Raw genomic sequence first — 111,894 nt, 5'->3', positions numbered from 1 at the left:
GCGGCTTCTCGCCGCAAAACCTCTGGCGCATGCGCCAGTTTTTCGAGGCCTACCGGGGCGAAGCAAAACTCTCACCGCTGTTGAGAGTTTTGCTTCGCCCCATCTTCACATCCTCAGCCGCTCGAAACGAAGCGAAGAACGCGAGTTCTACCTGCGGATGGCGACGCAAAATTGCTGGTCGGTGCGGGAGGTTGCACGACAAATTGACAGCGCCCTGTTTGAGCGAACCGTGCTCAACCCGCCAAAACTCTCAACAGCGTTGAGAGAATTGCATCCGCAAGCCGATGACTTTTTCAAGGATACCTACCTGCTTGAATTCCTGGGCCTTCCCGCTGACCACTCCGAACTGGACCTGCACCGCTCGCTACTGCAAAACCTGGGGCGGTTTCTGACCGAGTTGGGACGAGACTTTTGCTACATCGGCACGGAATACCCGGTGCAGGTCGGCGGTCAGGACTTCGCGCTTGATTTGCTCTTCTTCCATCGTGGCCTGAATTGTCTGGTGGCCATTGAGTTGAAAGTCACCGCCTTTGCGCCCGAGCATCTCGGCAAGCTCAATTTCTACCTCGAAGCCCTGGACCGCGACCACCGCAAGCCCCATGAAAACCCGGCCATCGGCGTGCTGCTGTGCGCGTCCAAAGACAGCGAAGTGGTCGAATACGCGCTCAGCCGTTCGCTGTCCCCCGCGCTGGTCGCCGAGTACCAGACTCAGTTACCAGATAAAAAGCTGCTGGCCGCCAAACTGCACGAGTTTTATGCGCTGAACGTGTCGGCTCCAGATGAAAATATGGATACTTAGCCTCGCGATGACAAACACATGACCACCAAATCCAGATTCTGGGCCGATCTCTCCACGCAGGACTTCGCCCACCTGATTGAAAGCGGCGAGGCGGCACAGACCATCGCCGTCTTGCCCGTCGCCGCCACCGAGCAGCATGGCCCGCATTTGCCGCTGAACGTGGACACGGTACTGGTCGATGGCGTGGTGGCGGCGGCGCTGCCGCATCTGGCGCCGGACTTGAAAGTGCTGGTGCTGCCCACGCAAGCCGTCGGCCTGAGTCCAGAGCATGCGCGTTTTCCCGGCACGCTCACGCTCAAGGCCGAGACGATTTTGCGGCTGTGGACCGACATCGGCGAATCGGTGGCGGCGGCAGGCATCAAGAAGTTGCTGCTCTTCAATTCGCACGGCGGTCAGGTCAGCGTGATGGACATCGTGGCGCGTGACCTGCGGGCGCGCCTGGGCATGCTGGTGTACAGCGTCAGCTGGTTCAACCTGCCGCTGCTGGACGCGCAGGGCAATGATGTGAATGCCTTGTTCAGCGCCGAGGAACATCGCTTTGGCATTCATGCCGGCGATATCGAAACCTCGATGATGCTGGCGCTGGACCCGGCGCATGTGGACATGGCGCAGGCCCAAGACTTCGCCTCCAGCTCACAGGAGCGCGCGCAAAAATTTGGCATTCTGGGCAATGGCAAAAGCGCCAAGCTCGGCTGGCAAATGCAGGACTACAACCCGGCCGGTGCGGTCGGCAACGCGGCTGCCGCCACGGCGGATAAAGGTCGCGTGCTGGTGGCTGCGGCCGGCCTTGCCCTGGCGCAACTGCTGACGGAGATGGACCAGTTGCCGCCGGACACGCTGGTGGCGTGGCCGGGTTTCCCCACCTGACGGGTCTGGCATACCGAGCCGATCGCCGGCCGCCGGTCGTCCTGTTTCGCGCAGGCCTGTCCGTTCAGGGCGCCGGGAACGGCAGCAGATGCCGGGTCTCTTCCACGTCCAGCGGTTCGATTGACGCCATCTGCTGGTCCAGTACGGCCAGGGTGGCTTCCGACGCATCACTGCCTTTTTCCAGACGTTCGAGGATGCGTTCGCGCAATTGCGCCAGCGAGGCCTGCGGTGCCAGGATGAAAAATTCCACGCCGACCTCAGCCGCCAGCGCCTGGAAGGCCGCCCGTTCCTCATGCCTCAGAAACGCCGCATCAACGATGGTGGACCAGCCGGCCGTTAGCTGTTGCCGGGCCAGTTCCAGCAAGTGGTGGTAAGTGCGTTGGTTGGCATCCGGCTGGTAAATGCCGCCGCCCACCGCTGAGTCGCTGCGGCCCTGCGGCGCCAACCCGAACAGGCGTTTGCGCTCCACATCCGAGCGCAGGCGCAGCGTCGTGGCGCTAGGATCGTCCAGCACCAGCCGGGTGGAGGCCCTGGTCTTGCCGCAGCCGGACAGGCCGTGGGTAATGATCAGGCGGGGCCGGGGGGGCGAGACGATGCCCTCGGTCAGGGCCAGATAGCCTTGTGCCTCGCGCTGCTCGTCCTGCGCCTGACTGGCCCGGATCGCTGCCACCTTGGCCCGCACCACAGCGCGATAGGCGGCGTAAAAACGCAGCAGCGGCACGGCTTCAAAGTCGCCGCCATCGCTTAGCCATTGGTTGAGGAACCAGCCCGCCAGTCCGGGCTGGTGGTGATCCAGCAGGTCCACGTAGGTGAAGGCAATTTCGCTGGCGACGTCGATCCAGCGGAAGGCCTCGTTGAACTCAATGCAATCGAATAGCGTCACGCGCCCGTCGATCAGGGCGAGGTTGCCCAGGTGCAAATCGCCGTGGCATTCGCGCACTCGTCCCGCCACCTTGCGCGCCACGAACAGCGGTTGCAGGCGCTGAAACTCAGTGCGAGTCCAGATCGACAGAGCGTCGAGCTGGCTCTGCCAGGGCGGCCCCGGCAGCAGGGCGCGCAGGTCTTCAAAGTTGTCCAGCGCGGGTGTCAGGATCTCGGCGGGCGCGCCATAGTTCGATTCGGCCGGCGCAAGCGCTGCGTCGCGGTGAAAGGTCACGATGGTTTGAGCCAACTGGCCTAGGTGTTCCGGCGTCAGCGCGCCGCGAGCGCAGATCCGGTCCAGCCGGGCCGACTCGTCAAAGCGGCGCATCTTCACCGCGAACTCGATGGCTGCGCCAGCACCTCCGAGTTGGGGATTCTCGGGCGTACCGCTGATCGCCACAACATCCAGATAAAGCGCCGGGGCAAAGCGGCGGTTGAGCCGCAACTCGGTTTCGCAATAGGTCCGGCGCAGCGTCAGTGTAGAGAAGTCAAGAAAAGGTAGCGTGACCGGTTTCTTGATTTTGTAGGCAAACGCGCCGGCCAGCAGCACCCACGAGATATGGGTTTCGACCAGGTCGACGCGTGACGCCGGATCGGGATAGCGTTGGGGCTCCAGCAGGGCCTGGATCAGCGCGGGCAGAGGTGGATGCATGACCGGAATTGCCAGGCAAGCCTCATCTGAAAAACGCCGTCTTTAAAAACGTGACGTTGTGACTGGTGCCGAACTTGAGCACGTTGACAATGGCGTGTTGAACCTTGTCATGTTGGCGTTCAAACGATGCAAGCATGTCATGGTTGTCGGCGAGCAGGGTTCGCTCCACGTCGCCAAGCGTTTCCCGACTCACGAAGAATCGATGCGCTGTGCCGCGGATATCGACTGTGAAGCTAATTCCGTCGCCAATTTCCGGGTCAATCCGGATGTTTTCTAGGGCAAGGTCGTTCATTGTGGATACCTCCGGGCGCGACTGTAAGTCAATTGTGGACCTGCCGTCGATGCCGATGTTGATCCGGGTCAATCAGATGTGCGTCCATTTATTTGCGTTAGGATGAAACGGAATTGCAGCTTGCGGCTGCAACCCCTTATCAAGCGAATCAATGCCGATGAATGAAACTATCCAACCCCAACCCCCGATAACCCATGGATCGTGGTGGCGCGCCGCCACGATTGTGTGCCTGCTGCTGATGGCCATCGCCACCGCCACGGGCGTGAGCATGTATGAGCAGTTCAAGGCCCAGATCAATCATCTGCAGACCAAGCTGCAAGACACTGCGCAGATCAAGTACATCGCCGTGCTGCTGGACGACAACCACGCCCCGGCCATGCTGGTCACGCTCGACCCGCAAGATGCAGCCTTGCAGATCCAGCGCCTGAACAGCGTGGCGGAGGGACGTGAGGACAGCATGCAGCTGTGGGCCCTGCCCGCGAACGGCAAGCCCCGTTCCCTGGGTGTTTTGGGAAGCGCGGGCAAAACCTTGCGCCTGGCCGCCAACATCAACATCTTGGATGACGTGCCCCAGCTGGCCATCAGTGTCGAAAGCAAAGGCGGCGCAGCGGAAAGCAGTGGCCCCCGATTGCCCTACCTGTTCAAAGGCGCGGTCGTGCAAAAAGCGCTGTAAACAGGGCTCACGATAAGATACTAACCCTACACAAGCAGGATTTCGTGCTGCTTTCCTATCCATGCCCGGTCGTAATACCCGGGTAGACAGCGCGAACCCCGTTATCCATCAGATGTCGAAAAGGATCAAATCCATGTCACTTTCCAGCGCAACACTGTCAGCTATTCAACATGCTGGCGCAGCGGTATTCGCGGCCGATACCGAACTTAAAAACGCAGTCAAGGAATATGCCGAGCGTATCAACGCCGCCATGGTTTCCAATCCCTATGGCTTGGGCAATGACGCTATTTTTGAGAATTGGAAGGTGGTCGCGCGCCTCTCGCAAACCGTTGCCGGGATCGAGGAAGAGCTCAAAAAGGTTTTTAGCGTTGCCGCGGATTTGACCGCCGATGACCGCCTCACCGTGACGGATATGCCGACCCTTGCCGCGCCGATACACGCCGTCGAATCGGGTAGGAACGGTCAGGACGAGACGATGCCTACCGACGTGGTGGTCAAGACAAAGAAGGCAAAGAAGAAAACAGCGTCCTCCAAAAAACGCGCGCCTAAAGCCCGGGCCGCAGCCAAAGTGAGCCAGGTCAAGCCCGCCATGGCTTCGGGAAGTCAACCGGCGCCGAGTGGCAACCCCGCCAAACTGTTGCAGCATCTGGAGCGCATCCTGAACCCGGATGAATTCACCGTGATCCATCAGTCGGCGATCAGTCTTGAGATAGGAATTCCACTGGGCTCCATGACTGCGGCGACCAAGAAACTGATTGAGAGTGGCCGAATCATTGCGGGACCATCCGGTAGCTTCAAGCTGGCAAGCAACGCCCCGGCGCAGGCATGAGGTTTTTTATCAGGGCATTCTTCAAAGCCTTACGCTTTGTCCTGGGCCCCGTGATGCTGCTGTGGGAATTTGTGACCCGACCGAGGGGCCTGGTGCGTCAGCCGGCCGTGCAGGGGACTCTGGATCAGCAGTGCCAGAGTATCGTTTTGTACCAGTACCGGACTTGTCCCTTCTGCATCAAGGTGCGCCAGGAAATGCGCCGCTTGTCATTGAAGATTGAGCGCCTGAACGTGCAAAAGATGGGCAAGAACCGCGAGGATCTCATGCTTGGCGGCGGCCAGGTCAAGCTGCCCTGCCTGAAGATTACCGATCAGGCGGGGAACAGCCAGTGGCTGTACGACTCCGGTGAAATCGTCGCCTATCTGCGTGGGCGTTTTGTTACAACGTGATCGTTGTCGGCCCTGGCGGCGCTGATCACTACAGCGCCTTCAACCCGTCTTGAGTGTCGTTTCCATGACGCTGCGTGTGACCAGGGGCGGCGATTCACCAATGTGAAAAGCCAGCTTGCGATCACGCAAAGCCACATCGCCGGCGGTCACCCGGTCAAAGCGACGCAAGTGGTCGGTCCAGGAGGCGTCCTCGATCATCTCGACGAAGCGGCCGCGGTCGCTGATGTCCTGCAGCAGCTCCCACGACAAGGCGCCATGGCGCAGGCGACTGCGGCGGCTTTCCTGCATCAAGGCGCGAAACTCTTCCGCGCGCGCCGGGTCGACTTTGTACTCGATCATCACCATCACATGCCCGTGGGCAGGCGGCGCATCGGCCTGCGGCGCCTTGAAAACGGTAGAGGGCGTCAGGTCTTCGACCATGCCATGTCCCGGCATGACGCGATTGACCACGGCCATGGCCAATACGCCGGCCAACGCCGCCAGCGCAACGCTGAGGTGCACGTTGCCGAGTGTTGCAACCTGGCCCCAGACGGCAGCACCTGCAGCACTGGAGCCCATGATGGACATCTGGTACATGGACATGCCACGCGCCCTGACCCAGTCGGGCAAGCCCATTTGGGCTGAGACGCTCAGTGTGTTGGCGGTGGTGATCCAGGCTGCGCCAGCAAACAGCATGGCGGGCACCGCCACCCAGGTGTAGGGCGTGAACGCAATCACCAGCATCGCCACAGACTGCAAGGCGGCACCACTCAACACCAGCGCATCGCGCGAGAGCTGTCGGCGCAGTTGCGGCAGGAAGGCGGTCGCCACAATCGCCCCCGCGCCCATGGCTGCCAGCAGCAAGGTGAAGGTGCCGGCGCCGCCCCCGTGCAGGCCGCGCGCCACCAGGGGCAGCAGTGCCACCAGCGCGGTCGAGGTGAAGAAAAAGATCGAGATGCGCACCAGCACACCCTTGAGGTGGTAAGACTGCGATACATACTGCAGCCCAATGCGCATGGCGCTGCCCAGGCGCTCGCGACCCAGCGGGTGCGGCTTGTGCTGGCGCCGCCAACGCGTGATGACGACGGCTGCGGCCAGTGACAGTACGGCATTCAGCAGGAACACCCAGACGCTGCCAACGCTGGCGATCAGGGCGCCCGCCACCAGTGGGCCAACAATGCGCGAGATGTTCATGGACACCCCGTTGAGCGCCAGGGCCGCGGGCAACTGGGAACGCGGCACGAGTTCGGGCACGATGGCGGAGAACACCGGCCAGCGCATGGCCAGGCCAATGCCATTGGCAAATATCAGCACCAGCAGAAGCAGGGGCGAGAGAACGTCCAGAAAGATGGTGAAGCTCAGCAAACTCGCCACCACGGCGACCCAGATTTGTGTCACCAGGAAATAGCGTTTGCGGTCCAGAATGTCGGCCAGGGCGCCGCTGGGCAGCCCGAGCAGGAACACCGGCAAACTGGCGGCGGTCTGCACCAATGCCACCCAGAGCGGGGTGGCGGTGAGGGAGGTCATCATCCACGCGGCCGCCACATCGCTCATCCACATGCAGATGTTGGCCATGAGCCAGGTGGTCCACAGCATGCGGAACACCGGCCTGCGAAACGGTGCCAGTGGCGAGAGATCGTCGTCTGGAATGCTGCGGGTTCGCGCGGTGTCGGGATGGGATTCGGGCATGAGACCGGATGATAGAGGGATATCGCCAGATGGGTGGCAGGGCGCGTTGACAACCTCCCGACGCTACGGGGTTTTCATGACAAGGTGTGCCCTTGTGCGCTAGCTGCAGCTTGAAGCTTGCGTCGAAGGTTCTTCGGGATTTTTGATTGTTCACTTCTGTCGCCATCCAGGTTTGAAAAAACCTATCGGTGTGTCTTTTTAAATTAGACCACCACAACCTGCCAAAAATTGCCCACAGATTCCCCGGACGAACCAAACATGTAAATGGCTGCGTGTGGAATTCGTGACGAGTTGGACGACCGCGCAGATTTGATTGTCTGACAGCGCAGTTTGCCGCTCGGCAATGCGGCATATCCGCATCATCACGTCCCATAAGCCAGCCCGTATCGAGGCCAGCTCTGAACGGAGACAATCAAGTGACACAACAGACATGCGACTTCATCGTCGTGGGCGGCGGCTCTGCGGGCTGCGTTATTACCCACCGACTAATCAAGGCCGGGCATTCGGTTCTCATGCTGGAAGCAGGTCCTGACGACAATTCAAAATTCGTCAAAATTCCAGCGACGTTTGTACGGGTCATCGGAACCGAACGCTCATGGGTCTATGAAACCGAGCCACAGCCGCATGCCAATGGTCGAAAAATGTACGTGCCGCAGGGGCGGACCAATGGTGGCGGCAGCTCCATCAATGCGATGCTGTATATCCGCGGCACTGCGGAGGACTACAACGAGTGGGAAAAAGCCGGATGTGTCGGCTGGGGGTGGCAGGATGTGTTGCCGGTCTTCAAGCGTTCCGAGCGCAACATGCGATTTTCGGGCGAGCACCATGGCACAGAAGGCCCACTGCGTGTCAGCGACACCAAGTATCGCCATCCCTTGAGCCTGGCCTTTCTGAAGTCGGCCCAGGAGATTGGCCTGAAGTACAACGATGACTTCAATGGCGCCACGCAAGAAGGCATTGGCTTCTACCAAACGACCACGATCGACGGCAGCCGTGGCAGCACAGCCGCCACGTACCTCGCCGAGGTGAAGGCGAGCCCCAAGCTCACGCTGGTGAATGGTGCGCATGTGCTTCGCATCATCACTGTCGATGGTGCCGCCACCGGTGTCGAGTACCGACGCGACAATGGACAGACCGTCACGGCCACAGCCCGTCGCGAAGTGATCCTGACCGCCGGCACCTTGTCCACACCCAAGCTCCTGCAGGTCTCAGGCATTGGCCCCGCAGCACTGTTGAAACAGATCGGTGTGCCGGTGGTGAAGGACTTGCCCGGGGTGGGTGAAAACTTTCATGACCACCTGGAAGTCATTGCGCACGGCAAGTGCCGCGAACCCATCAGCTTGCTTGGACAGGACAAGGGACTCACCGCGCTGAAACACGGCGTGCAGTGGGAGTTGTTCAAGACCGGCCTGCTGACATCCAACGTGGTTGAGTCGGGTGGCTTCGTCGACACACTGGGCACCGGCCGGCCGGATATCCAGTTTCATGTATTGCCGGTACTTGTCGGTGATGTGGATCGTCCCATGCCCGAGATTCATGGCATCTCCATTGACCCCTGCTTTCTGCGTCCGAAATCCCGTGGAAAAGTCCAGGCACGTAGCGCCAACGCCATGGACCCTGCGCGCTTTGATGGTGGATTTTTGGCGGAGCAGGAAGACGTTGACACCCTGGTACGCGGCCTGAAACTTGCCCGGCGCATTCTGCGCGCGCCCTCCATGAACAAGATTATTTCCGAAGAACTCTATCCAAGCCCGAAGGCCGACTTGAGCGACCAGGAACTCATCGCCTTCGTACGCCAGTACGCCAAGACGGTCTACCACCCGGTGGGCACTTGCAAGATGGGCATGGACCCCATGGCCGTCGTTGACTCGCAGCTTCGCGTGCACGGTGTGCGCAATCTGCGGGTGTGCGATGCGTCGGTGATGCCCACCCTCATCAGTGGCAATACCAACGCGCCCACCATCATGATCGCCGAGCGCTGCGCGGACTTCATCCTCGCCTGATCCCGGCCTGCATCCCCCCCTTCCGCTGCGGCGGAATTTACCCAGAACCAACAGGAGACAGAAATGAATCTCAAGGACGTATCGACTGCGCAACTTGCACGCATTGGCTTCATGGCCAAACGAAGCCGTGGCAACTTTATTGACGGGCGCGAGGTGCCGGCACTGAGCGGCAAGACGCTGCCGGTGATAGATCCCGCGGTCGAGATGCAAATTGCCGACGCGCCGGACAGCGATGCGCGTGACGTGGCACAAGCCGTGGCCAGCGCGCGGCGCGCCTTTGAGGACTCGGACTGGACGCGCATGCGCCCGGCTGACCGCGAACGCGCCCTGTATCGGCTGTCCGTTTTGATCGAAGAACACGGCGATGAACTCAGCGCGATGGAGACGCTGCAAAGCGGCAAGCTGCAAGGTGTGGCGCGAATGATTGACGTCGGCTTCAGCGCCGAGTTCGTGCGCTACATGGCGGGTTGGGCCACCAAGATTGAAGGCCAAACGCTGGACAGCTCGATCCCCTTTCCACCGGGCTCCAAGTACTTCACTTACACCAAGCGCGAGCCGGTCGGCGTGGTGGGTGCGATTGTTCCGTGGAACTTCCCCTTGGCGATTGCGCTATGGAAAGTGGCGCCAGCACTTGCCGTCGGCTGCACCGTGGTACTCAAACCCTCGCCCGAAACACCACTGACGGCGCTGCGTCTGGCCGAACTGGCACTGCAAGCCGGGATTCCCGCTGGCGTGCTCAATGTGGTGTGCGGCGGTGCGGAAGCCGGCGCGGCGCTGTCCCGGCACCCCGGCGTCGACAAGCTCAGCTTCACCGGCTCCACCGCGACCGGCAAGGCGATCGGCTGCGCCGCCGTGGACAACATGACCCGCTTCACGCTGGAGCTGGGTGGCAAGAACCCGATGATCGTGCTGGACGATGCCGACCCCGAAACAGCGGCCATGGGCGCCGCGATGGGCATCTTCTTCAACCAGGGCCAGGTCTGCGCTGCAAGTTCGCGACTCTATGTGCAGCGCAAGATTTATGACAAGGTGCTGCAACGTCTGGCTCAGCTTGCCGAGGGCATGAAGATTGGCTCGGGCTTTGACGCCGCGAGCCAGCTCGGACCGCTCGTGTCCAAACGCCAGTTCGACCGGGTGATGGGTTTTGTGGATGGCGCCAAGGCCGAAGGAGCCACCGTGTTGACCGGCGGATCGCGCGCCCTGGATGCCGGCTACTTTGTGCAACCCACGGTGTTTGTCGATGTCAATCCGGGCATGCGTATCGTGCGTGAAGAGGTCTTTGGTCCGGTCCTGGTGGCCATGCCTTTTGATGACGTGGAAGACGCCATTCGCCAAGCCAATGACTCGCCCATGGGCCTCACCGCCAGTGTGTGGTCGCAGAACCTCTCGGCCGTGCACCGCATCGTGCCGCGTCTGAAGGCCGGCACGGTGTGGGTCAACACCCACAACCTGCTCGATGCCAACCTGCCATTTGGTGGATTCAAGCAGTCCGGCATGGGGCGGGACCTGGGGCGCACGGCGGTGGACAGCTACACCGAACTCAAGAGCGTCTGCATGTCCATTTAGAACCCGAATTTTGCAATTTCCCCGTTAGACAAACCGTACATCCCACTAATACAAGGAGACATTCATGTACAAAAAAATCCAGCTTTCATTCATTGCCCTGGCAACCGGTGCCATTTGCGCAGTCACGCAACCGGCACTGGCCGGCGAAGGCGGCGGCTCAAGCTACAACGGCGGCGTCGAGAATTTTATGGCTGGCGCAGCGCCGCCTCCCGGCTTCTATGTTCTCGAGTATGGAAATGTCTATTCCGCTGACACGCTTAAGGACGGCAGCGGTAACACCATCCCAGTGCCCGGGTTCAAGGTGAGTGCCGTGGCAGCCGCAACCCGTTTCGTCTGGTCCACCAATGAGAAGATGCTGGGCGGCAACCTGGTCTGGCATGCCATTGTTCCGCTGGTGGACCTTAGCGTCAGCGCCGCCGGTGCCAGCCAGCACAAGACCGGCATAGGCGACATCACCTTCGGGCCAGCGATTGCCTTCCACCACTCCCCAGCGTTGCACAGTGTGCTGGCCCTCGATTTCGTCGCCCCGGCAGGCGAATATGGCAAGAGCAATCTCGCCAATATCGGGCGCAACTATTGGTCTTTGCAGCCCCTGTTTACCATGAGCCAGATTGATCCCAATGGCTTCAACTGGGACTTCAAGGCCACATTGAATCTTGCAGGAACCAACAACGCCACGAACTATCGCAGCGGCAATGAACTGTATGTTGACTATTCGGCCGGTGTCGGGCTGGGCAATGGCTGGACGGTTGGTGTGGGTGGCTACTGGATGCAGCAACTCAACGCCGACACCAGCAACGGTGTAGAGGTTCCCAACAGCCTGACAAAAGCCTTCGCCATCGGCCCATCGGTGAAATACGACAACGGCAAGGGCTGGTTCATCACGGCAAAACTACAGCAAGAGATGGCTGTAGCGGGCCGTACACAAGGCACTGCACTGTGGATCAAGTCCACGATTCCATTTTAATTTTTTCCCCTTTACCCAGTAACAGGAGACACAGCCATGACAGTTAACTTGAAGAGCACATTGCCGAGCGCTATTGTGTTGATGACCCTATTCGCAACCGGTTCCGCGTTTGCCCAAGGCAAGCCCAATTGTGGACTGAATAGTGGCAAGAAGGCGACCGGCGAGCCGATTCAAATCGGTGCCGTGGTTGGCAAGACAGGCCCCGATGACTTCAGCGCTTCCGCTCTGGGTTCTGCAGCTTATTTCAAATGTGTGAATGACAACGGGGGCATCAACGGCCGTCCGCTCGAATACACCATGCTCGATGACCAGTGGAATCCGGAAGTCGCCACGCAGGTGGCCACCAAATTGGTGAAGGACCGCAAGGTCGTTGCCATGGTGGGTAGTTCCAGCTTTGTCGAGTGCGGTGCGAACGCAAAAATGTACGCTCAGGAAGACGTCATGGTCATCGCTGGCGTTGGCGTGCCTCGCGAGTGCTTCTTCGCCAAGAACTATGTGCCCGTCAACGCTGGCCCGCGAAACTCCGGCACGCTGGTGGCCATGTATGCGGCACAAAAATACAAGGCCAAGAAGATGCTTTGCATCATCCCCAACATTCCAAGCCTTGGCAACTGGGCTTGTGAAGGGGCCAAGGAATGGGGTAAATCCAATGGCGTTGAGGTGGAAACACTCACGGTTGACCCAGGTTCTCCCGATGCAACGTCCACCATGTTGCAAGCCGCATCCAAGAAGCCAGACACGATTTTGCTGAATCTACCCAAGGGCATCATGGTCCCCATGTTGGCCGCCGCTGAACAGCAGGGACTGGCGAAGAAGGTTCGCTTCCTGTCCACAACACCGGCCTACAACGCCGATGTGCCCAAGACGATTGGTGGCGCCTGGAATGAGAACTTCGACATCCATCTGGAACTGATGCCCGTGGAATCGGCCGGCGCGGACAACAAGAACTGGAAGGCGACCATGGACGCGTATGGCGGCAAGGCTGATCCTCGGGATTCATTTTCCCAGGCCGGCTACCTCGCAGCGCGCATCGCAACCGAGGCCTTGCTGAAGATGGACCCCAAGAAGATCGACCGTGCCAGCGTCAGCGCAGAGCTGCGCAAGGTGGTCGGCTTCAAGAGTGACATTCTCTGCAAGCCTTTCTATGTCGGAAACGGCGGGCGTCACAACGCCAATAGCAGCGGTCCTATCGCGCAGATCAGTGGCAATGGCTTCAAGCTGGTCAGCACCGGCTGCCTCAGCGCCGGGGACCCTGAACTCTTTGACGTTCGGGCTCAAGAGAAAACACTCGGACTGTAAGACAAGCTATGTCTGACTTAACCCCATTCCTGATCTCAGGGCTTGGCATGGGCGCTGTCTATGCGCTGTCCGGTGTTGGATTGGTGGTGTTGTATCGGTCTTCCGGCGTACTGAACTTCGCGTTCGGCGCGCTGGGGGCGATCGCCGCCTACGTCGCATGGTCGGCGCTTGATCGAGACTGGCCTCCTGTCTTGGCTTGGCTGCTTGCCATCAGCACAGCCATGGCATTGTCGTTAGCCTATGGGCGCCTGTTGGCACCCAAGCTATCTGATCGTGAGCCCACCATTCGCAGCATCGGCACCCTGGGCCTGGCACTGGTGGTGCTGGGATTCACCGAGTGGTACTGGGGCGAGCAACCACGGCGTTTGATACTCCCTACCGATAGCTTCTCCATTGACTTGGCAGACGTTCGCATGAGCTACACGCGCATTCTGGGTCTGTTGCTGGCGCTCTTGATGATGAGCGGCGTGGGTCTTCTTTTGTCCAAGACCCGTATCGGCTTGCAAATGCGAGCGCTTGCAGATGATCGGCAGTTGAGTGCGATCCTGGGCGTGCGCGTGTTGCATGTAGACACGGTAGCCTGGGTTCTTTCAGGTGCATTTGCCGGCGTGTGCGGCTTGCTGTTGGGTAATATCGTTCGATTGCAAGCCACCTTGCTGACCTTCCTGGTCATCCCGGCCTTTGCCGCAGCCATCATTGGTCGGCTTGGCTCTTTGCCGATGACCGTTGCCGGCGGTATTTTCATCGGCGTGGTGGAAGCCTTGGCCATCCTGGTGCCGGGTCTTTCATCCTACCGAACCGCCATGCCATTCCTCATTGCGCTCCTGGCCATCGTCCTGTTTCGCAACGACACACGAAAAGCCTGATCGGCATCAGAACAAACACCTCGTCATGTCAAAAAATTTGTCTCATGAACCTGTGGTCGTGTCCGCAGAACTGCACCGCGCGTTACTGGCGGATAGGCGGGCCGGTCAAATGGCCTTTGTCCGAATGGTCGCGGTGGTTTTGCTGATGGGCACGTTGATGCCCTGGCTATGCAATGCCTACTGGATAAAAACTCTGACCTCCGCCCTGGCTCTTGCCATCGCGGCCAGTGGCGTGGCGGTGCTGTATGGCCAGTTGGGCCTGGTCAGCCTGTGCCAGTATGCGCTGCTGGGGGTCGGCGGCTGGATCGCGCTGCGTCTCAGCCATGGCCTTCATCTGCCGTTTGAAGTGTGCGTGCTGGCCGCAGGCATGTTGTCATGTGCGGTCGGCATGCTTGCCGGTCTGCCCGCCTTGCGCATGAAGGGGCTGTATCTGGCCCTGGTCACCCTGATGATGGCCGGTGGCTTTCAGGTCTTGGTAAGCGCCACCGGCTTTCCGGACGGCGGTGACGGCCTGCTGGGGCGTGTGTCGGGTAGCGAACGCCTGCTCATGGCGCGCCCCGCGCTGGCGCAGTCGGACAGCGCCTACTTTGCCTATGTATGTGCGTGGCTTGCACTGATGCTGGCGCTGATCCAACTGCATCGCCGGACCAAGGCCGGACGTTCGTGGGCGCTGATCCGGCGCGGTGAGGCGGTGGCCCTGGGCGCCGGCGTCAACATTCTGCTGTACCAGACCTGGGCTTTTGGTCTTGCCGGTATGTGCGCGGGTGTGGCGGGTGCCCTGTTGGCGGGCAGCGTGGGACAGCTCGACGGTCGCGCCTTTGTGGGCAGCGAGTCAGTCATGCTTTTCGCACTCTCCGTTGTCGGTGGCGTCTACCATTGGACGGGTGCCTTGATTGCGGGCCTGTTGCTGCGAGCCCTGCCCTCGCTCCTGGTGGACTTCAACGTCAATGGCTATCTGTCCATGATCTTCTTCGGCATGGCACTGCTGCATGCCCTGATCACGGCGCAGACCGGCGTTGCGGGCCAGATCCAGGGCGCCTGGAAGGCAGCCTTCACACGCACCAAAAACGGAGGCCGGCGTGATTGAAATACACGATCTGTGTGTGGAGTTTGGTGCCGTCAAGGCCATTGACCATTTGCAAGCAACGCTGCACGCGCCGGTGTGCGGCTTGATCGGCCCCAACGGAGCGGGCAAGACCACCTTGGTGAACGCGCTCAGTGGCTTTGCCAGGATTGCCAAAGGAACGATTCGGGTGAACGGCACGGACCTGTCACCCCTCTCGACCGCGCAGCGCGTGCGTTTGGGCTTGCGGCGGTCCTTTCAAACCGAACAGGTGGTGGAGGATCTGACGGTCTGGGCCAATGTGCTGGCCATTCTGGATCACGTGCCGCACAAAAGAAGCGACGTGCTGGCCATGGTAAGCGCGGCCCTGGCGCATGTAGGACTCACGGAGCTTGCTGCCGCCCCCGGGCGTGAACTCAATTTGTTTCAACGGCGCATGGTAGAGATTGCCAAATCGCTGGTTGGCAAGCCGCAGCTCATCTTGTTTGATGAACCGGGTGCGGGGCTCAATGAACACGAGTCCGGCATTCTGCGCGAAACCATTGTTGCCATTCCCAAGCGCTTTGGCGCCCAGGTCTTGCTAATCGACCATGACGTGGACCTGATCGCCGCAACCTGCACGCAAACCTTGGTCATGGATTTTGGACGCCGCATCGCACTGGGTGCAACGCGAGAGGTGCTTGAGGACCCCGTGGTTCGTCGTGCCTATCTGGGTACTTGAAAGTGAAGTTTTCTATATGTTGAAAGTTCGAAATCTGCAGGTCTTTCGCGGCGGAAAAGCGGTCTTGCATGGCATTGATGTAGACGTTCCCGCCGGTGAGATTACCGCCATGGTCGGCCCCAACGGCGCGGGGAAGTCCAGCACCGTTCTGGCCATGGGCGGCGTCATCCCCGCCGCTGGCGGCAGCATGGAGCTGGACGGAAAAAACATTTTGGGATACCGCGCCGAAGCGGTGCGCGCTGCCGGGCTGGCAATTGTCCCGGAAGGGCACCGCGTGCTCGGCGGCCTAACCGTGCGGGACAACCTGCTGGTTGCCGCTTCTCAGTTCCCCCCCGCGCGTATCGCTGGCGAGATTGAGCGCATGCTGAGCATATTCCCGGAGCTGGAGCCCAAGCTGGATGTGCTGGGCCGCGCTTTGTCAGGTGGTCAAAAGCAAATGGTGTGTATCGCCCAAGCGCTCATGAGCGACCCCAAGGTGCTCGTGATTGACGAGTTGTCCCTCGGACTCGCACCCCTGATTGTCAAGCGCCTGGCCGATGTTCTAAAGGACATCGCAAAGCAAGGCATGGGGGTGTTGCTGATCGAGCAATTTACCACCCTGGCGTTGAGTATTTCCAGCGGCGCTCTCGTTCTGGAGCGCGGGCGCGTGGCCTATGCAGGCAGCGCCACCGATCTTCGCGATAGACCCGACATCCTGCATGGCAGCTATCTGGCCACGCGCGCCGACGCCTGAGTTCGCCATTCTCAACGTAGACCAAACGCAACAAGGTAGGCACGCATGACGCACAAATCCACCCGCACTCCGCACCCCGATACCCATCGCCGCATCGCTGGCGGCGAACTCATCGGCTCACGCGAAGCCGACGGCACGCACGCCTGGCGCGGCATCCGTTACGCGCGGCCGCCCGTCGACGCTCTTCGCTGGCGCGCACCGCAGCCGGTGTCGGCGTGGGACGGCGTGTTTCACGCGCTGGAACATGGGCCGATGGCGCCACAGTACGCCGGCTTGCTGGCGCCGGTGCCGGCCAAGCTATACGGCCGCATCGTGGGCGACGAGGACTGCCTGTCTCTGAACGTTTTTGCACCCTCCTGGCCGCCCGCAGCCGTGCCCGCCAGCGGCCAGCGCCGTCCGGTGATGGTGTGGATCCACGGTGGCGGCAATGCGGTGGGCACCTCGGCAAGCTACGACGCCGCACGCAACTACGCTTCGCACGACGGCATGCTTGTCGTCACGGTCAACTACCGGCTCGGCGTACTGGGCTGGTTCTGCCACCCCGCATTACACGAGGCAGACGCGGCCACGCCTGAAGAGCGCTCGGGTAATTTCGGCACGCTGGACCTGATCGCCTCGTTGTGCTGGGTGCGCGACAACATCGCGGCTTTCGGCGGCGACCCGGGCTGTGTGACGATCTTCGGCGAGTCCGCGGGCGGCCAGAACGTGCTGACGCTGCTGGCCAGCCCGCTGGCCGCAGGGCTCTTCCATCGCGCTATCGCGCAGTCGCCGGTGGCCGAGACCTTCAGCGTCCACGAGGCCACCGAGCGCAATGACTCGCCGCTGGAGAGCCAGCGTACCAGCTCGCACGAGGTGGCCGCGCGGCTGTGGGCGGCGGCCGGCCGCGCGCTGGATGTGGATGCTGCCGATCAAGCGCTGCGCGCCGTGCCCGCGACCGAGCTGGCGACGTGGCTGCGCTCACTCGCGCCCGAGGAATTGCTGCGCGTGTTCAAACCGGGGAGCGTCGGCATTTGCCTGAGCCCACGTCCCGTGCGCGACGGCGTGGTGCTGCCGCGCGATCCGCTGCCCGAGGTCTTTCGCCGTGGCGCATGGAACCGCGTGCCCGTGATCCTGGGCAGCAACCGCGACGAGTACCGCACTTTCCTGGCCGACAAGCCAGAGCATGTGCGGCTGCTGTTCGGCAAGCTGCCCTTGCTTCGGGATCGCGCCGAGTACATCACCGAATCGGACTTCCACTCGCAGGCCTGGCGCGCGTTGCATGTCGAAGAACCTGCTGATGCGATGCTTGCCGGTGGGCACGGTGACGTCTGGACCTACCGCTTCGACTGGGACGAAGCACCCGCCGTTCCTCTCATACGCCCCGACATCCTGCTCGGTGCGGCGCACGGCATGGAGATGGCGTTCGCCTTCCGCGACACGGCGGGCGAGTTGGACATCTTCGGTGTCAACACGCCATTCAACCGCGCTGGCAGGCGCGCCGTGGCACAGGCCATGGGCGACGCGTGGACGAGCTTTGCGCGCACGGGGGTGCCAGGCTTGTCCGGCGGCGCGCAATGGCAACGGCGCACACAAGGCGCAGCCGCTGAAACGCTGTTGATCGATACCCCGGCTGGGGGAGGGCTGCGCATGGCGGCCGTGCGCCAGGACATTGCGTCGCTCAAGGAGTTGCTGCGGCTATCGCCACACGTCAGATCGGGCGATTCACGTTGCCGTATCTATGCGCGCGTGTTCTTGTGGGCACCGCCGTTCGCGGGCCACGGCAGCGAAGAGGAATACGCCAAGTGGGGCCGTGCGTTCCGCTGCTCACACCCCGCATCGGCATTCCGGCCGGTCACGGAGGTCTGAAAAAGATAGGACGCTGTGCTACTGCGTCACTGTGCCGCTTGGAGTCTCGACAGCCGATCGGTTTGCAATACGGAGGAACCCAATCATGAACAAGCACCGCCAGCTGCTGCTGGCTTACCCGGCGCGCAAGAAGACGCATTGGCGTCGCGCTATGGCGTGTGCCCTGACGGCGCTGACGGCCACCATGTCTTGCATGGCGGCCAGCGTGGTTGAGCGCAACGGTCCGATTCGCGTCGGAGCGGTCAGCAGCCTCAGCGGCCCGGCGCAATTCCCGGAATCGAGCGCTTCGGTGCGCGCCCTGTTCGACGTCGTGAACGCGAATGGCGGAGTCCGAGGGCGCCGCCTCGAACTGATTGTCGAGGACGATCGCGGCGATCCTGCCCAAGCGATACGCGCAGCGCGGCGGCTGGTCGATGAACAGCACGTCGTCGCGCTGGTCGGCAGTGCAAGCATTGTCGATTGCGCAAGCAACGCGGCGTTTTACCAGCAAGCCGACGTGGTGTCGCTGCAGGGCACCGGCATTGAACCCGCTTGCTTCACCTCCAGCCACGTGGTGCCAGTCAATACCGGCCCCTACCTCGCAACGCGCAATGCGCTGCAGTTCACGCGAACGCTCGGGTCCACACGCCCTTGTGCCTTCATCCTGGACCTGCCCGGCACGCGAAGCTCCTACCAGTCGGTACTGGCGGCTTGGAGTGCCCAGTCCGGCGTAGCCATCGCGCACACTGTGCACTTCAACCCGAGTGACGACGCGGTGGCGCTGGTGCGGCAGGCCGTGGACAAGCGATGCGATTCGGTGGTGCACACCGGCGTCGAGCCGATGGTGCTGCAATGGGTGCACGCCGCGCAGCAAATGAGCGTGCTGGCCGGCGTGCCCACGATCTTCCTGACGCCGGCCTACACCGAGCGCGTGGCCACCGAGCTGCGCGGGTCCGCGCTGCCGATTTACTGCATGGCCGAGTTCGAGCCCTGGTCGAGCCGCTCGATGTCGCTGACCGATTGGCGAGCGGTGATGCGGCGCGGCAAGGTGCCGATGTCGTCGTTCTCGCAGGGCGGCTATATTGCTGCGCAGGTCTTTTTGCGGCTGCTGCGCGACATGGAAGGCGAGATTACCCGTGAGCGCGTCGCCAATGCACTGCGTGCCGTGTCCGGCATGGAGCTGTCAATGATCGGCACGCCCTTCAGCGTTGGAAGCGGCGGCGCTCACAACCCGAATCGTGCCGCGTTGCCGATGAGGCTCGAGCAGGGTGCCTGGCGTATAGCCAGCCCGTTCTGGGTGGTTGCGCCATGAGACATTCGGTTTCAAGCCCTTCCTCTCGAGACGCCGCGCCGGGCCGCCGGTTGATTGACACATTTCCTGGACGGAAAGATCGCCAATGAAAAATATCAAAATTTCGACGAGTCTCTATGCAGGCTTTATTGCGTTGATTCTGACGGTGCTTTTCGTGTCACTGTTTGGCTTGTACCAAGTCCGGACGGCCAACCAAGCCTTGAAGGCGATGTATGACGGACGCGTTGTTGCTTTGAAACAGCTCAAGGGCGCCTCCGACATGTTGACAGGAAAGGTGCTCGATACGATGGTCAAGTCCGCCACGGGCCTCAGCGCTCCTCAGAGCTCTCTCAAAGTCCTTGACGACGCCATCGCAACCTTCAAGAAGCAGTGGGCGGCTTACAGCGCCACGCATTTGATCGGAGAGGAAGGGCAGCGCGTTGCGACAGTCAATGGACTCTTGCGCGCCTTTGATCCAGTCATTGCCCAGTTGCACGAGGCTCTGGAGTCCGGGGACCTGTCGTCCATAGCGGCGTTGATCCGGCCCGTCTACGCTGCAACGGAGCCGGTTGGTTTGGAGTTGGATCAATTGACCGACATTCAGCTCAGGGAGTCCGAGATTCTCTACAAGACGGAGAATGCACAATACCGTGTGACAACCTCCATGTTTGTCGCAGTCATGCTGCTGTCATTGTTTGGCGGATTGGGGATTGCCTGGAAGCTGACTCGCTCGGTTACGGTGCCGTTGAAGCAGGCGTTGGAGCTGACCCGCACGGTCGCCTCCGGGGATCTGACTTTGCATATCGACTATTCCGGCACCAATGAAATGGCACAACTCTTGACGGCTTTGCATGACATGCAGACCAGTCTTGCGCAAGTCGTTTCCAGCGTAAGACAAGGTTCCGATGTTGTTTTAGCGGCGAGCTCCGAGATAGCCCACGGCAACCATGATTTGTCGGCACGCACGGAAAGTCAAGCCAGTGCACTGGAGGAAACCGCAGCCAGCATGGAAGAACTCAACGCAACGGTCAAACACAATGCGGAGTCGGCCCGACTGGCCAATCAGCTTGCACTCAACGCTTCTTCGGTGGCTGTGCAAGGTGGACAGGATGTAGCACAGGTGGTTGAGACCATGAAGGGGATTCATGAATCGTCCCGCAAGATTGCAGACATTATCAGCGTGATTGACGGCATTGCGTTCCAGACCAATATTCTTGCGCTCAATGCGGCGGTTGAGGCCGCACGTGCAGGTGAGCAGGGACGTGGCTTTGCAGTGGTCGCGAGTGAAGTGCGCAGCCTGGCGGGCCGCTCCGCAGAAGCTGCCAAGGAAATCAAGAGCCTCATCAGCGCAAGTGTCGGGCGTGTTGAGCATGGCGCGAGCCTGGTTGACAAGGCGGGCAGCACCATGACCGAAGTGGTAAGCAGCATCCGACGCGTGACGGATATCATGGGAGAAATCACTACGGCCAGCCATCAGCAAGCTGTGGGTGTCGCACAGGTGGACGAGACAATCAACCAGATAGATGGGGCCACCCAACAGAATGCCGCCTTGGTAGAAGAAATGGCGGCAGCGGCCAGCAGCCTGAAGGCGCAGGCCTATGATCTTGTGAAAGTGGTTGCGTCATTCAAGTTAGATGCCGGGGCGCCTGATGGCGATGGGGACGGGACGGCTTCTGACATGCTTGCACTACGATTGCTATAGCAGCGCCCCGGCAGCCACCGGCGTATCTCAATGGCACACTGATTGGCCGTTCTGGGTTGCTGTCGAATGCTTGCGATACTCGCTCGGTGGCATTCCAAACCGAGCCTTGAACATTCGGCAAAAGTGTGCTGAGCTGGCAAATCCACATGAGAAGGCGATCTCGGAAATGCTACGCTGTTGGTCCGTGGCAATACTCAACGCTTTCTCGCAGCGTTCCAGCCGCGTCGCCCAGATGCGTCGCTCCAAACTACATTCCTCGTCTTCAAAAACCAGATGCAGGTATCGCTTCGAACAGTTCATGGCACGCGCTATGCGTTCGATGCTGAGGTCAGCCTCCGCCAAGTGGGTCTGCAAATACTGCATGACGCGTTGCTTCAATACAGCGGGAAGTGCCATTTGTCCATTTTGGCTTTCTTGGTACTCTGCGAGGGTCGACGCCAGCAGGCCCAGGATTGAATCACTCAGCGCCAGGCCGGAGGCATCCGGCAAAGCAGGGAGTTGCTCCGACAGTGAATGCAGGAAGCTTGCAAACACAGCATGAAGACCCATGGCGCCGCTGCTACGGGCCATGGAGGTGTGAAGCTTCGGTATCTTGAAACCCTTCAGCTTTGGACGTGGTACCTGCACTACCAATAGCGAGGACCGGTCCGTGTTGGTGATTGAATACGGAACCTGTGGATCGTACAGACTCCAGTCACCCGGGTTCAGATTGAAACTCTGGCCATGCTGACGGATCAAGCCATGGCCTCGCATTTGTAGAACCAATTTGTAGAAATCGTCAGACGGCAAATCGCCACATTGCCGGTCCCGTTCCACTTGGTGCGCGGGCGCGGCAATATGAACAATGCGCAGTGGACCCACGTCATAGGCATCAAGCGTGGCATCCATAGGCCCCCTGTCCAGCGGAGTTACCTTCAATTTTCCAAAAAAGCGTTTGGTGAAATGACCCCATGCCTCAGCCTGGTCATTCGCTTCTTCATGCATGGTCGTGAAGTGCAGATGATTCATCGCCTGTTGTCTCCTCGTTCACTGAGTAATTTAATAAGTGAATTGCTCTGAACTTATTATTTGAATTTAAGAATGATCGGGCCAAAAACCAAAGGGGGTAAATAATTGTCACTTGCCATCAATCGTCCCATTCAGGTGAGTGTCGTCGTCAGGATTGCATTGCTTAAACGCTCCTGGCAGCCGGCAGCACCGTGCCGCGGCACTCCCCAAAGCCGATGCGCCGAAAGCCCTCACGCTGGCAGTAGCCGCGCAGAATGACGGTGTCGCCGTCTTCGAGCCATGCCCGGGTTTCGCCATTCGACAAAGTCAAGGGCCGCTTGCCGCCCGCACTCAACTCCATCAGCGAGCCGCCCTGCTCGGGCTGCGGGCCGGAGAGCGTGCCCGAGCCGAACAAGTCGCCGGCGCGCAGGTTGCAGCCATTGACCGTGTGGTGCGCCACCAGCTGGGCCACCGTCCAGTAGGCGTCCAGGTAGTTGGCGCTGGAGAGGCGCTCGCCGGCCTGGCCCGCAGCGCGCATCTGCGCCGTTTGCAGCCACACTTCCAGTTCAATATCAATAGCGCCTTGTGCCCGGTTGGCGGGCGCATCGAGGTAATTCAGGGGTTGGGGATGGCCCTCGGGCCGGTGAAACGGTGCGCGAAACGGCGCCAGCGCGTCCAGGGTCACCACCCAGGGCGACAGCGTGCTGGCGAAGTTCTTCGACAAAAACGGCCCCAGCGGCTGGTACTCCCAGGCCTGGAGATCACGCGCGCTCCAGTCGTTGAACAGGGCCAGGCCAAACACATGGTCCTCGGCGTCGGCCATGGCAATCGGCTCGCCCAAGGCGTTGGGGCGGGCGATGAGCACGCCCAGCTCCAGCTCGTAGTCGAGCCGGCGACTCGGCCCCAGGCTCGGCGTGTCCTGCTCGGGCATCTTGGTCTGGCCATTGGGGCGATGCAAGACGCTGCCGCTGGGCACGATGCTGGAGGCGCGCCCGTGGTAGCCGATGGGCACCCATTGGTAGTTGGGCAGCAGCGGGTTGTCGGGCCGGAGCTGCTTGCCGATCGTGGTGGCGTGGTGGATGCTGGTGTAGAAATCGGTGTAGTCGCCGATCTCGCACGGCAGGCCCAGCGCCACGTCGGCCTGCGCATGCAGGGCTTTAGCCCAAGCCGACTGCTGACAGCTGCCTTCGGCCAGACCGGCCGAAATAGCAGCGCGCAATGCCAGCCGCTCGGCCGGGCCCTTGGCCATCACTATGCTCATGTCGTCCGTGTCAATGAGGCCCGCCGCCTGCAGGTCGAGCACCTGATCGCCAATCGCGACGCCTATGCGGAAGGCTTCGCCACTTCCTGCGGGCCGAAAACGCCCGAACGGCAGGTTCTGGATCGGGAAGTCGCAGCCGACCTGGTTGGCCGATGCCACCCAGCTGCGCAGCTCCGGAGCGTGGGTTTCGTTCAATGGATTGTTCATGACTTGAATGGGTCCTTGAGGCCGGCCCAGCAGTCGGCGTAATCGGTGTCGAGTGCGGGGCTTTGCAGCGCCCAGTTCGTCGGAATAAAGCGTAAGCGGCTCTCGAACATGAAGGCCAGCGTGTTGTCGAGCTTGTGTGGCTTGAGATCGGCGTGGCTGGCTTTCTCGAAGGCTTCCTTGTCGGGGCCATGCGGCACCATGCAGTTGTGCAGGCTGGCACCGCCCGGTTTAAAACCGCCGGGCTTGGCATCGTATTCGCCGTAGACCAGCCCCATGAATTCGCTCATCAGGTTGCGGTGATACCAGGGTGGGCGGAATGTATCCTCCATCACGAGCCAGCGCGGCGGGAAGATCACGAAGTCGCAGTTGGCCGTGCCGGGCGTGTCGCTCGGCGAGGTCAGCACCGTGAAGATCGACGGATCGGGGTGGTCAAAGCTGATCGAGCCGATGGTCATGAAGTTCGCGGTGTCGTACTTCACCGGGGCCAGGTTGCCGTGCCACGCGACCACGTTGAAAGGCGACTGCCCGGCCGGCGCGCGCCAGAAGTGGCCACCGAATTTCTTGATGAGCTCGTAGTCGCCGGCCTCTTCTTCGACGGCAGCGACGGGTGCCTGGAAGTCGCGCGCATTGGCGAGGCCGTTGGAGCCAATCGGCCCCAGCTCGGGCAGGCGGAACTGGGCCCCGTAGTTCTCGCACAGGTAGCCGCGCGAGGGGCCATCGGGCAATGCCACTTTGAATGCCACACCGCGTGGCACCAGCGCGATCTCGCCCGGCTTGACGTCGAGCACGCCCATTTCGGTGGTGATCAGCAGCCGGCCCTGCTGCGGCACGATGAGCAGCTCACCGTCAGCATTGACAAAGGCACGGCGTTGCATCGAGTGGCTGGCGAGGTAGACATGGGCAGCGATGCCGGTCTGCGTTTCTGCATCGCCGTTGGCGGCAAGGGTGCGGATGCCGTCGATAAAGTCGGCTGGCGTGTCCCCCAGGGGCATCGGGTGCCAGCGCAGCGGCTCGGGCGGCAACGCAATGCCGCGGTCGCCGCCGGTGGTCCAGTGCGGCTGGGCGTAGGGCTGGTAGCGGCCCACCACGACCGAGGGCTGGCGGCGGTAGAGCCAGCTGCGGCGATTCTCGTGGCGCGGCGCGGTGAAGGCCGTACCCGAGATCAGTTCGGGGTAGAGGTCCAGGGGCGCGCGCTGCGGGCTGTTGCGCCCTTGCGGCAGTGCTCCGGCCACGGCTTCGGTGGCGTATTCGTTGCCAAAACCGCTCTGATAGCGCAGTTCGGTGGTGCTTGCGTTCGTCATGGGGTCTCGCAGTGTCGAAGATGCTATGAATTTAATAGTCGTTTACGCAATAAATACGGGGGGTGAAGGGGAATTTCACCCCTTTTTTCAGTCAACCTTGATGCCGTTGTCGCGAATCAAGCGGCCCCAGCGTTCGCGCTCGCTCTTGACGTAGCTGGCCATCTGCGCAGGCGTACCGGGCAGGCCCTCGACACCGAGCGCCTGAAAGCGGGCCTTGAGCGTCGTCGAATTCAGCGCGTCAATCAGCGCCTTGTTGAGCTTGGTGACTGTCTCGGGTGGCGTGCCGGCGGACACCGAGAGACCTTGCCAGGCGTAGGCCTCGAAGCCGGTCAGGCCCTGCTCGGCAAGCGTCGGCACGTCGGGCAAGGAGGCAATGCGCTGGGCGCTTGCCACGCCAATGGCCTTGACCTTGCCGGCCAATACGAACTGGTTGCCGCTCGCGCTATCGACCAGCATGAAGGGCACGACGCCGCCCAGGATGTCCTGCATCGCCGGCGCCGCGCCCCGGTAGGGCACGTGCGTCATCTTGAGGCCGGTTTTCTCGCGCAGCATTTCGGTCGCCAGGTGGTGCGGACTGCCCGCGCCGGCCGAGGCGTAGTTGATACCGTTCGGCTGCGCCTTGGCCCAGGCCAGGAACTCCTTGAAGTTTTTCACCGGGATGTTCGCACCCACCACCAGCACCAGCGGAAAGCGGGCCAGCATGCCGACCGGCGCCAGGTCTTTTTCGGCGTTGTAGCTGAGTTTGGAAAACAAGAAGGGATTGGCCGCGAGTGTCGCGAAATCGGCCGTGAACAGCATATGGCCATAGTCTTTTGAGCGTGCCACATAGTCGGCCGCGATGTTGGTCGCCGCGCCGGGCTTGTTGTTGATGATGATGGTCTGGCCGAGGTTCTTGGCCATGGCTTCGGCGGTGGCGCGCGCCACCGCGTCGGAGCCGCCGCCGGCAGCGTAGCCGACGACCCATTCGATCGGTTTGCTGTCTTGCGCCGTTGCCGTGAAGGCCGTGAACGACAGGGCAAGGGCGAAAATGCGGGCAGTGAATTTCATGTTGTCTCCTTGGGGGTTGGGATGCGGGAATCAGGCGCGCTGCGCTGCGGTGAAGGCCTCGCGCAGCACAGCCAGCGCGCCGATATGGTTGGCCAGTACCAGCACGAGGCGCGCGTTGAAGGCGTGGCTCTCTTCGGTCGAGAGTCCCTGGTGGGCTTCGATCATCGCCTCGTAAAAATCGTCGGGCGCGTCGAGGTTCGGGGTGGTGATCAGCTTCATGGCGAGTTCCTTCATGCTTTGGCGAGTGCGTGGTCCAATGCGGCGCGGACGGCTTGTATGTCCGGTTGCCGCCAGCGTGCGCAGACGTGGTGGTCGGGCCGCAGCAGGTAGACCGTGCCGGGCCGGGCGTCGTAGCGCTGCGCGGCGAGTGCATGGCTTTTGTTCAACGCGATGCGCACGAGCTTCACGCTCGGGTCCGCCTCGGCGACCGCGCGTACGCTGCGCTCGGCCAAATCACCGCCACCACTGTCGTCACCGAATACCAGCGCACTGAAACCGGCAGGGTTCAGTGCGCGCAGCAGCCAGCCGGCGCTGCCGTCGGCCCGCACGACAGGCGCGTCGGCGGCCGGTGCGCCGGGTACCAGCTTGCCTTCGAAGACGTCGGCATCGGCGGTGTTCAGCACTGAACCGTGCAGCGTGGACGGCACCGAGAGCCGGCCACTGTTGACCAGCGTGCGCGCAAAGTCGTGGCGCTTGGCCAGTTCAAGCACTGCGTCGCGGAACAGCCGGCTGATCTCGCTCTTGGGCGTGATGAAGTCGGTGGCACGGGTGGAGTTGCGGATGTTCTCGTCGGCCGCGTATTCGCGCTCGCTGGCGTAGCTGTCGAGCAGCGCGTCAGGCGCGTCGCCACGCAGCACGGCCGCCAGTTTCCAGGCCAGGTTCTCGGCGTCCTGCACGCCCGAGTTGGCACCGCGGGCGCCGAAGGGCGACACGCCGTGCGCCGAGTCGCCGGCGAACAGCACGCGGCCGTGGCGGAAACTGTCCATGCGCAGGCAGGCGAAGGTGTAGACGCTGGCCCATTCGAGTTCGAACTGCGCGTCCTTCATCTCCGAGTTGGCCAGCAGCGCCTTGACGCGCGGAATGATGTTCTCGGGTTTCTTCTCGTGCTCGGGATCGGCATCCCAGCCGAGCTGGAAGTCGATACGCCAGACGTTGTCGGGCTGCATGTGCAGCAGCACGCTCTGGTTCGGATGAAACTCGGGGTCAAACCAGAACCAGCGCTCTGCTGGCCGGTCCAGCTTCATCTTTACGTCGGCAATGAGAAAACGGTCCTTGAAGATGCGGCCCTTGCTCTCCTGCCCGATGAGCTGGCGCACCGAAGAGCGCGAGCCGTCGCAGGCGGCGACGTAGCCGGCGGCGATCTGGTAGTTGCCTTCGGGCGTTTCGACAGTCAACAACGCATGATCGGCCTTCTGCTCAACGCCCACCACCTTGTTTTTCCAGCGCAGGTCGATCAGCGGCAGCCCAGCCGCGCGCTCGGCCAGGTAGCCCTCGACGTAGTACTGCTGCAGGTTGATGAAGGCGGGCCGCTCGTAGCCAGCTTCGGGCAGCAGGTTGAAGCTGTAGATCGGATCGTTCTTGAAGAACACGCGGCCGACGTTCCACGAGACGCCCTTGTTTGTCATGCGCTGGCCGCAGCCCAGGCGGTCGAACACCTCGAGCGTGCGTTTGGCAAAGCAGATGGCGCGCGAGCCGGTCGAGAGTGTGCAGTCGTTGTCGAGCAGCACCACCGGCACGTTCTGCTGCGCCAGGTCGATGGCCAGCGCCAGGCCCACCGGGCCGGCGCCCACCACCACCACCGGACGGCGCGCGGGCGGATCGGCGTCCTGGTCGGCATGGCGCGCGTAGTCGAACGCCAGCTTCTGGTAGTTCACTTCGCCGGCGTCGGTGTTTTGAAGCTCTTGTAATTTCATTTTTGTCTCCTCTGGCGTGGTGCGGATCAGCCTTCCAGGGTCTGCCACATCTGCGTGTCGCGCTCGGCCGTCCAGATGCGCGGGTCGGGGTACTGGGTGGCCTCGTCGTAGCAGCGCGTCACGTCAAACGGCATGCAGTGGTCAAAGATCACCCACTGGCCATACTTGGGCTTGAGCCTGGCGTACGTGTCCTTGTAGACGGCATTGAGATCCTTGCCGGCTTTCACGCCCTCTTGGACGCTGGCATAAACGTCGGCGATGAAGCCGCGCGTGCCGGCCAGACCCTGGGCCACCTGCTCGGGCGTGGTAAGCGCGGCGCCGCGGCCGGGCACCAGCGCGGCCGGTTTGAGCGCGGCCAGATTGTCGAGCGTTTGCGGCCAGTCCTTGAAGTAGGCGTCGCCGGCGTAAGGCGTGGCGTCGAACTCGACCAGGTCACCGGACAGCAGCGTGCGCTCCTGCGGCAGCCAGACCACCGTGTCGCCCTTGGTGTGGCCGCGGCCGAGCTGCAACAGTTGCACTTCGAGCTTGTCCAGCCACAGCGTCATCTTGCCGGTAAACGTCATGGTGGGCCAGGTCATGCCGGGCGGCACGGTCTCGACGTTTTGAAACAGGCGCGGAAAGCGGCCGATCTCGCTCGCCTTGTCCTGCTCGCCGCGCTCGACGATCAGGTCGTACGTGTCCTGGCTCGCCAGGATCTGCTCGGGCTGGTAGGCCGCCGCGCCTAGCACGCGCACCGCGTGGTAGTGGGTGAGCACGACGTACTTGATGGGCTTGTCGGTCACTTCGCGGATGCGGCGCACGACATCGGCCGCCATCGAAGGAGTAGCCTGGGTGTCGGCCACCAGCACACAGTCATCGCCGATGATGATGCCGGTGTTGGGGTCGCCTTCGGCGGTATAGGCCCAGGCGTGCTCGGAGATCTGGCTGAAGGTGACCTTCTTTTCTTCCAGGTCAGCCTGGCTGGCGAATTTTTTGACGGTACTCATAGGGGTCTCCAGTTTTGTAGATGGGTTAAAGTTAGTCTATTGCAAATAAGTTTGTCAATTCTACAAATAAGTTTGTCATTGTCAAACTTATTTGTAGAATGATTGCAGCTGTAAGCAGCGCTCACCTTTGCCACCTCACCGGAGAAACCCAAGCATGCGCACAGACGAAAACGATTCCCCGGACGAGCCCAAGGAACAGCGGTCCGTGCAGTCGATCGAGATCGGCGGGCGGCTGCTGCTGGCGCTGGCCGAGCAGTCAACCCCGATGACGCTCAAGGACCTGGCGGCCCAAGCCGGCCTGCCGGCGTCGCGCGCGCACCCCTATCTGGTGAGCTTTGGCCGGCTGCGGCTGATCGAGCAGGATGCGGTGACGGGCCGCTACGCGCTGGGTGCGGCCGCGTTGCAGGTGGGCCTGAGCTGCCTGCACCAGCTCGACCCCTTGAAGGTCGCCACGCCGGTGGCCGAGGCGCTGGCGCTGGCGATTGACCAGACTGTGGCCGTCGCGGTGTGGGCCAATTTCGGCCCCACCATCGTGCGCTACATCGAAGCCAGCCAGCCATTGCATGTCAGCATGCGCATGGGCACGGTCATGTCTATCCTCGGCACGGCGACCGGGCGAGCCTTTGCCGCCACGCTGCCTCGGCATCAACTGGAGCAAGCCATGCAGGGCGCTTTTGGCGATGGCCCACGGCGGCTCGACCGCAGCGACGTGAAAGACGTGGCCCAGGAAATCCAGGATATTCAGGCGGAACTGCGCCAGCATGGCGTGGTGCGCGCCGCAGGCCGTCCGATTCCCGGCGTCAATGCCTTCAGCGCCGCCGCCTTTGATCACGAGGGCAAAGCCGTGCTGGTGATCACGGCATTGGGGCATGAGGACAATTTTCCGGCGGACTGGGACTCCGACATGGCCCGCGCCGTGCGCCAGGCGGCGGCGGATGTGTCGCTGCGCCTCGGTTACCGGGTTAAGACATCAATCGGGTCGTAACCTTCACGGGGTTCGCCCTGCAGTGTCATTCAGCTCAAACCTGTTACCGGCAAGGTCACGCCATGCACGGCGCGTGCCGCATCCGAGGCCAGGAAAACGATCACACTGGCGAGGTCCTGGGGCGCGACCCAGCGGGACGGGTCGGCATCGGGCATTGCGGCGCGGTTCTCGGGCGTGTCGATGATGGTCGGCAGTACGCAGTTGACGTTGATGTTTTTCTCGCGCAACTCGGCGGCCATGGCTTCGGTCAGGTGCATGACGCTGCGCTTGGCGGCGCCGTAGGCGCCCATCTGTGCCGCACCCTTTTGCGCCGCAAACGCCCCGATATTGACGACCTTGCCGCCGCCACGCGCCAGCATGTGCGGCACCACGGCGTGCACCATGTTCAGCAGCGTGCGAACGTTGATGTCCTGCAGAAAGTCCCAAGTGCTGTGACTGGTTTCATGCACGGCTTCGCCCATGCGAAAGCCGCCGGCGAGGTTGCACAGCACGTCAACGCGCCCGAAGCGCCCGAGCGCGGCAGCGAGCGCAGCCGCGACCTGCTGGGCATCCAGCAAGTCCACAGGCACAAACAGGCGGTCTGCGCCTTCCTCGCCGAAGGCCGCGCGCAGTGCATCGAGCTGACGGTCCAGCAGCACCAGGCGCGCGCCTTGTGCGGCGAAGGCCGCGGCCACGGCTTGGCCCAGGTTGCCCGCGGCCCCTGTCACCATCACGGTTTGATGTTCGAAACTCATGCCGATTCTCCCTGGCGCTTGGTGTCGTGGTAGTGGCCGGTGCCCCGTGTGAGGACCCGATCCGTGGGCAATACCGTGCCAGGCTCATACTCGGGCTGGCCCTGCACGCGCTGGTAGAGGCTGCCGAAGTCGATGCGGGCCAGTTCCAGCAGTTCGTCCAGGTCTTCGATCACGAAGTAGGTCTCCTGAAAATCGTCGATGCGGTAACGGGTGCGCATCACCCGCTCCAGATCGAAGCGCACCCGGTTCGGCGACGCATCGTCGAGGGCAAAGACGCTCTCCGATGCCGAGGAGGCAATGCCCGAACCATAGATGCGCAAGCCGTCTTTCTGTTTCACCAGGCCGAACTCAACGGTGTACCAGTACACGCGTGCCAGTTTGTCGAGCACGCCCAACTTCTGCGCCCGCAGTCCGCCAACACCATAGGCCTGGATGTAATCGGCGATGGCGGGGTTCATCAGCATCGGGACATGGCCGAACACGTCGTGAAATACATCGGGCTCCTCCAGATAGTCCAGCTGATGCGGCTTGCGGATGAAGTGGCCGGCCGGGAAGCGCCGGTTCGCCAGATGTTCGAAGAACACCTCGTCGGGGACCAGACCCGGCACGGCAACGACTTGCCAGCCGGTGTGTTTCATCAAGACATCGCTCAGGCGGCGAAAGTCGGGAATCTCGTCGGCACCGATCGGCAGCTCACGCATGCCTTGCACGAACTCGTCGCAGGCGCGCCCGGGCAGCAGCTTGCTCTGGCGTTCGAACAGCGTTTTCCAGGTGGCATGTTCTTGGGTGCTGTAGTGGGCCCAGCCCTGGTCAATGGTCCAGTCGGTTCGCTCCGGGCGAGCCGTTTCGCCCGCCGCCAGTCCGTGTTTGACCGGCGCGTTCAGTGGTTGCAGCATGGGGCTCCTCGGCCTGTGGCAAATGAAAAGCAATTTATAAAGTCTGCTGGTCCAGGGTGCGGGCCGGCAATACCGTGCCGCGACACTCGCCGAAGCCGATGCGCCGGTAGCCTTCACGCACGCAGTAGGCGCGCAGGATGACCGTGTCGCCGTCTTCCAGGTAGCTGCGGGTTTCGCCATTCGACAAGGTAAACGGCCGCTTGCCGCCGCTGCTGAGCTCCATCAGCGAGCCGCCTTGCTCCGGGTTCGGACCCGACAGCGTGCCGGTGCCGAACAGATCGCCGGCGCGCAGATTGCAGCCATTGACCGTGTGGTGCGCCACCAGTTGGGCCACGCTCCAGTAAGCGTCCGCGTAGTTGGACTGCGACAGCTTGTCGCCCGCATGGCCGGCTTGACACATCCGCGCGGTTTGTAGCCACACTTCCAGCTCAATATTGATAGCGCCATGCGAACTGTTGGCGGGCGATGCAAGGTAATTCAAGGGTTCAGGGTCGCCCTCGGGCCGGCCGAACGGCGCGCGAAACGGCGCCAGCGCATCGAGCGTCACCACCCAGGGCGAGAGCGTGCTGGCAAAGTTCTTCGACAGGAATGGCCCCAGCGGCTGGTATTCCCAGGCCTGGATGTCACGCGCGCTCCAGTCGTTGAACAGGGCCAGGCCGAACACATGCGCCTCAGCATCGGCCATGGCAATCGGCTGGCCCAGGGCGTTCGGGCGGGCGATAAGCACGCCCAGCTCCAGCTCGTAATCGAGCCGGCGGCAGGGGCCGAAGCTTGGGCGCTCCGCATCGGGCGCCTTGGTCTGGCCATTGGGGCGGTGAAAGCCGGTGCCGCTGGGCACGATGCTGGAAGCGCGTCCGTGGTAGCCGATCGGCACCCATTTGTAATTGGGCAGCAGCGGATTCTCGGGGCGCAGCTGCTTGCCGATGGTGGTGGCGTGGTGCACGCTGGTGTAGAAATCGGTGTAGTCGCCAATCTCGCAGGGCAGGCCCAGCTCGACGTCGGATTGCGCGTGCAGCGCGGCCTTGAACGTGTCTTGCTGCGCGCTGCCGACGCGCAAGCCGGCCGAGATCGCCTGGCGCAAGCTGCGTCGAACCTCGGGCAAGAGCCGCATGAGCCGGTTCATGTCGTTGCTGTCGATCACCCGGGCGGCGCGCAGGTCCAGCACCTGGTCGCCGATGGCGACACCGATGCGCCAGTCCGGATCACCCGCCAGGCGGAAGCGGCCAAACGGCAGGTTCTGCAGCGGGAAATCCGTCTCAGGCGTGTTGGCGGAGGCTACCCAGCTTTGCAGCAATGGGTCGTGCGTGTCGTTCAGCCCGGGCGCAGGCGCTGTATTCATGGCCTGCCCCTTCATGCCTTGAACTCGCGCTCGTGCAGGAAGGCGCCTTGCTTGGGCGCGCGTTTGGTCTGCGACCATTCTTCCAGCATCTCCCATTTCACGGCGTCCAGCCGCTGGATCATGGCTTCCTCCTCGGGGTCCGGGCAGGCCAGCTCCAGCCGGTGGCCGTTCGGGTCGAAGAAGTAGATCGAGTGGAAGGCACCGTGGTCGGTGACACCCAGCACCTCCACGCCGTTGGCTTCCAGGTGGGTCCGGAATTCGAGCAGCTCGGCCCGGTCTTTCACGCGAAAGGCAATGTGCTGCACCCAGGTCGGGGTGTTGGGGTCGCGTCCCATCGGTGGCTGCGTCGGCAGCTCGAAGAAGGCCAGCACATTGCCCTGGCCGGCGTCCAGAAAGACGTGCATATAGGGGTCGGGCGCCTTGGTCGAGGGCACCAGGTCTTCGGCGATGGCCAGCACGAAGTCCATGTTGAGCATCTTCTGGTACCAGAGCACAGTCTCTTTGGCGTCCTTGCAGCGGTAGGCGACGTGGTGAATGCGGTCGATTTTCATGGTTCTTCCTTCTGGTGTTAGGCGGCGACTTCGAGCACGCCCCGACGAACCTGGTCGCGCTCCAGCGACTCGAACAGCGCCTTGAAGTTGCCCTCGCCAAAGCCCTCGTCGCCCTTGCGCTGGATGAACTCGAAGAACACCGGGCCGAGCTGGGTGTCCGAGAAGATCTGCAGCAGCAGGCGCGGGTTACCCCCCTCCGTGCTGCCGTCGAGCAGGATGCCGCGTGTCTGCAACTCGGCCACCGGCTGGCCGTGGCCGGGCAGGCGGGCGTCGAGCATTTCGTAATAGCTTTCGCTCGGCGCCGTCATCAGCGGCACGCCGGCCAAGGCAAGCTTGTCCACCGTCGTCAACAGGTCGTCGCAGATCAGCGCAATGTGCTGGATGCCTTCGCCGTTGAACTTCAGCAGGAATTCCTCGATCTGGCCGCCGCCCTGTTTCGATTCCTCGTTCAGCGGGATGCGGATCTTGCCGTCGGGCGCGGTCATGGCGCGCGAGGTCAGTCCGGTGTACTCGCCCTGGATGTCGAAGTAGCGAATTTCCCGGAAGTTGAACAGCCGCTCGTAGAAGCCGCCCCAGAATGCCATGCGCCCGCGGTACACGTTGTGCGTCAGGTGGTCGATCAGCTTGAGGCCATGGCCGACCGGGTGCCGCTCCACGCCCTCGACGAAATCAAAGTCGATGTCGTAGATCGATTTGCCTTCTTCAAAACGGTCAATCAGGTACAGCGGCGCGCCGCCAATGCCCTTGATGGCGGGTAGGTTCAGCTCCATCGGGCCGGGGTTGAGTTCGATCGGCTGGGCGCCGAGTTCCAGCGCGCGCTTGTAGGCGTGGTGCGAATCCTTGACCCGGAACGCCATGCCGCAGGCGCAAGGGCCGTGCTCGGCGGCAAAGTAGCCGGCCACGCTCTTGGGTTCGCGGTTGATGATGAAGTTGATATCGCCCTGGCGGTACAGCACCACGTCCTTGGAGCGGTGCTTGGCCACCAAGGTGAAGCCCATGCGCTCGAACACCGGTTCCAGCACGCCCGGCGTGGGCGAAGCGAACTCGACGAATTCAAAGCCCATCAGGCCCATCGGGTTGTCGAATAAATCAGCCATGGTGTGCGTCCTTCAAAAGTGGGTGGGTGTGTTTTTGAACTGGCAATCATGGTGCAAGTGCTGCACAGTTTTCATGCGATTTATCGCCTCATCCATGTTCTTGGCGCATGTTTTGAGCGCGTTCGGTATTTGGACCGACTTCGGCATGGCAGGTTCCGTCCAACTTCACGCGATGGACCCGCAAAGCGGCCGACTACGGGGCGTCCACGCCCAATAATTCGGCCAGCGCGGTCGTGCTCATGGCCCCGTCCCGGCTCACGGTCTGACCGGACTTCAGGTTCTTGGTCACGATGAACGGGACACCTTCCACGCCAAAACTGTTCAACAACTGGGTATTGGCTTTTATGGCTTTTTCCACATCGGGTGCGATGCTGGCGGAGGCTGACACGCCGCCCTTGCCCGCCAGCAGGGACGCTTCGTGCTCGCTCATCAGGGCCACGGGGTTGGCCGCCGTCAGCAGCGCGGCGCCTTGTGCCGTGCTGGTCGCATTGATCATGCCGACGGGAATCCACACAAACTTCACTTTTTTGTGCAGCGGTTCAGACGCCTGCCACAGGTGGCCGCAGTGCGGGCACTGGGCGTCAAAAAAGACATAAGCGATATGGGTGCTCATCAAGGCCCCCGCGCTAAAACCTTTGGCCTGAGCCGCCACTGTCTCCAGGGACAGTTCGCGTTTGGCCGGGGCTGCCGAGGTGGACGACTCCTGCGGGGAGCAGGCACCGAGGGCTAGCGCCATGAGCAGCAGGAATGGAAACAACAGGGATGAGAAAGACAGGCGATGGAGTTTCAAGGGAGACCTCTTGGTAGGGTTGGATGATGGTTAGCGCGTTGGGAAATTACGGGGCGGACCGTCAGTAATGGGGTGGCAAATCGTCGTGCGGGTTGCGCGACACGCCGGCGCTGCCCTGCGTGCCGGCGTGTCGAAGGTGGCCGATCTCGCGAATCAGCGTGTCGATTTGCTGCTGTTGGCGGACGATGACCTGGTTCAGTTGATCCAGCAGGTCTTCGGTGAAGCTGGCCTTGATTTCCAGATCGGTCAGGCGCTGGTCGGTGTCGTGTGGGTGTTCCATGCTGCTATTGGACCTGAATTCAGGGGATGCATCCGGCCCGCCCGCCCCGAAACACTGCTTGGCATACCGGGATTTGCGCCAGTCAATACGGCGGGTCGCAACTTCTGGGAAATAATGACCTATGCCGATCACCCCCTCAATCTGGAGTCCGCTGCGCCAGCCGGCTTTTCGTGGACTGTGGCTTTGCGGTGGCGTTTTTTTCATCGGCAACGGCATGCAGACCATGGCGGCCGCCTGGCTCATGATCGAGCTCACCGGTTCGTCCTTTCTGGCCGCGCTGGTGCAGACGGCGGTATTCCTGCCCATGTTCCTGTTGGCGCTGCCGGCGGGCGTGCTGGCCGACACCACCGATCGCCGCCGTCTGATCTCCAACGCGCTGCTGGCGCAGGTGGGCGCCTGCGCGCTGCTGGCTTTGTTGGTGCTGGGCGGTTGGGGTGGGCCGGCATCGGTGCTTTTTCTGGTGTTTGTGTGTGGCTGCTGCACGGCGGTGCTGACGCCGGCCTGGAACTCGTCGGTGGTGGACCCGGTTCCCCGCGACGAATGGCCGCAGGCCATCACCGCCGTCGGCATTGCCTACAACGCGGCGCGCGCCATCGGACCCACACTCGCCGGTCTGCTGTTTGTCTGGCTGGGCGCGGGCTGGGTGTTCGCGGTCACCGTATTCACGACGCTGGTGATGTGGGAATCGATCCGGCGTTGGCCGCCACGCGCGCATCCGCCCTCGCGTCTGCCGGCCGAGCGCCTGTGGGGCGGCACGCTCAGCGGACTGCGCTTTGCCTGGCACTCGCGCATGATCCTGGCGCAACTGGTGCGGGCCATGGCCTACAGTGCGGCCGGTTCAGCACTGTGGGCCTTGCTGCCGGTGATTGCACAGCGCCAGCTGGGCAGCGGCGCGCAAGGTTTCGGCCTGTTGATGGGTTGCCTGGGCACGGGCGCGGTGGTCGCCGGTCTGGTCATCGGTCGCATGCGCGCGCGTTTCGGACTCGACGCCGTCGTAGGCGCCAGCTGCGTGGCGTTTTCCGCCGTCATGCTGCTGGCCGCGTGGGTCCGCGTTCCCGTACTGGTGTACGGCGCCATGGCCGTGGGCGGGGCCGCGTGGATGGCGGCCATGTCCACCTTCAACACCGCCACGCAGTCCAGCGCACCGCCGTGGGTGCGCTCGCGTGCGGTGGCCATGCATATCGTGGCCTCGTTGGGCGCCTTCGCCATCGGTTCGGCCTTCTGGGGCGCGGTGTCTGACATCGCCGGGCTGACCGCCGCCTTGGTCGCCGCTGGCCTGCTGATGGCCGCCGGCCTGCTGCTGGCGCGCCCGTTTCCATTGCGGGTGGGTGCCGTGCATGAAGTGACGCAGGGCACGCCCTGGGACGAGCTGTTCGTGGAAGCAGAGCCCAGCCCCGAGGCCGGGCCGGTGGCGGTCGAGGTCGGCTACCGCATCCGCCCCGGCGAGGACCGCGCCTTTCTCGACACCATCAGCCAAATGAAGGATCCGCGCCGGCGCGACGGTGCCACTTTCTGGCGCGTCTACAAGGACTTGGGCATACCGTCCCGCTATGTGGAGCGTTTCATCGTGACCTCGTGGGCCGACTACCTGCACCAACGCGCCCGGGCCACGGTGGCCGATCACACGCTGGAAGCCGAGGTGCGTGCCTTCCTGGCGAACGGCGAAAGCGCGCGTATGTCGCACTACATCGCCGAGCGCTGAGTCAACCCTACCGTATACCGCGGATATAGCGAATCGGGCTGGTTTCGCCGACACCCGCGTCCGGGCTTGCTGACGTCCCTGTCAGCGAAGTTGTAACCGGACTCAAGCGCCGGGCGAGCGCGCCGCGCGCCGGGGTGGCTTCTGCCATCGCCGCCTCCAGCTTGCCCGCCCATTCCGCCAGATCGGCATGGCCGTCTTCCGTGGCCCTGGCGCGGGCAAAGTGCACGATTTCGGTCGCGTACTCGACATTGCTGGCCAGCCACTCGGTGTCGGTCACGCGGCCTGACTTGCGTCGCAGCAGCACATGCAAATGGGCGGCGATGGCGAGTTTTTCACTGTTCAACATGCTGATTCCTTTCAGGTACCCATGTGTTCAAGGTGCTGGGAGATGTCCAGGCCGGTGATCTCCGCCTGTTCATCAACGCGCAAGCCGACGAGGACTTTGGTGACCCACAGCAGCAGGACGCTCATGACGGCGCTGTACAGCATCACGGCCCCCACACCGATCAACTGGGTCAGCACACTGCCGCTCACGCCGGCGACGGCCTTGCTCGCAAAAAGGCCGGTCATGAGCGAGCCGACGATGCCGCCTATGCCGTGCACGCCGAACACATCCAGCGAGTCATCGGTATTGAGCAGGCGCTTGAGGCCCGTGGCGCCCCAATAACAGGCGAGCCCGGCCACGGCACCAAACAGCACGGCGGCGCGCGGCGACACGAAACCGGCCGCCGGCGTGATGGCCACCAGCCCGGCCACCAGGCCCGAGCACAGGCCCAGCAGGGACGGGCGCTTGCGCACGATCCACTCGCCCAGCATCCAGGACAGGGCGCCCGAGGCCGCCGCGATGTGGGTCACTGCCATGGCCAGCCCGGCCCGGCCGTCCGCCGCCACGGCCGAGCCGGCATTGAAACCGAACCAGCCGACCCACAACAGACCCGCGCCGGCCATGGTCAGCCCGAGGTTGAAGGGCTCGAAGGGTTCGCGTCCGTAACCCCGGCGCGGCCCGAGAAACCAGGCGCAGACCAGCCCCGACACCCCGGCGTTGATATGCACCACCGAGCCGCCGGCAAAGTCCAGCACGCCCATTTTGACCAGCCAGCCGCCCGGCTCCCACACCCAATGCGCGATCGGCGCATAGACCAGCACCGACCACAGGCCGATGAAGCACAGCATGGCCGAAAAGCGCATGCGCTCCACCAAAGCGCCCACGATCAGGGCGGCCGTGATGATGGCAAAGGTGAGCTGGAACATGGCGTAGACCGACTCCGGCACGTTCGGCGCCACATGGCTGACCGCCACCTGGCCGGTCTCCTTGAGGTAGTCCAGGCCGGCGAACCAGAAGCGTTCGCTGCCACCGATCCATTCACTGCCCGGCGTGAAGGCGATGGAATAGCCCAGCGCAAACCACAGCAGGCTGACCAAGGCGGCAACGGCCACCACACTGGCCATGGTGTTGAGCACGCTTTTCTTGCGCACCATGCCGCCGTAAAACAGGGCAATGCCCGGCAACGTCATCAAGAGCACCAGGGCGGTGGAGGTCATCATCCACGCGGTATCGGCCGCGTTGAGGCTGTCTTGCGCCACCAGCGTCGGCCCAACCGGCGCTTGCGCCCACACGGCCAGGCTGGGAAACAAGCCCGCCGCCAGCAGCCACTTCCGTCCAATAACGTGCATATTTTTCCTTGTTGCAGTCGAACGGCAACGACTGTGCATAAGCCGTGCCAGTCTCTTGGCTGCGCGGCTCGGAGGCAAGGACGGAGGCGGGTCAGGCGTCGCGTGCCAGGCGCAGGCCGGAGAACTGCCAGCGCGCATCAGGCGGGAAAAAATTGCGATAGCTCGCTCGGATATGGCTGGCCGGTGTGGCGCACGAGCCGCCGCGCAGCACGTATTGGCCGCACATGAATTTGCCGTTGTATTCGCCGACCGCGCCGGCGGCGGGCCTGAAGCCGGGGTAGGGTCCGTAGTCGCTGCGCGTCCATTCCCACACGTCGCCGAAAGCCTGCGCCAGCTGGCCGTCGGCCAGCGTCTCGCGCAGCGCGAGCGGATGCAGGGCGCCGCTTTCCAAAAAGTTGCCGCTGAGAGGCAGGTCGCGCGTCGCGATCTCCCACTCGGCTTCGGTCGGCAGCCGGGCGTCGGCCCAGCGTGCAAAGGCGTCGGCCTCGAAAAAACTGATGTGACAGACCGGCGCGTTGGGATCCACCGGCACCTCGCCATGCAGCGTAAAGGCGTGCCACTGGCTGTCACGCTGCGTCCAATACGCGGGCGCCTGCCAGCCGCGCGCCGTCACGGCGTCCCAGCCGGCCGACAGCCACAGTTCCGGCCGCTGATAGCCGCCGTCGTTAATAAACGCGATGAAATCGCCATGGGTCACGGGATGTGACGCGATCTGGAAGGCGTCAAGCCAGACCCGGTGGCGTGGTGTTTCGTTGTCGAAGCAGAAGCCCGGGCCGGCGTGCCCGATCTCATGCAGTCCTTGTCCGATGTCAATCCAGCGCGGCGTGCGCGCGCGGATGGGGGTCAGTGGCCACTGTTTTTGGTAGGCCGGTTTTTGCGGATGACGCGAGAGCAGATGCTTCACGTCCGTGAGAATCAGTTCCTGATGTTGTTGCTCATGGTGCAAGCCCAGCTCGATCAGGCTGGCGACTTCCGCCGGCAAGGCGGCCGATGGCGTCTCGGACAGCATGGCGAACATGGCTTCGTCGACATGACGGCGATAGGCCAGCACCTCCTCCAGGCCGGGGCGCGACAGCAGGCCGCGTTCGGGCCGCGGGTGCTTGTCGCCCACGGTGTTGTAGTAGGAGTTGAAGAGCACACGATAGGCAGGATCGAAACAGCGGTAGCCAGGCCGGTGCGGCGCCAGCACAAAGGTCTCGAAGAACCAGGTGGTGTGCGCCAGATGCCACTTCACCGGGCTGGCGTCCGGCATGGACTGGATGGCGCAGTCTTCTGCTGAGAGCGGTGCCGCGAGCGCCTGCGTGGCCTGGCGGACAGCAAGATACCGCGCGTCATGCGCCGGGCTTGCCGGCGCCGCTTGAACTGCCCGTGTCGAGTCGTGTTGGGGGTCCACAGACACCTCCCGCATTGAAGTCGTCATGGTGCGGAGTTTAAACACGCTGGTTCGCAATTCAGCGCTCTTTTTACGGGTTGTAACAAGGGCTGAATAGAATTTTTCAATCGGCTGCATTTAACCAATTAACCCAAAAGCATGCTGCGGTGCAATAAGATTACGCTTGTTCCTTCACCCATCAACCCCATTTTTCAACAGGAAAAAATTACATGTCTTTGATCAATACCCAAGTCGTCCCTTTCAAGAACGAAGCTTTCCACAACGGCAAGTTCGTTACCGTGACCGACGAAAGCCTCAAGGGCAAGTGGAGCGTGTTCATTTTCATGCCCGCCGCCTTCACCTTCAACTGCCCGACCGAAGTGGAAGATGCTGCCCAGCACTACGCCGAATTCCAGAAGGCCGGCGCCGAGGTCTATATCGTGACGACCGACACCCACTTCTCGCACAAGGTGTGGCACGAGACATCGCCAGCTGTTGGCAAGGCCAAGTTTCCCCTGATCGGTGACCCCACCCACAAGCTGACCCGCGCTTTTGACGTGCATATCGAAGAAGAAGGCCTGGCATTGCGCGGCACCTTCATCATCGACCCCACTGGCATGATCAAGACGATGGAAGTTCACTCGAACGAGATCGCCCGTGACGTCCAGGAAACCCTGCGCAAGCTGAAGGCCGCCCAGTACACGGCCGCCCACCCCGGCCAGGTCTGCCCCGCCAAGTGGAACGAAGGCGCCAAGACTATTACGCCGTCGCTCGACCTGGTCGGCAAGATCTAAGCCAGCGCCCCCAGCCGGACAGCGTCAGGGCGCCCAGTGCCTTGCCGTCCGGCTTTTTTATACGCAAAAACAGGCTGTAGCCCGCGTATAACCTGCGCATACAGCTATTAAATTAATAGTAAAGGAAGCCATCATGCTCGACGACACCCTCAAAACCCAGCTTGCAGCCTACCTGGAGCGTGTGACCTTGCCGATCGAGATGGTGGCGTCCCTGGGCGAGGACGGCAACTCGGTTGAGATGCGCGAGTTGCTGGAGACCATTCAGACACTGCGCAGCGACAAGATCAGCCTGCGCACCGATGGCACGGACGCCCGCAAGCCTTCCTTCACGCTGCAGCGTGCGGGCACGGCCACCCATCTGCGCTTTGCCGGCTTGCCGCTGGGCCACGAATTCACCTCGCTGGTGCTGGCGCTGCTGTGGACCGGTGGCCACCCACCCAAGGTAGAGCAGGATGTGATCGACCAGATCAAGGGCCTGGACGGCGACTTCAATTTCGAGGTCTATATGTCCCTGAGCTGCCACAACTGCCCGGACGTGGTGCAGGCGCTGAGCCTGATGGCCATTCTGAATCCCAAGGTCAAAACCGTGGTGATCGAAGGTGGCGCCTTCCAGGGCGAAGTGACTGCGCGCGAAATCATGGCCGTGCCGATGGTGTTCCTCAATGGTCAGGTGTTTGGTTCCGGCCGCATGGAGATTGAAGAAATCATCGGCAAGCTCGACACCGGTGCCGCCGCCCGTGACGCGGCCAAGCTCTCGGCCCGCGCGCCGTATGAGGTGCTGATCGTCGGGGGTGGCCCGGCTGGTGCCGCCGCCGCCGTGTACGCGGCGCGCAAAGGCATCCGCACCGGCGTGGCGGCCGAGCGTTTTGGCGGCCAGGTCAATGACACGCTGGGCATCGAGAATTTCATCTCGGTGGTGGAAACCGACGGCCCCAAATTTGCTGCCGCGCTCGAAGCCCACGTCCGCACCTACGACGTCGACATCATGAACCTGCAGCGCGCCGACAAGCTGATCCCGGCCAAGCAGCCCGGCGGCCTGATCGAGGTGCGGCTGGCCAACGGCGGCTCACTCAAGAGCAAGACCGTCATCCTGTCCACTGGCGCGCGCTGGCGCAATGTCAACGTGCCGGGTGAGCAGCAGTACAAAAACCACGGCGTGGCTTATTGCCCGCACTGCGATGGTCCGTTGTTCAAGGGCAAACGTGTGGCGGTGATTGGCGGCGGCAACTCCGGCGTGGAAGCCGCCATCGATCTGGCCGGCCTGGTGGCGCATGTCACGCTGATCGAATTTGACACCCAGCTGCGGGCCGACGCCGTGCTGGTGAACAAGCTCAAGAGCCTGGCCAATGTGACTATCCATACCCACGCGCAGACGACAGAGATCACCGGCGACGGCCAGAAGGTGAATGGCCTCAAGTACACCGACCGCGCTACCGGCGACGCGCAGCATATCGCGCTGGAAGGCGTGTTTGTGCAGATCGGTCTGGTGCCGAACACCGAGTGGCTCAAGGGCACGATCGAGCTCAGCAAACACGGCGAAATCATCGTCGATGCGCGCGGCCAGACCTCGCTGCCCGGTGTGTTTGCCGCCGGTGATGTGACCACCGTGCCGTTCAAGCAGATCATCATCGCTGCCGGCGACGGCGCCAAAGCCGCGCTCGGCGCCTTTGACCACCTGATCCGCGCCGTGGTGTCAACTCCGGCGTAGGTCGTCCAGCCCACAAAGCCACCTCCGCGTGCTGGAGGTGGCCAGGTCGGGCTGCCGTGTCGCAAACTGGCACAGCCATTGCTTGCCCCAACAGCATGCAAATCAACTCGCCACCGGTTCTGATACCGCCCAACGCCGCAGTGGAGCCGGTGCTGCAAAAACAACTGGCCTTGCTGCTGGAGTCGACAGGTGAGGGAATTTACGGTATTGACATGGAGGGGCGGTGCACCTTCATCAACCGTGCCGGCGCCCGCATGATCGGGCGCGAGCCCGACGAGGTGCTGGGCTGCAACATGCACGACGTGACGCATCACTCGCACCCTGACGGCCAGCCCTACGCGACGCACGACTGCGCCATCTTCAATGCCTTTCGCCAGGGTCTGCCCTGCCGCATTGATACCGAGGTGTTCTGGCACCGCGACCACCGTAGCTTCCCGGTTGAATATTCCAGCTACCCGCTGATGGACGGTGACACAGTGCTGGGGGCGGTGGTTACCTTTGTTGACATCACCGAACGCAAACGCACGGCCGACGCGCTGCAGCTGGCCAAAAACGAGCTGGAGCAGCGCGTGGGTGAACGCACCCAGGCATTGTCGGTGGCGCTGGGGCAGCTGCGTGAACTGTCGGCCTATTCGGAGAATGTGCGTGAAGAGGAGCGCACCCGCATTGCCCGTGAGGTACATGACGAGCTGGGCAGTCTGCTGGTGGCGCTCAAAATGGATGTGAACTGGATGGACAAGCGCCTGGGAGAACAGCAGCAACGCACGCCGCCCGAGGCCGAGGCCATGCGCACCCGGCTGCGCAGCAAGTGCCGAAACATGAGCGGCTTGATTGAGCGGGCGGTGGACAACGTGGGGCGCATCATCACCGACCTGCGCCCCAGCATCCTGGATCACCAGGGTCTATGGGCGGCGCTGGAGTGGCAGGCGCACGAGTTTGCCCAGTCGGCCGAACTGGTGCTGGACTGGACCATGCAAGGCACCGACGGCGTTGAGCTGCCCGAGCCAGAAGCCATGGCGGTGTTTCGCATCTTTCAGGAAATGCTGAGCAACGTGGCCCGCCACGCCCACGCTACGGCACTCACCTTGCGCATTCAGATCGAAAACAGGGTGCTGACGATTTCGGTGCAAGACAACGGCTGCGGTGCCAGCGCTCTGGCGTTTGAGGCACCCACCGCCTATGGCGTGATGGGCATGCGCGAGCGCGCCCGCCATTTTGGTGGACAGCTCGAAATTTCAAGCCAAATTGGCCTGGGGTCGGCATTCACCCTGCGCATGCCACTATCAAATATATAGCATGATCAAAGTTTTGATTGGTGATGACCACCGCATCGTGCGCGAAGGTCTGAAGCAGGTGCTGGCCGATGCACCAGATGTGGGCGTGCTGGCGGAAGCCCAGACCGGGCCAGAAGTGCTGGCGCTGGTGCGCGCCCTGGGCGGCGCGGCCGGACTGGATCTGGTGCTGCTGGACATCGCCATGCCGGGTCAGGATGGTCTGGAGGTGCTGCAAATTTTGCGCCGCGAGCACCCCACGCTGCCGGTTTTGATGCTCAGCACCTACCCGGAAAAACAGTATGCGGTGCGCTGTATCAAGCTGGGCGCCGGTGGCTATCTCAACAAGAGTGCCGACCCGGATGACATGGTGGCGGCCGTGCGCAAGGTCGCCGGGGGCGGCATGTATGTCACCCCCGCCACGGCAGAAGCGCTGGCGGCTGCGATGGGTGCAGCGGGCCGATCAGGGCTCGCGGCACTGGCGGGTTCGGGCGGTGTCGATGCCCTGTCGCATCGCGAGTACCAGGTGTTTCGTCTGCTGACCGCCGGTCAGACGGTGAGCGAAATTGGTGCGCAACTCCAACTCGCCCCCAACACCGTGAGCACCTACCGGGCCCGGATTCTGGAGAAGACCGGCACGAAAAACGATGTCGAGCTGGTGCTGTACGCCGAACGGCACGGCCGGGTTGCGCCGGGCGGCTGATTTGCGGGGCTTTTAGCCGGGTGATGTAGGGCTGGCCCTACAGGGCGTCGTTCTGCTGGGTGCGAGTTGCGATGTGGGCGGGGACTGCGCTTCAATTTGGCCCGACCTTTGCGTAGTTGAAAGCATCCAACTCCGAGAGGTGAATTCATGACGCAGTACTTTGACCCCTACAACGCCGACCGTCCCTTGATGCTCAAGTGCGGCTGCGGCAAGGACCACACGGTGGCCGAGCACCAGCAGGAAGCGTCGGCCAGCAGCGCCACGGTTGAGCTCAAGCGGCGCAGCCTGACCAGTGAGTTTGAGGCCTATTCCAATGCCTTCATTGAGGCCACGCTGGTCAAGGCGATCTTCCCGCAAGACGAAGTGCGCCGTCGCTTTCTGCGCGCGGTGGGCAAGGGCACGGCGATGGCGGCCATCAGCAGCGTGCTGCCCATGGCCAGCCTGCAGGCCATGGCGCAGGACAAGAATGCGCTGGAAAAGACCAGGCTCAAAATTGGCTTTATCCCGATCACCTGTGCCACGCCGCTCATCATGGCGCATCCGCTGGGCTTTTACAGCAAGCAGGGCCTGAGCGTCGAACTGAACAAGACCGCCGGCTGGGCGCTGATCCGCGACAAGATGATCAACAAGGAGTACGACGCCACGCACTTCCTGTCGCCCATGCCGCTGGCGATTTCGATGGGTCTCGGCTCGAACCAGACGCCGATGAACGTGGCCACGATTCAGAACATCAACGGTCAGGCCATCACCATGTCCATCCGGCACAAGGACAACCGCGACCCGAAGAACTGGAAGGGTTTCAAGTTCGGCATCCCGTTTGACTACTCGATGCACAACTTTCTGTTGCGCTACTTCCTGGCCGAGCATGGGCTCAACCCCGACACCGACGTGCAGCTGCGCGTCATTCCGCCGGCCGAGATGGTGGCCAATCTGCGCGCCGGCAACATCGACGGTTTCCTCGGCCCCGATCCGTTCAACCAGCGCGCGGTTTACGACGAAGTGGGCTACCTGCACACGCTGACCAGGGATCTGTGGAACGGCCACCCCTGCTGCGCCTTTGGCACCAGCACCGAGTTCATCCAGAAGAACCCCAACACCTTCGCCGCGCTCTACCGCGCCGTGCTCACCGCCGCCGCCATGGCGCGCGACCCCGCCAACCGCGAGCTGATTGCCAAGGTCATTGCCCCTTCGCAATACCTGAACCAGCCCGAGGCGGTGGTGACCCAGGTGTTGACCGGCAAATATGCCGATGGTCTGGGCAAGATTCAAAACGTGCCGGACCGCGCGGACTTTGACCCTATGCCCTGGCAGAGCATGGCGGTGTGGATGCTCACGCAGATGAAGCGCTGGGGCTACATCAAGGGCGACGTGAATTACAAACAGATCGCCGAAAAAGTGTTCCTGATGACCGATGCCCGCAAGCACATGAAAGACCTGGGCCAGCCCTTCACTGCCGGTCCGACCTACGCCAAACACAAGATCATGGGCAAGGAGTTTGATGCCGCCAAGGCGGACGCCTACGCCAAGAGCTTCGCTATCAGCAAGATGGGATGAGTATGAAAGCACTGGCTTCCCTGAATCTGCGCGCCATGGTGGTTTCGCTGTTGCTGCTCTTCTGCTTCATCGGCATCTGGCAGCTTGCCACCACCGGCCCGACCGTGGGTGCGGCCGCCGGCAATCGCACGGCCGAGGAATTGGAGTATCTGAAGATGATGGGCAAAGACCCCGGCGCCACCAAGAGCACCGGGTTTCCGTCCCCACTGCAGGTTGCGCAGGCCTCGCTCGGGCATTTGTCTGACCCGTTTTTTGACCGTGGCCCCAACGACAAGGGCATTGCCATCCAGTTGGCCCATTCGCTGGGGCGCGTGGGGCTGGGTTTTCTGCTGGCGGTGCTGGTGGCCATTCCGCTGGGTTTCCTGATCGGCATGTCGCCGTTGATGCGCAAGGCCTTTGACCCTTTCATCCAGGTGCTCAAGCCCATCAGCCCGCTGGCCTGGATGCCGCTGGCGCTCTACACGCTGAAAGACTCGGACGTCAGTGGCATCTTCGTGATCTTCATCTGCTCGGTGTGGCCGATGTTGGTGAACACGGCCTTTGGTGTGGCGTCGGTCAAGCGCGAGTGGCTCAACGTGGCTTGCACGCTGGAGGTCAGTCATTTACGGCGGGCGTTCCTGGTCATCCTGCCGGCGGCCGCGCCCACCATTTTGACCGGCATGCGCATCAGCATGGGCATTGCCTGGCTGGTGATTGTGGCGGCCGAGATGTTGGTCGGTGGCACCGGCATTGGCTACTTCGTGTGGAACGAGTGGAACAACCTGTCGCTGCCCAACGTGATCTTTGCCATCGGCGTGATCGGCATCGTCGGCATGCTGCTGGACCTGATGTTTAGCCAAGTACAAAAGATGGTGACCTATGTGGAGTGACATCTCTTCGCGGACCCAGTCCGCCCCCAATGCCATACCCCAAGGAAAGACCCCTAACGTGAATGCCTTACTCAAGATCGAAGGGCTCAGCAAGGCCTTTGTCGCGGCCAAGCCGGTGTTTGCCGACGTCAGCTTTTCGCTGGCGCGGGGCGAGTTCGTCTGCATCATCGGCCACTCGGGCTGCGGCAAAACCACCATCCTCAATGTGCTGGCGGGGCTCGACACCGCCACTGCCGGCAACGTTTTCATGGATGGCCGTGAAGTCATTGGGCCCAGCCTGGAGCGCGGCGTGGTGTTCCAGAGTCACGCGCTGATGCCCTGGCTCACGGTGCGCCAGAACATTGCTTTTGCCGTGAAGTCGCGTTGGCCCGATTGGGGCAAGGCCGAGGTCAATATCCATGTGGAAAAGTTTGTCGCCATGGTGGGCTTGAGCCCCGCCATTGACAAGAAACCGGCGCAGCTCTCGGGCGGCATGAAGCAGCGGGTGGGCATTGCGCGCGCCTTTTGCATCCAGCCCAAGATGCTGCTGCTGGACGAACCCTTTGGTGCGCTGGATGCGTTGACCCGCGGCACCATCCAGGACGAACTGATGACCATCGTGCGCCAGACGCAGCAAACCGTGTTCATGATCACGCACGATGTGGATGAAGCCATCTTGCTGGCCGATCGCATCTTGCTCATGAGCAACGGCAATGAGTCCGAGGCGGGCTACGTCCCGGGCGGTATTGCTGAAGTGGTGGTCAATCCGCTGCCGCGTGCGCGGGTGCGCGCCAGCCTGCATCACCTGGACGGCTATTACGAGCTGCGCAACCACATCGTCGATTTTCTGGTGTCGCGTGCTATCGCGCACTAAAACCTTTCCCTCACTATTTTTCAACTCAACTCAAATACTGGAGTCAACATGAACCGGCTGGAAGTCACCGAAAAAATCATCAGCACCAAAGTCTCCAAAGGCATCAAGTGGGACGCCGTGGCCAAAAAAGTCGGCCTCTCCAAGGAGTGGGTCACGGCCGCCTGCCTGGGCCAGATGACGCTGGACGCGGCTCAGGCCAAGATCGTCGGCAAGATCTTCGGTCTGGATGCCGAAGAGCAAAAGTGGCTGCAGGTGGTGCCTTACAAAGGCTCGTTGCCGACGTCGGTGCCGACCGATCCGCTGATCTACCGCTGGTATGAAATTGTCAGCGTCTACGGCAGCACCATCAAGGAACTGATTCACGAAGAGTTTGGTGACGGCATCATGAGCGCCATCGATTTTTCCATGGACATCGTGCGTCAGCCTGACCCCAAGGGTGACCGCGTCAACGTGGTGCTGTCGGGTAAGTTCTTGCCGTACAAGCAGTATTGAGCCGGGACTGCAGGTCTATTGGCCGGCCTGCAATGCCGTCAAGACCCTGTCCAGCGCCTGTAGCGCTGCATCAGGGGATTGATCGATCTGCGCCCGGATAATCGCGCCGTCCACCGCCAAGGCCATGGCCTGCGCATCCTGTTCGCGCTTGTTTGATAGGGCTAGCAAGCCTGCAATGACGGACACCATTTCGTGCTTGTGGCGTCGGGCGATCTCCACGACCTCGGGCAGGCTGGTACCCAGTTCGCCCACACTGTTGATGAAGGCGCAACCGCGAAAGTTGTCATCGCGGAACCATTCCGCCAAAGCCGGGGTCAGCGCCGCCACGACCTGACCGTGCCGCTGCAGCGCATCCACGAACCAGGCCATCCAGCGCAGGTGCCGGTACTCCAAGAACGCAAGGATGAGATCGTTTTTGCTGGGAAAGTGCCGGTAAAACGTGACCTTGGTGACGCCTGCTTCCGCAATGACGCGGTCAATCCCCGTCGCCCGGATACCTTCCTGGTAGAAAAGCGCATGCGCGGTGAGCAGAATGCGGTCACGCGCGGGGAGACTCTGCAGAGTCGGGGGAGTATTGGCTTGCATGGGTGGATTGTAGACAGGTCTGTCTACTTCAGTTAGACTGGAGATGTAGACAGACCTGTCTATGTGACGCCTATTGAGAAACCCTTGATGCAAACCAAACCACCCCTTCCCCCTTTTACGGCCGAGACGGCCGCCCAAAAAGTACGCCTGGCCGAGGACGCCTGGAACACGCGTGACCCGGAGCGCGTCGCCCTCGTCTACACAGAGGACACTCGCTGGCGCAATCGCACCGAATTTCCGGTGGGGCGCGAGCAGGTGCGCCAGTTACTCGTGCGCAAGTGGGCCAAAGAGTTGGACTATCGCCTGATCAAGGAGCTGTGGGCCTTTGCCGGCAACCGCATCGCGGTCCGGTTTGCTTACGAATGGCATGACGACTCGGGCCACTGGTTTCGCTCTTACGGCAATGAAAATTGGGAATTCAATCCACAAGGTTTCATGGCCTGGCGGTTCGCCAGCATCAACGATCTTCCCATCAAGGAGGCCGAACGCAAATTTCACTGGGTACTGGGTCGCCGCCCCGACGATCATCCGTCATTGAGCGACTTGGGGCTTTAACGTCTGTCCTGCCTCAGTGCAAGGTTAGCGGCCTGGAGCTTGTCTTCACGCGCACCATCGCCGGTCGGACCTCATACGGCACCGGGGTGCAAGCGGTGATGGCGGCCGCAATCGTTTTGGCCTGACGTGCAATCGGCTCGATGAAGCGGCTGGCCTGTCCGTTGATGGTGATGCAGTCGCCCATGGCGTGAATCGCCGGGCTGCTGGTGCGCAGGGTCAGTGGGTCCACCGCGATGCCGTTCTGCCATGCCAGGCCGGCGCTCTGGGCCAGTCGGCTGGGGGTCTGTAGGCCGGTCGCCGCAATCACCTGGTCGACCTCAAACTGCTGGCCGCAATCGGTGCTGATGCGAATGCGTTGGCCCATCTTCTCGACCTTGGCGACCTTCACCCCGCCCACAAAGCGAATCGGCAGGTCTTTCCAGGCTTGCAGCACTTGCTGCCCCGCCTGCTCGGCCTGCCAGCGTGCCAAGGGTTCGGACTGCACATCCAGCAGCGTGATGCAGTGGCCGCCCAGCGCCAGGTCGTTGGCGAGTTCGCTGCCAATCAGACCGGCGCCGACGATCAACACGTCTTTCGCCCCCGATTGGTCAACCGTGCCCAGTGCGGCGCGCAGTTGCAGGTAGGCGCCCAAATGGTTGATGCGCCAGCACAGGGATGCCGGCAGGGGCGCTGGCAGCGCGGCTTGCGCGCCATGCGCCAGCACCAGCTGGTCGTAACGCAAGGTGCCACGGGTGGTGCGCAGCTGTTTTGTCTGCGCACAGATGCTGATGGCGTGGGTGTGGGGCAGCAGGCGCAGGTTCAGCCGCCGGGCCGCATCGACACCGGATTCCCGAACCAGTTTTTCCCGCGTGAGTTGACGCGCCATGGCGACCGAGAGCAGCGGTTTGTCGTAGACATCACCGGCGCAGACGGTCACCAGGGTGATCGGCAATTCAGCCTCCATGGCGCGCAGGTTTTCGGCCAGTTGCCAACCGGCGCGCCCGGCCCCGACAATGACCACGCCGGGCTGGTGGCGTTGGCCCGCCGAGGGCACGGGGCGGCAGCCTTGTGCTTTTGCGCGCAGCGCGTCCAGGCTGGGTGGCTCGTATATTTCGAAGTCGGACTTGGTCACGCCGCACAGCGGGCAGGCCCAGTCCTCGGGAATGTCGGCGAAACGTGTGCCGGCGGCCAGGCCGCTGTCCGGGTCGCCGTCGGCTTCGTTGTAGATGTAGCCGCAGGCGTGGCAGATGTATTGTTGCCAGGGTGAAAGAATGACCGCCACGCTTGCCACTGCGTGTGCTGCGCTGCCCCCCGAGGGGGCCCTCGCGCCTTCGGGCGGCCGTGCGGCGCTCATCGCCTGTACGGCCTGTGCGGTTGTTGTGAGTTGATTCATGCGGGCATCTCCTCGGTGCTCAGCCGTGCGATTTCCTTGCGCAGGTGCTTGATGGCGGGCGTGACGATGGCGACAAAGTGCGCCTCGCGCACGCGCCGCTGCACGTCCGAGCTCATCAGGTAGCCGCGCGCGCCCTGGTGCATCAAGGCCGACTGCGTGGCACGCAGGCACAGCTCGGCACCGTGGGCGCGGGCATCGAGCACGTCGATGAAAAATTCGGTGGAGGTGTTGAACGGCGTCTGCGCCATTTTCTGGACGCGGGCCTCCAGCGCATCGAGCTCGGCCTGCACCGCGTCGGGGCGGTCTTCGAGGTACTGGTTCACATGGCCCAGCTGCGACTCCACTGCCCACATGGAGTCGATGGCGCCCTGGGTGATACCCACGGCCATGCCGCATTGCAGCATGACAAAGGCGGCGCGGATGCGGGCGATATACGGTTTGGCCGGGTCGGCAATGATGTCGTCCGCGCCAATGAAACAGTCCTTCAGGCGCAGGGCATAAGTGCCCGTGCCTTCCATGGCGGAGAAGCTCGGGCATTCGCGCATTTCTACGCCGGGGGCGTTGCAGCGCAGCAAGAACATGACTTCCGTGTCGCTCTCCATCACCGCTGCAATCGCGCCACAGTAGTGGTCGGCCTGCAGGTTGCTGACCCACGGCAGCGTGCCGTTGATGAGGTAGCCACCGTCCACTGGGGTGGCCTTGAGCAGCAGGCTCTCGATCTGCGCATAGCTCTTCATCGGGTTGGACAAGGCGGTGCCGCCCATCCCCAGGCCGCCAACATGCCGCTGCAGCGCTTCACCCATGAGGGCCGGGTTGCCCGACTGCTGCAGGTACAGGCCGCACACCGCCTGGCACCACATCATGAAACCGGTGGCGCCGCACACGCGCGAGGCCTCCGCCATGGCCTGGATCGCCAGGAAAAAGTCGCCCGCCCCCATCGGCGCGTCCAGGTGCACGCTCATCGCCCCCAGTGCTGCCAACTCTTTCAGTACGGCGTGCGGGTAGTGGCCCTGGCGATCAATGGCGTCCGCCTGTTGCTGCAGCGGTCCTTGTGCCAGCGCGCGCACAGCGGCCAGCAGGGTGTCGGCCGCGAGCGCCGGTGCGGCAGTCACTTCGGGGGGAAGATCGGCTGGGTTCATGGTGAGGTCCTCGGAATGGGCGATGTGGGGTGACGACTCATCAATCAGCCAGGCTGATCTCGAACGGAATCGGATTGCGCATCGAGTTGGCCACGGGCGAGTAGAAGTTGGCATGCCGCACGATCTCATCGAGTACTTCGCGCGGCGCATCGCCTTCCACCAACACCTTGACCCGGATCGCCTGGAAGCCCATCTCGGACGGCAGCTTTTGCAAGGCGCCACCGGCGCCCCAGGCGGCGGGGTTGCCGATGTCGCCTTCCAGAAATACTTCGAGTTTGGTCAGCTTGACCTGCTTCCAGGTGGCCACCGCGGTGATGCCCACGGCCAGGCAGCCGCCCAGACCCGACAGCACGATTTCGCCGGGCGCCGGCGCCGTGTCCTGGCCAAACAGGTGCAGCGGTTCATCCACCACCACGGGGGCGTGCTGGCCTACCTGGCTCAGTGAGCGGTACTGGCCTTCCATGACGGTGTGGACTTTGTTGGTGCCGCGCGAGGCCGGGTTGTTGCGGCCTTTTTCAGCAAAGGCAGCCAGGCCCTGCGCATCAATCGGGCGCAGGTAAGCTTTGACGGTTTGTACGGGGGCCGTGGTTTCAGCGGTGGTCATGGAATCCTCTTGATCGGTTGAAGGCAGATGCCTGTCTTACCTATCGCAACCCCCGTGCCATCATCTGATGCTCCGATAAATTTATAAGAAAAGTGCCTCTAGCCCTTATGCTTTATGCGTAAGAAGCTATTAAAAGATGAGCAACTTAAGTGTTGTCTCCAGCAGAGGTCGCCGGGTCGAGTCCTACTGTCTACAAAATGGCGACATTTTGTAGACAAAAATGAGGGCGCGTTTCACCCGCCCGGCGCGCCCTTGCGCAAGCGATAGCTGAATTGGCGCACCGTCAGGCCCAATGCCTGGGCGGCGCGCGACTGGTTGCCCCGGTGCAGGGCGAGCGTCTCTTGCAGCTCTTCAAGGGTGTGGGAGTGCGCCGGCAGGTAGTCCCGCACCAGCGGCGCCGCGAGCGTGCGGGGCGGCGGGTTGCCGGGGGTACTGGCAGGCACTGGCGCGGACGCCAATAGATTGAGCGTGCCCGCGCTTTCACTCGGCAAAAACCGCTCCAGCTCGGTCGCAGACACCATGGGACTGTCGGCCAGCAGCACCATGCGCTCGATCACGTTGCCCAGTTCGCGAATATTGCCGGGCCAGGGATGTTCTTCCAGCCGGGTGAGCGCAGCGGGCGACAGATAGACGTTGCGCTGGTTGGCCTGGTTGGCGCGGTTCATGAAGTGCACGGCCAGGGTGCGGATGTCCTCACGCCGCTCACGCAAGCTGGGCAGCCGGATCGGGATGACGTTGAGACGGTAAAACAGGTCGCGCCGGAAAGTGCCGTTGGCGACTTCGGTTTCCAGATCGCGGTGGGTGGCCGCCACCAACCGTACGTCGACCTTGATTTCGCTTTTGCCCCCGAGTCGCACGATGGTACCTTCCTGCAGGGTGCGCAAGAGTTTGGTTTGCATGGCCAGCGGCATGTCGCCGATTTCGTCCAGAAAGATGGTGCCGCGGTCCGCCTGCTCGAACCAGCCGGTGCGGGCGCTGGCGGCGCCGGTGAAGGCGCCGCGCTCGTAGCCAAACAGCTCGGACTCGAACAGGGTGTCGGGAATGGCGGCGCAATTGACCTTGATGAACGGGGCGTCGCGGCGCTGGCTGGAGAGGTGCAGGGCGCGCGCAAACAGTTCCTTGCCGGTGCCCGATTCGCCCAGCAGCAGCACGCTGGCCTGCGCCTGCGAGACGCGTTCAAGTTCGTCGATGGCCTGCAACAGGGCCGACGAGGTGCCAATGATGCCGTAGCGCACCGCCGCCGCATCGAGCGCGTGGGTCAGCAGGACGTTGCGGGTCTCCAGCGCCCGCGTTTTTTCCTGCATCAGGCCTTGCAGTTGTAGCACCTGCCCGGCCAGCGTGGCCAAGATTTTGAGCAGCGCCACGTCGTCATTCAAGTGGCGCAGTCGGCTGCGAATGCGGTGGCAGGCCAGCACGCCCACGGTCTGGCCGTTCACGTCAATCGGCAGCGCCAGGTAGGCCACGGTCTCCTGCGGCAACTGGTCGCGCGGCACGGCCCGGGCCAGAAACTGGGGCTCGGCATCAATGTCCTGCACCAGCATCGGCTGGCCGGTGGCCAGCACCCGGCCGGTGATGCCTTCGCCCGGGGCGTAGACGCCGCGCGCCATCTCGGCCTGGGTCAGGCCGTAGGCGAAGCAGATGCGGGCGGTGTTCGCATAACCGCCTTTGGCGCTGTCATCCTGATCGGCCAGGACGATCCGGCCGCGGTTGAGGCCGAGCAACTCAGACATCAAATGCAGCATCTCGCGCAGCACCACGCCGGGCGCCAGGCTCTTGCCGATCAGGCGAATGACTTCGCGCATCAGCAGGAGTTCCTGCGCGCGCCATGGTGGGTCCGGCAAGGGGGGCGGTGTCAGGGTGGGGTCCATGCCCGAATTACAAGCAAGAAGCTGGCCCGGTTCGGGGCGCGGCCCTCACTCTCACTGTCAATCAACTTGTTCTTGGTTGTGCCGGGCTCGCTGCCAGCCGCGGCGGCTTGCTGTGCATCTCAGGACTAACAGGGGTGGCCGGACGCTGCCGCTTCATCTCCCGGCGCAGCGCCACCGCGTCCGGCGTGTCGACGCCATCATGGCGGCTCAGGCGGAACACGCGCATCGCATCGGCCACCGCACCAGCTTGGAGTTCCAGTGCGCCCGCCGAGGTGGAGAGGTCGTCGACCAGCACGGTGTTCTGCTGTGTCAGGCCCTCGATATGCGCCAGCGCCTCGTTGATGTGCGAGATGCCCATGCATGCTCGGCGGTGGCCGTGTGGATTTCGGCAATGAGCGTGCTAACCTGACGTGCCGTGCCCACCATCTTCCTCAATGGCGAGGTGTTTGGTTCCGGCCGCATGGAGATCGAAGAGATCATCGGCAAACTCGACAGCGGTGCCGCCGCCCGCGACGCCGCCCGGCTCTCGGCCCGCGCCCCGTATGACGTGTTGATCGTCGGTGGTGGCCCGGCTGGCGCTGCCGCCGCCGTGTATGCGGCACGCAAGGGCATCCGCACCGGTCTGGCGGCCAGGTCAATGACACGCTGGGCATCGAGAACTTCATCTCGGTGGTGGCGACCGACGGTCCCAAATTCGCCGCCGCGCTCGAAGCCCATGTCCGCACCTACGACGTCGACATCATGAACCTGCAGCGCGCCGACAAGCTGATCCCGGCCAAACAGCCCGGCGGCCTGATCGAGGTGCGGCTGGCCAACGGCGGCTCACTCAAGAGCAAGACCGTCATCCTGTCCACTGGCGCGCGCTGGCGCAATGTCAACGTGCCGGGCGAGCAGCAGTACAAAAACCACGGCGTGGCTTATTGCCCGCACTGCGATGGCCCGCTGTTCAAGGGCAAACGCGTCGCCGTGATTGGCGGCGGCAACTCCGGCGTGGAAGCTGCGATCGATCTGGCCGGCCTGGTGGCGCACGTGACACTGATTGAGTTTGACACCCAGCTGCGCGCCGACGCCGTGCTGGCGAACAAGCTCAAGAGCCTGGCCAATGTGAGCATCCACACCCACGCACAGACCACCGAGATCACCGGCGATGGCCAGAAGGTCAACGGCCTGAAGTACACCAACCGCACCAGCGGTGAGGCCCAGCACATCGAGCTCGAAGGTGTGTTTGTGCAAATCGGTCTGGTGCCCAACACCGAATGGCTCAAGGGCACGATCGAACTCAGCAAACACGGCGAGATCATCGTGGACGCACGCGGCCAGACCTCGCTGCCCGGTGTGTTTGCCGCCGGTGATGTGACCACCGTGCCGTTCAAGCAGATCATCATTGCCGCTGGCGACGGCGCCAAGGCCGCGCTCAGCGCCTTTGATCACCTGATCCGGGCCTAGATTCCGGTTCAGGCGCGGGGCACCACCATGGAGTCCGTTCCCTGGCGCACAACTTGCATGTGCCCCCGGTTGCAGACCTTGACGCGATTGCGGCCGGTGCCTGGGTTGCCGGGGATCGTCCTCGCGCCAGTGGCTACTGGGTAGGGTGCATGTAATAATTTGTAAGTATGTCAGCGGTGTCAGCCCGTGCGAGCTGACCGAAAAGACCTGAAACCATCGACGCCCGCCAAAGAATTAAGGATCGCACCATGAGTTCGTTCAGCCGACTGAAACTATCGCATCGCTTCGCCGTGCTGATTGCCTTCATCACCATCGGCTTCGCCGTCTACGGTGCCTGGTCGTTCAAGACGCTGAACGAATTGAAGATCAATGGCCCCCTCTACCAACGCATTGTTCAGGGCAAGGATCTGGTGGCGGACATCCTGCCGCCGCCGGAATACATCATCGAGTCTTATCTGGTGTCAATGCAATTGCTTGAGGCCTTCGACAAGACCGAGCAGAACCAGCTGACCGAACGGCTGAAAACCTTGCGTGCTGAATACGACACGCGTCACGCCTTCTGGCTCAAGGAGGGGCTGGAGGACTATCTGGTCAAGATGTTCCTCAAGGAGGCCCATGAGCCGGCCGTTGCCTTTTACAAAAGCGCTTTTGGTGAATTCATCCCTGCTTTGTTGAAGGGCGAGCGTGCCGAGGCGGTCATCGCCATGACACGCATGCGGCAGCACTATGAAGCGCATCGTCAGGCCGTCGACCAGGTGGTGCAGTTCACCAACAAGCGCAACGCCGACGACGAAGCCGCCGCCCGTGCGCGCATTGAGTGGGATACCGTTTTGCTGCTGCTGATATTGATCGGCTCGCTTGGCGGTGCCGTGACGGTCGCGGTGCTCATTTCGCGCAGCCTGCTGGCCAGTCTCGGTGGCGAGCCAGACTATGCCGCGCGCATTGCCCATGCCATTGCCGACTGCGACCTCACCGTTGACATCAAGACCAAGGCCGGCGACGAGACCAGTCTGCTCGCCGCGATGAAAAGCATGCGGGGCAGCCTGGCGACGGTGATCGGCAATGTCGAGCGCAGCATTCGCGTTCTGGCCGATGCGGCCCTGCACCTGCAAGACACCGCCGGCATGGTGGCGAGGAGTACCGAGTACCAGCAGGGCATGTCGCAGTCGATGGCCGCTGCCGTCGGGGAAATGGCCTCGTCGGTGACAGAGATCACCTCCACGATGGAGGAGCTTTCCGCGTCCTCGACCCAGATCGCTGAGCATTCGGGCTCGGTGGCGGATATCGCCAACCAGACCTGGGAGAAGAGCAAGAAGGGGTCGGAGGCGATGGGCACCGTGCTGGCACGCATGGAGGACATTCGCACCGATAACCAGCACAACCTGGAGGAGATTGTCCAGCTCGGGGCCAAATCGAGGCAGATCGGCAAGGTCATGGAAATCATCAATAACATCGCCGATCAGACCAAGCTGATCGCCTTCAATGCCGCACTGGAAGCCTCCAGCGCTGGCGATGCGGGCCGGCGCTTCTCGGTCGTTGCCGGCGAAATACGGCGCCTGGCGGACAGCGTGACCGACTCCACCGGCGATATCGAAGCCAAGGTGGAAGAGATACAGGGCTCGATCAGCCGGCTCGTGATCACGTCCGAAAAGGGGGCAACAACCATTCAGACCGGCATGCAGGCCAGTACCAGCACCGTGCGCGATCTGGACGACCTGGTCGCGGCGGCCAGCCAGACGCGTAACGCGGCGCGCCAGATTTCCATTTCGACCCAGCAGCAAAAAACCGCCAGCGACCAGGTGGTGATTGCCCTGCGCGAGATCGTGACCGCCAGCTCGCAGACCAGCCAGGCCATCGCCTCGGTGTCCCGTATCAGTACCGAGATGACATCCATGTCGCTGGAGTTGAGCGAACTGATCAAGCGCTTCCGATTGACGGCCACCGATGCGTCGCAATTACCCGGTGTGCAACGGGCCGGCTGATGAAACGCATCCGGGTCCTGATTGCTGACGACAGCAGCCTGGCACGCGGGCTGCTGCGCAGTTTTCTGGAAGCTGAGGACGATATGGAAGTCGTCGGCGAGGCGCGCAATGGCCGCGAAGCGGTCGAATTCGCCCGCGAATTCAAGCCCGCCCTCATCACCATGGACCTCGAAATGCCGGTCATGAGCGGTCTGGAGGCCATTGACGAAATCATGTGCAGCAAGGCGGTGCCCATCCTCGTGGTGAGCAGTGTCGCCGATGCCCACCGCGCACTCGAAGCCGTGGGGCGCGGCGCACTCGAAGTGGTGGGCAAGCCCGAGCTGGGGTCGCAGGCGGTGGCAGATTTTGTGGCCAAGGTACGCTTGTTGGCGGGCGTGTCAGTGATCACCCGGCTGCGCCCGCGCAAGGCCCCGGTGGCGGATTCCAATACACGCGCGCCGGAATTGCCAGCGGCTCCACCGCCCTTCTCGACAGCGCTCACCACAGGCCCCGCCTCTTACCGCCATGTGTTCGCCATCGCCTGCTCGACCGGTGGTCCGCAGGCGCTGGCGCAGATTCTGTCAGCGCTGCCGTCCGGCTTTCCTTGTCCGGTGCTCATCGCCCAGCACATTTCAGATGGTTTTGCGGGCGGCATGGCTGAGTGGTTGGGGGGTATATGCCGGCTGCCGGTGCGCCTGGCTGCCGAGGGCGACTTGTTGCAAGCGGGCGTGGTCCATATTTCACCCTCCGAACGCCATTTCAGCGTGACGCCGACACGGCGCATTACCTTGCTGGCGCGTGGCCAGCGCGATGTTTTTCACCCCAGTTGCGATGTGCTGCTCAATTCCGTCGCCGACGTTTTCGGTCACCAGGCGATTGGCATCATTCTGACCGGCATGAGCCACGATGGCGCCAAGGGTATCGCACACATCCGCGAAAGAGGGGGCATGACACTTGCTCAGGACGAGGCGACGTCGGTCATTTACGGCATGAACCGTGTGGCTATTGAGTCCGGCGCCGTGCAACAAGTGTTGCCGGTGGGGGCGATTGCCCGCGCCATGGTGCAAATGGCCAATGCGCTTTCCGACGCACAAGGGCGTGCATGAATCTTGATCTGGCCCGCGTCAAGCAGTTGGTCAAGGCGCGGTGCGGCCTCTTGTTCGAGGGCAATGGCGAGGCTAATCTGGTCCAGGTGCTGGCCGAGCGCATCCGGGCGCTGGAGATCGTGCCGGCCCAGTATTTCGCACGGCTCCATGACAGTGGGCCCGAGTTTCAGGAATTGGTGAATCGCTTGACCATCAATGAGACCTACTTTTTTCGCGAATCCGAGCAAATCCGCTGGCTCGTGGAGCGCTTGGTGCCGCGCCTTCTCGCCGCCCGTGGCGGCCTGGGACCGGTGCGCATCCTGAGCGCCGGCTGCTCGTCGGGCGAGGAGCCGTATTCGCTGGTGATGGCCCTGATGGACAGGTATGGCGAGAGCGCCTCGCGCTTATTTGAATTTGCGGGCGGCGATATCGACAGCGTGGCGCTGGCCAAGGCACGCCATGCCCGCTACACCCGCTTTTCCTTCCGTGGCGTGCCGGACGAGGTGCGGGCCCGTTACTTCGATCAGGACCGCTGGGGCCATGTGCTCAAGGCACCGGTCAGAAACCAGGTCACGTTCCACGAACTCAATTTGCTGGCCAGCAGTTTTTCACCGGCCTTGCGTGACTTCGATGTCATATTTTTTCGCAACGTCTCGATTTACTTCGATGCGCCGACGCGCAAGCGCGTTCAACAGAACCTGGTCTCCCTGATGAAGGACGAGGGCGTTCTGATGATAGGCGCGGCCGAGACGCTGGCGAATGATCTGGGTGTCCTGCCGCTGGTGGAAGAGGACGGCCTGTTCTACTTCGTCAAAGGCAAGCCACCGGTGCCCGCCGTGTCGCTCTCGCCACCGCCGTCGAGCGGCGGGAGCGTGCCGATGGCGGCCATGTCCGCACCGGCGAATTCCCAGCCGCTTCCTCCGTCTGCACCGCTGCGAGCCGATGTCGATACGCTTCGCCAATTGATGCGTGACAAGTACTACGACCAGGCCTTGCCCCTGCTGGAGGCCGTGCTCGCCATCGAACCCGGCAACGTCGAGGTACTGCTGTTGAAAGCGTATGTGCTGATCAATCGCAAGGATTTTGCTGGCGCCGAATTGCTGGTGCACGGCGTGCTGGCGACACACGCCTGGTCGATTGATGCGCTGGTGCTGCTGGGGCTGGCCGCTAAGTGGCAGCAGCAGTCCGAGGCGGCGATTCGTTGGTTCAAGCAGGCCGCGTACGCGCGCCCTGAATGCTGGCCGGCCCATTACTATCTGGCCGATCTGTACCGCAACGACGGCGCAAATGAGCTGGCGCGCCGCGCCTACCGCGTTGTGATCCAGCTTCTTGCCGGCAATGAGCCCGATACCGGCATCCAGTATGTGCCGCTCGGCCTGCCGACGGGCGAGATTCGTTTTCTTTGCGAGCACCAGCTCGCCAGGTTGCCCGCCGCCAAGGCCTTGGCAGGGCAGGGATAAGCCGTGGCCATCGATGTCAAAAAATTCATCATCCGTTTCGTCGAAGAAGCGCGCGACCATATCCATCGGCTGCACGGTGGCTTGACGGCGCTGGAAGCCGGCAGCGCGGACCCGGAGAGCATCAACGCCATCTTCCGTTCGGCCCATACCATCAAGGGCTCTTCGCGCATGCTCAAGCTCGGCCCCATCACCGAGACGGCGCACAAGCTGGAGGACGTGATGGAGGCGCTGCGCGCAGGGCAATTGCAATTCAGTCCGCTGCTGGGGCAATTGCTCTACCGCGCGGTCGACGCGCTGGCCGCCTTGGTGGACAAACTGGCGGAGACCTCCGACAGTGCCAGTCTGCCGCCAGCGGATGCGTCGCTGTGCGAGGCCCTTGCGCAGGCCGCCCTCGGCAAGGCCGCTGAGGTGGCCGCGCCTGTTCCTGCGCCTGCGCTGGCGATCAAACCCGTGGCCTCGCTTCCCGTTCCTGCCCCCGAAGTCAAACTAAAGACCGCTGAAACAGTTCGTGTCCGGCTGAGCAAACTCGACGAATTGATCAAGCTGATGGGCGAGGTGGTGTCCAGTCACGCCCGCATGCGCCAGCGTCTCGTCGATGTCCGCGGCATCGAACGCGAGTTGGTCGATAGCGCTGCCGACCCGCACGCCGCAGCCAGCCTGCACCGTTTCGCCCAAACATTGAAGGACGACGTACAGGCCCAGGAAGTGTTGATGGACGAGTTGCACGACAAGACCTTGCTGATGCGCATGCTGCCGCTCGCCATCGTCTTCGAGCCGGCCGCGCGCATGGTGCGCGAACTGGCCCGCTCGGTCGGCAAGCAGGTCGAATGCGTGGTCACCGGTGCGGAAATCGAACTCGACCGCCAGATGATCGACAAGCTCTCCGACCCGATCATCCACCTGATCCGCAATGGCATCGACCACGGTCTGGAGAGCCCGGAGAAACGCACCGCCGCCGGCAAAGCGGCGCAAGGGCGGCTGAGCTTGTCGGCGCGGCAGGATGGGGGCTGGGTGGTGATCGAGGTGAGCGATGACGGTGGCGGCATTGCGCTTGCCGCCGTGCGCGACAAAGCCGTCAAGAAGGGCTTTGTCAGCGCGGAAAAGGCAGCAGCCATGGCCGACCAGGAAGTCATTGACCTGATTTTTTTGCCGGGTTTTTCCACCAACAACATCATCACCGACCTGTCCGGCCGTGGCGTGGGCATGGATGTCGTCAAGCAATGCATTCTGGATGATCTGCAAGGCAGCGTCAGCGTCGAAACCCGCCCCGGCGCGGGCACCACCTTCGCGCTGCGCCTGCCTTTGTCCTTGGCCGTGATGCGCGTGCTGCTGGTGGAGGTGAACGGCTTGCCGTTTGGCTTCACAGCGCAGTACGTGGCCGAATTGCTGCGCGTGCCGCACGAGGCGCAACTGAAGGTGGCTGAACGCAAGGCCGTCATCATCCGCAACGAATTCGTGCCGCTGGTGCCGCTGGCCGAACTGCTGCATATTCCGGCCCACAGGGCTCGTCCGCATGCGGTATCGGCCACGCGCGCGAAAGACATGCTGCTGCTGGTGCTGCGCGTGCGCAACGAAAAAATCGCCGTGCAGGTGGACGACTTGCTCGATGAACGCGACATGGTCATCAAACCGCTGCCCGAGCATCTGCGCAAGCTGCCGATGGTGTCCGGCATGGTCACCACCGGCAAGAACGAGCTGGTGGGCGTGCTGCATGCCCCGGCGCTGCTGGAGGCGGCGCGCCGCATCCGCCATGCGGCCGTGCGTGCCGGGGACGAGACCCCTGCGGTGGCGCGCCCATACAACGTGCTGGTAGTGGACGATTCGCTCAACACGCGCGAGATCGAGAAAGATGTGCTGGAGGCCTACGGCTACCGGGTCACGCTGGCCGAGGACGGCCTCGATGGTTTGCGCAAAGCCATGGACGGTGATTTCGATGCCATCCTGACCGACGTGGAAATGCCCCATATGGACGGCTTCTCGCTCACCGCGCGGCTGCGGCAGGAAGAGAAATACCTGAGCACACCCATCGTCATCATCACGTCGCGCGAAAAGGAAGAGGACAAGCAGCGCGGCGTGCAGGTGGGTGCGGATGCCTATATCGTCAAAGGCGACTTCGATCAAAATCGTTTGGTGGACACCTTGCGCGCCCTGCTGGGGTAGTGCACATGAACATGAGGAAGAAAGTATGCGAATCCTGGTGGTAGACGACGACGCCATGGCCGGTGAAATGACCGGCGCGGTGCTCGAAGGGCTGGGGCATGAGGTGCTCCTGGCCGAGGACGGCATGGACGCCGTGACCCAGCTCAATGCCGATGACGGCATCGACATGATCATCAGCGACATGAACATGCCGATGATCAGCGGCATTGAGCTGTTTCGCGAACTGCGCGAACAGGGCAACACGCTGCCCTTCATCCTGCTGACGGGTGACGAGCCCGAGGGTCTGCTGGCGCACGAGCCGCGCCTTGATGCCTGTCTGCTCAAGGACTTCGGTATCGAAGAATCCCTGTCGCTGGCGCTGGCCGAAGTATTGGTGCGCCGAGGCCAGGCCTGACCAGGTAAACCCAACATGAACACCCACACGGTTGCCGAGAAACCTCTTTCCGCCCGCGAAAAGATCGCGAAGCTGCGAGCGACCTTTGTCGCGCAGTTGCCGATGCGGATTGAACGGGCCCATGCGCTGTTTGATCGGCTCCAGCTTGATTCGGGCGATCAGGCCGCCGCGGTTGAGTTGCACCGCTTCTTCCACAGCCTGAAGGGCACGGGCCGTTCTTTTGGTTTTCGCGAACTGGGCGCTGCGGCTGCCGAGGGCGAAGATTTGGCGGCCGAATTGCTCAAGCAGCCTCTTGCGCCCGAACCTCCTCATTGGCGGAAACGGCTGGGCGAATGTCTTGACCGGGTGCAGATGCGTATTGCCGGGGCCGGTTCCTTGTTTGGTAGCGATGCCGACAGTGCGGACGCCGGCTTCACGCTGCCCGTTTCGGCCGGTCAAACCCTCACGGGCAAGGGGGCCCGGCTCATTTACGTCTGCGATGACGAAGTACTGCCACTCGAACAACTGGCCAGCCAGCTCGGCTGCTTCGGCTACGAGATTGTCAGCTTCACCGAACCGCCGAAACTGCATGAAGCCATGCTGGCACGCCGGCCCGATGCGGTGATCATGGACATTCATTTTCCGCAAGGCGACAGAGCGGGCGCCGAAGTGCTGGAAGCCATCAGGCGTGAGACGGGCCAGGCCGTGCCGGCGATCTTCCTGTCCGCACGCAACGATTTCGCAGCGCGCCTCATCGCCGTGCAGGCCGGCAGCGAGGCCTATTTCCACAAGCCCGCACGCGCCATCGAACTGGTCGCCGCACTGGACGCCCTGACCCAGCAGCAGCCCGATCCCTACCGTATTCTGCTCATCGACGACGAGCCCGGGATCGCCAGTTACCACAGCATCATCCTGCAGGAAGCGGGCATGGTGACCCATCAGATTAGCGAGCCCTCGCGCGTGCTGGAGGTGTTGCAGGAATTCCGTCCCGACATGGTGTTGATGGACATGTACATGCCGGAGTGCAGCGGTCGCGATCTGGCCCGGCTGATCCGCCAGGTGCCGGACTATGTCAGCCTGCCCATCGTTTACCTGTCGAGTGAAACGGATCGCCAGAAGCAGTTTTCTGCCATGCGCATCGGTGCCGAAGGGTTCCTGACCAAGCCGGTCATCCCCGAGGATCTGGTTACCGCTGTGGTGATTCGCGCTGAGCGCATGCGCACGCTGCGCTCGCTCATGGCCCGCGACAGTATGACGGGGCTGTTCAATCACACCACCACCACCCAGTTGCTGGAAAACGCGGTCGCCAATGCCGGGCGTGGGGGCGGTGCGCCGTGCTTCGCCATGATCGACATCGACCACTTCAAACGGGTCAACGACACCCATGGCCATGCGGTGGGTGACCAGGTCATCCAGGCACTGGCGCGCATCCTGCAACAACGCTTGCGCAACTCGGATGTCGTTGGCCGTTATGGCGGCGAGGAATTTGCCGTCATTTTGCAAGACGTGCCGGTCAATGTCGCCACCCGGTTGATCGAGGATCTGCGGCAGGATTTCAGCCGTGTGCTGTTCCATTCGGCCAATGGCAATTTTTCCTGTACTTTCAGCGCCGGCATTGCCAGTTATGCCGGGCACCGGCGTGCCGAATTGCTGCGTGAAGCGGCGGACAAGGCACTTTATGAAGCCAAGCGCAGCGGCCGCAATTGCGTGGTGCTGGATTCGCATTCGATGGCACAAGACACAAAATGAGTGAAACGACCCTCGATCAGGTGCTGACCCAGCGCCATGAAGCCCAGAAGGACATCGTCAATGTGGACGAGCCGGTGGTCAAGCTGGTGGTTTTCGAGCTGGGCGACCAGCGCTTCGCGTTTCAGGGCGAACGCATCCGCGAGATCCTGGCGCAAGCCGATGTCTTTTTCCTGCCGGGCTGCCCGCCCTCGCTTGAAGGCGTCATCAACGTGCGGGGTGACATCGAATCGGTGATCCGCCCGCATGAGATGCTGCACTTGCCCGATAGCAGTGTGGTCGGCCGTGCCTCGTCCATCCTGCTGGGGGTCGGCGGCGGCATGCGCAGCGGCATTCGGGTTGATCGCGTCATTGATGTGGTCGACGTGCCCCAAAGCAGCATCCAGCCGCCGCCCGCCACCTTGCCGGAGTACCTGCGCGCGCTGGTGCTCGGAGTGCTGCGTCTGCAGGAACACGCGGTGACCGTGCTCGACCTCGACAAGATGTTGGCCGACTATGCGCGCGGGCTGGGGTGAGCGTGGCTGCGGATTCCGGGGCGATCCACGACACGCTCGACCTGGTGTTGTTCTCGGCCGGCGGCTGGCGCGTCGGCCTGGAAGCCCGCTGGGTCGGCGCTTCCCGCCTCGCGCCAGCCCAGGCCACGGGCTGCGCGATTGAGACACTGCTGGGTTTTGCATCCACTGCGCCCCCTGCATCGGCCACGCCAACGGCACCGCGCCAGTACCTTCAGTTCAAGCGGCCCGGTGGCAGGCAAGACGTTCTCGTTGGCAGTCCGGTTGAGCTGGTCAGCTGGCCCGCCAGCGCCATCCATCCCTTGCCTCCGCTGCTGGCGGCACGCACCGGGCTGCGCGGTTTGCGCGCCCTGGCCCTGCAGGCTAATACAGGCGAGCAAGCCCTTGTCTTGCTGTTCGATGCCAGCGGACTGACATGAGGTGAATTTCTCAGGGCCGCAGCAGCTTCATCTCGCGGCGCAGCGCCACCGCGTCCGGCGTGTCCACGGCATCATGGCGGCTCAGGCGGCTCAGGCGGAACACGCGCATCGCGTCCGCCACCCCGCGTGACTGAAGTTCCAGCGCGGTCGCCGAGCTGGAGAGCTCGTTCACCAGCGTGGTGTTTTCTTGTGTCAGGCCCTCGATATGCGCCAGCGACTCGTTGATCTGCGCGATGCCCCGGCTTTGCTCGGCGGTGGCGGTATGGATTTCTGCAATCAGCGAGCTCACCTGGCGCGCGGTTCCGACCGCCTCGTCCATGGTGATGCGGGCGTTGTCGGTGAGCCGGGAGCCGGCTTCAACCTTGGCTGCCGAATCCTCGATCAGCTGCTTGATCTCCTTGGCCGCAGCGGCCGAGCGTCCCGCCAGACTGCGCACCTCGGACGCCACCACCGCAAAACCGCGTCCCTGCTCACCGGCGCGCGCCGCTTCCACGGCCGCGTTAAGGGCCAGGATGTTGGTCTGAAAGGCGATGCCCTCAATCACCTGGATGATCTCGCCAATGCGCTGCGACGATTCACTGATCGCCTGCATGGTCTGCGTCACCGCCTGCACTGCTTGGCCGCTGCGCTCGGTGACCTGTGCCGCCTGCGTGGCGAGCTGCGCCGCCTGGCGCGCCGCGTCGGCGGTTTGCCCCACTGTGCCGGTGATCTGCGCGGTTGATGCGGCAGACTCCTCCAGGCTGGCGGCCTGGGCAGAGCTGCGCACGGCCAGTTCCTGGCTGCCAGCGGTAATGTTGCTGGTGGCATGGCCCATGCGATCCACTTCGGTGCGTGCGTCACTCACGATGGAGCGGATGTTGACATTGAGCTGATTCAGGGCCCGCTCCATGCGGCCGAGCAGCCCGCTGTGCTGGCTGTCCAGGCCTTTGGTCAGGTCGCCCGCCGCCATGCGGTTGGCAAAATCCAGCAGGCGCTGCAGCGGTTGGGTCGTCATGGTGCGCAGGCGCCAGGCCCCGAGCAGGCTCGCGCCTGTTACCACCGCGACGGCACCGATAAAAGCCGTGGCCGACAGTGCTGCCAGACCCCCGGCGGCCAGGACGCCGGCAGCGACACCGATCGCGCCCATCAACAGGGCCATGGTGGTGATCTGGGCATTGACGCCCGGATACAGCGTGCGCCCGATTCGCCCGCGCCAGGTGTGTTGGTGCAATGCGCCGTGCTGCAGCCGGTGCACCAGCACGCCGGCCGCTTGCTCGGCGCGCATGGTGGCAAACAAGGCCTCGAAGGTCTGGATTTGCGCCCGTGTGGGCTCGGTGCGCACGGACAGGTAGGCCACGGTCTGGTCGCCGTCCATCACGGGGGTGACATTGGCCACCACCCAGTAGTGATCGCCGTTCTTGCGGCGGTTTTTTACGACCCCGGTCCAGGGCATGCCCTGCGCCAGGGTGTCCCACAGGTCGCGAAAGGCTTCGGCCGGCACGTCCGGGTGGCGCACCAGGTTGTGCGGCTGGCCCAGCAGTTCCTCCTTGCTGAAACCGCTGAGCTGGATGAAGACCTCGTTGCAGTGGGTGATGCGGCCCTTCAGGTCGGTGGTCGAGACCACCGTCTGACCCGAGGGGTAGGGGTATTCGCGTTGAGTAACCGGTAGATTGGTGCGCACGGGATGAGTCTCTTTGACCGGCACGTCACGCGCATGGGCGAGGGCGCCGGGATGCCAACGACAAATGAAATAGTTTTATCGGACATTCTACGGGCGCGCTATCAGGCCCGGCGGCCTATGGATCAGCTTAGGCGTAGCTGATCCAGCTCGCCTGGTCCGCATGATCCAGGTGCGGCAGCGTGTTGAAAGTCATCAAGACGTGACGCTTCGGGTTGAAGGCGAACTCGGTGACGGCGCTGTTGCGGATGCGCATATTGAGCTCGATGGTGGTCTCCGGCGTGGTGCCCAGCACATGGCCGATGGCCGTGGCGATCGGTCCGCCGCTGGAGACGAGCAGCACATTGCCCTCGCAGTGTTTGCGGATGTGGTCCAGGGCGCTGGTCACTCCGTGCTGGAATTCGCGGTAGCTGGGCATGCCCTGGGGGCTGACGACGCCGTTCATCCACTGCGTCAGGCCGTCGCGCAGCAGGCGAAAGTGATGCCGGTAGCGCTCCGGTGTGTCGGGCTTGTCCAGCGTGTGCGGGTGGATGGCGGCAATCACGGCCGCGCTGTCGTATTCATTCAGGCCCGGCCAGAGTAAGTGTGCCCCCACGCTTGCCACTTCGTGTGCTGCGCTGCCCCCCGAGGGGGCTGTTTCCCCTTGGGGCGGCCCGGCGGTGAAACTTGCCCCCATGCCTACCTGAATGCCGGCATAGGTTTGCTGGTGGCGGCGCAGGGTGCCGGTCAGCACGGCGTCAAACCGCAGGCCTTTTTGCTGGAAATATTCACCCAGACGCCGGCTCTGTTGCTGGCCCAGCGCGCTCAAGTTGTCATAGTCGTCGGCGCCAAACGAAGCCTGGCCGTGGCGTACAAGGTAAAGGGTTCCCATGCCATAAATTTAAGCTAAATAGGGTTCTAGCCCTTGTCACCTGTGCGACGATAGCTATTAATGTTGCAGCAATTTCGCCAGCACGGTGGCATCGACATTGCCGCCGCTGATGGTGGTGCCAACGCAAAGTCCCTTGAGTTGGCGGCGCTCCTGCATGGCCGCCGCAAAGCTGGCGGCGCCTGCGCCTTCGGCCACGTTGTGGGTGTCGGTGTAGAGGTCGCGCATGGCTTGGGCGACCTCGGCGTCGCTGACTTTGACGATGTGGTCGATGTGCGGGGCCATGAGGTCGAGCGCCGCCTGGTCGGCCACGCGGCAGGCCATGCCGTCGGCCAGTTGGGTCGTGACCGGGGCTTCGACCACGCGGCCGGCCGCGAGCGAGTCGGCATAGGTGGTGGCGTGCAGGCTCACCACGCCGACGATTTTTGCCTTGTGGCCGAGTGCCAGCTTGGCCGCGATGGCGCTGCAGGCGCCCGAGCCCTGGCCGATGGGCACGTAGACCACATCGAGCTGCGGCACGGCCTTGAACAATTCCCACCAATAGGTGCTGACGCCACGGAGCAAATCCGGATGAAAGCTGGGCACCATGTGGGCGCCGGTCTGCGCCGCCAGGCCGATCGCGTGCTCGCGGGCTTCCTGAAAATCGCTCCCGAATTCGATCAGGCTCACGCCTAAAGCGCGCATGGCGGCATTCTTCTCGACCGAGTTGCCCCGCGGCACCACGATGCTGCAGGGAATGCCGTGCGCCCTGGCCGCCCAGCCCATGCTCTGGCCGTGGTTGCCGCGCGTGGCGCTGATGACGGCACGGGGCAGCGCGCCGCGCTGCTTGAGCTGGTCGAAGTAGGTCAGGCCACCGCGAATCTTGAACGCGCCCACGGGCGTGTGGTTTTCGTGCTTGACCCAGCAGTCGGTGCCCAGGCGCTGGCTCAGCAGCGCCCAGCGGTATTGCGGCGTGGCCTGGAATTCGCGGTACACCACCTGGGCGGCGGCCTCGATCTGGGGCAGGGTGGGCAGGCTCATGTTCACAGGCTCACGCGGCCGTCGACACAGGTGACGGCGTCGCCGCCGACCCAGACCTGGCCGGCCTCATCTTGCGCGATGTGCACCCGTCCGGCACGGCCCAGGCAGACGCCTTGTGAGGCGACATAGGTTGCGGGGGCGAGGCCGTCGGCGATCAGCCATTGCGCCAGGCTGGCGTTGAAGCTGCCGGTCACCGGGTCTTCACCCACGCCAATGTCGGGCGCGAAAAAGCGCACTTCCAACTCGGCCCCGGCCTCTGTCTTGCTGTCACTGACGGACGAGTGGGCGCCGAATGCGCGGGCTTCGCGGTTTGAGCGTGAGATCAAATTACTGGCCGGCAGTGTCGGTTCCATGGCGGCGACACCCACGCCTCGCACCAGACTTTTGAGTGCCAGGTGGTCAGGCGTCAGTTGCAAGACCGTCTGCGGGCTGTCGAGCAGCAGACCTAGCCAGACCGGGCCGTTGTCCAGCGTCTGGGCGGCGATGATCTGCTGGGCCTTGAGCCCCAGGGCGGCGGCCACCTGCGCCAGCAGCGCCGGGCTGGGGTTGCTGCGCTTGAGCGGCGGGGCCGCAAAAGCCAGGCGCCCGCCCTCGCGGCGAATCCGGACCAGGCCGACCGCGCATTCCTGCACGATTTCATTCTTGGCCTGGGGCGCGCCACCGGCTTCGAGCCAGGCGTGGCAGCTGCCCAGCGTCGGGTGGCCGGCGAAGGGCAGTTCGCCGCCGGGGGTGAAGATGCGCACGCGGTAGTCGGCCCCGGCAGCGGCGCCCTGTAGCGTGGGCGGCAGCACAAAAGTGGTTTCCGACAGATTGGTCCAGTGCGCGAAATGCTGCATTTCCGCGTCGCTCAGACCCGTGCCGTCCAGCACCACGGCCAGCGGGTTACCCAAGTAAGGGGTGGCGGTGAAGACGTCAACTTGTTTGAAGGGGCGGGTGGTCATGGTTCTGGCGGGTTGGAAAGGGGGCAGGTGTGGCGCAGTTGAACTCAGCTCAGCTCAGCTCAGCACGAGATCGAGGACGCCCTGACTGGCTTGGCGCTCGCGCAGCGTCTGGTACCAGCGTTCGATGTGGCGATGCGGCAGGCGGGCTTGCGGCAGGCCAAACCAGCGATGCAGCTCGCAGGCCACAGGAATGTCGGCCATCGAGAACTGGGCGCCGGCGACAAAGGCGTGCTGGCCCAGTTGCGCATCCAGTATCGCCAGCAGGTGCTCGGTTTCATCGTTGGATTGCCGGATCAGCTCGGGCTGGCGCAATTCAACTGGGGTGCGGATCAGCTGCAGGAAGGCATGGCGGCCGGCCGGGTTGAGCGCGGTCTGCTGCCAGTCCATCCAGCGCTCAGTGTTGAAGCGCTCTGCCAAGGGTTCGGGATACAGCCTGCCCGGCGCGTAGCGTGCGCACAGGTAGCGCACGATGGTGTTGGACTCCCACAAGGTCAAGGCGCCGTCCTGCAGGACCGGCACCATCGCATTCGGGTTCAGCTGCAGGTACTGCGGCGTGTTGACCACGCCAAACGAAGCCCCCGCGTCGGTGCGCTCGAAGGCGACGCCCACTTCCTGCGCGGCCCAGACCACTTTGCGAACGTTGATGGAGCTCAGGCGCCCCCAAATATGCAGCATGGCGTTCAGGCCGCCAGGGCTTCAGCGGCCGCATGGCCGGGCAGGGTGGCGGCGTAGGTTTTGATGCCCGTCGCCAGGGCCGCCACGCCGCGGTGGATTTCCTCCACGCTGGAGGTGACAAACGACAGGCGCAGGGTGCGCGGGTCGCCGTGGTCGGCGTAGAAGGGCGCACCGGGCACGAAGGCCACGCCTTGTTCCACCGCAAACGGCAACAGGTCCACCGCGCTCATGCCCTTGGGCAGGCGCGCCCACAGGAACATGCCGCCGGCGGGCGCGTTCCAGGTCAGCGTCGCGTCGGCCTCGCCGACTGGCATCTCGCGGGCCAGGGCATCGAGCATGGCGTCGCGCTGCGATTTGTAGAGGGCGCGGATGGTCGGTACATGGCGGTCCAGAAAGCCGTCCTTCATGACCTCGGCAATCAGGCGCTGGTTGAAGCCGGGGGTGTGCAGGTCGGCCGCCTGCTTGGCTTGCAGCAGCTTGGGGTATACCGACTTGGGCGCCACCACGAAACCCAGGCGCAGGCCGGGCGCCAGCACCTTGGAGAATGAACCCAGGTAAATGCAGCCGTCCGGGTTGCGCGCGGTCAGGGGCGCGGGCGGGGCGCTGTCAAACCACAGGTCGCCATAGGGGTTGTCTTCGATCAGGGGCAGACCCAGGCGCGCGGCCTCGGCGCTCAGGGCGGCGCGGCGCGCCTCGCTCATGGTGCGCCCGGTCGGGTTCTGGAAGTTGGGCAAAACGTACAAAAAACGCGCGCCGGCTGCCTTGTCGCGCAGGTCGGCCAGGTCAATGCCTTCCGCGTCATTGCCCACGCTGACGACCTCGGGCTCCATGGGCGTGAAGGCCATGACGGCGCCCAGGTAAGTGGGCGACTCGACCAGGATCTTGCTGTCCGCATCGATCAGCACCTTGGCCACCAGGTCCAGCCCTTGCTGCGAGCCGGTGGTGATCAGCACCTGGGCCGGGTCAACGTCCCACGGCAACATGGCGGCCACCTGTTCGCGCAGCGGGCCGAAGCCTTCGCTGGCGGCGTACTGCAAAGCGCCGCTGGGGTCATCGCGCAAAATCTTGGCGCAGGCGGCCTCGAATTCGGCCACCGGGAAGGTCTTGGGCGAGGGCAGGCCGCCAGCGAAGCTGATGATGCCGGGCTTCTCGGTGACCTTGAGGATCTCGCGGATCACCGAGGGGTTCATTTTTGCGGCGCGCCGCGCTTGGGTCCATTCCATTTCAATCTCCTCATTGTTTCAAAGTGCAGTGCCACCCCGGTGGTCACAAAAAAAAGCATTGGCTCATCGCGTCAGTACATGCTCGCTGCCGTCGTCCAGCCGCGTATGCAGCTCACCCTCCAGGCCCAACAGGATAGGCCCTTTGCTGCACCAGTGGTCGGAAACATAGCCGGCGCTGTTGCTCATTTTCATCGCTGCTCCTGCTGGTGGGCTGTGATGGGTGCGAGGGGGCCGGCCGGTCCGCGCGCGGCCTGCTGCACCGGCATTTTGCGGCCGATAAACACCACGGCAATGACGGCCAGGCCGAAGCCGACGGTCACCGCGTCCAGCGATTCGCCCAGCACGGGCACGGCGAACAGCATCGACAGAAAGGGCTGGATCAGTTGCATCTGGCTCACGCGCACCGTGCCGCCCAGCGCCAGCCCGCGGTACCAGGCAAAAAAGCCCAGCCACATGGAAAACACGGCGACATAGGCCAGGGCCATCCATGCTTCAGTTTTAATAGCTATCTGAGGCCATTCCATCAGGGCTAGCGGCAGATTTAACGGTAGAGATACGAGCAGCGCCCAGCAGATCACGTAGTCCGGCCGCATGCGCTGCGACAGTTGCGCGCCGATGCCGTAACCGACCGCGGCACAGGCCATGGCCAGCAGCAGCAGGGCGTCGGCCGGGGCCAGGCGCAGGCCCGCGCTGCCGGAGCGCAGCAGCGCAAATACCACAACCAGGGCCGTGCCCAGAGCGGCACAAATCCAGAAGCCGTTCGACGGACGCTGCCGGTGCAGCCAGGCACCCACCGCCGCCGTGGCCAGGGGCAGCACGCCCACGATCACGCTGGCGTGCACCGCCTCGACATGGCGCATGGCGATCGAGGTAAACAGCGGAAAGCCGAACACCACGCCCAGCGCCACCAGCCCCAAGGGAAGCCAGTCGGCCCGGCGCGGCCAAGGGGCGCGCGTGGCCAGCAGAAAGGCGGCTGAGAGCAGGGCGGCCACCACGGCGCGGGCGGTGGCCACGAAGATGCCCGACATTTGCTGCGCCTCGGGCGTGCCCACGGCCAGTCGGGTCATGGGTAGCGTCAGCGCAAAAATGGCCACGCCGAGCGCGCCCAGCCAAAGGCCTTGGCGGATGTTGTGTGCGTGTGTCTTCATGCCGGGTTTCCTGTCAGTGCGTCAAAACGTGCTCATCCAGGCGGCGGTGGCCGCCAGCACGGCCGCCATGCCGCGGTTGAACCAGCGCAAGCGAAGACCCGAGTTGTGGGGGCCGCTCAGCCAGTCGCGCAGCAGGGAGCCGATGAGGGCATAGGTCAGGTTGCTGACCAGGCCAAAGACCAGCATCACGGGCAGGACGACGGCAAACCGGCTGACGGCATCCTCGCGTCCGGCCAGCCAGCCGGCGACCACGGTGAGCGCCAGCATCCAGGCCTTGATGTTGACGAACTGCAGCATCACGCCCTGCCAGAAAGTGACCTTGAGCTGGGCCGTATCGGCCTGCGCCATCGTGCCGGAATGTGCCAGCTTGAGCGCCAGCCACAGCAGATAGACCACCCCGATCAATTTGATGCTGAAGCGCAAGGACGGCAGCGCCACCACGATGGCGCCGACGCCACCGGCACAGACGCTGAACAGCAACCCCCAGCCGATCGGCACGGCGAACACAAAGCGCAGCGAGCGCTTCAGACCCAGATTCGCCCCCAGCGCCGTGGACAACGTGTTGTTGGGCCCGGGCGTGAAGCTGGCGACGCTGGTCAGCACCAGCAAGGCGGTGAATTCAGCGGGCGTCATGGAAGCGTGTGGGTGAGCGCATGCCGTGAACTTTATCGAAGAAGCCAACACACTGGCAGTACACTTTAGGGAACAATTTACTAAACTGTATTGATCACCTTGTCAGCACAGCTCGGCATGAAGGAAGACCCCATGTTGCTGAAAACCGCCTCCCAATCCTTAACCGAGCAGCTCTCTGCTCGTTTTGCCCAACGCATCCGCGACCGCCTGTTGGCGCCGGGCACCCGTCTGCCCTCGGTGCGCCAATGCGCGCTGCAGCAGGGCGTGAGCCCCAGCACGGTGGTGGCGGCCTACGATCAGTTGCTGGCGCAGGGCCTGGTGGAGGCCCGCAGAAACAGTGGTTTTTTTATAAGAAATAGGGCTCTAGCCCCCGAATCTGTTGCGCAGGCAGCTATAAATTCAGTAGTGACTCAGGATGCGCGTCAGAGCGCGAAAAGCAGTTTCGAGGCGCAGCATGTGCCGGTCAACGCCACGGCCCTGATTCGCGGCATGTTCCATGGCTCAAGCGACAAGCCGCAGCCCGGCATGGGCGTGTTTCCGCCGGACTGGCTGGCGACCACCTTCATGGCCGCTGCCGTGCGCCGCGTCACCAGCACGCGCGCGCTGCAGGCGTTTTCCCTGCAATACGGCGAGCCCGCCGGCGACGGCGGTTTGCGCCAGTCGCTGTCGCAAAAACTCATTGGTTTGAACGTGCCCGCCAGCCCGCAGCAGATCATCACTACCGTCGGGGCCACCCATGCGCTGGACATCGTGAGCCGCACCCTGTTGCGCGCCGGTGACTACGTGATGGTGGAGGAGCCCGGTTGGGCCATCGAGTTTGCGCGGCTGGATGCCCTGGGCATGCGCATTCTGCCGGTGCCGCGCCGCGCCGACGGACCCGATCTGGAGGTGATGGCGCGCTATTGCGAGCTGCACAGCCCGAAGCTGTTTGTGAGTGTCAGCGTGTTCCACAACCCGACCGGCTTCTGCCTCACGCCGGGCAGCGCGCACCGGGTGTTGCAGCTGGCCAATCAGCACAATTTTCATATTGTTGAAGACGACACCTACAGCCACATCGCGCCGGACCATGCCACCCGCTTGTGTGCCCTCGACGGTTTGCAGCGCACGATCTACGTCAGCGGCTTCGCCAAAATCCTGGCGCCGGGTTGGCGGGTCGGCTTCATGGCGGCGCCACCGGACTTGTACGAGCGCTTGCTGGACACCAAATTACTGGCGACCCTGACCACGCCGGCCCTGCTGGAAAAGGCGCTGGCCTGGTGCATCGACCAGGGTCAGCTGCGCCGCCATGCCGAGCGCATCCGCACCCGGCTCGATCTGGCGCGCGCCCGCAGCGTGAAGCTGGCGCTGGCGGCCGGTTGCACGTTTGCCGCGCCGCCGGCCGGCCTGTTTGGCTGGGTGGACACGGGTGTGGACACGGATGCGCTGGCGCAGCGCATGCTGGATGAGGGTTATTTGTTGGCGCCGGGCGCCCTGTTTCACGCCAGCCGTCAGCCCGGCACGCTGATGCGCATCAACTTCTGCACCACGCAGGAGGCCCAGTTCTGGCAGGTCTTCTCACGCATACGCGCCGGCATGTGATTCCATTAACGGAATGAGTGGAATTACACCAGCAGCAAACCCTTGGCCGGGTGCACGGCATGGGCCAGCGTGCGCAACAGGGCGCGATTGACCTCTTCGTGGTTCATCTGCTGCGCCTCGCACAGCACGCGCGTGGCCTGCGTCTGGGGTGACTCCAGCGCGGTGGCGAGGTCCAGGTAGGGCGCATAGGGCCCGGCGTGGCCCAGGATGGCGGAGGTGATGCGCTCCGCCAGCTGCATCCGTGCCAGGGATGTGTTGAGGGCTTCGCCCAGCAGCAAGTCAATTTGCGACAGCAGGCCGCACATGAACACCTCGCGCCGCAAATCATCGCCGTCCCCCGCGTCCAGCAGCTGGGCCATCAGGCGCGCCCGCATCACCATGGCCACGCGCACCGGCTGCAGGTTCAGGTCGCTGCTGGCGTGGGGCAGCTGTTCCAGCAGCCAGGCGCGCAAGGTGGTCAGGCCCAGGACCATCAAGCCGTGGCGTACCGATTCAATCTCGGTGCGCCGGCTTAAGGCCGCCGAGTTGGCGTAACGCATGAAGCGATAGACGAGGATCGGATCCTCGCTCAGGAGGTGCTCAATCTGCTCCACGGAATCGTCGGCATCAATGGCCTCGATCAAACGGACCAGCGCACGGTGGGCCGGCTGGATCCGTTGTTGCCGATAGCCGTGCAGCACATCCTCCAGGGGCCAGCCGGCCACGGCCCAGGCGCCCTGCTCGTCCAGGCAGTGCTCGGTCAGGACCCAGCTGGCAACGGCCTCGTAAATTTGATTCGGCAGCACCGGGCTGCTCACCCGGTTCGTCGGGCTGGCGTCGTTGCCATTGTGTTTGCGCAGGGACACCCGCAGCCCGGCCAGCGCCTCTTCGGGGCTCAGGGTCACCATGGTGCGCAAAAAGCAGGGGGCCAGCGCCGCGCTGGGGCGCTGGCCGGGGTCGCCGCGCCAGATCAGTGTCAGGCCGCGCTGGTGCGCCTGGTGAACGCGAGAGGCCAGGGCCGGGTCGCGCAGTTGTGACTCATGCACTTCAATCCAGGGGCTGCCCGCCGGGGCGTTCGCCAGCATGTCACCCAGCAGTCGGGCTGACTGAATCGAGAGCAAGAGGGTGGGGGCTTGCTCGGACCACAGCTCATTGAGCGCGCTCAGGAAATGCTGCGCCTCCACGGGCTTGCTGTCGTCAATGCCGACGAACAGTTGCACGGCGTGAAGCTGGCGCAACTGGTTCCACAACAACTGGTAACCCAAAGAGACGCTGCCAAGGGTGGTGGGGGTCATGGTGTCAGCCGATGTAGTTGAACAGGGACAGTTTCTGGACCTGCGCATAGGACTGCAGGGCCGCCTGGTAGCCGGTTTGCTGGTTCTGAAAGTCCGAGATGCCCTTGACCATGTCCAGGTCTTCGGCCCGCGCACGGTCGGTTTCGAGTTGAATCGAGCGTTTGTCCTGGCTGTCGGTGATGTTGTCGGCGCGGTTGAGTAGGTCGCCTGCCTGGCCACGCACGGTCGACACGCGACCCATGCCGATGTCGAGGTTGTTCAGCGCCTGGCTGACGGCTTGGGTAGCCGCACCGCCGTTGGCGGCACTGCCGATGTCACGGATGGCGTCGTCGAGTACGCTGAAAATGCTGGGGCTGGGATCGACGGTGATGGAGTCGCCCACCGCGGGTGTGCCGGTGATGGTGAGGGCCAGGCCGGGCATGGCCGTCACTGCAATGCTCGTGTTGGATGCGTAGCTCACCGTGACCGGCGCAATGACGCCAGAGACCGCTGGATTCTCGGTAATGCTGTAGGTAGCGGTGGTGGTGCCGGGTGTGGTGGTGGTGTCCACCGCCGTGAAAGCAATGGTGTACGACGGGTAGTCTGTCAGGCCACCTGAGCTTGCAAAGGCAAGCGCCGCCGTGCTTGCAGCAGTGGCTGCATTGGCAATAGTGACGTTGTCGGTCGCCAGTTGACGGCCCGCAGGAATGGTGCTCACGGTGGCGTTGAAGACCGCGTCGCGCGTTGCCTGGTGCATGAACGCGCTGTCGCCGTCCAATGCAAACGGTATCGCAACTTCGCTGCTGGCCGATTGACCGGGCAGGCCGTTAAACGTGTAGTCTGGCGCGCTCGACTGTGGCCCCACAAACGGGGCCAGGGCGCTGCCTAGGGCGCTGAACAGCGGCAACCCGTTGGTATCCTTGGTGTTGGCCAGCGCAAGAATCTGGTCGCGCAGGCCGGTGAGCTGTACTGCAATGGTTTTGCGATCGGCCGCAGTCTGGGTGGCGCTGCCGGCGCTCACCACCAGTTCGCGAAAGTTCTGCAGGGCATCGGTCACGTCGCCCAGCGTGCTCTCGGCCGTGGCAATCGAGTTGCGCTGCGATTCCAGCGCACGCTGATCGGTTGCAATCCGGCTCATGCGGGTGAGGGCGCGCTCGGCCTGCGCCGCGCTGGTGGGGTCGTCGCTGGCACGGCCCACCCGTTTGCCGGAGGTCAGGTTTTCCTGCAGGCTGGACAAGGCAGACTGCCGGGTCGACAGGTTGCGCAACGCGTTGTCGTAGGTGTTGGCGGAACCGAGTCGGGAAAGGGATGTCATGGTGCTTGCTCCTGTTCGGCGCCGTGTTAGCGGCCCATGCTCTGAATCAGGGTGTCAAAAATGCCCTGTGCAATCTGAATCATCTTGGCCGACGCTTGATAGGCCTGTTGGAACTGCAGCAGTTTGGCGGCCTCTTCGTCCAGGTTGACGCCCGATACCCCGGCCCGGTCGCTCTCCACATTGGACGCGATGGCGCTGGAGATTTCTGCCGCGGAAGTGGCGCTCTGTGCACGGATGCCGATTTGCGCGATCAGTCCGGCATAGCCGTCCGTCAGTGCCGCGCCATCGAACAGTTTCATGTCGCGCAGGTTCATCATGGCGCTGGCGTTACCGGCGTTGAGGTTGCGGTTGGCGGCGGGTTGTGCCTCCACCGTGAACGTGTCGCCTGCTTTCGGCGCACCTTGCAAGGTCAGTGTCCATTGACTCAGGGGCGTGGTGGCGGGCACCGTGCCTTCAATGGCCTGACCTGATGTGTAGGTGAAGGGACTCAAGGGGCCGGCATAGTCGCTGCGGGTGTACGTATTGCTGCCCGTGAAGGTGATCAGAACCGGGACGTTCGTTGGCGGGTTGGTGTGTGCTGCCAGCGAGGTCAGTTGCAGGCTGCCTGTGTTGGCGCCGCCCATGCGGCCCGCCACCGGGCTGGCTACCGCCAGGGCCCGCGCTGAAGAAAACTCGCTTTTGATATCGCTGGCCGAGGTGTTGAAGGGCTTGATCAGGAAGCGGTCGCCCGCAATGGGTGTGCCAGAGGGCATGGAGATGTTCAAACCATCCAGAGTGGCCAGAAAGGGCGCTGTGCTGGGCGTCTGGGGAAAGGTGACGACCACACCGTCCGAGCGCCGCGTGATCGTGCCCGCCGCAGGCGACGAAAAACTCACTTCGTAATCAGACGCCACGAACTTGCTTGCATCGCTGATAGACAGGGTCAGCGTGGCTGATCCTGTGTTGAGCATGGCGGTAAACACGTTGTTGCTGATGTTCGTGGGGGTGAATAAATTACCCCCCACATTGCCGTCCAGATCGACCCCCAGCTTGTGTTGGTCGTTCATGGCGGTGGTGATGGCCAGTGTCAGTCGGCCCAGCAGGTTGCGGCCTTCGGCCAGGTCGCTGTTCTGAAAGCGCAGCAGCCCCGACACTTCGCCGCCACCCAAGGTGTTTTCGTCCAGCGCGATGGACTGGCCGTTGCGGTTGAGGGCCAGTTTTTGATCCGGAACACCAAAGGCGTCCGCCACCAGTTCGACCGTCGCGGCCGTGGTTCCCAATACGAGAGCCTGGCTTCCACCCACAAAAATGCTCATCGTGCCGTCGTCCGCGGCAATGGAGGTGGTCTGTACGTATTGGTTGAGTTCATGCACCAGTTGATCACGCCGGTCCAGCAGGTCATTGGGTGGCTGGCCAGAGCCTTGGGCACGGGCAATGAGTTCGTTGACGTTGGCAATACTTTTTGCCAGGCTGTTGACAGTGCTGACGCTCTGCGTGAGTTCTTGCGTGACGCCCTGCTGCAAGTCGTCCAGTCGTTGCGACGAAGCCCGGATGCGGGCTGCAGTCTCATCCACCTGGGTGAGCACGACCGTGCGCGCGGTGAGGTCGGTCGGCGCACTGGCCACGTCCGAAAATGCATTGAGCATGTCACTGACGGCGGCACCCAGCCCGGTGCTGCCACCGCCAAAGATATCCTCGAGTTGCTTGAGCTTGTCGACGCGCGTGCTGTCGGCCGCCAGGGTGGCGCTGGCCAGCGTCGACTGGCGCGTGAGAAAGGCGCTGTAATTGCGCTGGATGGTCTGAACCTCAACGCCCTTGCCAATGTAGCCCCCGCCGGTGAACTGGCCCGGCACGGTTTGCAGCACGACCGTCTGGCGCGAGTAGCCCGGTGTGTTGACATTGGCAATGTTGTTGCCCGCCGTCTGCAGCGCCACCTGGTTGGCTTGCAGGGCGCGGGTGCCGACGCTGAGAAGTCCGCTCATATATTTTGCGCCACGACTTGGGCGCGTTGCAGGCGCTGCGTGGTGTCAATGGCGCGGCTCAATTTGGCGGCGTAGTCCGGGTCGGTGGCGTAACCGGCTTTTTTCAGGCTGGTCGCAAATGCATGCGCGGAGTCGGTTTGCTGGCTGGCCTGGGCGTAGCGGGGTGACTGGGTGATGAGTCGTGCGTAATCGCGAAACGAGTCTTCATAGGAGTCATAGGCGCGAAACTTGGCCACCGTCTTTTTGGCCACGCCGTCGACGTATTCCGTGGTGGTCACTTCCGCGACCTTGCCGGTCCAGCCGGCGCCGGCTTTGATGCCGAACAGATTGAAGGAGGGCGAGCCACCTTTCATCTTGATTTCATGGCGGCCCCAGCCGGTCTCGTGCCCGGCCTGTCCGACCATGTAACTGGCCGGGATGCCGCTGGTTTTTTCCACCTGAATGGCGGCCTCGGTATGGCGCTGCACAAAGTTGCTTTGGCTTGGTGTAGGGTTTGACTTGGGTGTCGCTCCCTGGGCGCCATAGGCGGCCAGGGCTGATGCTTTGCTAAGAGCACTGGTGGACATGGGGGATGGTTTCTGGGCTGCGTTGGCTGAGCCTGGCTCAGGCGCTCCCATCTGACGCGACAGCTGCGCTGCAATCAAATCCGACAGTCCCCCGGGTTGGCCGGACATCTGCACGGCGAACTGCTGGTCCAGCAGATCAGCGCCCAGGTCACTACCCGGGCTGTCCATCATCCCGGACTTCATGGTGGCTTCACGCATGCTTTTGATGAGCTCACGCATGAACAGCGACTCAAATTGCTTGGCCGCTTCCTTGATGGCCTCTGGCGTTTTTTGGCCGGCCTGCAGTTTCAGGTTGCTGAGCGACCGTGCATCGGCCGCCAGTGCGCCGGAGGTGGAAAGATCCCCGTAGCTCATCTTAGATGACCTCCAGCTCCGCGTTCAGCGCGCCCGCGGCCTTGATGGCCTGCAAAATCGCCAGCAGGTCTTGCGGCGTGGCACCCAGCGCATTCAAGGCGCGCACCACGTCCGACAGTTGGGTGGAGGCCGGCAGCTGAATCAACATGCCGGGCTCCTGCCGGATCTGGATATTGCTTTTTTCGGCCACCACAGTTTGTCCACCCGTCGACAAGGGGTTGGGCTGGCTGATGACTGGCGTGGTGGTGATGCTGACCGACAGGTTGCCGTGGGCAATGGCGCAGGCCCCCAGGGTGACCGCCCCGTTGAGCACGATGGAGCCGGTGCGGGAATTAATGACGACTTTGGCCGATGGAATGGAGGACTCCAGCGACAACTCTTCCATCTCGGCAATGAAGGACACGCGGGCATCCGAATCAAGGGGGGCGTTTACCTTGACGGTTCGCCCGTCGAGCGCCCGCGCCGAGCCTTCGCCAAAGCGCTTGTTGATGGCCTGCGCGACGCGCCGTGCCGTTTGAAAGTCCGAGGCCTCCAGCCCCAGGTTGATGCTGTTGCCTTCGAGCAAAGGGGTCGGAACCGTCCGCTCCACCTGCGCCCCGCTGGGAATCCGGCCGGAACTGAGGTGGTTGATTTGAACCTTGCTGCCCCCGGCGGCGGCGCCGGCGCCGGCCACAATCAGGTTGCCCTGGGCCAGCGCATAGACCTCGCCGTCGGCGCCTTTGAGCGGCGTGGAAATCAGCATGCCGCCCTTGAGGGATTTGGAATTGCCCATGCTGGAGACATTGACGTCGATGGTCTGGCCCGGCCGGGCAAAAGCCGGCAGTTGCGCCGTGACCAGAACCGCCGCCACATTCTTGAGCTGCAATTGGGCGACGGCGGCCGCCGGCAAGGTGATGCCGAGCTGTTTCAAATAGTTGGTGATGCCCTGGGAGGTGTAGGGCATCTGGGTGGTCTGGTCGCCCGTGCCATCGAGCCCTACTACCAAGCCAAAGCCGGTCAACTGGTTGCTGCGCACACCTTCCACCTCAGCCACTTCCTTGATGCGGCTGGCGTGGGCCGCACCGCCCAGAAGAAGGCTGGCGAACAGCCACAGCGCCGCCCATGGCCAGAATTGGCGAGTCTTGTGTGGTGTGTGACTGGTGTGCATGCTTGGTTACCCCTCGTCACTATTCTCGATAGCTTTAGAAGGGTAAAAAGCTGAAAAAGAACCGTGTTAACCAGCCAACTGTTTGCGCTTCGGCCTGCGCCCCCCGTCCTTTTGACTCGATCCGGGCATTGGCGACCTGCGTCGAATTGACAATATTGCCCGGCTGTACCAGGCGCGGGTCGATGGTGCCCGAAAACCGCAGCACATCCACATTCTGGTTCACGCCAATCTGCTTTTCGCCGGTGACGACCAGATGGCCATTCGGCAGCACGTCCACCACGGTGGCGGTGATCGAACCGGTAAAGGTGTTGGCGCTTTCCGTGCCGCCCTTGCCGGAAAAATCGCTGGCGGAGGCAGTGCCTACGCCGGCTTTCAGGTTGGCCAGATCGATGGCGGACAGCAGCGGAAAAGCCGAGACGCTGGCGGAGCCCGAGGTGGTGCGATTGGCGGTGGATTTGGAAACCTGGCTGGCGGTGACGGTTTCGACGATCAGAATCGTGATGATGTCGCCCACCGCGCGCGCGCGCGGGTCTTCAAACGCCGGCCGGTAACTGACTTTTTGGAAGAGGCTGCCGGGGTTGGAGCGGTCCGCGGCGGGCGCGTGGGCAATGGGTTGCGTCGCCTTGGGCTCGGCAAAATCGACCTTCACGGTTTGTGGCAGCGATTCGCAGCCGGCGCAGACCAGGGCAAGCGCCAGCGCCAGGGCGCAACGCTGCAGGATTTGGCCCAGCGGGGGCAGGCGGGTTGTTGTTGTGTTCATGGTGTGCTTCACAGCTGTCCGAGTTTCTGCAGCATCTGGTCCGAGGTCTGGATCGCCTTCGAGTTCATCTCGTAAGCCCGTTGGGTTTGAATCATCGTCACCAGCTCCTGCACCACATTGACGTTGGAGGTTTCCACGTAACCCGGCATCAAGGCGCCCAGTCCGTCCGCGCCCGGCGTGCCGCTGTTGGGTTGACCGGACGCCGTGCTCTCGGCATACAGATTCTGTCCCTTGGGGTCCAGGCCGGCCGGGTTGATGAAGCTGGCCAATGCAATGGTGCCAATCGCCTGTGGCGCCGTGTTGCCCGGAATCTGGGCGGTGACGGTGCCGTCGCCGCCAATGTTGATGCCGGTGGCGTTCGCCGGAACCGTCACGCCATTCGCAATCGGCAGCCCGGTGGCCGTGACCAGGCGGCCCTGCGAGTCCACCTGGAACGAGCCATCGCGGGTGTAGTTGGTGGTGCCGTCCGGCATGGTGACCTGAAAGAAGCCATTGCCCTGGATGGCGACATCGAGCTTGTTGCCGGACTGTTGCAGATTGCCCTGGGCAAACGAACGGCTGGTGGCGACGGTGCGCACGCCCAGGCCCACCTGCAGACCGGTGGGCAACTGGGATTGCTCCGAGCTGTTCGAGCCCACCTGGCGCAGGTTCTGGTACATCAGGTCTTCAAATACCGCGCTGGCACGTTTGAAGCCGTTGGTTGACACGTTGGCCAGGTTGTTGGAAATCACGTCCAGCTGCATTTGCTGGGCTTCCATGCCGGTCTTGGAGATCCACAGGGAGTTGATCATGATGCTCTGTCCTTGGCTGTTGTTGGGTAGGGGAGGCGGGGAGTGCGCTGCCGGCTTAGCCCTGTAGGCTCAGAAGTTTGTCGGCGGAGCGGTCGTTGGACTCGGCGGTTTGCAGCAGGCGCATCTGGGTCTCAAACTGACGGGCGGTCTGGATCATGCCGACCATGGTTTCAATCGCGTTCACATTCGACCCCTCCAGCACGCCGACAGATACGCGGGCGTTGGCGTCATTGGGCAAGGGGTCGCCGGAGGTTGCCCGGAACAGGCCATCGGTGCCCCGCTTCAGGGGATCGTCCGCAGTGGGCGTGATCAGCTTCAGGCGACCGACACCGGTGGGGGGCTGGTTGCCGACCTTGGCACTGAGGTTGCCGTCAAAACCAATGGCAACCTCCGCTCCGGCGGGCACCGAGATAGGCGAGCCGCCGTCGTTCAGGACGGTGAGGCCACCGCTGGTCTGCAACGTGCCCTCAGACGACACTTGAAACGAGCCGTTACGGGTATACGACTCAGTGCCATCGAATGCCTGAACCGCGAACCAGGAGTTGCCTGTCGTCATGGCGTCCAGGCTGCGCCCGGTACGCTGTGCCGAACCCGGCGTATCCAGATGGCCGGCCGTGGCCTCCAATGCCAGCACCCGCGTGCTGGCGCCGTCACCGCGCACGGGGACGGCGCGAAACGTGGACAACTCGGCTCGAAAGCCATTGGTGGACGCGTTCGCGAGATTGTTGGACAGGACCGCCTGCCGGTGAGCCGACGCATTCGCGCCCGACATCGCGGTATAGATGAGATGGTCCATGGCGGGTCCTGTTCAATGAGCGATCTAGTGATTAGGAAAGATCAGCGCAGGTTGACCAGCGTTGTCATTGCCTGATCCTGCGTCTTGATCGTTTGCGCGTTGGCCTGGTAAGCCCGTTGCGCCGTCATCATGTTGACCAGCTCGGCGGTCAAGTCGACGTTGGATTCTTCGAGTGCACCTGAGCGGAGTGAACCGAATTTCCCCAAACCCGGAGAGCCATCAACAGCATCTCCCGAGGCCGATGTGGCGGCCCAGGTACCACCGCCGGTGGGGACAAGTCCCTGAACGTTTCGGAAATCGGCCAGGGCAACCTGTCCCGCAGCCTGTTTTTGACCATTGGAGTAGCTGGCAGTGATCACGCCATTCTCCCCAATTTTCACGCCAACCAAGTCGCCGGAGGCGTAGCCGTCTTGCGCCAGGTTGGAAACTGCGAATGCTGACCCGTATTGGGTGACCTTGCTGATGTCCAGCGTTGCCGAAATGTTGGGCGTGACGGCGGACGGTGTCGCGATGTTGAGTGTCAAGGCCGCGGCGCCGGGCAAGGGACTGGTCAGCGTGCCATTGGCATCGAATTGCATCTGAAACAGGGCCGTACCGCCACTGGCTGAATCGAACACATCCCAGTTGTCCGTTGTGGTCGACGCGACCCGCTCGAAATAAAGGCTCACCGGAACGGTGGCGCCCTGTGAATCAAACGTTGTCAAAGATGTGCCATAGGTTGTGCGCGGCGTCGCTGGAATCGCCGCGACCGCCGCGACGATTGGTGGCCCTGCTGAAAAGGGCACGGCCGGGACGCCTGCCGCCAAATTGGCCCGTGCATCCAGATTGAACTCCGCCGTGATGCTTGTCGTCGCGCTGGCCGCGATGGGCGCCGCCGTTGGAAGCTGCAAAGGCGTGGGCTTGGCCCCGACGATGGGGTTGCCTGTCGCGTCTATCTTGTACCCCAGCACCTTGGCGCCCGCATTGGTGATGATATTGCCGGATTTGTCCAGTTTGAATTGCCCATCCCGCGTATAGGACGAAGAGCCATCGGGCAGGGTCAATTGAAAAAAGCCGCCGCCATTGATGGCGACGTCAAGATCGTTGCCGGTGATGTTGATGCTGCCTTGCGAGAACTGCTGTGAAACAGTGGCAACCGACACACCAATGCCGCCCCCTCCACCGCCCGCGGTCCCGAGCGAAGACGCCACAATATCCGCGTATTCAACACGCGAAGATTTCATGCCGATGGTGTTGGCGTTGGCGATGTTGTTGCCGATCACGTCGAGATTGCGGCTGGAGGCATTCAAGCCGGAGAGACCTGTTTGAAATGACATGGTGTTTTCCTTCTGTATATTGCGCGATTGTCTAGAGAATAGCCTTGATGCTGTCGTAGGCAACGGCCGTGCGCCCTTGCAGTTGCACCGTCATGGCGCCGTTTTCGCTGCCCACCGACACGACTTTGTCGCGGGCCAGCGAGGTGCTGTCGACCGCCTGGCCGGCTAGCGTGGCGGTGACCCGAAAGCTCGGTGAGCCCGTGAATGTGTAGGCGGATGAATCCCAGTCAAATGATTGCCGGCCGGCATCCAGCGCGCCCAGATTAAAGGTATCCAGGACTTGGCCGCCGGGGGACAGGATTTCGATCTTGACGGCGTCGGCCTTGCCGGTCAGATCGATCGCGCCACTGGTCACACCACCGCTGTTGGTCAAGACGTTGCTTTCGACGAGCACGTTGTGGCCGACCATGGACGAACCTTGCAGCACCTGCAGCGATGTGAACTGTGTCGCCATGCTCTTGAGGGTTTCATTGACTTGCTGAATGCCAGTGACGGTATTGATCTGCGCCATCTGGCTGGTCATTTGCGCGTTATCCATCGGGTTCATCGGATCCTGGTTGTTGAGCTGCGCGACCAGCAATTTCAGAAAACGATCTTGCGACGCGTTGGCGTCGCTGGCGGCCGTTGTGGCGGCGGCCGCGCTCGTGTTCGCTGTGGCGGTTGAGGCGGATGTAGCGGAAAGCATGGGTAAGTCCTTGTGTGTTTACTGACCCATTTGCAGGGTTTTGAGCAGCAATGTCTTGGCGGTGTTCATGACTTCGACGTTGTTCTGGTACGAACGCGACGCTGAAATCATGTTGACCATTTCTTCCACCGGATTCACGTTCGAATGCGTGACGTACCCTTCAGCGTCGGCCGATGGGTGGCTTGGGTTGTGCACTTTGCGCAAGGGCTCGTTGCTCTCTTTGATCGCGGAAACCCGCACGCCGGAGGAGGCATCCGAGCCCATGGGCGTGGTCTCGAACACCACTTGCCGGCCTTTGTAGCCTTGTCCGTCCGGACCGGCCACGGCGTCGGCATTGGCCAGATTGCTGGCCACCACGTTGAGGCGCTGCGACTGGGCGCTGATGGCACTGCCGGACACATTGAATATGGAAAACATGGACATAAGGAATCTCCGCAGGCTTGGGAATCAGGCCTACTGGCCCTGGATGGCGCTCAGAATAGTCTTGGACTGGCTGTTAATAAAACGCAAGGTTGCCTCGTAGCGCACGGAGTTGTCAACAAAGTTGGCGCGCTCGCGGTCCAGGTCCACGCTGTTGCCGTCAAGGCTGGGTTGGCTTTGAGCCGTGTAGGCCAGGCTGGACGCACCGCCCAAAGATCCGACCGTGCTACCCGACAGCGGTATATGTTTGGCATTGGTAGCGCCGTTGCCCTGGAGTCCAATGCTGCTGGCGCTCAAGCCACCGCCGGTCGCATTGTTCATGGCGTCTTTGAAATTCAGGTCGCGGGCCACGTAGCCCGGTGTGTCGGCGTTGGCGATGTTGCTTGCAATCACGCGCTGGCGTTCGGCGCGCAGCACCAGGGCCTTCGAATGGAAGTCCAAACCACTGGTCAAGTTTGCGATCATGAAACACCTCAACTTTCGTTTATCCGGCCCTGCGATGGTGGCAACAGGCTTCGATATGCGGCAATTATGGGAATTACTTTAATTTTCGATGTCTTGAATAGCGGGGGAAACGACCTGTACTTGCGTGTTTCAAGGCGCCAGTGCCTGCCTATAGTCACTACGACAAGACTGTAAGGGCGCCATGTTCAACAAGTATTCCAACTCGACTCAACCGGTGCACGCGACATGGGGTTTGGTGCTGGCCCTCTTTTTCACGTCGGGCGCCTGCACATCGGCGAACGCACAGGTCAATGAGGGCAAGCCGGAATTCATCGAGGCCACGCAACGCTGGCTGGATAACGCTGTTTCCAGTGTTCGCCCTGCGGGGGGCAACCCGCTTCGCATGGAGGTGACCGTAGGCGAGCTTGACAGTCGCCTGCGGCTGGCGCCCTGTGCACGGGTCGAGCCCTATATCCCGGTGGGGACGCGCCTTTGGGGGAAAACCCGTCTGGGTTTGCGCTGTCTGGAGGGCAGTACCCGGTGGAATGTTTTCTTGCCTGTAACCATCCGGGCTTTTGGTGCTGCATGGCTGATCAAGGGTAATGTGGCGTCTGGCACAGTCCTGACGGAGGCCGATGCGATGGAGTCGGAAGTCGATTGGGCAGAGGAGAGCAGTCCCATCGTGGCCCTGCCTTCGCAATGGGTGGGGCAGGTGGCGTCCAGGGCTCTGACCACGGGGCAGGCCTTGCGCCAAGCTATGATCAAGCCGGCTCAGGTCTTCCAGGCTGGGGCTCAGGTTCGCGTTGTCGCACAGGGGGCCGGTTTTCAGATCACGTCCGATGGGCAAGCATTGTCAGCAGGTGTCGTAGGTCAGCCGGCACGGGTCAGGATGGACAATGGCCGTGTGATGTCGGGCGTAGTGCTGGATAACCGTACAGTGAAACTGGAAATATAGGGTAGGCGTCCCCTATGTGCGATTTACTCCTATTCAAAAAAAGGCTAAAGCCAGCCATAATCCGGCCGATAGTAATCTCACGAGGCTACATTTGCAGTGGTTTTGGAGAGCACGATGAAAATAGGTCAACCTTCAGACAATCCGATTTCGGTCAATACGACTGCTCCGGCCGTGCCTTCAAAAGGCGGCCAGAGCGCGATTTCGACCGCCAATGTGGCTGCTGCCAAGAGTACCCAATCGGCGGGTGTTGCGGTGACTGTGTCGACATTGGCGCGATCGCTGGGGGCGGCCAAATCTGGCGATACGGCAGACGTCGACATGGAAAAGGTCAAATCCGTTCGAGCGGCTATCCAGCAGGGTACCTATGTGGTGGATGCCGAAGCGATTGCCGACAAGCTGTTGGCCAATGCTCAGGAACTGGTCGATCGCAACCGCAGTTGAGCCCGAATTACCTATCTTTGATAGCCTGAATGATGTTTCCTGCTCACATAGAAGAAGCACTGACCAGCGTTGAACTTTTGTTCACCGACGTTTCGGCTGCGCTTGTGAGTGGCGAACCGCTTGCCTTGTCCGCCGCCAGTGATGGTCTGCGGCAGGCAGCAATTGATTTTTCTAGGTTAATCCAGGGACTAACGTCAACGGACCAAGAAAACAAAAAACTGCAATCGCGCTTGAAAAAGCTGTCTGTTGGTCTGGCCGCTCAGAGAGAGAGCCTGATCCGGCGTACCGTGTTGGTTGAAATGGCCTTGAACGCCATTGTTCCCGCCACCCGTGATGCAACTTATGCGAAAGCTGCCGGACCCTATGGGACTGCGGGCAAGCAGACCGGTGCATTCAAATATCTGGCGGCTTGAGCCAGATTATTCTGTTGACCTTTCGCAGGTCACCCTTGGGAAGTTAAGTTAAATGCGTTACCGCCTCCAATGAAGGCGGCAATGATCAATGTGCCCGCATCTTGGCCCGCAGCCGGGCAATGGATTGGCTGTGCAGCTGGCAAATGCGCGACTCAGTCACATCAAGTACAGCCGCAATCTCTTTGAGGTTCATGTCCTTTTCGTAGTACATGCTCATGATGAATTGCTCGCGTTCTGGCAGGTTCTTGATGGCCGCGACCAAAGCCTGCCGCAGGCGCTGGTCGCGCAACATATTCATCGGATCTGCATCGCCGTCTCCGACGTGGCGGTCCAGGTAGCTGTCGTCTTCTTCATTACCACGGGCCATGTCTTCGAGGTAAACGAGCTGGGTCCCCCTGACTTTCCCCAGCAGGGTTTGGTAGTCGGCCAGGCTCAGGCCCAGGTCGGCCGCAATTTCACTTTCCAACGGCGTACGTCCTAGTTTGTGCTCCAGCCGGCGCAAGGCTTGTTCGATTTCTTTCTGGCTCTTTCGGGAGCCACGAGACATCCAGTCGTTGCCGCGCAGTTCGTCCAGCATGGCGCCGCGAATGCGCTGCGTGGCAAACGTTTCAAACTGAACTCCCTGCGCCGCCTCGTAGCGGGTCAGCGCTTCGGACAGGCCGATTAAGCCAACCTGTATCAAATCATCCACTTGCACGTTGGCAGGCAACTTAACCATCATGTGGTGTGCCAGGCGGCGAACCAGCGGCTGGTACTGCTTGATCAAGTCGTTGCGGTTCAGTTGACCATTGGCGGTGTACATCAATGACTCCCCACAAAATGGTTACGGTGAAGCGGCATGGCATTTTCCAGAAGTCGCAAGGCAAGTCTATTCATATCTTCAGACGGGAACTCCTGTGACGGCATTGCCCGTACGGCCAGTGCATCAAGTCGGTAGTCCAAAAAAGTCATTGCACATTCCTGCAGTTTCTTTATGGGGGAGTGGCCTGCCATGAGGGTTTTCGAACTGCCCCCAATCGTTATAGTAGCAACAGTAGGCCGAAGTCTGGCATTCAGCAGCATTTTCTTGAGCGCTTGATAGGCTGTCACAGATGACATTTTGACCGGTGATACGGTGAGCAATGGCTCAATGCCACTGCCTGGCAACAAAAGGGTCAAGACCTCGGCGTGCGCATAAATGACAACCACGCCAAAGTTTTGAAACAGACCACCCAGTGGATCCATTGGAAGGCCGTGGCCTGACGTCTGGGTGCCGAGTCGTTGGAGCCCTAGCGCCGCTGGAATCACCGACCATGGCAAGGGGCCATTGCTTTCATCACTCTGCCAGCAGGCATCGTCCAATAGTTGCATTAGCCCCGGGTTGTCGCTGGACTCGACCGTGGTTGCGTCCAGCACGGCAACAGGGTATCCAAAACCGACCAAAGTGGAGCATAAATTCCACAGCAAGGGCAGTTCACCCCGCTGATCTCCGTGGCTGGCCATGGCAATGACGCGAGGCGCGGCTTGCAGCGCAATGCTTTGCAGCCCTGCGCCCTGGTTGACGCACATGTCAAGCATCGAGTCTTCCTGAATGCGATGGGCTGGACTGGGTAAAGAAGAAGCCCAAGTCCGCAGCGGTGGGATCGAAAGCGGATCTGGCTGGCGAGCGCATGGACATACGAATCAATTTGGTGGCATCCGCCGATTCCCAGTCCTCGGGCACTTTCTGGCCCATGGTGACACCCCGCAAAACCAGCTGATGGCGAATCGCTGCATCCAGCGCTGGCCCCAGTTTGGCCGCTTCGTCGATTTTTGAGAGAACCGCCTGTTGCACCCCCGTTGACTTGAATGAGGAGACCACATCGTCCAGTGTGTCGCCGTGACCGCCGGCGTTCAGCACCAGCAAGCGGTTCACCCCCGGCAAATCAAGGACGTCCAGCATGCCGCGCTTGCGGGGGTCATTCGGCGCAAGCCCGGTGGTGTCAATCAGGATCATTTTTTTGTTGCCAAGAAGGTTCAGCAGGTCTTGCAGGGCCGCCCGGTCATGCGCAAGGTGGGCGACAACACCCAGCATACGGCCGTAAGAGCGCAATTGCTCATGTGCGCCAACGCGGTAAGTATCCAGGGTGATGAGCCCGACACTGCCGGGGCCATGTTTTCGCGCACACAGGCCGGCCAGTTTGGCGGCCGTCGTGGTCTTGCCGACGCCAGTTGCGCCCACCAGCGCGTAGGTGCCGCCTTCTTCATGCAGAGGGCGTGAGGCCGCGTCAGTTTTCAGGTTGCGTTCCAGAACATCCATGACCCAGCGCACCGATTCGGCGGCGCCAATTTCTTCGGGCATCCGCTCAAGAATAGTCCGTGCCAGCGTGGGTGAATAACCTGCCCGAATCAATTTCAGCATCAGATTTGACTGGATAGGGTTCTGGCGCGCTTGGCCCAACCAGGTCAGTGTGTTGAAGCGGTCTTCAATCAAGGCCTTCATGGCGTGCAACTCGTCCACAATGCCTTGAGACATGGCCGGTGCATGCGTTGGGGTCACTATGGCGGGTGACTTTCTCACGGTCACTGCTTGGGTCTGGGGCCGTGTTTCGAATTGAAGGGGCGCTATCCGTGCATGCTCTGTTACAGGGCGGGGCAGGGCCACTTCTTCGGTCGCTGCTGCCTCGTTTTGACCTGTCAGGGCTTCATGGCGGCGGCGCAGCATTCTCTCGCGCACATAGTCCTGAAAAGACAAGGTGCTCATGGACAGTTGTGCCACGTCGTCCTCAACCTGGTTTGTTGATTCGGGGGCACTGGGTGCAGGCTGCCGGCGCGGCAGCGTTTGCGCTTTGGCGCGATTCGTAAATGAGTCCGCGTGGTCCAGGGCCGCCAGAGTCTCTTCGGCGGTCGCGACCACCTCGACGCCCGTTGCGGTAGGCCGGTTGGACAATATCAGGGTGCCGTCGCCAAAAGCGAGTCGTGCCTTGGCCAGCGCCTCGCGGGCTGTCGGTGCAGTAAAGCGTTGAATATTCATGATGCGCCTCTGAGAATCGGACCTATACGGATGGTGTGGGATTCAGGAATTTCGCTGTGAGCGAGCACCTGAAGCCGTGGCGCGACGCGACGAACCAGTCGGGCAATAGCGCTGCGAATTTGATCTGGCACGAGCAGGCAGGCGGGAATGCCAATTTCTTCCTGCTTGAGTGCCACTTCCGCGGCGGTGCGGGTAAAGATGTCGGCCACACCGGGGTCGAGTGCCGGCCCGGCCGCGTTGCCAAGCGCCTGTACCAGCAGGCGCTCAAGGGCCGGGTCAATGGCGATGACGTTGAGCTCGCGCACGGAACCATAGATTTGCTGCACGATGGCGGGGGACAGGGCGATCCGAACCCGGCGCGCCAACTCCGCCGGGTCGGCTATCGAGCCAGCGTGCTCGGCCAGGGATTCGATGATGGTGCGGATATCGCGGATGTGCACAGACTCATCCAGCAGCAACTGCAGGACTTTCTGGAATACAGCGATGGGTACCATTTTGGGGACTACTTCTTCAATCAGTTTGGGAGCCAGTTTGCTCACGTGTTCAACAAGTTGCTGGGTCTCGGTTCGGCTCAGTAATTTTGAAGCCTGGACCTGCATCAAGTGTGACAAATGAGTGGCCATGACAGTCTCGGAATCAACCACGGTAAACCCGGCCATTTGTGCGGCTTCCTTCTGGCGTTCGTCGATCCAGTGTGCTGGCAAACCAAATGCCGGGTCCGTGGTGGCGGTTCCGATCAAGGGTGTGGTAATGCCGCCGGGATTGATCGCCAGGTACATACCGGGAAAGGCCTCACCTTCACCTGCAATCACGCCACGCAAGGTGATGCGATAGCCGCTGGGTTTGAGCTCCAGGTTGTCCCGCACATGCACGGCTGGCGGCAGAAAACCAACCTCCTGGGCGAATTTGCGGCGTACACCCTTGATGCGTGTCAGCAAGTCACCCTGGCGGTTCTTGTCAACCAGGGCGATCAACCGATACCCCAACTCAAGGCCCAGTTGGTCGACCGGTTGCAAGTCATCCCAGCTGGCTTCACCATCTGACGTGATGGCGGGTGCCATCGTTTCAGGGTCGGGTGGCAGCGGTTTGTGCGCAAGAACCCAGGCGCCATAGCCGAGCACCCCGGCGATACCCAGAAAAACGACGTGCGGCATGCCGGGAATGATGCCCAGAATGCCCATGATGCCCGCGGTAATGCCCAGGACGCGGGGCGAAATGAACATCTGGTCAATGATCTGGCGGCCCAGGTCCTGATCCTTGCCGACGCGTGACACCACCATGGCCGCCGCCACCGAGATCAGCAAGCCCGGAATCTGCGCCACCAGCGCATCACCCACGGCCAGCAGGATGTAGGTGTCGGCCGCTTGTCCGGCGGTCAAGCCGTGCTGCAATACCCCCACCATAAAGCCGCCAAAAATATTGATTAGCAGAATCAGAATGCCGGCTACGGCGTCGCCACGAACAAATTTAGAGGCGCCATCCATGGAGCCAAAGAAGTCGGCTTCTTCAGAGACCTCGGCGCGGCGGCGTTTGGCTTCTTTCTCGTCAATCAGGCCGGCATTCAAATCCGCGTCTACCGCCATCTGTTTGCCGGGCATCGCGTCCAGTGCGAAGCGGGCCGACACTTCGGCGATGCGTTCTGCACCCTTGGTCACCACCACGAAATTGATGACCACCAGAATGGAGAAAACAATCAGGCCAACAGCAAAGTTACCCCCAATCAGGAAGTGCCCAAAGGCTTCAATCACGGCACCGGCGGCACCCGGGCCTGTGTGACCTTCAAGCAAGACGACGCGGGTGGACGCCACATTGAGCGACAGCCGCATCAGCGTGGTGAGCAGCAGCACGGCGGGAAACGCCGCAAAGTCGAGCGGGCGAATCATGTAGGCTGCCACCATCATCACCATCAACGCGACCGAGATATTGATCGTGAAGAAGGTGTCCAGCATCCACGGTGGCATGGGCAACACCATCATGGCCAGAATGGCCACGACCAGCAGCGGCGCGGCCGCGCCCTGAATCAGCGCCGAATTGGCGCCAAACCAGTTTTGAAAAACTTTGAGTTGTGAATTCATGGTGCGGGTGTGCTGGCAATGACCTTGGACAGGGGGTCCAGTTCAGGCGGAACAAAAGGCTGCGGTGGCTCGCCCGGCATCGGGCCGTCGCCGCGCATGGCGGCTTTCAGCCGATAGATATAGGCCAGCACTTGAGCTACAGCGGTATACAGACTCGCCGGAATGTCCTGGTCGAGATCGGCATTGGCATACAGGGCGCGCGCCAGCATCGGAGACTGCAGCACCGGAATTGAATTGTTTTTGGCAATGTCCCGGATCTTCATGGCCAGTAAATCGGCGCCCTTTGAGATCACTTGTGGCGCCCTCATGGTTTTCTCGTCGTATTTGATGGCGACGGCAAAGTGGGTGGGGTTCATCAGCACGAAGTCCGCCTTGGGCACGGCACTGATGCTGTTGCCTTGTGCAATCTCGCGCTGTCTTTGACGCAGCTTGCCCTTCATCTGGGGGTTTCCGTCTGACTCTTTGCCTTCCTGCTTCACCTCCTGATGCGACATCTTCATCTTGGATTTGTGCAAGAAGCCCTGCAGCGGCACGTCCACCATGGCCACCAGCAAGATCACCAGCAACAGCAAGCCCATGCCTGCCGTCAGCCACTCGGTCAAATGTGCTATGGCTGCGGTGGAAGGTTGCAACACCAGCATGGCCATGCTGTGAAGACTGGATCTTAAGTACGTGAAGCCCAGTGCAATAAGCACTGCGGTGATGAACGTCATCTTCAGCACTTCAGTGAACTTGTCTTTGGTGAACATCCGGCCGAAGCCCGTTAGCGGGTTCAGGCGGCTGAAGTCTGGCATGACCGGCTTCAAGCTGGTCACCCAGCCCCCTACGGCCACGGTGCTCAGCATCACCACCGCCGTCGTGATGGCCGCAAAAATAACACACCCCAGCAGGCCCGTGGCGACCATCTCCTGTAGGCGAGTCAGCATGGCGTCTGGATGCGCAACTGTGCTTGCGTCAAAGGCGAGCTGTTGACTCAGAGCCCGCTTTAGCCGGTCGAACATGAGCGGCGCCAGAGTCATCAAGCTCAGGGCGCCGGCGCCCAAGACCGCCAAATGCGACAGGTCCCGTGAGCGGGTCACCTGCCCGTCATCACGCGCTTTTTGAAGCTTCCGTTCGGAGGCTGGTAAGTTGCGGTCCTGACTGCTTGATTCCATGGTGGGGAGACTGTTAAGTTCTCCCCATTGTCATGACGCGATGCGCTAACTAAAGGCTGATAAGAAGGCGGTTAACCCGCCACTTCAAAATCCCAGACTGGCTAGCAAATCGTCAACTTCAGATTGACCGGTCACGACATCAGCGTTGCCTGCAGCGTTGACGACCGGTCCTGCCAATGCCGGCTGGTAAACCGTCGCCGGAGCCGGTGCGGCTACGGGCGTTTTTACGGCCGCATCTGCCGGGGCCGTCTGAATCAGTAACTGGACCAGCTGCACTTCAATGCTGGCCGCCAGATTGACCACCTTGGCAATCACCTGACCTGTCAGGTCGTGAAAGTCCTGGGCCATCATGATTTCCGTCAGATGCTGGTCGATCTGCTGGGTGGATTTTTCAACATCGGTCAGAAAATTCATGACGTGACCTTTGGCCACTGCCGCGACCGGGTCCTTGACGATCAAGGCGCCAATGCGCCGGGTTTCCGCTGCGATGTGATCGTGTTGTGCCTTGGCCTGGTCGACACGGTTCAGCACTTTTTCGGCAGCTTCGCCGGTAAGCCGTGCAATATAGGAGAGGCGGCTCCGGGCATCGGGTATTTCCCCTGCCAGGTCCTTGACCTTGTCGGTCAGGCCCAGTCCGCTGAGAGCATCGTGCAATTGCCGCGTCAGTACCCCGATGGACTGATGCACGTCCGGCGAGACAGCCGGGTGGGTTGGGTTATTGCTTTGCATAGCGTTTACTTCAAGCCCAACTTGGTGAGAATAAGGCTGACCTTGTCTTCCAGCGTGGCCTTGGTAAAAGGCTTGACGATATAACCCGCAGCACCTTGCTGGGCTGCCATCACGATGTCTTCCTTTCGGGCCTCGGCCGTCACCATCAGAACAGGGATGTGTTTGAGCTTTTCATCCTTTTTGATTTCCATCAGCAACTGAAAGCCATTCATATTGGGCATGTTGATGTCGCTGACAACAAAGTCAAAACTACTGTTGCGCAGTTTTTGCAGTGCCACTACACCATCTTCGGCCTCATCGGCCTCCGTGTAGCCACTTTCCTTGAGGAGATTGCGCACAATCCGCCGCATGGTGGAAAAGTCATCAACAACCAAAAACCGAAGCTCATTTGCCATGGGACACCCTTTCAATGGCGTTTGTCCGAACTGTTACTGGTATATACCGAATCATGATGTCTCAATGTTATTGGCTGACTGTCGCTGCTGTAGGTTCTTGGGCCTTGGTGTCTGGAGCACGCCCGGTTCCCATGAGTCGCTCTTCGGCTTCACGCGTCATCACGGTAATGCTAATTCTACGGTTTGCCGGGCTCAAGGGATTGAGCGCATCAAGCAAGCTGCTGGAGGCCAAGCCGACGACCCGAGCCAGCTTGTCGTCTGGCATGCCAGCGGCCACCAGTTCCCGCCTTGAAGCATTGGCCCTATCGGCCGAGAGTTCCCAGTTGCTATAGCCCCGCTCGGCGTTGCTGTACGGGGCGCGGTCGGTGTGGCCATCCAGGCTGACCTTGTTTTCAACCCCGTTCAATGCAGCCCCGATTTCCCTCAGTATGTCACGCATATAGGGCTTGACGGTGGCACTTCCGCTGTCAAACATGGGGCGTTTCTGGTCATCGACGATTTGGATCTGCAGGCCGTCCGGCGTCGTATCCAGTCTGATTTGCGAGCTAAATTCAGCAAGTTTCGCGTTACTCGATATGACCGCGCTGATCTTCGCGCTCAGGGATGCCAGCTTTTTGGCGTCCTGCTTGGCCACTTCCGCCTTCATGGCTTCAGCCAGCATTTTCTTTTGGATCGGGTCGTTGCCCTCACCGCGGCGGGACTGCCCCGCCTGCTTGGTCAGATCGGCTCCTCCGCCGGGAAGGATGCTGTTGCTGGCGCCAGCTCCGCTGCCCCCCAGCATGGATACTTTCAGCGGCGCGGTAAAGTAGTCCGAGAGGCCTTTCTTGTCGCCTTCCGAGGTTGACCCCAGCAACCACATCAGCAAGAAAAAAGCCATCATGGCCGTCACAAAGTCGGCGTACGCAATCTTCCAGGCGCCGCCATGCACGGCGTGCCCTCCTTTTTTGATCTTCTTGACGATGATCGGCTGCAGCTTTTTGGCGTCGGTAGCCATATCAAGTCAGCGTGAGCCTATTTTTTGCCGCGCACATAGCTTTCAAGCTCGATAAAGGTGGGGCGTTCAGTGGAAAAAAGAACTTTGCGGCCAAACTCAATAGCGGTGGATGGGTTGTAGCCTTGCATGCTGGCCAATAACGTAGTTTTAATGCACTGCAGTTCTTTCGCCCCGTCTTCTGTCTTCTGCTCCAGCAGGCCACCCAGGGGTTCCACCACGCCATAGGCCAGCAGAATCCCCAAGAACGTGCCGACCAAGGCCGAAGCAATCATGCCGCCCAGCACCGCCGGTGGTTGTCCGACCGATCCCATGGTGTTCACCACACCCAAAACTGCGGCAACAATACCGAACGCTGGCAAAGCCCCGGCCAGCCGGGCAATGGCCGCAATGGGGGCGTGCGCCTCCGCATGGTGGGTGTCAATCTCGCTGTCCATCAGGGATTCAATTTCATGGGCGTTCAGATTGCCCGAGACCATCATGCGCAGGTAATCGGTCATGAACTCCACCACATGGTGGTCGCTGCCAACGGTGGCGTACTTTTTGAAGATTTCCGATGAGTGAGGGTCTTCAACATCCTTCTCAATGGCCATCAAGCCCTCTTTGCGGGCTTTTTGCAGGATGTCGTACAGCAAGGCCATCAACTCAAGGTAGCGCGCCTTGGTGTATTTGGATCCCTTGATGGCCTGCGGGATAAGCTTCATCGTGGCCCTCAGCACCTTGGGCTGATTGTTGACCGCAAAAGCGCCTAACGCGCCGCCAAAAATCGTGATCAATTCGAATGGCAAGGCCTTGAGAATCACAGCGATGTTGCCACCGTGAAAGATGTACACCCCAAAGATGCAACCCATGGAGACCGCGTAACCGACAATAACTATCATGTTCTTACAGAGTCAAAATGCGAAGTGGCATCCAAAGGTGAAGCGAGAACTGTATCTCGTGTTAGATCATTCTATGAAGCAAGTTTGAGCGCCAATAACAAGAAAAGGGCCCCAAAGGTGCCCTTTCAAGAATGCTTTCATATCTGGCCGCTTAGTGTAGCAATATCCCTCCGGCACTGGCACTTTTGCCGGCACGTGCGGGTGGCGTACACAGGCCGCATTCAAAGTGACGCGCATTCTCGTATGGGTCGGTCACAAAATGCCCGCCGCATTTGGAACATTTGGTTCGACCCAGCATATTGTTGTCAACAAACTTCACGAGGCGCCAGGCGCGCGTGATGGATAAAAGTGGCTCAACGCCGCAGGCGGCTATTTGTTCGCTGTAAAGCCGGTAGGCCTTCATGACCGCGTCAATGTCTTCCAGCTCGCTGACCTTGCTCAGGTATTCATAGGTGTTTAGAAACAGCGACGCGTGGATATTGGGCTGCCAAGTCAGAAACCAGTCGGTGGAAAACGGCAGCTGGCCCTTGGACGGAGAACGTCCGGCCACTTCCTTATACAGGCGCAGCAAGCGTTCGTAAGACAGATCGGTCTCGCTTTCCAGCACCTGCAGGCGGGCGCCCAGTTGAATCAGGGCGACAGCCCGCTCAACCTGTTTGGAATCATTCAGAACGCTTTTGGTGGCCATGGTCGTGCTCCTTACATTGCTTCAGCGAAACGCCCGGCCATCAAAATGCTGGCGTGCAGCTTGGTGGTGGCGTCGTTGTCTACTTTGCTCGCGGTGTGGTTGGTCAACAGATTCCACACGATGTCGTCATCCACCCGAAAACGGCAGAGCAGCATGTTGCTGGACGCGATCTTCAAAATTTGCGAGGGCGAGAGGGTGGCGATGAGGTCGGCCGACTCGTCGGATACGCCCAGCCGGAACAGTGCCTCGGCTTTGTCCTTGCGAATCAGGTTTTGCGCCAGCATGAGGTAAGTCAGGTTGGCATCGCGGATGGCGGAGGTGAGTTGTTCGTCGGTCATGTTCGGCTCCTTCGGTGGGCGAATCCCTTTGGTTTCGCGATGGAGTCGATTCTGGGCGGGTCGGTCGGGAACTTGAATCGGCATCTGCCTGTTTGGGGTGTCAGGCATGCATCGAAGTCTTGTAGGGGAAATTCTTACAATTCTTCTCTTGCGAGGCCGCGCAACAAGTATTGAGTGGTAAATCGACGTCTATTTTCACTTTTGTTTTCTTTCTTCGCATTTATTCTTTGCAGCATTCAACTAATGGCAGCTATATGACAGACACGGTGCTTTTGCTGACAGAAGAGCCAGCGTGCTCAGCAGAGATCGGACTGGATGCAGGTCTGCAGCGGATCGTGCATGAAAGCCTGCAACAGGCGCTGGCGCACCACCGCGCCGGCAGATTGCGCCATGCAGAACAACTCTACCAAGTGGTGCTTGCCATGCAGCCCGACCATCCGGATGCCAATCACAACATGGGCACCTTGGCTGTGCAGTCTGGTCAAGCGGCGTCTGCGGTGCCTTACTTTTACGCGGCGCTGGCGTCGGATGGCAAGAATTGGCAATATTGGATTGGCACCGTTGACGCACTGATCCAGTCCAGACAGTACTCGGTTGCCGGGCAAACGCTGGAACGAGCACGCCGCGGGGGGCTTGCGCAAGGGGCAATTGAAGAGTTGGTGGACCGCTTGGTTGACGAGCCCCTTGAATCAGCACAAGCAAACGTGTCGAACTCGGGCGCGGGTTTGAACGACAGCGGAGTGCCCAGTGCGGCCGAAATCGTCACTGTCACGGCGCTCTTGAACCAAAGTCAGTTCGAAGAGATGGAGTCGCGCGCGCGTGGGCTTGCCCAACGGTATCCTAGCAATGTGATGGGGTGGAGGATGTTGAGTGTTGCATTGCGTGGTCAGGGAAGAGACGCGGCAGTGACCATTGAACCCATGAGAAAAGTAGCGGTTCTAGACCCTGGTGATGCAGCCAATCTGGACCGCCTGGGCGTGGCACTGATCGATGGTGGTGAATTGATTGAGGCTGAAGTTTGTTTTCGAAAGGCGATACGCCTCAATCCGTCGCTGGTGTCCGCCCATTCAAATCTGGGTATGGCCTTTCATCGACAGGGTCGGCTGGCGCAGGCAGAAAGCTGTTTTCTGCGTTGTCTGGCTCTGGATGAGACCTTTCATGTGGCACACCTGAACCTGGGTGTCGTGCTTGATGAGAAGGGGATGGCGGAGCTGGCTGAGAGTTGTATTCGTCGCGCTCTGCAGGTTCAACCGGACTTGGCCCAGGCGCACAACATCCTGGGCTACCTTCTCAAGGATCAGGGTCGCCTTGAAGAGGCCGAAGGTAGCACCCGGCGTGCTATTGCGCTCAACCCGTTTGACGCGGCCGCGTATAGCAACCTGCTGTTTTTGCTGAACTACCACCCAGACAAGACAGCGGAAGAAATATTCAGGACCTACCGCGAATTCGACGAGCAACTCGGGCTGCCGTACAAGGCCGATTGGCGGGCACATGACAACAGCTACGACGGCGGCAAACGTCGTTTGCGACTTGGCTATGTTTGCGCCACGTTCAGCCGCCATTCGACAAGATTTTTTCTTGAACCATTGCTGGCCCATCATGATCACGGCCGCTTTGAGGTATTCGCGTACTCTGAGCTCCTCTCTGTTGCGGACGAAGTAACGGCGCGCTACCAAGGCTATGTTGATCACTGGGTATCTACCGTTGGGGTCAGTGACGACGCCCTCGCGGCGCGTATTCGAGCAGACGGTATCGATGTGCTGGTGGATATTTCTGGTCAAACACGTGGCAACCGTTTGGGTGTATTTGCCAGAAAACCCGCGCCTGTTTCGCTGCACTGGCTTGACTTTGGCTATACCACTGGCCTCTCGGCTATTGACTATTACCTGACAGATGACCAAACAGTGCCGGCGGGCAGTGAGCATCTCTTTGCCGAGAAGCCGTGGCGTTTGCCCGTGCCTGCGCTTGTTTACCGACCACTTTCTGACCTCGGTGAGGTCAATCCATTGCCGTCGAACGAGCGTGCTTATGTGACGTTCGGCACCCTGACCCGTTCAATTCGAATTAACTACCGAACGGTTCGGGCCTGGGCTGAGATTCTCAAGCGTGTAAGAGGTTCGCGCCTGGTGATTGACAGCGTCAACTTCAAGGATGCCGCTGCGCAGGCCGCACTTGCTCAGAAATTTTTGGAACTGGGTATCGATCGCGCGCGGCTGGATATCGGCTTCCACAGCCCTCCCTGGGATGTCCTGCGAGGAATTGACATCGCGCTGGATTGCTTCCCGCACAATTCAGGCACGACGTTGCTGGAAATGTTGTACATGGGTGTTCCCTATGTCACCCTGGCGGGCCGGCCTAGCGTAGGTCGAATCGGTAGTGCCATTCTTGAGGGCGTCGGACATCCAGAGCTGATCGCTTACTCTGAGCTGGAATATGTTGAATCGGTGGTGGCTCTGGCGCACGACCCGGTTCGTATGAACGCATTGCGCATGAGTCTTCGGCATGAACTGGAAGCAAGCCCCTTGATGGACGAGGCGGGATTTGCACGCCATGTCGAGGATGCATACGTCGCTATGTTTGAGCACTGGATTCAATCAGAGAACAAGAAAATGAACCGTGAACCGCCGCGACCCTTGGTCGATACCCTCATGGAAGAGCCCAAAGCCTCCATCGAGGGTGACTTGCAGCATGCCTTGCGGCAAAGCATGGATATCGCATTGACGCAGCACCGGGACGGAAAACTGGATGTGGCCGAGGAGATGTACCGGGCGATCCTGGAGGTGGCACCTCACCACGCTGATGCCAATCACAATCTGGCAGTCATCGCCCTTGAAACGGGGCACGCTGCGGGAAGCTTGCGGTATTTCCGCAATGCACTGGCAACTGAGCCCGCCAACTGGCAGTATTGGCTGAGCTATTTTGACGCTTTGCTTCAATCCGGCCAGTGTGGTGAGGCCGTTCGGATGCTGGAGCAAAGGCGCCGTCTTGGATTGCACGCGGCGGTCCTGGCTGAGCTGGTCTTGCGTGCGGTTGATGCGGCTTACCTGGCGTGCGGTGGCGAACAGGGGCATTCGGACCAATCGGCCAAGGAAGCGCCATCAAGGACCCGCAGGTCCAAAAAATCGGTACTGACAAAACCAGTGCGAGCGAGCGAGATCAGTCATGTTGAAGAATTGTTCAACCAAGATAAATTGGATGAAGTAGTTGTCCTGGCTCGGGCCATGACGCTTCGATACCCACAGTCAGCCTTCGGGTGGAAAGCCTTGGGTGCTGCTTTGGTCAACCAAGATCAGGTGAGCGAGGCGATCGAGCCCCTGCGCAAAGCTGTTGAACTCGCTCCGCGTGACGCGGGTGCGCTAAGCAACTTCGGTTTTGCACTTCAAAGTCAGAATCATCCTGTGGAGGCCGAGGTCAACTTGCGCGTCGCGTTGCTCCTGCGACCAGCGTTCCCGTCGGCCTTGATCAATCTGGGCGCAAACTTGCTCGTGCAGGATCGTTTTGACGAGGCCGGCGAGTTCTTCCGTCAAGGACTGGCGGCAGAACCTGGTTACGGTCCGGCGTATAACCATCTGGGGCGAGTTCTGGATGAGCAGGGCCGCTTGATCGAGTCGGTTTCGAGCTACAAAAAAGCACTTGAGATGCTCTCGGCTGTCCCCCATCAGGGCCGCATGGTTCAGATTCATCGGGCTCAGGCACACCAAAGTCTCTGCATGAACTACGCCAAACTCTCGGAGTTTGAGGAGGTCGTCTCCCAGGCCGACGCCGCCATGGCAGTGTTACCCGATGACGCAGAGCTTTGGGAGCGACGGCTGTATGCTTTGTCTTACCATCCAGATCTCACGGTCAACGAAATATTTTCCGAATTTGTGCAGTGGGGTGATCGTTTCGCAACACCTGCGACAGATTTTTCCGCGCATGATCGTACTCCGGGCCGGCGTCTCAAGGTGGGCTATGTGTCGCCAGACTTTCGGCGGCATACCTCTCGGTTTTATTTTTGGCCATTTTTTGCCAACCACGACCACACCAAAGTGGAGTTGTTTGCTTACTCGAACGTCAAGCTGGACGATGGTTTCACCGAAAAATTCAAGTCGGTGTTTGAGCACTGGTGTGATGTTCGGGAGATGTCGGACGCGGATGTAGCCGCGCGTATTCAAGCGGACGGCATTGACATTCTGGTGGACGGATGCAACCACATGCGCGACGAGCGCCTCGGCGTCTTTGCATTGAAACCCGCACCTATCCAGGTGACCTGGTTGGGTGCAGCCTGGACCACCGGACTCAAGGCCGTTGACTACGTTCTGTTTGACCCCTACATCGCCCCACCCGAGACGATTGCACGTGAGAATATCGTGCGGTTACCGCACTGTTTTGTGCCTTTTGAGTCCATGACAGAGACAGACCTGCCGCAGCCTCCGCCCTGTTTGAAAAACGGCTTCGTCACGTTTGGCTATTCTGGCCGCACCGAACGTCTGAATCACCGCACTTTCCGCGTTTGGGGTGACCTGCTCCGTCAAATGCCAACGGCCAGGCTGGTGCTGGATTTCAGGAGTTTTTCTGATCCACTTAATCAGGCACACTTCCGATCATTGATGCAGAAACACGGCCTTGACACGGAACGGGTTGACATGCGCTGCAGCAGCAATATCTTCAAGGGGCTGCACGACTTTGACATCTTGCTGGACTGTTTTCCGCACAGCGGTGGCACCATGCTGGTCGATGCCTTGTGGATGGGGGTGCCGGCGCTGACGCTGGCGGAGCGTCCACCGCTGGGGCGAATTGGAACGACTTTTATGATGAATCTTGGATTGCCGGAGTGGGTGGCACACAGCGAGCAGGACTACATCGACAAGGCCTGTACTTTGTCGTCTGACATCGAGGGGCTTACCCGTTTGCGCGCCGGCATGCGCAACCGGATGCTGGGCTCCCCCTTAATGGACGGCAAGGGATTTACGCGTGGCGTGGAGTGGGCGTATGACGCAATGTGGACTCGGTTTTGTAACGGTGAGGCGCCTACTCCCATGCTTGTGCCAGAGCAGCAAGGGGGGGCTCGGTGAAAGCCGTCATCCTCGCCGGAGGCTTGGGCACCCGCATTAGCGAAGAAACGCACCTCAAGCCCAAACCGATGATCGAAATTGGTGGCAAACCCATACTGTGGCACATCCTGAAGATGTATTCGGCGCACGGCGTCAATGAGTTTGTCATTTGCTGTGGCTACAAGGGCTACCTCATCAAGGAGTATTTTGCCAACTACTTCCTGCACATGTCGGACGTCACCTTTGACATGGCCAACAACCGCATGGAGGTGCATCACAAGCATGCCGAACCCTGGCGGGTCACTCTCGTGGATACCGGTGACGAGACCATGACGGGCGGTCGCCTCAAACGGGTGGCGGACTATGTCAGAGGGGACGACGCTTTTTGCTTCACCTATGGCGACGGTGTGTCTGATGTTGATATTTCGTCCACTATCGCGTTTCACGCTCAACATGGCAAGCTGGCGACCGTGACGGCGGTGCAACCCCCCGGTCGATACGGGGCTCTTCAAATGACAGGTGCCAACGTCCTGGGGTTCACTGAAAAGCCGCGCGGCGATGGAGGCCTGATCAATGGAGGCTTCTTCGTACTGTCGCCCCGTTGCATCGACCGCATTGTCGATGACAGCACCAGCTGGGAGCTTGGGCCGCTTGCCGGCCTGGCGGCCGACGGGCAACTCATGGCATTTGAGCACACGGGCTTTTGGCAACCCATGGACACTTTGCGTGAGAAGAATATGCTCGAAGACCTATGGCAGGCAGGGCTTGCCCCGTGGAAGGTGTGGTGATGTTGCCCCGCGCTGACTTTTGGCATGGCAAGCGCGTCTTGTTGACCGGCCACACCGGATTCAAGGGGGCCTGGTTGGCCTTATGGCTGCAACGCCTGGGGGCAGAGGTGACTGGTATCGCGCTGCCGCCTGCTACGCAACCCAGCTTGTTTGCGCTGCTGGGTACCAAGCCGTGGATGCCTAGCCATACTTGCGACATTCGCGACGCACAGGCACTCAAGTCACTGATGCGCGCTGCCCGCCCCGAGATTGTGCTGCACCTGGCGGCCCAGGCTTTGGTGCGCGCGAGCTACCAGCGGCCTCTGGAGACCTTTGGCACCAACGTGATGGGCACGGCCAATCTGCTCGATGCGCTGCGTGATGTTGACAGTGCGCGCGTCGTGGTGGCGGTGACCACCGACAAGGTCTATCAAAATCGTGAGTGGCACTACCCGTACCGGGAGGACGACGCACTGGGTGGTCACGACCCCTATAGCGCCAGCAAGGCGGCCACTGAGCTCGTCATCGCCAGCTATCGTGCTTCTTATTTGGGAACGGCTGGTGTTGCCGTGGCGAGCGCCAGAGCCGGAAACGTCATCGGTGGTGGGGATTGGTCCGAGGATCGCCTGATACCCGACGCCGTGCGTGCATGGCAGAGCGGGCGACCTTTGCTGATCCGCCATCCGCAGGCCACGCGACCCTGGCAGCATGTGTTGGAGCCATTGGCGGGTTACCTGGCGCTGGCCCGCCAGCTTTGGGATCAGCCCGCGCTGGCGGGGGCCTACAACCTGGGGCCGCACTCGCACGAGGTTGCCTCTGTGGGGAAAGTGGTTAAATTAGCGTCTAGCCCCCATGAATATAGCGAAGTAAGCTATGAAAATAATAGCGATAAGCCGCACGAAGCCGGCTGGCTGGCACTGGAGACCGCCAAGGCTCGCTCGGTACTTGGGGTGCAGCCGTGCTGGTCACTGGCCGAGGCCGTGTATCGAACCATGGCTTGGTACCGGGCACAACACGCGGGGGCCGATGCCCGCTTGTTGTGCGAGGCGGACATTGCGCAATACGAAGCGCTGACATGAGCCGCTTCACCATCACCGCCCTTCCGCTGGCGGGCCTCCAGCGCATCGAACGTCAGCGCCTGGGCGACGCGCGTGGGTGCTTGTCGCGGCTGTTTTGCGCTGAAGAACTCGCCGATGCAGGCTGGACCTACCCCATCGCCCAAATCAACCACACCCACACGGCCCGGCGCGGCACGGTGCGCGGCCTGCATTTTCAAAAGCCACCGCACGCGGAGGTCAAGCTCGTGAGCTGCATCCGTGGCCAAGTGTGGGACGTGGCCGTAGACTTGCGCGCTGGTTCGCCCACCTTTTTGCGCTGGCATGCCGAGCCCCTGTCGGCCGGGAACGGTTGCGCCCTGTTGATCCCTCAAGGCTTTGCGCATGGCTTCCAGGCGCTCAGTGACGACGTCGAACTGTTGTATTGCCACTCTGCGCCCCATGTGCCGGCGTGCGAGGGTGGCCTGGATGCGCTGGATGCGCGTCTGGCCATTGCCTGGCCGCTGCCGGTGCTGGAGCGCTCAGCGCGCGACCGATCCCATGCGCTGCTTGGCATCCACTATGAAGGAATTGCGCCATGAAGTGTCGACACTGCGCCTGCACTGTGACGCTGTCGCTGGCCGACTTGGGCACGGCACCCCCGTCCAACGCCTATCTGAGCCAAGATGCCCTGCACGCGCCCGAGCGCTGGTACCCGCTGCGGGTGTTGGTTTGTGAAAACTGCTGGCTGGTGCAAACGGAAGACTTTGCCCAGGCGCACGAACTGTTTGATGCCGACTACGCCTATTTCAGCTCCTACGCCAGCAGCTGGCTGGCCCATGCGCAAGCCTACGTGGCTGACATGGCGCAGCGCTTTGCATTGGGCGCGCACAGCCATGTGGTGGAGGTCGCCGCCAACGACGGCTACTTGCTCCAGTACGTGGCCCAGCGCGGCATTCCCTGCCTGGGCATTGAGCCGACAGCCAGTACGGCCGCTGCTGCCCGCGCCAAGGGGCTGGCCGTGGTTGAACGTTTTTTTGGCGTGGCGCTGGCGCATGACTTGGTGGCGCAGGGTCAGGCGGCGGACTTGACCACGGCCAACAACGTGCTGGCCCACGTGCCCGATATCAACGACTTCGTGGCTGGCTTTGCCGTGCTGCTCAAACCGCAGGGCGTGGCCACGTTTGAGTTCCCGCATCTGCTGCAGCTGGTGCAGCAGTGCCAGTTTGACACGCTGTACCACGAGCATTTCTCGTATTTGTCGCTTACGGCGGTGCAGCGCATCTTTGCCGCCAACGGTTTGACGGTGTTCGATGTACAAGAGCTGCCGACGCACGGCGGTAGCCTGCGCGTATGGGCCCGCCGCAGTGACGGCGTGGCTGGCCCGCTGGCTGAAGCGGTACATGCGCGCGTGGCTCAACTGCTGGCGCGCGAAACAGAAGCCGGCGTGAGTCGATCCGATTTTTATAGCGATTTCCAGACCCAGGCCATACGTATCAAGCGTGAGCTGCTCTTATTTTTGTTGAGCGCCCAAGCTCGGGGGCTCAAGGTCGCCGCTTATGGTGCCGCGGCCAAGGGCAACACTTTGCTGAACTTTGCCGGTGTGCGTCCAGACTTGGTGCCCTATGTGGTGGACAGGAATCCGGCCAAGCAGGGCAAGTTCATGCCAGGCAGCCGTATCCCTATCGTCGATGAGGCACACCTGAAGGTGCACAAGCCGGATTACATCCTGATCCTGCCGTGGAATTTGCGCCAGGAGGTCATGGCCCAACTCGCCTACGCGCAAGCTTGGGGCGCACAGTTTGTGACAGCGGTGCCAACGCTTGCCATTGCACCGGGATTGTCCGAATGAGGGTCCTGCTAACCGGCGCGAGTGGATTTCTGGGGCGCTATGTGCTGGACCATCTGCGCCGTCAGGGTGTCGACACGGTCATGCTGGGGCGCACCCGCGCACCCGACAGTGCGTTTGCAGACTTCATTGAGGCGGATATATTGGCCAGCCCGGACCTTGCGACGCTGACTCAGGCTTCAGGTGCTACTCACCTCCTGCATCTGGCCTGGTATGCCGAACACGGCCAATACTGGACCTCGCCTTTGAATTTGCGTTGGGTGGACGCCACGATCCGACTGGTCGAGGCGTTTTGCCAAACCGGGGGGCAGCAGGTGGTGGTTGCCGGCACCTGCGCTGAATACGACTGGTCGTATGGTTATTGTCGCGAAGACTGCACGCCTCTGAACCCGGCCACGCTCTACGGCACGGCCAAGGATGCGGCACGGCGGTTGGTGATGGCGGTATGCGCTCAGTACCACGTGCCGTGTGCCTGGGGGCGGGTGTTTCTGCCTTTTGGCAACGGCGAAGCCAGCCCTCGGCTCATTCCTTCCCTGATTGACGTGTTTCGAGGAAAACGCCCGCCTTTCGGCATCAATGCCTTCGCGTACCGGGATTTTTTGCATGCTTCCGACGTGGCGGAAGGGTTGCTTACCTTGCTGCGCCGTGGTGCCCACGGGGCTTACAACATCAGTTCCGGGCAGCCCGTGCAGTTGGCCGATGTGGTGCGTGACCTGGCGCGACTGTTGGATGCTGATCCGCAGGCTGTGTTGGGTTTGACGACAGAGCGGCCGGATGAACCCCTCTTGCTGGTGGGCGAGAGTCGCAAGCTACAGTCATTGGACTGGCAGCCGGCCATGTCCCTGGTGCAGGGATGGGAACGAACAGTACGGGAGGTGCAACCATGACGACTCGTCTATGCCCGGTGTGCCAGGGCGAGCATTTGAAGCCTTTTCTTTGGCGTCGCCAGGTACCCGTGCATCAGAATCTTGTCGTCACCAGCCAGGGCGCCGCACGGTCGGTAACCCGGGGCGAGCTGGACTTGGTGGTCTGCGTGGATTGTGGATTTGTCTTCAACCGAGCCTTTGATCTCTCCCGGCTGGCCTATGGCGCAGACTATGACAACACCCAGTCCTGTTCGGGCTATTTCGATGCGTATCTGGATGGATTGGTCAAAGACCTGGTGGACCGGCAGGGTGTGCGCAACAGCACCATCGTCGAAGTGGGTTGCGGCAAAGGCCAGTTTCTGCGCAAGCTGGTGAACTTCCCTGCTTCCAATAACACTGGTTTTGGCTTTGACCCGAGTTATGTCGGGCCGGGCATGGATTTGGGCGGACGACTCGCTTTTCGCCGCTGTTACTACGACGACACCTGCGCCGATGTCGTGGCCGACGTCGTGGTGTGCCGTCATGTGATCGAGCACGTGCCGGAACCGATGGTCCTGCTGCGTTCGGTGCGGGCCGCGCTGGCGCGATCGCCGCATGCCCGCGTGTTCTTCGAGACACCCTGTGTGGAATGGATTCTGCGTAATCGGGTGGTGTGGGACTTTTTCTATGAACACTGCTCGTTGTTTAGCGCGGGCTCACTGCGTGAGGCGTTCACGCGGGCCGGCTTTGCGGTGGAACGCGTCGATCACATCTTTGGCGGGCAGTATCTGTGGCTGGAGGCCAGGTTAGGCTGTGCCCCCTTGGCCCTGGCTGAAAATCTTTCCGGAACGGCAGCGCTGGCCCAAGCCTATGGAGCCGATGAAGCCATCCTGCGGCAAAAATGGCTGTACAAGCTGCACGAACTCAAGGGCCATGGAAACGTGGCTTTGTGGGGGGCTGGCGCCAAGGGCGCCACCTTCGCCAACCTGGTCGATCCAGATGGCGTCCTGATTGATTGCGTGGTGGATTTGAATCCCAACAAGCAGGGGGGCTACATCCCCGGCACCGGTCATCCCATCGTCGCGCCAGCTGATTTGTCGCGGCGCGGCGTCAAGCGTGCGGTGCTGATGAATCCGAATTACCGTGAAGAAAACCAGCGGTTGCTGGCCGAGGCTGGCATTGAACTCGATTTGATTGATTGGAGCGAATGATGAAACTTATCCTGGATACCGACACCAACACACTGACCCTAGATGAAGAGGGGCAAACCAGAACGCTGGATTTGTATTCCAAAGAGGCCTTCGAAGCGGTCTCCCGCCAGTGGGTGCGCGTGGGCTGGAACCAGAAATATCAATACACCTTCAGCTGGATGGGCCGCCCCGTGATTCAGTTGCCGGAAGACATGATCCGGATGCAGGAGGTGATTTTCAGACTGAAGCCTGATGTGATTATTGAGACCGGTGTGGCCCACGGCGGCTCTCTCATCTTTTACTCAAGCCTGTGTAAATCGATGGAAAAGGGGCGCGTGGTCGGTATCGACATCGAAATCCGCGCCCACAACCGGGTGGCCATAGAGTCGCATCCTTTAAGTGACCGCATCACTTTGATTGAGGGCAGCTCCACGGCACCGGACATCGTGGCGCAAGTCAAATCGCTGGTAAAACCGGGCGAGACGGTGTTGGTCATCCTTGATTCAAACCACACGTATGCCCACGTGCATGACGAACTGGAAGCCTATGGCGATATGGTCACGCTGGGCTCTTACATTGTGGCAACCGACGGCATCATGCACGACTTGGCCGACGTGCCGCGTGGCACGCCAGGCTGGACGACCGACAACCCGACCTTTGCCGCGCGGGACTTCTGCGTCAAGCATCCAGAGTTCGTGATCGAGCAGCCCGTATGGCCCTTCAATGAGAGCGCACTGGATCAGAATATTACGCACTGGCCCGGGGCCTGGTTAAAGCGGGTGTGACACGGACGATTGCGGAGCAATAGACGCACCTTCAAAAGAAAACCCCCGCTGACGCGGGGTTGAGGTACTGCAAACCCTGGTTTGCGAGTCGGACAAGGTACTACTTCAGCAAGGCCAATACGCCTTGTGGAATCTGGTTGGCCTGCGCCACCATGGCGGTACCGGCTTGTTGCAGAATCTGGGCACGCGACAGGTTGGCAGTTTCCATGGCGAAGTCAGCATCCTGGATCCGTGAGCGCGAGGCGGACAGGTTCTCCGATGTCACCTGCAAATTGGAAATGGTGGTCTCAAAACGGGATTGCAGAGCGCCCAGTTTGGCCCGTTCTCCGCTGATGAAGGCCAGCGCGGAGTCAACCGTCTTGAGGGCATTCGTTGCATTGCTAAAGGTCGTGACATCCAGATCAGACACTTTGTTGAGTGTTGAGCCCGCGTCTGTAAATGCGTTCGTGGTAGTGGTGTCGGTGGCAAACGATTTCTCGGAATCGAGGGTGATATAGCCGACCGTAGTTGCGCTCGCCGCGGTAACGTCAGCCGTCAGCACAGCTGAACCTCCAGATGCGGCGCCGGCGCTGTTGAGTTTCTGCACAGTCACATTGCCCGCATTCGCCACCGCCGTGTCCGACACGGTAATGTCGTTACCGGCGGCGTTGGTCAACACCACTGCCGTACCGGCCGTATTCAAGGCGGCCGTGACGCCGGTCTTGGACGACTGGTCGTTAATGGCCGAGACTGCGGCCGAGAGACCGTCCGCAGTGCCGGTGGCCGACAGGGAGAAGGAAATGGCCTGCGTGGTCGTGTTATCTGATTGAAGCGTCAGGCTGTAGGAGCCTGCGGTAGCAAATGTCAAGCTGACATCCGTCTGCGCTGTCGCCGTCACACCCGTAATCGCCTTTTGGGCATTGATCAAGGCGGTATTGGCTTGGGCGGTGCTATTGACGGCAATCGTGATCGTGGCGCTGCCCAATGAACCGTTGATGGCCACCGTGCCAGCTGTCGTGTTATTCGCACCCGC

The 111,894-nt window shown here is 61.8% G+C and carries 108 protein-coding genes (1 of these 108 only partly in view); 49 read left to right on the top strand and 59 right to left on the bottom strand.

Annotation, left to right across the window (positions count from 1 at the left end; all coding sequences use genetic code 11):
* Both C5P05_RS25430 and C5P05_RS25425 read left to right on the top strand, forming a co-directional pair.
* On the top strand, window positions 1-799 hold the 3' portion of the coding sequence (locus C5P05_RS25430; protein WP_198674859.1) for a PDDEXK nuclease domain-containing protein. The gene continues 62 nt to the left of window position 1, outside the view; only the last 799 of its 861 coding nucleotides appear in the window; its start codon lies beyond the left edge, outside the window; the stop codon is at window positions 797-799.
* Between the two features lie 18 nt (window positions 800-817).
* Window positions 818-1,666 (top strand): creatininase family protein, encoded by an 849-nt coding sequence (locus tag C5P05_RS25425; RefSeq protein WP_114972652.1) that lies wholly within the window; start codon window positions 818-820, stop codon window positions 1,664-1,666.
* Between the two features lie 64 nt (window positions 1,667-1,730).
* Here C5P05_RS25425 and C5P05_RS25420 read toward each other — a convergent pair whose 3' ends face one another.
* Together C5P05_RS25420 and C5P05_RS25415 are read right to left on the bottom strand one after the other, a co-directional pair.
* Window positions 1,731-3,239, bottom strand: a complete 1,509-nt coding sequence (locus C5P05_RS25420) for a bifunctional aminoglycoside phosphotransferase/ATP-binding protein (RefSeq protein WP_114972651.1) — start codon at window positions 3,237-3,239, stop codon at window positions 1,731-1,733.
* 22 nt (window positions 3,240-3,261) lie between these two features.
* On the bottom strand, window positions 3,262-3,531 hold the full coding sequence (locus C5P05_RS25415; RefSeq protein ID WP_157979456.1) for a hypothetical protein: 270 nt from the start codon (window positions 3,529-3,531) through the stop codon (window positions 3,262-3,264).
* Window positions 3,532-3,688: 157 nt separating this feature from the next.
* Here C5P05_RS25415 and C5P05_RS25410 point away from each other — a divergent pair, with 157 nt between their 5' ends.
* The 3 genes from C5P05_RS25410 to C5P05_RS25400 all read left to right on the top strand — a co-directional run bounded on the left by C5P05_RS25410 (window position 3,689) and on the right by C5P05_RS25400 (window position 5,422).
* Window positions 3,689-4,204, top strand: coding sequence for an anti-sigma factor domain-containing protein (locus tag C5P05_RS25410; RefSeq protein ID WP_157979455.1), 516 nt, complete (start codon window positions 3,689-3,691; stop codon window positions 4,202-4,204).
* Between the two features lie 61 nt (window positions 4,205-4,265).
* Entirely contained in the window at window positions 4,266-5,033 is a 768-nt protein-coding gene (locus tag C5P05_RS25405) for a hypothetical protein (protein WP_232834661.1), read from the top strand.
* Window positions 5,030-5,422 carry a glutaredoxin family protein gene (locus tag C5P05_RS25400; RefSeq protein ID WP_114972647.1) on the top strand — a complete coding sequence of 131 codons (393 nt, stop codon included), beginning with the start codon at window positions 5,030-5,032 and terminating at the stop codon, window positions 5,420-5,422. Before C5P05_RS25405 ends, C5P05_RS25400 begins: the two co-directional genes overlap by 4 nt.
* 39 nt (window positions 5,423-5,461) lie before the next feature.
* Here the strand turns inward: C5P05_RS25400 and C5P05_RS25395 are convergent, their stop codons facing one another.
* Entirely contained in the window at window positions 5,462-7,090 is a 1,629-nt protein-coding gene (locus tag C5P05_RS25395) for an MFS transporter (RefSeq protein WP_114972646.1), read from the bottom strand.
* 398 nt (window positions 7,091-7,488) lie between these two features.
* Here C5P05_RS25395 and C5P05_RS25390 point away from each other — a divergent pair, with 398 nt between their 5' ends.
* The 11 genes from C5P05_RS25390 (at window position 7,489) to C5P05_RS35050 (ending at window position 21,125) form a co-directional block, all read left to right on the top strand.
* On the top strand, window positions 7,489-9,093 hold the full coding sequence (locus C5P05_RS25390; RefSeq protein WP_420130776.1) for a GMC family oxidoreductase: 1,605 nt from the start codon (window positions 7,489-7,491) through the stop codon (window positions 9,091-9,093).
* 63 nt (window positions 9,094-9,156) lie between these two features.
* A complete protein-coding gene (locus C5P05_RS25385) occupies window positions 9,157-10,659 on the top strand; it encodes an aldehyde dehydrogenase family protein (RefSeq protein ID WP_114972645.1) in 1,503 nt (500 codons plus the stop codon).
* Window positions 10,660-10,723: 64 nt separating this feature from the next.
* Complete coding sequence (locus tag C5P05_RS25380; RefSeq protein ID WP_114972644.1) at window positions 10,724-11,626, top strand: SphA family protein; 903 nt, start codon at window positions 10,724-10,726, stop codon at window positions 11,624-11,626.
* A gap of 36 nt (window positions 11,627-11,662) precedes the next feature.
* A complete protein-coding gene (locus tag C5P05_RS25375) occupies window positions 11,663-12,925 on the top strand; it encodes an ABC transporter substrate-binding protein (RefSeq protein ID WP_114972643.1) in 1,263 nt (420 codons plus the stop codon).
* Between the two features lie 8 nt (window positions 12,926-12,933).
* On the top strand, window positions 12,934-13,791 hold the full coding sequence (locus C5P05_RS25370; protein ID WP_114972642.1) for a branched-chain amino acid ABC transporter permease: 858 nt from the start codon (window positions 12,934-12,936) through the stop codon (window positions 13,789-13,791).
* A 109-nt stretch (window positions 13,792-13,900) separates the two neighbouring features.
* Window positions 13,901-14,878 carry a branched-chain amino acid ABC transporter permease gene (locus C5P05_RS25365; RefSeq protein WP_114972705.1) on the top strand — a complete coding sequence of 326 codons (978 nt, stop codon included), beginning with the start codon at window positions 13,901-13,903 and terminating at the stop codon, window positions 14,876-14,878.
* Window positions 14,871-15,575: an ABC transporter ATP-binding protein gene (locus C5P05_RS25360; protein WP_114972641.1), complete on the top strand. Its 705-nt coding sequence runs from the start codon at window positions 14,871-14,873 to the stop codon at window positions 15,573-15,575. Before C5P05_RS25365 ends, C5P05_RS25360 begins: the two co-directional genes overlap by 8 nt.
* A gap of 16 nt (window positions 15,576-15,591) precedes the next feature.
* Window positions 15,592-16,308: an ABC transporter ATP-binding protein gene (locus C5P05_RS25355; protein WP_114972640.1), complete on the top strand. Its 717-nt coding sequence runs from the start codon at window positions 15,592-15,594 to the stop codon at window positions 16,306-16,308.
* Window positions 16,309-16,353: 45 nt separating this feature from the next.
* On the top strand, window positions 16,354-18,153 hold the full coding sequence (locus C5P05_RS25350) for a carboxylesterase/lipase family protein (RefSeq protein WP_114972639.1): 1,800 nt from the start codon (window positions 16,354-16,356) through the stop codon (window positions 18,151-18,153).
* 85 nt (window positions 18,154-18,238) lie between these two features.
* Complete coding sequence (locus tag C5P05_RS25345; RefSeq protein ID WP_114972638.1) at window positions 18,239-19,444, top strand: ABC transporter substrate-binding protein; 1,206 nt, start codon at window positions 18,239-18,241, stop codon at window positions 19,442-19,444.
* Between the two features lie 85 nt (window positions 19,445-19,529).
* A complete protein-coding gene (locus tag C5P05_RS35050; RefSeq protein ID WP_114972637.1) occupies window positions 19,530-21,125 on the top strand; it encodes a methyl-accepting chemotaxis protein in 1,596 nt (531 codons plus the stop codon).
* A gap of 27 nt (window positions 21,126-21,152) precedes the next feature.
* On the opposite strand, the gene C5P05_RS25335 is transcribed toward C5P05_RS35050, so the two are convergent.
* The 7 genes from C5P05_RS25335 to C5P05_RS25305 all read right to left on the bottom strand — a co-directional run bounded on the left by C5P05_RS25335 (window position 21,153) and on the right by C5P05_RS25305 (window position 28,827).
* Window positions 21,153-22,133 (bottom strand): helix-turn-helix domain-containing protein, encoded by a 981-nt coding sequence (locus C5P05_RS25335; protein ID WP_114972636.1) that lies wholly within the window; start codon window positions 22,131-22,133, stop codon window positions 21,153-21,155.
* Window positions 22,134-22,296: 163 nt separating this feature from the next.
* The gene (fahA, locus tag C5P05_RS25330; RefSeq protein ID WP_114972635.1) at window positions 22,297-23,580 is read right to left on the bottom strand and encodes a fumarylacetoacetase; all 1,284 of its coding nucleotides are present in this window, start codon (window positions 23,578-23,580) and stop codon (window positions 22,297-22,299) included.
* On the bottom strand, window positions 23,577-24,881 hold the full coding sequence (gene hmgA, locus C5P05_RS25325; protein WP_114972634.1) for a homogentisate 1,2-dioxygenase: 1,305 nt from the start codon (window positions 24,879-24,881) through the stop codon (window positions 23,577-23,579). The genes fahA (C5P05_RS25330) and hmgA overlap by 4 nt, the downstream gene beginning before the upstream one ends.
* Before the next feature lie 87 nt (window positions 24,882-24,968).
* The gene (locus C5P05_RS25320) at window positions 24,969-25,928 is read right to left on the bottom strand and encodes a Bug family tripartite tricarboxylate transporter substrate binding protein (protein WP_114972633.1); all 960 of its coding nucleotides are present in this window, start codon (window positions 25,926-25,928) and stop codon (window positions 24,969-24,971) included.
* Window positions 25,929-25,958: 30 nt separating this feature from the next.
* Window positions 25,959-26,147, bottom strand: coding sequence for a DUF2783 domain-containing protein (locus C5P05_RS25315; RefSeq protein ID WP_114972632.1), 189 nt, complete (start codon window positions 26,145-26,147; stop codon window positions 25,959-25,961).
* 11 nt (window positions 26,148-26,158) lie between these two features.
* The gene (locus C5P05_RS25310; RefSeq protein ID WP_114972631.1) at window positions 26,159-27,841 is read right to left on the bottom strand and encodes an FAD-dependent oxidoreductase; all 1,683 of its coding nucleotides are present in this window, start codon (window positions 27,839-27,841) and stop codon (window positions 26,159-26,161) included.
* Window positions 27,842-27,867: 26 nt separating this feature from the next.
* The gene (locus C5P05_RS25305) at window positions 27,868-28,827 is read right to left on the bottom strand and encodes an MBL fold metallo-hydrolase (RefSeq protein WP_114972630.1); all 960 of its coding nucleotides are present in this window, start codon (window positions 28,825-28,827) and stop codon (window positions 27,868-27,870) included.
* A 154-nt stretch (window positions 28,828-28,981) separates the two neighbouring features.
* On the opposite strand from C5P05_RS25305, the gene C5P05_RS25300 reads away from it, so the two are divergent.
* Window positions 28,982-29,812 carry an IclR family transcriptional regulator gene (locus C5P05_RS25300; protein ID WP_114972629.1) on the top strand — a complete coding sequence of 277 codons (831 nt, stop codon included), beginning with the start codon at window positions 28,982-28,984 and terminating at the stop codon, window positions 29,810-29,812.
* Window positions 29,813-29,841: 29 nt separating this feature from the next.
* Here C5P05_RS25300 and C5P05_RS25295 read toward each other — a convergent pair whose 3' ends face one another.
* From C5P05_RS25295 to C5P05_RS25265, 7 genes are all read right to left on the bottom strand, one after another.
* Window positions 29,842-30,546, bottom strand: coding sequence for an SDR family NAD(P)-dependent oxidoreductase (locus C5P05_RS25295; RefSeq protein WP_114972628.1), 705 nt, complete (start codon window positions 30,544-30,546; stop codon window positions 29,842-29,844).
* Window positions 30,543-31,442: a phenylalanine 4-monooxygenase gene (gene phhA, locus C5P05_RS25290; protein ID WP_114972627.1), complete on the bottom strand. Its 900-nt coding sequence runs from the start codon at window positions 31,440-31,442 to the stop codon at window positions 30,543-30,545. Before phhA ends, C5P05_RS25295 begins: the two co-directional genes overlap by 4 nt.
* A 34-nt stretch (window positions 31,443-31,476) precedes the next feature.
* A complete protein-coding gene (gene fahA, locus C5P05_RS25285; protein WP_114972704.1) occupies window positions 31,477-32,781 on the bottom strand; it encodes a fumarylacetoacetase in 1,305 nt (434 codons plus the stop codon).
* A gap of 11 nt (window positions 32,782-32,792) precedes the next feature.
* On the bottom strand, window positions 32,793-33,332 hold the full coding sequence (locus C5P05_RS25280; protein WP_114972626.1) for a VOC family protein: 540 nt from the start codon (window positions 33,330-33,332) through the stop codon (window positions 32,793-32,795).
* 17 nt (window positions 33,333-33,349) lie between these two features.
* Window positions 33,350-34,429, bottom strand: coding sequence for a 4-hydroxyphenylpyruvate dioxygenase (gene hppD, locus C5P05_RS25275; RefSeq protein WP_114972625.1), 1,080 nt, complete (start codon window positions 34,427-34,429; stop codon window positions 33,350-33,352).
* A gap of 193 nt (window positions 34,430-34,622) precedes the next feature.
* Window positions 34,623-35,219: a thioredoxin fold domain-containing protein gene (locus C5P05_RS25270; protein WP_114972624.1), complete on the bottom strand. Its 597-nt coding sequence runs from the start codon at window positions 35,217-35,219 to the stop codon at window positions 34,623-34,625.
* Window positions 35,220-35,280: 61 nt separating this feature from the next.
* Entirely contained in the window at window positions 35,281-35,499 is a 219-nt protein-coding gene (locus tag C5P05_RS25265) for a SlyX family protein (protein WP_114972623.1), read from the bottom strand.
* A gap of 121 nt (window positions 35,500-35,620) precedes the next feature.
* Between C5P05_RS25265 and C5P05_RS25260 the strand changes: the two genes are divergently transcribed.
* Complete coding sequence (locus C5P05_RS25260; protein ID WP_114972622.1) at window positions 35,621-37,201, top strand: MFS transporter; 1,581 nt, start codon at window positions 35,621-35,623, stop codon at window positions 37,199-37,201.
* 7 nt (window positions 37,202-37,208) lie between these two features.
* Here the strand turns inward: C5P05_RS25260 and C5P05_RS34705 are convergent, their stop codons facing one another.
* From C5P05_RS34705 to egtB, 3 genes are read right to left on the bottom strand one after another with little or no spacing between them, the layout of a single operon-like run.
* Window positions 37,209-37,547 (bottom strand): hypothetical protein, encoded by a 339-nt coding sequence (locus C5P05_RS34705; protein WP_232834659.1) that lies wholly within the window; start codon window positions 37,545-37,547, stop codon window positions 37,209-37,211.
* 11 nt (window positions 37,548-37,558) lie between these two features.
* The gene (locus C5P05_RS25250) at window positions 37,559-39,013 is read right to left on the bottom strand and encodes an ammonium transporter (RefSeq protein ID WP_420130772.1); all 1,455 of its coding nucleotides are present in this window, start codon (window positions 39,011-39,013) and stop codon (window positions 37,559-37,561) included.
* The gene (gene egtB / locus C5P05_RS25245; RefSeq protein ID WP_114972620.1) at window positions 38,967-40,283 is read right to left on the bottom strand and encodes an ergothioneine biosynthesis protein EgtB; all 1,317 of its coding nucleotides are present in this window, start codon (window positions 40,281-40,283) and stop codon (window positions 38,967-38,969) included. Before egtB ends, C5P05_RS25250 begins: the two co-directional genes overlap by 47 nt.
* A 194-nt stretch (window positions 40,284-40,477) precedes the next feature.
* On the opposite strand from egtB, the gene ahpC reads away from it, so the two are divergent.
* The 8 genes from ahpC (at window position 40,478) to cynS (ending at window position 48,491) form a co-directional block, all read left to right on the top strand.
* Window positions 40,478-41,041: an alkyl hydroperoxide reductase subunit C gene (ahpC, locus tag C5P05_RS25240; RefSeq protein WP_114972619.1), complete on the top strand. Its 564-nt coding sequence runs from the start codon at window positions 40,478-40,480 to the stop codon at window positions 41,039-41,041.
* A 133-nt stretch (window positions 41,042-41,174) separates the two neighbouring features.
* On the top strand, window positions 41,175-42,749 hold the full coding sequence (ahpF, locus tag C5P05_RS25235; RefSeq protein ID WP_114972618.1) for an alkyl hydroperoxide reductase subunit F: 1,575 nt from the start codon (window positions 41,175-41,177) through the stop codon (window positions 42,747-42,749).
* A gap of 95 nt (window positions 42,750-42,844) precedes the next feature.
* Window positions 42,845-44,044 (top strand): PAS domain S-box protein, encoded by a 1,200-nt coding sequence (locus tag C5P05_RS25230; protein WP_114972617.1) that lies wholly within the window; start codon window positions 42,845-42,847, stop codon window positions 44,042-44,044.
* Window position 44,045: 1 nt separating this feature from the next.
* Window positions 44,046-44,723: a response regulator transcription factor gene (locus C5P05_RS25225; RefSeq protein ID WP_114972616.1), complete on the top strand. Its 678-nt coding sequence runs from the start codon at window positions 44,046-44,048 to the stop codon at window positions 44,721-44,723.
* 147 nt (window positions 44,724-44,870) lie between these two features.
* On the top strand, window positions 44,871-46,277 hold the full coding sequence (locus tag C5P05_RS25220; protein ID WP_114972615.1) for a CmpA/NrtA family ABC transporter substrate-binding protein: 1,407 nt from the start codon (window positions 44,871-44,873) through the stop codon (window positions 46,275-46,277).
* Window positions 46,278-46,279: 2 nt separating this feature from the next.
* Entirely contained in the window at window positions 46,280-47,146 is an 867-nt protein-coding gene (gene ntrB, locus C5P05_RS25215; RefSeq protein WP_114972614.1) for a nitrate ABC transporter permease, read from the top strand.
* Window positions 47,136-47,999, top strand: coding sequence for an ABC transporter ATP-binding protein (locus C5P05_RS25210; protein ID WP_114972613.1), 864 nt, complete (start codon window positions 47,136-47,138; stop codon window positions 47,997-47,999). The genes ntrB and C5P05_RS25210 overlap by 11 nt, the downstream gene beginning before the upstream one ends.
* 48 nt (window positions 48,000-48,047) lie before the next feature.
* Window positions 48,048-48,491 (top strand): cyanase, encoded by a 444-nt coding sequence (cynS, locus tag C5P05_RS25205; protein WP_114972612.1) that lies wholly within the window; start codon window positions 48,048-48,050, stop codon window positions 48,489-48,491.
* Window positions 48,492-48,506: 15 nt separating this feature from the next.
* On the opposite strand, the gene C5P05_RS25200 is transcribed toward cynS, so the two are convergent.
* Entirely contained in the window at window positions 48,507-49,076 is a 570-nt protein-coding gene (locus C5P05_RS25200) for a TetR/AcrR family transcriptional regulator (protein ID WP_114972611.1), read from the bottom strand.
* Between the two features lie 87 nt (window positions 49,077-49,163).
* Here C5P05_RS25200 and C5P05_RS25195 point away from each other — a divergent pair, with 87 nt between their 5' ends.
* Window positions 49,164-49,631, top strand: a complete 468-nt coding sequence (locus C5P05_RS25195) for a DUF1348 family protein (protein WP_114972610.1) — start codon at window positions 49,164-49,166, stop codon at window positions 49,629-49,631.
* 13 nt (window positions 49,632-49,644) lie between these two features.
* Here the strand turns inward: C5P05_RS25195 and C5P05_RS25190 are convergent, their stop codons facing one another.
* The 5 genes from C5P05_RS25190 to C5P05_RS25170 form a co-directional block, all read right to left on the bottom strand.
* Window positions 49,645-51,003 carry an FAD-dependent oxidoreductase gene (locus tag C5P05_RS25190; protein WP_232834657.1) on the bottom strand — a complete coding sequence of 453 codons (1,359 nt, stop codon included), beginning with the start codon at window positions 51,001-51,003 and terminating at the stop codon, window positions 49,645-49,647.
* Window positions 51,000-52,142: an acyl-CoA dehydrogenase family protein gene (locus C5P05_RS25185; protein ID WP_114972609.1), complete on the bottom strand. Its 1,143-nt coding sequence runs from the start codon at window positions 52,140-52,142 to the stop codon at window positions 51,000-51,002. Before C5P05_RS25185 ends, C5P05_RS25190 begins: the two co-directional genes overlap by 4 nt.
* A 40-nt stretch (window positions 52,143-52,182) precedes the next feature.
* A complete protein-coding gene (locus tag C5P05_RS25180; RefSeq protein WP_114972608.1) occupies window positions 52,183-52,746 on the bottom strand; it encodes an OsmC family protein in 564 nt (187 codons plus the stop codon).
* A gap of 233 nt (window positions 52,747-52,979) precedes the next feature.
* A complete protein-coding gene (locus C5P05_RS25175; RefSeq protein ID WP_114972607.1) occupies window positions 52,980-54,614 on the bottom strand; it encodes a sigma-54 interaction domain-containing protein in 1,635 nt (544 codons plus the stop codon).
* 61 nt (window positions 54,615-54,675) lie between these two features.
* Window positions 54,676-54,972: a hypothetical protein gene (locus C5P05_RS25170; RefSeq protein WP_114972606.1), complete on the bottom strand. Its 297-nt coding sequence runs from the start codon at window positions 54,970-54,972 to the stop codon at window positions 54,676-54,678.
* A 57-nt stretch (window positions 54,973-55,029) separates the two neighbouring features.
* Between C5P05_RS25170 and C5P05_RS35150 the strand changes: the two genes are divergently transcribed.
* From C5P05_RS35150 to C5P05_RS25125, 10 genes are all read left to right on the top strand, one after another.
* The gene (locus C5P05_RS35150; protein ID WP_332871368.1) at window positions 55,030-55,359 is read left to right on the top strand and encodes an FAD-dependent oxidoreductase; all 330 of its coding nucleotides are present in this window, start codon (window positions 55,030-55,032) and stop codon (window positions 55,357-55,359) included.
* Window positions 55,287-56,060, top strand: coding sequence for an FAD-dependent oxidoreductase (locus C5P05_RS25165; protein ID WP_332871367.1), 774 nt, complete (start codon window positions 55,287-55,289; stop codon window positions 56,058-56,060). Before C5P05_RS35150 ends, C5P05_RS25165 begins: the two co-directional genes overlap by 73 nt.
* 248 nt (window positions 56,061-56,308) lie before the next feature.
* Entirely contained in the window at window positions 56,309-58,042 is a 1,734-nt protein-coding gene (locus C5P05_RS25160; RefSeq protein WP_114972605.1) for a methyl-accepting chemotaxis protein, read from the top strand.
* Complete coding sequence (cheB, locus tag C5P05_RS25155; RefSeq protein ID WP_114972604.1) at window positions 58,042-59,127, top strand: chemotaxis-specific protein-glutamate methyltransferase CheB; 1,086 nt, start codon at window positions 58,042-58,044, stop codon at window positions 59,125-59,127. Before C5P05_RS25160 ends, cheB begins: the two co-directional genes overlap by 1 nt.
* Window positions 59,124-60,566 (top strand): CheR family methyltransferase, encoded by a 1,443-nt coding sequence (locus tag C5P05_RS25150; protein ID WP_114972603.1) that lies wholly within the window; start codon window positions 59,124-59,126, stop codon window positions 60,564-60,566. The genes cheB and C5P05_RS25150 overlap by 4 nt, the downstream gene beginning before the upstream one ends.
* A gap of 3 nt (window positions 60,567-60,569) precedes the next feature.
* Window positions 60,570-62,726, top strand: coding sequence for a hybrid sensor histidine kinase/response regulator (locus C5P05_RS25145; RefSeq protein ID WP_114972602.1), 2,157 nt, complete (start codon window positions 60,570-60,572; stop codon window positions 62,724-62,726).
* A 25-nt stretch (window positions 62,727-62,751) separates the two neighbouring features.
* Window positions 62,752-63,120, top strand: a complete 369-nt coding sequence (locus C5P05_RS25140) for a response regulator (protein ID WP_114972601.1) — start codon at window positions 62,752-62,754, stop codon at window positions 63,118-63,120.
* A gap of 15 nt (window positions 63,121-63,135) precedes the next feature.
* On the top strand, window positions 63,136-64,848 hold the full coding sequence (locus C5P05_RS25135; protein WP_114972600.1) for a diguanylate cyclase: 1,713 nt from the start codon (window positions 63,136-63,138) through the stop codon (window positions 64,846-64,848).
* Window positions 64,845-65,360: a chemotaxis protein CheW gene (locus C5P05_RS25130; protein ID WP_114972599.1), complete on the top strand. Its 516-nt coding sequence runs from the start codon at window positions 64,845-64,847 to the stop codon at window positions 65,358-65,360. The genes C5P05_RS25135 and C5P05_RS25130 overlap by 4 nt, the downstream gene beginning before the upstream one ends.
* A 2-nt stretch (window positions 65,361-65,362) precedes the next feature.
* The gene (locus tag C5P05_RS25125) at window positions 65,363-65,776 is read left to right on the top strand and encodes a hypothetical protein (protein WP_157979454.1); all 414 of its coding nucleotides are present in this window, start codon (window positions 65,363-65,365) and stop codon (window positions 65,774-65,776) included.
* A 10-nt stretch (window positions 65,777-65,786) separates the two neighbouring features.
* Here the strand turns inward: C5P05_RS25125 and C5P05_RS25120 are convergent, their stop codons facing one another.
* The 9 genes from C5P05_RS25120 to C5P05_RS25085 all read right to left on the bottom strand — a co-directional run bounded on the left by C5P05_RS25120 (window position 65,787) and on the right by C5P05_RS25085 (window position 73,941).
* Entirely contained in the window at window positions 65,787-67,436 is a 1,650-nt protein-coding gene (locus C5P05_RS25120) for a methyl-accepting chemotaxis protein (protein WP_114972702.1), read from the bottom strand.
* Between the two features lie 127 nt (window positions 67,437-67,563).
* Complete coding sequence (locus tag C5P05_RS25115) at window positions 67,564-68,304, bottom strand: histidine phosphatase family protein (RefSeq protein WP_114972597.1); 741 nt, start codon at window positions 68,302-68,304, stop codon at window positions 67,564-67,566.
* Window positions 68,305-68,361: 57 nt separating this feature from the next.
* A complete protein-coding gene (locus C5P05_RS25110) occupies window positions 68,362-69,321 on the bottom strand; it encodes a threonine dehydratase (protein ID WP_114972596.1) in 960 nt (319 codons plus the stop codon).
* 2 nt (window positions 69,322-69,323) lie between these two features.
* Window positions 69,324-70,262 carry a PhzF family phenazine biosynthesis protein gene (locus tag C5P05_RS25105; RefSeq protein WP_114972595.1) on the bottom strand — a complete coding sequence of 313 codons (939 nt, stop codon included), beginning with the start codon at window positions 70,260-70,262 and terminating at the stop codon, window positions 69,324-69,326.
* Window positions 70,263-70,316: 54 nt separating this feature from the next.
* Complete coding sequence (locus C5P05_RS25100) at window positions 70,317-70,937, bottom strand: glutathione S-transferase family protein (RefSeq protein ID WP_114972594.1); 621 nt, start codon at window positions 70,935-70,937, stop codon at window positions 70,317-70,319.
* Window positions 70,938-70,942: 5 nt separating this feature from the next.
* Window positions 70,943-72,160 carry a PLP-dependent aminotransferase family protein gene (locus tag C5P05_RS25095; protein ID WP_114972593.1) on the bottom strand — a complete coding sequence of 406 codons (1,218 nt, stop codon included), beginning with the start codon at window positions 72,158-72,160 and terminating at the stop codon, window positions 70,943-70,945.
* A 63-nt stretch (window positions 72,161-72,223) separates the two neighbouring features.
* The gene (locus C5P05_RS35045; protein ID WP_269813969.1) at window positions 72,224-72,352 is read right to left on the bottom strand and encodes a hypothetical protein; all 129 of its coding nucleotides are present in this window, start codon (window positions 72,350-72,352) and stop codon (window positions 72,224-72,226) included.
* Window positions 72,349-73,308, bottom strand: a complete 960-nt coding sequence (locus C5P05_RS25090; protein ID WP_114972592.1) for a DMT family transporter — start codon at window positions 73,306-73,308, stop codon at window positions 72,349-72,351. The genes C5P05_RS35045 and C5P05_RS25090 overlap by 4 nt, the downstream gene beginning before the upstream one ends.
* 21 nt (window positions 73,309-73,329) lie before the next feature.
* Window positions 73,330-73,941: a LysE family translocator gene (locus C5P05_RS25085; protein WP_114972591.1), complete on the bottom strand. Its 612-nt coding sequence runs from the start codon at window positions 73,939-73,941 to the stop codon at window positions 73,330-73,332.
* Between the two features lie 132 nt (window positions 73,942-74,073).
* Here C5P05_RS25085 and C5P05_RS25080 point away from each other — a divergent pair, with 132 nt between their 5' ends.
* Window positions 74,074-75,519, top strand: a complete 1,446-nt coding sequence (locus tag C5P05_RS25080; RefSeq protein WP_114972701.1) for a PLP-dependent aminotransferase family protein — start codon at window positions 74,074-74,076, stop codon at window positions 75,517-75,519.
* A 23-nt stretch (window positions 75,520-75,542) separates the two neighbouring features.
* Here the strand turns inward: C5P05_RS25080 and C5P05_RS25075 are convergent, their stop codons facing one another.
* Genes C5P05_RS25075 through flgB form a run of 12 tightly spaced genes read right to left on the bottom strand, consistent with a single transcriptional unit; the run spans window position 75,543 to window position 87,348 of the window.
* On the bottom strand, window positions 75,543-76,793 hold the full coding sequence (locus C5P05_RS25075) for an HDOD domain-containing protein (protein ID WP_114972590.1): 1,251 nt from the start codon (window positions 76,791-76,793) through the stop codon (window positions 75,543-75,545).
* Between the two features lie 4 nt (window positions 76,794-76,797).
* Window positions 76,798-78,087, bottom strand: a complete 1,290-nt coding sequence (flgL, locus tag C5P05_RS25070; protein WP_114972589.1) for a flagellar hook-associated protein FlgL — start codon at window positions 78,085-78,087, stop codon at window positions 76,798-76,800.
* Window positions 78,088-78,113: 26 nt separating this feature from the next.
* The gene (gene flgK, locus C5P05_RS25065; RefSeq protein ID WP_114972588.1) at window positions 78,114-80,048 is read right to left on the bottom strand and encodes a flagellar hook-associated protein FlgK; all 1,935 of its coding nucleotides are present in this window, start codon (window positions 80,046-80,048) and stop codon (window positions 78,114-78,116) included.
* On the bottom strand, window positions 80,045-80,968 hold the full coding sequence (gene flgJ / locus C5P05_RS25060) for a flagellar assembly peptidoglycan hydrolase FlgJ (RefSeq protein WP_114972587.1): 924 nt from the start codon (window positions 80,966-80,968) through the stop codon (window positions 80,045-80,047). The genes flgK and flgJ overlap by 4 nt, the downstream gene beginning before the upstream one ends.
* A gap of 1 nt (window position 80,969) precedes the next feature.
* The gene (locus tag C5P05_RS25055) at window positions 80,970-82,115 is read right to left on the bottom strand and encodes a flagellar basal body P-ring protein FlgI (protein ID WP_114972586.1); all 1,146 of its coding nucleotides are present in this window, start codon (window positions 82,113-82,115) and stop codon (window positions 80,970-80,972) included.
* A 34-nt stretch (window positions 82,116-82,149) separates the two neighbouring features.
* The gene (locus C5P05_RS25050; RefSeq protein ID WP_114972700.1) at window positions 82,150-82,875 is read right to left on the bottom strand and encodes a flagellar basal body L-ring protein FlgH; all 726 of its coding nucleotides are present in this window, start codon (window positions 82,873-82,875) and stop codon (window positions 82,150-82,152) included.
* An 8-nt stretch (window positions 82,876-82,883) separates the two neighbouring features.
* Window positions 82,884-83,666: a flagellar basal-body rod protein FlgG gene (gene flgG / locus C5P05_RS25045; RefSeq protein ID WP_114972585.1), complete on the bottom strand. Its 783-nt coding sequence runs from the start codon at window positions 83,664-83,666 to the stop codon at window positions 82,884-82,886.
* Window positions 83,667-83,721: 55 nt separating this feature from the next.
* Window positions 83,722-84,462: a flagellar basal body rod protein FlgF gene (locus tag C5P05_RS25040; protein ID WP_114972584.1), complete on the bottom strand. Its 741-nt coding sequence runs from the start codon at window positions 84,460-84,462 to the stop codon at window positions 83,722-83,724.
* Window positions 84,463-84,503: 41 nt separating this feature from the next.
* Window positions 84,504-85,778, bottom strand: coding sequence for a flagellar hook protein FlgE (gene flgE / locus C5P05_RS25035; RefSeq protein WP_114972583.1), 1,275 nt, complete (start codon window positions 85,776-85,778; stop codon window positions 84,504-84,506).
* Between the two features lie 31 nt (window positions 85,779-85,809).
* Window positions 85,810-86,463: a flagellar hook assembly protein FlgD gene (locus C5P05_RS25030; RefSeq protein ID WP_114972582.1), complete on the bottom strand. Its 654-nt coding sequence runs from the start codon at window positions 86,461-86,463 to the stop codon at window positions 85,810-85,812.
* 18 nt (window positions 86,464-86,481) lie between these two features.
* A complete protein-coding gene (gene flgC / locus C5P05_RS25025) occupies window positions 86,482-86,886 on the bottom strand; it encodes a flagellar basal body rod protein FlgC (protein WP_114972581.1) in 405 nt (134 codons plus the stop codon).
* A 30-nt stretch (window positions 86,887-86,916) separates the two neighbouring features.
* Complete coding sequence (flgB, locus tag C5P05_RS25020; protein ID WP_114972580.1) at window positions 86,917-87,348, bottom strand: flagellar basal body rod protein FlgB; 432 nt, start codon at window positions 87,346-87,348, stop codon at window positions 86,917-86,919.
* A 181-nt stretch (window positions 87,349-87,529) separates the two neighbouring features.
* On the opposite strand from flgB, the gene flgA reads away from it, so the two are divergent.
* The 3 genes from flgA (at window position 87,530) to C5P05_RS25005 (ending at window position 89,136) form a co-directional block, all read left to right on the top strand.
* Window positions 87,530-88,282, top strand: coding sequence for a flagellar basal body P-ring formation chaperone FlgA (gene flgA / locus C5P05_RS25015; protein ID WP_114972579.1), 753 nt, complete (start codon window positions 87,530-87,532; stop codon window positions 88,280-88,282).
* 114 nt (window positions 88,283-88,396) lie between these two features.
* Entirely contained in the window at window positions 88,397-88,723 is a 327-nt protein-coding gene (gene flgM, locus C5P05_RS25010) for a flagellar biosynthesis anti-sigma factor FlgM (RefSeq protein ID WP_114972578.1), read from the top strand.
* Between the two features lie 29 nt (window positions 88,724-88,752).
* The gene (locus C5P05_RS25005; RefSeq protein WP_114972577.1) at window positions 88,753-89,136 is read left to right on the top strand and encodes a hypothetical protein; all 384 of its coding nucleotides are present in this window, start codon (window positions 88,753-88,755) and stop codon (window positions 89,134-89,136) included.
* 85 nt (window positions 89,137-89,221) lie between these two features.
* Here C5P05_RS25005 and C5P05_RS25000 read toward each other — a convergent pair whose 3' ends face one another.
* The 11 genes from C5P05_RS25000 to flhD all read right to left on the bottom strand — a co-directional run bounded on the left by C5P05_RS25000 (window position 89,222) and on the right by flhD (window position 99,379).
* The gene (locus C5P05_RS25000; protein ID WP_114972576.1) at window positions 89,222-89,938 is read right to left on the bottom strand and encodes an RNA polymerase sigma factor FliA; all 717 of its coding nucleotides are present in this window, start codon (window positions 89,936-89,938) and stop codon (window positions 89,222-89,224) included.
* Window positions 89,938-90,693 carry a hypothetical protein gene (locus tag C5P05_RS24995; protein ID WP_114972575.1) on the bottom strand — a complete coding sequence of 252 codons (756 nt, stop codon included), beginning with the start codon at window positions 90,691-90,693 and terminating at the stop codon, window positions 89,938-89,940. The genes C5P05_RS25000 and C5P05_RS24995 overlap by 1 nt, the downstream gene beginning before the upstream one ends.
* Window positions 90,686-92,128 carry a flagellar biosynthesis protein FlhF gene (gene flhF / locus C5P05_RS24990; protein ID WP_114972574.1) on the bottom strand — a complete coding sequence of 481 codons (1,443 nt, stop codon included), beginning with the start codon at window positions 92,126-92,128 and terminating at the stop codon, window positions 90,686-90,688. Before flhF ends, C5P05_RS24995 begins: the two co-directional genes overlap by 8 nt.
* Window positions 92,125-94,203 (bottom strand): flagellar biosynthesis protein FlhA, encoded by a 2,079-nt coding sequence (gene flhA, locus C5P05_RS24985; protein WP_114972573.1) that lies wholly within the window; start codon window positions 94,201-94,203, stop codon window positions 92,125-92,127. Before flhA ends, flhF begins: the two co-directional genes overlap by 4 nt.
* Entirely contained in the window at window positions 94,200-95,357 is a 1,158-nt protein-coding gene (locus C5P05_RS24980; RefSeq protein ID WP_114972572.1) for an EscU/YscU/HrcU family type III secretion system export apparatus switch protein, read from the bottom strand. Before C5P05_RS24980 ends, flhA begins: the two co-directional genes overlap by 4 nt.
* A gap of 84 nt (window positions 95,358-95,441) precedes the next feature.
* Window positions 95,442-96,086, bottom strand: coding sequence for a protein phosphatase CheZ (locus tag C5P05_RS24975; protein ID WP_114972571.1), 645 nt, complete (start codon window positions 96,084-96,086; stop codon window positions 95,442-95,444).
* A gap of 5 nt (window positions 96,087-96,091) precedes the next feature.
* Window positions 96,092-96,481: a chemotaxis response regulator CheY gene (gene cheY, locus C5P05_RS24970; protein WP_114972570.1), complete on the bottom strand. Its 390-nt coding sequence runs from the start codon at window positions 96,479-96,481 to the stop codon at window positions 96,092-96,094.
* 67 nt (window positions 96,482-96,548) lie between these two features.
* Window positions 96,549-97,475 (bottom strand): flagellar motor protein MotB, encoded by a 927-nt coding sequence (motB, locus tag C5P05_RS24965; protein ID WP_114972569.1) that lies wholly within the window; start codon window positions 97,473-97,475, stop codon window positions 96,549-96,551.
* A 17-nt stretch (window positions 97,476-97,492) separates the two neighbouring features.
* Window positions 97,493-98,353, bottom strand: a complete 861-nt coding sequence (gene motA / locus C5P05_RS24960; protein ID WP_114972568.1) for a flagellar motor stator protein MotA — start codon at window positions 98,351-98,353, stop codon at window positions 97,493-97,495.
* Between the two features lie 151 nt (window positions 98,354-98,504).
* On the bottom strand, window positions 98,505-99,041 hold the full coding sequence (flhC, locus tag C5P05_RS24955; RefSeq protein ID WP_114972567.1) for a flagellar transcriptional regulator FlhC: 537 nt from the start codon (window positions 99,039-99,041) through the stop codon (window positions 98,505-98,507).
* A gap of 11 nt (window positions 99,042-99,052) precedes the next feature.
* The gene (gene flhD, locus C5P05_RS24950) at window positions 99,053-99,379 is read right to left on the bottom strand and encodes a flagellar transcriptional regulator FlhD (RefSeq protein WP_114972566.1); all 327 of its coding nucleotides are present in this window, start codon (window positions 99,377-99,379) and stop codon (window positions 99,053-99,055) included.
* Window positions 99,380-99,549: 170 nt separating this feature from the next.
* On the opposite strand from flhD, the gene C5P05_RS24945 reads away from it, so the two are divergent.
* From C5P05_RS24945 to C5P05_RS24910, 8 genes are read left to right on the top strand one after another with little or no spacing between them, the layout of a single operon-like run.
* A complete protein-coding gene (locus C5P05_RS24945; RefSeq protein WP_157979453.1) occupies window positions 99,550-104,433 on the top strand; it encodes a tetratricopeptide repeat protein in 4,884 nt (1,627 codons plus the stop codon).
* A complete protein-coding gene (gene rfbF / locus C5P05_RS24940; protein WP_114972564.1) occupies window positions 104,430-105,200 on the top strand; it encodes a glucose-1-phosphate cytidylyltransferase in 771 nt (256 codons plus the stop codon). Before C5P05_RS24945 ends, rfbF begins: the two co-directional genes overlap by 4 nt.
* Window positions 105,200-106,258, top strand: coding sequence for a CDP-glucose 4,6-dehydratase (gene rfbG, locus C5P05_RS24935; protein ID WP_114972563.1), 1,059 nt, complete (start codon window positions 105,200-105,202; stop codon window positions 106,256-106,258). Before rfbF ends, rfbG begins: the two co-directional genes overlap by 1 nt.
* The gene (locus tag C5P05_RS24930) at window positions 106,255-106,815 is read left to right on the top strand and encodes a dTDP-4-dehydrorhamnose 3,5-epimerase family protein (RefSeq protein ID WP_114972562.1); all 561 of its coding nucleotides are present in this window, start codon (window positions 106,255-106,257) and stop codon (window positions 106,813-106,815) included. The genes rfbG and C5P05_RS24930 overlap by 4 nt, the downstream gene beginning before the upstream one ends.
* On the top strand, window positions 106,812-108,065 hold the full coding sequence (locus C5P05_RS24925; protein ID WP_114972561.1) for a class I SAM-dependent methyltransferase: 1,254 nt from the start codon (window positions 106,812-106,814) through the stop codon (window positions 108,063-108,065). The genes C5P05_RS24930 and C5P05_RS24925 overlap by 4 nt, the downstream gene beginning before the upstream one ends.
* Window positions 108,062-108,949, top strand: a complete 888-nt coding sequence (locus C5P05_RS24920) for an NAD-dependent epimerase/dehydratase family protein (RefSeq protein WP_114972560.1) — start codon at window positions 108,062-108,064, stop codon at window positions 108,947-108,949. Before C5P05_RS24925 ends, C5P05_RS24920 begins: the two co-directional genes overlap by 4 nt.
* A complete protein-coding gene (locus C5P05_RS24915; protein WP_114972559.1) occupies window positions 108,946-110,118 on the top strand; it encodes a class I SAM-dependent methyltransferase in 1,173 nt (390 codons plus the stop codon). Before C5P05_RS24920 ends, C5P05_RS24915 begins: the two co-directional genes overlap by 4 nt.
* Window positions 110,115-110,882 (top strand): cephalosporin hydroxylase family protein, encoded by a 768-nt coding sequence (locus C5P05_RS24910; RefSeq protein ID WP_198674858.1) that lies wholly within the window; start codon window positions 110,115-110,117, stop codon window positions 110,880-110,882. Before C5P05_RS24915 ends, C5P05_RS24910 begins: the two co-directional genes overlap by 4 nt.
* A 100-nt stretch (window positions 110,883-110,982) precedes the next feature.
* Here the strand turns inward: C5P05_RS24910 and C5P05_RS24905 are convergent.
* Window positions 110,983-111,894: flagellin (locus tag C5P05_RS24905; RefSeq protein WP_269813967.1), on the bottom strand; the 912-nt coding region annotated here is incomplete at its 5' end.

Origin of the sequence: Rhodoferax ferrireducens (assembly GCF_003347515.1) — a bacterium.
In the GTDB taxonomy this organism is placed as follows: domain Bacteria; phylum Pseudomonadota; class Gammaproteobacteria; order Burkholderiales; family Burkholderiaceae_C; genus Rhodoferax.
This window is presented reverse-complemented; position numbering and strand designations above follow the sequence as displayed.

What these genes read in the sequence shown, in the direction of transcription:
- C5P05_RS25425 (WP_114972652.1), top strand. Translation starts at nt 818, where the DNA reads ATGACCACCAAATCCAGATTCTGGGCCGATCTCTCCACGCAGGACTTC.
- C5P05_RS25420 (WP_114972651.1), bottom strand. Translation starts at nt 3,239, where the DNA reads ATGCATCCACCTCTGCCCGCGCTGATCCAGGCCCTGCTGGAGCCCCAA.
- C5P05_RS25415 (WP_157979456.1), bottom strand. Translation starts at nt 3,531, where the DNA reads ATGAACGACCTTGCCCTAGAAAACATCCGGATTGACCCGGAAATTGGC.
- C5P05_RS25410 (WP_157979455.1), top strand. Translation starts at nt 3,689, where the DNA reads ATGAATGAAACTATCCAACCCCAACCCCCGATAACCCATGGATCGTGG.
- C5P05_RS25405 (WP_232834661.1), top strand. Translation starts at nt 4,266, where the DNA reads ATGCCCGGTCGTAATACCCGGGTAGACAGCGCGAACCCCGTTATCCAT.
- C5P05_RS25400 (WP_114972647.1), top strand. Translation starts at nt 5,030, where the DNA reads ATGAGGTTTTTTATCAGGGCATTCTTCAAAGCCTTACGCTTTGTCCTG.
- C5P05_RS25395 (WP_114972646.1), bottom strand. Translation starts at nt 7,090, where the DNA reads ATGCCCGAATCCCATCCCGACACCGCGCGAACCCGCAGCATTCCAGAC.
- C5P05_RS25385 (WP_114972645.1), top strand. Translation starts at nt 9,157, where the DNA reads ATGAATCTCAAGGACGTATCGACTGCGCAACTTGCACGCATTGGCTTC.
- C5P05_RS25380 (WP_114972644.1), top strand. Translation starts at nt 10,724, where the DNA reads ATGTACAAAAAAATCCAGCTTTCATTCATTGCCCTGGCAACCGGTGCC.
- C5P05_RS25375 (WP_114972643.1), top strand. Translation starts at nt 11,663, where the DNA reads ATGACAGTTAACTTGAAGAGCACATTGCCGAGCGCTATTGTGTTGATG.
- C5P05_RS25370 (WP_114972642.1), top strand. Translation starts at nt 12,934, where the DNA reads ATGTCTGACTTAACCCCATTCCTGATCTCAGGGCTTGGCATGGGCGCT.
- C5P05_RS25365 (WP_114972705.1), top strand. Translation starts at nt 13,901, where the DNA reads ATGGCCTTTGTCCGAATGGTCGCGGTGGTTTTGCTGATGGGCACGTTG.
- C5P05_RS25355 (WP_114972640.1), top strand. Translation starts at nt 15,592, where the DNA reads ATGTTGAAAGTTCGAAATCTGCAGGTCTTTCGCGGCGGAAAAGCGGTC.
- C5P05_RS25350 (WP_114972639.1), top strand. Translation starts at nt 16,354, where the DNA reads ATGACGCACAAATCCACCCGCACTCCGCACCCCGATACCCATCGCCGC.
- C5P05_RS25345 (WP_114972638.1), top strand. Translation starts at nt 18,239, where the DNA reads ATGAACAAGCACCGCCAGCTGCTGCTGGCTTACCCGGCGCGCAAGAAG.
- C5P05_RS35050 (WP_114972637.1), top strand. Translation starts at nt 19,530, where the DNA reads ATGAAAAATATCAAAATTTCGACGAGTCTCTATGCAGGCTTTATTGCG.
- C5P05_RS25335 (WP_114972636.1), bottom strand. Translation starts at nt 22,133, where the DNA reads ATGAATCATCTGCACTTCACGACCATGCATGAAGAAGCGAATGACCAG.
- fahA (WP_114972635.1), bottom strand. Translation starts at nt 23,580, where the DNA reads ATGAACAATCCATTGAACGAAACCCACGCTCCGGAGCTGCGCAGCTGG.
- hmgA (WP_114972634.1), bottom strand. Translation starts at nt 24,881, where the DNA reads ATGACGAACGCAAGCACCACCGAACTGCGCTATCAGAGCGGTTTTGGC.
- C5P05_RS25320 (WP_114972633.1), bottom strand. Translation starts at nt 25,928, where the DNA reads ATGAAATTCACTGCCCGCATTTTCGCCCTTGCCCTGTCGTTCACGGCC.
- C5P05_RS25315 (WP_114972632.1), bottom strand. Translation starts at nt 26,147, where the DNA reads ATGAAGCTGATCACCACCCCGAACCTCGACGCGCCCGACGATTTTTAC.
- C5P05_RS25310 (WP_114972631.1), bottom strand. Translation starts at nt 27,841, where the DNA reads ATGAAATTACAAGAGCTTCAAAACACCGACGCCGGCGAAGTGAACTAC.
- C5P05_RS25305 (WP_114972630.1), bottom strand. Translation starts at nt 28,827, where the DNA reads ATGAGTACCGTCAAAAAATTCGCCAGCCAGGCTGACCTGGAAGAAAAG.
- C5P05_RS25300 (WP_114972629.1), top strand. Translation starts at nt 28,982, where the DNA reads ATGCGCACAGACGAAAACGATTCCCCGGACGAGCCCAAGGAACAGCGG.
- C5P05_RS25295 (WP_114972628.1), bottom strand. Translation starts at nt 30,546, where the DNA reads ATGAGTTTCGAACATCAAACCGTGATGGTGACAGGGGCCGCGGGCAAC.
- phhA (WP_114972627.1), bottom strand. Translation starts at nt 31,442, where the DNA reads ATGCTGCAACCACTGAACGCGCCGGTCAAACACGGACTGGCGGCGGGC.
- fahA (WP_114972704.1), bottom strand. Translation starts at nt 32,781, where the DNA reads ATGAATACAGCGCCTGCGCCCGGGCTGAACGACACGCACGACCCATTG.
- C5P05_RS25280 (WP_114972626.1), bottom strand. Translation starts at nt 33,332, where the DNA reads ATGAAAATCGACCGCATTCACCACGTCGCCTACCGCTGCAAGGACGCC.
- hppD (WP_114972625.1), bottom strand. Translation starts at nt 34,429, where the DNA reads ATGGCTGATTTATTCGACAACCCGATGGGCCTGATGGGCTTTGAATTC.
- C5P05_RS25265 (WP_114972623.1), bottom strand. Translation starts at nt 35,499, where the DNA reads ATGGAACACCCACACGACACCGACCAGCGCCTGACCGATCTGGAAATC.
- C5P05_RS25260 (WP_114972622.1), top strand. Translation starts at nt 35,621, where the DNA reads ATGCCGATCACCCCCTCAATCTGGAGTCCGCTGCGCCAGCCGGCTTTT.
- C5P05_RS34705 (WP_232834659.1), bottom strand. Translation starts at nt 37,547, where the DNA reads ATGTTGAACAGTGAAAAACTCGCCATCGCCGCCCATTTGCATGTGCTG.
- C5P05_RS25250 (WP_420130772.1), bottom strand. Translation starts at nt 39,013, where the DNA reads ATGCGCGCTGGCAGTTCTCCGGCCTGCGCCTGGCACGCGACGCCTGAC.
- egtB (WP_114972620.1), bottom strand. Translation starts at nt 40,283, where the DNA reads ATGCGGGAGGTGTCTGTGGACCCCCAACACGACTCGACACGGGCAGTT.
- ahpC (WP_114972619.1), top strand. Translation starts at nt 40,478, where the DNA reads ATGTCTTTGATCAATACCCAAGTCGTCCCTTTCAAGAACGAAGCTTTC.
- ahpF (WP_114972618.1), top strand. Translation starts at nt 41,175, where the DNA reads ATGCTCGACGACACCCTCAAAACCCAGCTTGCAGCCTACCTGGAGCGT.
- C5P05_RS25230 (WP_114972617.1), top strand. Translation starts at nt 42,845, where the DNA reads ATGCAAATCAACTCGCCACCGGTTCTGATACCGCCCAACGCCGCAGTG.
- C5P05_RS25225 (WP_114972616.1), top strand. Translation starts at nt 44,046, where the DNA reads ATGATCAAAGTTTTGATTGGTGATGACCACCGCATCGTGCGCGAAGGT.
- C5P05_RS25220 (WP_114972615.1), top strand. Translation starts at nt 44,871, where the DNA reads ATGACGCAGTACTTTGACCCCTACAACGCCGACCGTCCCTTGATGCTC.
- ntrB (WP_114972614.1), top strand. Translation starts at nt 46,280, where the DNA reads ATGAAAGCACTGGCTTCCCTGAATCTGCGCGCCATGGTGGTTTCGCTG.
- C5P05_RS25210 (WP_114972613.1), top strand. Translation starts at nt 47,136, where the DNA reads ATGTGGAGTGACATCTCTTCGCGGACCCAGTCCGCCCCCAATGCCATA.
- cynS (WP_114972612.1), top strand. Translation starts at nt 48,048, where the DNA reads ATGAACCGGCTGGAAGTCACCGAAAAAATCATCAGCACCAAAGTCTCC.
- C5P05_RS25200 (WP_114972611.1), bottom strand. Translation starts at nt 49,076, where the DNA reads ATGCAAGCCAATACTCCCCCGACTCTGCAGAGTCTCCCCGCGCGTGAC.
- C5P05_RS25195 (WP_114972610.1), top strand. Translation starts at nt 49,164, where the DNA reads ATGCAAACCAAACCACCCCTTCCCCCTTTTACGGCCGAGACGGCCGCC.
- C5P05_RS25190 (WP_232834657.1), bottom strand. Translation starts at nt 51,003, where the DNA reads ATGAATCAACTCACAACAACCGCACAGGCCGTACAGGCGATGAGCGCC.
- C5P05_RS25185 (WP_114972609.1), bottom strand. Translation starts at nt 52,142, where the DNA reads ATGAACCCAGCCGATCTTCCCCCCGAAGTGACTGCCGCACCGGCGCTC.
- C5P05_RS25180 (WP_114972608.1), bottom strand. Translation starts at nt 52,746, where the DNA reads ATGACCACCGCTGAAACCACGGCCCCCGTACAAACCGTCAAAGCTTAC.
- C5P05_RS25175 (WP_114972607.1), bottom strand. Translation starts at nt 54,614, where the DNA reads ATGGACCCCACCCTGACACCGCCCCCCTTGCCGGACCCACCATGGCGC.
- C5P05_RS25170 (WP_114972606.1), bottom strand. Translation starts at nt 54,972, where the DNA reads ATGGGCATCTCGCACATCAACGAGGCGCTGGCGCATATCGAGGGCCTG.
- C5P05_RS25160 (WP_114972605.1), top strand. Translation starts at nt 56,309, where the DNA reads ATGAGTTCGTTCAGCCGACTGAAACTATCGCATCGCTTCGCCGTGCTG.
- cheB (WP_114972604.1), top strand. Translation starts at nt 58,042, where the DNA reads ATGAAACGCATCCGGGTCCTGATTGCTGACGACAGCAGCCTGGCACGC.
- C5P05_RS25150 (WP_114972603.1), top strand. Translation starts at nt 59,124, where the DNA reads ATGAATCTTGATCTGGCCCGCGTCAAGCAGTTGGTCAAGGCGCGGTGC.
- C5P05_RS25140 (WP_114972601.1), top strand. Translation starts at nt 62,752, where the DNA reads ATGCGAATCCTGGTGGTAGACGACGACGCCATGGCCGGTGAAATGACC.
- C5P05_RS25135 (WP_114972600.1), top strand. Translation starts at nt 63,136, where the DNA reads ATGAACACCCACACGGTTGCCGAGAAACCTCTTTCCGCCCGCGAAAAG.
- C5P05_RS25130 (WP_114972599.1), top strand. Translation starts at nt 64,845, where the DNA reads ATGAGTGAAACGACCCTCGATCAGGTGCTGACCCAGCGCCATGAAGCC.
- C5P05_RS25115 (WP_114972597.1), bottom strand. Translation starts at nt 68,304, where the DNA reads ATGGGAACCCTTTACCTTGTACGCCACGGCCAGGCTTCGTTTGGCGCC.
- C5P05_RS25110 (WP_114972596.1), bottom strand. Translation starts at nt 69,321, where the DNA reads ATGAGCCTGCCCACCCTGCCCCAGATCGAGGCCGCCGCCCAGGTGGTG.
- C5P05_RS25105 (WP_114972595.1), bottom strand. Translation starts at nt 70,262, where the DNA reads ATGACCACCCGCCCCTTCAAACAAGTTGACGTCTTCACCGCCACCCCT.
- C5P05_RS25100 (WP_114972594.1), bottom strand. Translation starts at nt 70,937, where the DNA reads ATGCTGCATATTTGGGGGCGCCTGAGCTCCATCAACGTTCGCAAAGTG.
- C5P05_RS25095 (WP_114972593.1), bottom strand. Translation starts at nt 72,160, where the DNA reads ATGGAATGGACCCAAGCGCGGCGCGCCGCAAAAATGAACCCCTCGGTG.
- C5P05_RS35045 (WP_269813969.1), bottom strand. Translation starts at nt 72,352, where the DNA reads ATGAAAATGAGCAACAGCGCCGGCTATGTTTCCGACCACTGGTGCAGC.
- C5P05_RS25090 (WP_114972592.1), bottom strand. Translation starts at nt 73,308, where the DNA reads ATGAAGACACACGCACACAACATCCGCCAAGGCCTTTGGCTGGGCGCG.
- C5P05_RS25085 (WP_114972591.1), bottom strand. Translation starts at nt 73,941, where the DNA reads ATGACGCCCGCTGAATTCACCGCCTTGCTGGTGCTGACCAGCGTCGCC.
- C5P05_RS25080 (WP_114972701.1), top strand. Translation starts at nt 74,074, where the DNA reads ATGTTGCTGAAAACCGCCTCCCAATCCTTAACCGAGCAGCTCTCTGCT.
- C5P05_RS25075 (WP_114972590.1), bottom strand. Translation starts at nt 76,793, where the DNA reads ATGACCCCCACCACCCTTGGCAGCGTCTCTTTGGGTTACCAGTTGTTG.
- flgL (WP_114972589.1), bottom strand. Translation starts at nt 78,087, where the DNA reads ATGACATCCCTTTCCCGACTCGGTTCCGCCAACACCTACGACAACGCG.
- flgK (WP_114972588.1), bottom strand. Translation starts at nt 80,048, where the DNA reads ATGAGCGGACTTCTCAGCGTCGGCACCCGCGCCCTGCAAGCCAACCAG.
- flgJ (WP_114972587.1), bottom strand. Translation starts at nt 80,968, where the DNA reads ATGAGCTACGGGGATCTTTCCACCTCCGGCGCACTGGCGGCCGATGCA.
- C5P05_RS25055 (WP_114972586.1), bottom strand. Translation starts at nt 82,115, where the DNA reads ATGCACACCAGTCACACACCACACAAGACTCGCCAATTCTGGCCATGG.
- C5P05_RS25050 (WP_114972700.1), bottom strand. Translation starts at nt 82,875, where the DNA reads ATGAACACAACAACAACCCGCCTGCCCCCGCTGGGCCAAATCCTGCAG.
- flgG (WP_114972585.1), bottom strand. Translation starts at nt 83,666, where the DNA reads ATGATCAACTCCCTGTGGATCTCCAAGACCGGCATGGAAGCCCAGCAA.
- C5P05_RS25040 (WP_114972584.1), bottom strand. Translation starts at nt 84,462, where the DNA reads ATGGACCATCTCATCTATACCGCGATGTCGGGCGCGAATGCGTCGGCT.
- flgE (WP_114972583.1), bottom strand. Translation starts at nt 85,778, where the DNA reads ATGTCATTTCAAACAGGTCTCTCCGGCTTGAATGCCTCCAGCCGCAAT.
- C5P05_RS25030 (WP_114972582.1), bottom strand. Translation starts at nt 86,463, where the DNA reads ATGCTTTCCGCTACATCCGCCTCAACCGCCACAGCGAACACGAGCGCG.
- flgC (WP_114972581.1), bottom strand. Translation starts at nt 86,886, where the DNA reads ATGTCCATGTTTTCCATATTCAATGTGTCCGGCAGTGCCATCAGCGCC.
- flgB (WP_114972580.1), bottom strand. Translation starts at nt 87,348, where the DNA reads ATGATCGCAAACTTGACCAGTGGTTTGGACTTCCATTCGAAGGCCCTG.
- flgA (WP_114972579.1), top strand. Translation starts at nt 87,530, where the DNA reads ATGTTCAACAAGTATTCCAACTCGACTCAACCGGTGCACGCGACATGG.
- flgM (WP_114972578.1), top strand. Translation starts at nt 88,397, where the DNA reads ATGAAAATAGGTCAACCTTCAGACAATCCGATTTCGGTCAATACGACT.
- C5P05_RS25005 (WP_114972577.1), top strand. Translation starts at nt 88,753, where the DNA reads ATGATGTTTCCTGCTCACATAGAAGAAGCACTGACCAGCGTTGAACTT.
- C5P05_RS25000 (WP_114972576.1), bottom strand. Translation starts at nt 89,938, where the DNA reads ATGTACACCGCCAATGGTCAACTGAACCGCAACGACTTGATCAAGCAG.
- C5P05_RS24995 (WP_114972575.1), bottom strand. Translation starts at nt 90,693, where the DNA reads ATGCTTGACATGTGCGTCAACCAGGGCGCAGGGCTGCAAAGCATTGCG.
- flhF (WP_114972574.1), bottom strand. Translation starts at nt 92,128, where the DNA reads ATGAATATTCAACGCTTTACTGCACCGACAGCCCGCGAGGCGCTGGCC.
- flhA (WP_114972573.1), bottom strand. Translation starts at nt 94,203, where the DNA reads ATGAATTCACAACTCAAAGTTTTTCAAAACTGGTTTGGCGCCAATTCG.
- C5P05_RS24980 (WP_114972572.1), bottom strand. Translation starts at nt 95,357, where the DNA reads ATGGAATCAAGCAGTCAGGACCGCAACTTACCAGCCTCCGAACGGAAG.
- C5P05_RS24975 (WP_114972571.1), bottom strand. Translation starts at nt 96,086, where the DNA reads ATGCAAAGCAATAACCCAACCCACCCGGCTGTCTCGCCGGACGTGCAT.
- cheY (WP_114972570.1), bottom strand. Translation starts at nt 96,481, where the DNA reads ATGGCAAATGAGCTTCGGTTTTTGGTTGTTGATGACTTTTCCACCATG.
- motB (WP_114972569.1), bottom strand. Translation starts at nt 97,475, where the DNA reads ATGGCTACCGACGCCAAAAAGCTGCAGCCGATCATCGTCAAGAAGATC.
- motA (WP_114972568.1), bottom strand. Translation starts at nt 98,353, where the DNA reads ATGATAGTTATTGTCGGTTACGCGGTCTCCATGGGTTGCATCTTTGGG.
- flhC (WP_114972567.1), bottom strand. Translation starts at nt 99,041, where the DNA reads ATGGCCACCAAAAGCGTTCTGAATGATTCCAAACAGGTTGAGCGGGCT.
- flhD (WP_114972566.1), bottom strand. Translation starts at nt 99,379, where the DNA reads ATGACCGACGAACAACTCACCTCCGCCATCCGCGATGCCAACCTGACT.
- rfbG (WP_114972563.1), top strand. Translation starts at nt 105,200, where the DNA reads ATGTTGCCCCGCGCTGACTTTTGGCATGGCAAGCGCGTCTTGTTGACC.
- C5P05_RS24930 (WP_114972562.1), top strand. Translation starts at nt 106,255, where the DNA reads ATGAGCCGCTTCACCATCACCGCCCTTCCGCTGGCGGGCCTCCAGCGC.
- C5P05_RS24925 (WP_114972561.1), top strand. Translation starts at nt 106,812, where the DNA reads ATGAAGTGTCGACACTGCGCCTGCACTGTGACGCTGTCGCTGGCCGAC.
- C5P05_RS24920 (WP_114972560.1), top strand. Translation starts at nt 108,062, where the DNA reads ATGAGGGTCCTGCTAACCGGCGCGAGTGGATTTCTGGGGCGCTATGTG.
- C5P05_RS24915 (WP_114972559.1), top strand. Translation starts at nt 108,946, where the DNA reads ATGACGACTCGTCTATGCCCGGTGTGCCAGGGCGAGCATTTGAAGCCT.
- C5P05_RS24910 (WP_198674858.1), top strand. Translation starts at nt 110,115, where the DNA reads ATGATGAAACTTATCCTGGATACCGACACCAACACACTGACCCTAGAT.